Source organism: Streptomyces sp. NPDC040545, assembly GCF_055595065.1.
The window spans coordinates 176308-262107 of record NZ_JBVIWA010000009.1 but is presented as its reverse complement, the minus strand read 5'-3'; the positions used below and the strand labels follow the sequence as shown (position 1 = coordinate 262107).

The following is an 85800-nucleotide window of genomic DNA, read 5'->3' as shown; positions in this document are numbered from 1 at the left end:
TTCAGCCTGCCCGGCGTCGCCACGACGACCTCGGCGCCGCCGCGCAGGGCGCCGGCCTGCCGCCCGATGGGCATCCCGCCGACGACCGTGGCCAGACGCAGCTTCACCGAGCGGGCGTAGGGGGTGAGGGCGTCGGTCACCTGCTGGGCCAGCTCGCGGGTCGGTACGAGGACCAGGGCGAGCGGCTGACGGGGCTCGGCGCGCCGGCCAGCGGTACGGGCCAGCAGGGCGAGGCCGAAGGCCAGGGTCTTGCCGGAGCCGGTGCGGCCGCGGCCGAGCACGTCGCGGCCCGCGAGGGAATTCGGGAGGGTCGCGCCCTGGATCGGGAACGGCACGCTCAGGCCCTGCACGGTGAGTGCGGCGAGCAGTTCCGCGGGCATGGCGAGGTCGGCGAAGGCCTCGACGGCGGGCAGTGCGGGGGTGATCGTCTTGGGCAGGGCGAATTCACCCTGCAGCGCGGCGGGCCGCCGGCCGTAGCCGCCCGAGCGGCTCGGGCCACCGGAGCGGCTCGGACCACCGGAACGGCTGGGGGCGGAACCGCCGAAGCGGCCGCCGCTCTTGCCGGATCCGGCTGCGCTGCTGCGCGTACGGGCGAATCGGTCGTTGGTGCGCGTGCGGTTCATGCGGAACCTTCCTCGATACGGCGCATATCAAGGAATTCCCGCGGGCGTGCACTGCGCGGAGAATTGCAAGAAACGGGCCGAATGAAAATGCGAGACGAACCTGTCCGGCCGGAGTTCCTGGCGGGTACAGGTACGGAAAGAGAGGTGACGCCGTCAGGGCGCACAACCGGCGTATCGGCCGGGGCGTGATCCGCGTACGGAGGACTGCGGATTCCTGGGCGCCGTCCCCGCAGCCGGCACCGGGTGGGTGGGGCGGGGTGGGGCGGAAAATGCGTGCAGCTGGGGCCCGCACCCCGAAGGATGCGGGCCCCAGCTACGAAGTGCGCGTCAGCGTCAGGCGGGAACGATGTTCTCGGCCGTCGGGCCCTTCTGGCCCTGCGCGATGTCGAAGCTGACCTTCTGGCCCTCGAGCAGCTCACGGAAGCCCTGGGCGGCGATGTTCGAGTAGTGGGCGAACACGTCAGCGCCGCCACCGTCCTGCTCGATGAAGCCGAAGCCCTTTTCCGCGTTGAACCACTTCACGGTTCCAGTAGCCATGTCATATCTCCTTTGGGGCAGTGCATCGGAGTCCACACTGTGTGGACTCCGTGTCGCCGCAATGATTACCCCGCCCGATAATGACCGGAAAAGTAAAAGCACTCCCAGTGGGTGCAGACACCTGCTGGGGGCACTTGTAAGTTTTGGGAACCACAACTGCAACTGAGATCGACAGTAGCACGAATCGAGACCCCCTGTACGGTGAAACATTTCACTTCGCCCGCTGCGGGAAAAAGCCTCATGGCGTGATTCGTCTAATTCTCATCGCGCCGGCACAGATATTTTTCGGCCTCCGGCCGATGTGCGTCCGAGGGGGCGTCGGCGGTTCCGGCTCCGGCCACGTGTGGGGGTGGGGGTGGGCGCGGGCGCGCGGCTCGCCGTACGGGCGTACCACCCATCCTGCGTGTCAGGTGGGTTACGGTCCGTTACCTGATCTTCGCGTCGCGCGGACGTCCGACCAGCTCCCCCGGAGACCACCGTGTCCCATCTCCCCCACCTCGCTCGCACCCGGCGACTCCGGGCGGCCGCCGTGGCCGTGGCCTTGCTGGGTCTGCTGCTCGCCCCGGCCGCCGTACCCTCGGCCGCGGCCCCCCGCCTCCCCGCCGGTCCGGGTTCCGCTCCCGCCGTGACGGCTGTGGCGCCGGGCGGGACCGCCGCGCTGCGCGGGTACGCGATCCGGTCGGCGGCCGAGGTCCCCGACACGGCGGCCGCCGTGTCCACGCCCGGCTATGCGACGACCGGCTGGCACCGGGCCGGACCCCGCTCCACGGTGCTCGCCGCGCTGGTCGCCGACGGCACGCACCCGGACCCCTTCTACTCCACCGACCAGCAGCGCATCCCGCGCCGTGACTTCGCCGATCCCTGGTGGTACCGCAGCGACTTCACGCTTCCCGACACCTCGGAGCGCACATCGCTGGACTTCAGCGGGGTGATCTCCGCGGCGGACGTGTACGTCAACGGCCGGCAGGCCGCCCCGGCGGCCGGGGTGGCCGGTGTGTACACGCGCCACGAACTCGACATCACCGCTCTGGTGCGGGCCGGCACCAATACGGTCGCCTTCCGGATCCAGCCCAACGATCCGCGCAAACACCTCACACTGGGCTGGCTGGACTGGCTGCAGCCACCGCCCGACGCCAACATGGGCATCGTCCGTGATGTCCTGGTGCGCCGCCGGGGGCCGGTTTCCCTGCACGACGCCCACGTGGTGACCAGCCTGGACGTGCCGTCCCCGGAGACGGGCCCGGCCGAGCTGACCGTGAAGGCGCGGGTCCGCAACGACTCGCCGGAGGCCGCCACCGCGACCGTCACCGCCGCCATCAGCGGCACCGCGATCGTGCTGCGCGAGGACGTCACCCTGCGCGCCGGGGAGACCCGTACGCTCGTCTTCGCCCCGGACCGCCACCCGCGACTGCGCCTGCAGCGGCCCGCCCTGTGGTGGCCGGCCGGTATGGGCCCCCAGAACCTGTACGGACTCCACCTGACGGCGACGGTGGCCGGCAGCCGATCGGACTCCGTCCGCCACACCTTCGGCATCCGTGACGTGAAGGCGCCCCTCGACTCCGCCGGCGCCCGCCGGTACGTGATCAACGGCCGCCCCCTTCTGATCCGGGGCGCCGGCTGGTCGGCCGACGAGCTGCTGCGCTGGGACACCACCGCGGCGGAGGACCGGATCAAGGCCGCGCTCGACGCGGGTCTGAACACGCTCCGCCTCGAAGGCCATATCGAGCCGGACGAGTTCTTCGACCTCGCCGACCGGCACGGAATGCTGATGCTGCCCGGCTGGGAGTGCTGCGACAAGTGGGAGGGGCCGGTCAACCCCACCGGCACGGGCGAGAAGTGGGATGACGCCGACCGTCTGACCGCCCGGGCCTCCATGGCCGCCGAGGCCGCCCGGCTGCGCGGCCATCCCAGCGTCCTGTCCTTCCTCATCGGCAGCGACTTCGCACCCGACGCCCGGACCGAGCGGGACTACCTCGACGCCCTGCGCGCCGCCGACTGGCCCACCCCGGTGGTTCCGGCCGCCTCCGCCGTCACCACGGCCCTGAGCGGCCCGTCGGGCATGCGGATGACCGGACCCTACGACTGGGTACCGCCGTCGTACTGGTACGGCAAACGCGAGGGCGGCGCGACGGGCTTCAACTCCGAGACGAGCGCCGGCCCCTCGATCCCCACCCTCGACACCCTGCGGCGCACGCTCTCGCCCGCCGAACTCGAGACCCTGTGGAAGTCCCCCTCTGCCCCGCAGTACCACCGCTCCCCCTCCCGCACCTTCAACACGCTGAAGCTGTTCAACGAGGCCCTCGCGCACCGCTACGGCGCGCCGCGCAGCCTGCGGGACTACGTGGCCAAGGCCCAGCTCGGCCAGTACGAGAACGTCCGCGCCCAGTTCGAGGCTTACGCCCGCAACGCCACGGACTCCTCCGACCCGTCGACGGGTCTCGTCTACTGGATGTTCAACAGCGGCTGGACCTCCTTGCACTGGCAGCTCGTCGACCGCTACCTCGACCAGGGCGGTGCCTACTACGGAGCGAAGAAGGCCAACGAGCCGCTGCACATCCAGTACTCCTACGACGACCGGACCGTGGCCGTCGTCAACCGCAGGCCGGACGCCGCTTCCGGTCTCACCGCGCGGGTCACCCTGTTCGGCACCGACGGGGCCTCCCTCTACGACCGCACCGTGCGCGGGCTGCGGGTCGGCGGCAACGGCGCGCGGACCACCGCGGTCACCGTTCCCGCCGTGGTCGCCGCCGCGGACGGCCCGGATTCCACGTACCTCGCCCGGCTCACGCTCACCGACAGCGCCGGCCGTGAGGTCAGCCGCAACGTCTACTGGCTCTCCACCCGCCCCGACGTGCTGGATTACGACGCCACCGACTGGTACCACACCCCCACGACCACCTACGGCGACCTCACCGGTCTGAACTCCCTCGCGGCCGCCACGGTGACCGCGACCGCCCGCACCACGCGCCACACCGGCTCGTACTCCACCACCACGGTCACCGTCCGCAACACCAGCAGCGGGAACACGCCTGCGCTCCTGACCGATCTCCATCTCGTCGACGGCCGGGACGCGCCTGTGCTGCCGGTCCGCTGGAACGACAACCAGATCAGTCTCTGGCCCGGTGAGAGTGCCGTCCTGACGGCCCACCACCGGACGGCGGGTCCGGCCGGTACGGCGCTGCGGGTCCGGATCTCGGGCTGGAACACACCCACCACCCACATCACTCCGAGGTCCCCCTGACCCCGGCGGCCCGACCCGGGGGCCCGAGGCCGCATTGACCTCCCGATATTCACTTGCGCACCATCCGTCACTCACGCCAGCGTCGGCCCCGAAACCGAACGAAGGCAGAGCCGATGACCACCGCACCTCCCCACCCCGTCGACCAGGAACTCATCCGGGCCGCAACCCACACCGCGCGCACCCGGTGCCACGGCGACAACCACACCGTGGCTGCCGCGGCCCGCGCCCGGGACGGCCGGATCATCACCGCCGTGAACGCCTACCACTTCACCGGCGGCCCCTGCGCCGAGCTGGTCCTCATCGGCACCGCGGCCGCCGAGGGCGCGTACGTACTGGACACGATCGTCGCCGTGGGCGACCGCGACCGGGGGATCGTTCCCCCTTGCGGCCGATGCCGCCAGGTCCTTCTCGACTACTTCCCCGCCATCGAGGTCATCGTCGGCACGGACGACCGCCCCCGTACCCTCGCCATCACCGACCTGCTCCCGGAAAGCTACGTCTGGGCCGACCACCAGCTCGACACGGCATGAACCCCCTGCGCACCGCCGGTGGGACGCCCGTCCGCACGTAATTCCCAGGTGGCAGCGATGGCAGGTCTCGTACAGTGCTGCGATGTCGACTGTACGAGCGATGACCGAAGCCGATGTCGAGGCTGTCTCGGAGATACGGGTGAACGGCTGGAAGGCCGCGTATGCCGGGATCGTCCCCCAGTCCTACCTCGATCGCATGACGGTCGAAGCGGACGCGCAGCGGCGCAGGCAGTACTTCACGAGGCCGGACAAGGCCACGGTCGATCTGGTGGCGGTGGACGCCCGGGGCGGGGTCGTGGGTTGGGCCTGCCTCGGGCCCTCCCCCACGGCCGGGGGCGAGCTCTACGCCCTGTACGTGCGGCCCTCGCTCATCGGGTCCGGCATCGGTCGCACGCTCCTGCATGCCGTGCACGCCGACGCTCTGGCCCGCGGCTTCGGCTCGGTCCTGCTGTGGGTGCTCACCGACAACACCCGGGCGCGTCGGTTCTACGAACGAGCCGGCTATACCGCCGACGGTGCCGTCCAGGCCGACGACTACGACGGGGTCTCCGTCACCGAGGTTCGCTACCGCCTCACCTTGTAGCGGGGGCTCCACGCCGCGGCCTGGGGGTGCACGGGCGGCGCTGGCCTGATCTCGGCTGGACACCCGGCACGATCCGCCGGAGCATGGCGCGCAGGTTCGAGGCCTTTCGAGCGGAAGGACCGTCAGGATGAACGTGGACGACGGGAAATCAGGCGGTCGGCGCCCCTGGCAGCGGTTACCCGCGAACGGCAACCCGGGCCCGGTGGGACCAGGCGGCCCCGGTGCACCAGGCGGACTCCCGCACGAACCGATTCCCCCCGGCGCGCGGATGCCGGACGCCGTGCGGAACCTGCGGATGCTGATGATGGTCCTGGGCGGGATGCAGGCCCTCCTCGGAGTCGCCCTGGTGACCAACAGCGTGGCCGTCGCCACGGCCATCTGGGGCGACGGTGACGCCTCCACGCCGTGTTGCACCACGCCGGGCGAGGATCACGCCGGGATCGTCGTGTTCGCCGGCCTGCTCGTCCTCGCGGTCTCCGCGTGGGGTGTCACCACAGCCCTCAAGTTCCCCACGCGCCATCGGAATCTGCGCGTGTCCGCCTTCGCCTACGGGTGGACGGCCCTGCCCTTCAGCTGGGCGTTCTTCCAGGTGATACCCCTGCTGGGATTCGCCTGGCTCGTGCCGGCGGTCCTGGCGATCGTCCGCCCGAACCAGCCGGAAAGCCGCGCCTGGTTCAACCACGGGCCTCTGTGACGCCAGGCTGTCCGTCCGCCTGTACGCGGGGGACCACCGCCACGTCCCGGCCTGGGCCGGTACTGCCGGGGCCCGTGGCACCGAACCCAGGGCGAGTCGCGCCCCGTTCCGTCCGTCCAGCCGTCCCGGGACGCCCCGCACCGCGACTCGGGACGGTGTTCGCGGACCTCGGCGGTGACGTCGTGCCACCGCCCCGGCCCCGCCGCGCCGCCGGCGCCGGGACCGCCCTCGCGGTCGATCGCCCGAGCCGGAACCGGCTCTCGGCAGGCCGCGGAAGCGCGCATCGTGACCTGCGGAGACGCCGCTCGTTCCGGCATGTGGCCCGATTCCTACCGGATGGCCTGAAGAGGCTATTGTCCCCCGGTCACGGACGGCGATCGGCTCGTCCGTTCAACCCAGGGGAACCGACATGACTGATCTGAACTCGCTGCGGGCAAGCCTTGCGTCAGGTGAGCACCCGTTCGCCGACACCTTGGCCTTCGTCGCCGCCCATTACGACTATCAGCCGCAGGCGTTCCGAAACGGAGAACTGGAAAACGCGGCAGGTGAGAACGAAGGATCCTGCAAGACGCTGGGACTGGCCCTGCTGGAAGGGCTGAGCGACCAAGAGGCGCTGCTGGCATTCGGTGAGCACTATCGCAGTGTGCTGGCGACGCCGAACGACACTGATCACGCCAACATTCGCAACCTCATCGCCCATGGCCTGGAAGGGGTGAGCTTCGCCGGGCAACCGCTGGCCCGCAAGAGCTGAACGGCGAAATCCGGGCGGGCACCAAGGGCCACAGCCACCAGCCCGTCCTGAAGACGTCGCCTCGCGCCGCCCCACACCTCACCGGCCGGCGATCTCCCGGGTGGTGGGTTCAGGCCCCGCCGGAAGGAACGATCCTCTGCGGGGCCTCCCGGGTGACAGGGGGAGGCGCCCGGCCCGGCATACCGACCCGCGGCTGTCCGCTTCTCCACCATGTGCCCGTGATCCCATCCCACTTGATCGGCGCGCTCTCCGCCCTCGCCCTGCTCGCACCCGCCTCCGCGTACGCGGCCTCCGCCCCCGCCTCCGTCACGCCCCCGGCTGCCACGCCGGACCGGCCCGGGGACTTCTTCGCCGACCTCCCCAAGGGGGGTGATCTGCACAACCACCTGTCCGGGGCGGTCACCACCGAGTTCCTGATCGAACTCGCCGCCGAGGACGGCCTGTGCATCACCACCGACACCACCACCGCGGTGCCCCCGCCGTGCGGGGCCGGCACCCGGCCCGCCGCCGACGCCGTCGCCGACGCGGCGTTCCGCCAGCAGGTGATCCGGGCCTGGTCGATGCAGGACTTCCCGGCGGACGGCAACGGCCACGACCACTTCTTCGCGACCTTCGGCAAGTTCGGCGAGGTGACCTGGCGACACCCCGGCCGGATGCTCGCGGAGGTCGCGGGCTCCGCCGCCCGGCAGAACCAGTTCTACCTGGAGACCATGATCTCCCCGGCCTCCGGCCAGGCCCGGACACTCGCCGACCGGGTCGGCTACGACGCCGACCTCGACCGCATGCACGACAAGCTCCTGGCAGGCGGGGGCCTGGACGCGGTCGTCCGGCAGGCCCGCGCCGATGCCGACAGCACCGACGCCGAATTCCGCAGCGCCGCGCACTGTGACACTCCGCAGCCCGACGAGGCGTGCTCACTGCCGTACCGGTGGATCTCCCAGGTCGCCCGCGCCGGCACCCCGGAGCGGGTGTTCACCCAGATGGCGCTGGGCATGCGGCTGGCCGAGCGCGACCCGCGCTTCGTCGCCGTCAACCTGGTGCAGCCGGAGGACGACCCGGTCGCCCTGCGCGACTACCGCCTGCACATGCGGATGCTGAACTACCTCAAGACCCAGTACCCGAAGGCGCACATCACCCTGCACGCGGGCGAGCTGGTGCCCGGCCTGGTCAAGCCGGAGGACCTCACCTTCCACATCAGGGAGGCCGCCCAGACCGGCCGCGCCGAGCGGATCGGGCACGGTGTGTCGGTCCTGCGCGAGGACCGCTGGGAGTCACTCATGCGCTACATGGCCGAGCGGCGCATCGCGGTGGAGGTCCCCTTCCACAGCAACGAGCAGATCCTGCGCGTCTCCGGCGACGCGCACCCCTTCGCCACCTACCGCCGCCACGGCGTGCCGGTCGTCCTGGCCACCGACGACCCGGGTGTGTCGCGGATCGAGATCACCGACGAGTACCGCCGGGCGGCGGAGATGTACGGACTCGGCTACCCGGAGCTGAAGGACCTGGCCCGCGCCTCCCTGGAACACTCGTTCCTGCCCGGCCGGGGTCTGTGGAACCGTGACGTCCGCACCGGCTACCGTCCGACCGGGGCGTGTGCCCGCGAGCAGCAGGGCGCCGAGCGCCCGAGCGAGCGGTGTGCCCGGTTCCTGGACGCCAGCCCGAAGGCGCAGGTCGAGTGGCGGCAGGAGGCTGCCTTCCAGCGCTTCGAGGCCGACCACGCCCGTGTCCATCGCCCCGGCTCCCGCTGATCCCGGGGCCTGGCCGGACCGGCTCTCACCTCTCAGGGGCGCGGGCCGGTCCGCGGTGTCGTCGGCGATCAGCGCATGATGGCTGTCATGGAGATGGCGGTCGACAAGATCAAGGTGTGGTTCCGGTTCGTCCCGCGCGAGGGGTGGTTGCCACAGGACACCGAGGGCCTGTGGGCGACGAAGCTCGGCGATGACACCGCGAGTGTGGAGAACTGTCCCTTCCTTCAGGACGGGGTGGCCGAGGGCGATGTGGTGCGGTACCGGACCGACTCCGACGGGCTCCACTGGGCTGTCGGGCGGGTCAGTTCTTCGGGCAACTGCACGATCCGTGTGGTGCCCGTGCCCACCGGTCCCCTGGGGCGCAGCCCGCAGGCGGTGCACCAGCGCCTTTCGGCGTTCGGGCTGGGCGGCGAGGTCTTCAGTGAGGACTTCCCCATGCTGGCCGTGACCGCGGAGGCAGGCGCAGACTTCGCCGGGATCAAGGCCCTCCTGGACCAGGGCCGGGACGAAGGGTGGTGGCACTACGAGGTCGGCTGCGGCACGGAGGAGTGGTGGAACGCCTGACTCCTGTGCCACTGCCGGAACTTCGCGGTGGGGACGGAAGGCCCGGCGGGGACGGCCCGCCCGCCGGGCACGCCGCCTCGAACGCCGCCTCGAACGCGTGCGCTGCCCCCGGGTCCGGCCGTGACGGCCCCGCATCCGGAGCGTTCTTCAGGGCACCAGCGAAGGAGCCTTCGATGACCGAATCCGACGAACCGCACGGTACCGCCGCGCTGCTGGTCGACTCACGAGGCCGGTACCTGTTGCACCTGCGCGACGCCAACAAGAACATCTGCGATCCGGGCACGTGGTCGATCCCGGGCGGAGGCCGGGAGGGCGAGGAGACGGCGGCGCAGGCAGTCGAGCGGGAACTCCTGGAAGAGACCGGCCTGACGGTGCCGTTGGAGCCCTTCACGATCGTCGGCTGCCACGGGCCGGGGCCGGACGGGCCGGCCGAGGGCCGTATCCAGGTGTATCTGGGAGCGTGGGACGGCGACGCCGACGAACTCCCGTGTCCCGAAGGCATCATGTTCCGCCATTTCGACGCGGCCACCATCCCCTTTCTGACGATGTGCCCGTGGACGACGGAGGTCATCGAGCTCCACCAGGCCCGAGGCCTCGCCCCGGCCGTACCGGCCCAGGCCCGGCCGGGCGGCCGGGCACGGCGGAACATCGTCGGTGTTCACCTCTACCTCGAACGCGACGGTCGGATCCTGCTCGGGCTGCGTCACCCGGACTCCGCCTTCGCCGCGTCCACCCACCACTTCCTCGCCGGACACTGTGAGCAGGAATCGGCCGTCGCCTGCCTGGTGAGGGAGGCACGGGAGGAGGCCGGCCTGGGCATCGACCCGGGGGACGTGGAACTGGTCCACGTCGTGCACCTCGTGGACGAACCGGGCGGCCGGCCCCGCATCCAGCTCGTGTTCCGCGCCCGGCGGTGGCAGGGTGCACCCGAGGTGCGCGAGCCCGACCGCTGCCTGTCCTGGGCCTGGTGGCCCGCCGACGAGCTCCCCGAACCGGTCGTCCCGTACACCCGTGCCGCGGTCGAGGGCATCCGGGCCGGCCGCCTCTACAGCGAGCTCGGCTGGACATGAACCTGGTGAGGGAACCGGGCAGGAAACCGGGCAGGAACCACCCATGACCACGATCCCCGCCTCCGCTCCACGCACCGGCCGTTGCCGGGGCCGCCGCCGCTCCCGGACCGCATCGTGAGCGGCGGCCCCCGGCACACGGTGCCCGTCGACGTCCACCTCGTCCTGCGCCGCGACGGCGCCCGCGGCCCGGAGGTGCTGCTGTCGCGCCGGGCCGGGCCCGTGTACGCGACCGGTCAGTGGCATCTGCCCTCCGGGCACCTCGACCCGGGCGAGGACATGGTGGGGGCGGTGATCCGGGAGGCCCGCGAGGAGACCGGTGTCCTCATCGCGGCCCCGGACGTGACCGCGGCGGTCACCGTCCACCACCGCCCTCCCCGGGGCGGCAGTTCCCGGATCGGCGTCTTCTTCGAGGTACGGCGGTGGGCGGGCCTGCCCCGGGTGCGGGAGCCGGACCGGTGTGACGGCATGGGCTGGTATCCGCTGGGCGCGCTGCCGGAGCCGATGGTGGCGTACTGCCGGGCCGGCCTGGACGCCTACCGGGCCGGCCTGCCCGCCGCCGTGCACTTCCAGCAGCCGGGCGACCTCGTCGAGTACGCCGCGGACCGCATCGACCGTACCCGTCTCCTGCCCGGCCCGCCCCCGCCCCCGCCCCCGCCCCCGCCCGAGGGGACGGAACTCGAACGCTGCGCCGCGGACTTCTCGGGGGTCGGTAGCGGGCCCCGAATGATCGTGGGAAGTGAGCAGACGCGGCTCGTGGTCCTCCGGGGGAACTCGGCGTCGGGCAAGTCCTCCGTGGCGGCGGGGATCCGCGACCGCTTCGGCCGTGGCCTGGCTCTTGTCGGCCAGGACAACGTGCGGCGGATCGTACTGAGGGAGCGTGACGTGCCTGGCGGCGCGAACATCGGGCTGATCGACACGGTCGCCCGCCACGCTCTGGACGCCGGCTATCACGTGGTCGTCGAGGGAATCCTGTACGCCGACCGGTACGGCGACATGCTGGCCGGCCTGCTCGGCGACCATCGTGGAGTGTCCCGCTGCTACTACCTCGACATCCCGATCGAGGAGACGCTGACCCGCCATGCCTCGAAGGCCGACCCCGACTATCTGGCGCAGGTCACCGAACGAGAACTGCGCGACTGGTACCGCGAGCGCGATCTCCTCCCCGGTGGCCTCGAGACCGTCATCGGAGCCGACAGCACACTGGCCGAGACGGTCGAACGCATCATGCGCGACACCGGCCTCGCGGGGCGCCAGGAGGCTTGTTGACCTCAAGTGCGATCGAGTTTCCAGCGTGTCGTCGAGTTGATCAGCCGACGGCGGGAGACCACGCACATGATCCTCCTGACCGGAGCCACCGGAAACGTGCGGACACGGGGCTGCCCACGATCCACCTTGCGGACATCGCGTCGGTGGCGCGCGTCGCGCCGACCGCGCCGGGCCACCGGGGGCGCACGTATGCCCTGACCGGTCCGGAGCCGGTGACGGCCCGGCAGCAGGTCGAGGCCATCGGGGCAGCTCTCGGACGGAATGCGGCCTTCATCGAGATCGGCCGGCGGGAGGCTCGTGCCCGGATGGCCGCGGTCTTCGGGGAGGAGGCCGCCGATGCGGTGCTCGATGTCAGGGGCGGAGACGTCAACAGCGAGCTGCTGGCAGGGCGCGACACGGCTTCACACATCACCGGCTCCCCGGGCAGGCCGTTCCGGCAGTGGGCCGAGGAGAACGCCACATGTTCCGCTGAGAAGCCGAGGGCGTGGACGCGCTCCACAAGCATCTGGCGTCAGAGTGTCTCGCTCAGCGAGTCGGCCGGCCGTCGCCGTGCCGCGCGTGTCGCCGGCAGCGCCGCCGCCAGCACCGCGCCCAGCACCGCCCCGACGATCACCGTCAGCAGCACGGGGAGCGGGGGCAGCTGGGCGATGCCCGCGCCGATGCCGCTCGACGCACCCTGCGTGTCCACCAGCCATCTGCCGGACAGCACCCCCACCACCGTGCCGACCAGGGCGGATGCCAGCGCCGTCAGTCCGGCGGCCGTCACGATCATCGCGCCGATCTGCCGGGGCGTCAGCCCGATCGCCTTCAGCGCGAGCAGGTCCCGGCCCCGGTCCCGTACGCCGGTGCCGATCAGTGTCAGCAGCTCGATCAGCCCGATCAGCGCCAGGACCGCGATCAGTGCGGCGATCACCGCGCGCGCCGGTTCCAGCCGGTCGGCCGGGTTGGGCGTCTCCCGGACCTCCAGGGTTCCGCCCGCCACCGCGGCAAGTGCGGAGCTCACCGTCACGGGGTCGGCGCCCTGGCGCAGGACGAGGGCGTGGAAGCCGGGCCGCAGCCCCGGATCGCGCTCGCGCAGTGCGTCGACGGTGGTGGTGATCACCCGGCCCGCGGATTCGGGTTCGATGGTGCGGCCGACGACGTGCAGGATCTGTGGCCGTCCCTCGACGGTCATCCGCACCCACGCGCCGACCCGTACCCCGAGGAGGTCGAGCAGCCCCTGTCCGGCCACCGCCTCGTCCGGTCCGCTGACGGCGCGCCCTTCCACCACCTTGGAGGGGTACGGGTCCCGGGCCGTACCCAGGCCCCGGAGCGTGATGGTGCCGGTCTGGCCCGGCACGAGCGCCGCCATCTCGGCGCCGGGGTGGACCTCGGCGACGTCCGGAACCTCGGCGAGGGTCCGCTCCAGTTCCGCGTCGGACGCCCCGCCCGGCTGCGCGGCCCGTACGGTCAGTGCCGCGGGCAGTCCCATCTGCGCGGGCCGGCTGCGGAACTGGTCCAGCGTCGACCAGGCGACGAGTGCGACCGTGATGAGGACCAGCGGCAGGGCGAGCCGGGCGACGGGGACGAGCGTCCGGCCGCGCCGCGGGAAGGCCGCGCGCCACCCCAGGACCAGGGCGGGCGGCACGCGTACGCCGAGGGCCCGCCTGCCGAGCGCGGTCATCGGCGCGGCGGACGGGAGCGCCGCACGGGCCACCGGCACCGGCGGGACCCGTCCGGCGCGCCAGGCCGAGAGCCCGGTAGCGGCCGCGATCAGCAGCACCGCGCCGCACGGGATGCCGATCATGAGCGCGGTGTGGCCGGGCAGATCCTGCCACACCGCGGTCGCCTCGCCGATCCGCCCGGGTATCCGGGCGCCCAGCAGGGCGATCGCCGCCGTGCCGAGGGTCACGCCGAGGAGGGCGAAGGCCAGATGCTGTACGAGGAAGCCGCGGGTCACCTGGCCGGGGGTGAAGCCGACGGCCTTGAGGATCGCGATGTCCCGAAGCTGCCCGCGGACGCGGGCCCCGATCGCTCCGGCGGCGGCGAGCGCGGCCGCGAGCAGCGCGCCGAGCCCGAAGACGGCGAACATCTGCCCGAGCAGCCGGTCGTCGCCGCCGGCCTCGGCCCGTGCCTGCTGCCACTTGGTGACCTGGGCGACCCGGTCGGCGCCGAGGACGGTCACGGCCCGCTGGACGGTGAAGTCGGTGTCGTCCGGATCCCGCAGGCGCAGGCCCACGCTCTGCCCGGTGTCGCCGTGGGCGACCTCGTCGAGGGTGTCGTCGAGGACCCAGCCGATGCCGGGCCCGCCGCCCGGGTGGTAGCGGGGCTCGGCCACCTCGGCGATTCCGCTGACCTGCAGTGCGTGCGGGGCTCCGTCCGGTCCGGTGACCCGTAGGGTGTCGCCCGGCTCGGCCCAGAGGGCCCGCGCGACCGAGGCCTCCAGTACGAGGGCGCCGTTGCCGGCACCCGTGCCGTCGCCGGTGGTGTCCGGCCGGGTGAGCCAGGTGCCGTCGGTGACGAGCGGCCGTCCGGTCTCCGGGGGCTCCGTCGCGGCCGCGCGCAGCGTCACCCCGACCCGGGCGCCGCGCGATTCGACCGTCGTCGCCGTCGTGCGGTAGGGCCCGGAGAGGGCGGCGATCCCGTCCACGCGGGACAGGGCGGCCGTGTCCGCGCCGGCCCGGGTGTGCAGCCAGATGTGTGCGCCGTGGGACTGGTTGAAGACGCGCTGCCAGGGGTTGGCGGCGTAGCTGAACAGTGCGCCGGCGAGCAGGAGCGAGGCGATGATCCCGGCGCTGGCCAGGACAACGAAGAGGGCTTCGCCGCGGTGTGCGCGGAAGTCGGCGTGCGCCCAGCGCAGCGTGGCCCGCACGGTCACTCCTTGAGTTCCAGGTCCAGGTCCAGCACGCCGGAGACGCCGCGGGCCGGCCCGCGGCGGCCGCCGCCGCCGAGCTGCGCGTCGTCGGCTATGCGCCCGTCGAAGAAGCTGATGACGCGGTCGGCGGCGCTGGCCATCCGGGCGTCGTGGGTGACCATCATGATCGTCTGGCCGCGCTGGTGGAACCGGGAGAGCAGCCGCAGCACCTCGCGGGTGCCCTTGCTGTCGAGGCTGCCGGCCGGTTCGTCGGCGAGCAGCAGTGCGGGGTGGTTGACCAGGGCGCGGGCGAGTGCGACCCGCTGCTGTTCGCCGCCGGACAGCTCGCCGGGCATCGAGCGTTCGCGGCCTTCGAGGCCGAGTTCGGCGAGCAGTTCGGCGCGGGACGCGCGGGCGGCCTTCGGGGAGGCCCCGGCGAGCAGGGCGGGGAGTTCGACGTTGTCGGCGACGGTGAGGTTGGAGACCAGGTTGAAGAACTGGAAGACGACGCCGATGCTGCGGCGCCGCAGGACCGCCCAGCGGGCCTCGCGGTACTCGTCGACCCGCTCTCCGCCGATCCACAGTTTTCCGCTGTCGGGGCGCTGGAGGCCGCCTATCAGGTGCAGGAGCGTGGATTTGCCGGCTCCGGAGGGCCCGGTGACCGCGACGAACTCGCCGGGTCCGACGGACAGGTCCACCCCGCGTACGGCGTGCACGGGTACGCCCTCGCCGTGGTGCGTCTTGGTCAGGCCCTCGGCCCGCACGATGGGCTCGGCGGACACGCCAGGAGCGGCGGTGGTGGCGTCGTCGCTCATTCCAGCTCCTCCTGGCAGCGTTCCAGCCAGTCGAGGTCGGCCTGCAGGTGCAGCATGGCGCCCTCGATCAGCAGTTGGGAGATCTTGTTGTCGCGGTCCTCGGCCGCGGCCAGCTTGGACAGGTCCCGCATGGTGTTGAGGTACTGCCGCCGCTGCTTGTTGATCAGTGCGACCGGATCGGCCAGTCCCGACTGCGGTGCGAGGGCGAGCTTCATGAAGAACTCGTCCCGTACCCGGGGCTCCTCGGTGGTGTCCTCGAACCAGGCCAGCACGGCCTCGCGTCCGGCGTCCGTCAGCTTGTACGTGCGCTTGTTGGGGCGTCCCGACTGTTCGACGTCCTCGCCCTCGATGAGGCCGCTCTTCTCCAGCCGTCCGAGGGTGACGTAGATCTGGCCGACGTTGGGCTGAGGGTACGCGGCGCCCAGGAGCTTCTCAAGGTCCTGCTTCAGCTCGTAACCGTGCGCAGGGCTACGGGTGAGGAGCGCAAGGAGCGCCAGCCGCACTCGCCCCCTCCTTCCCGCTCCGTAGTCAACGGTTCACTCGGCAGCGGGCCGAGTTGCGCCGCCGTCCGTCTCGTCTGCCTGGGCGTCTAGTATCGCCCATGCCTAACGGGTATATATAGGCCACGATGGTCGGCGACGCAGCCGGATCGTGTACTGGGAGGAATCTATGCGGTGGATGCGTGCCGCGGGTAGAGCTCTCCTGGTCGGGGCGGTCGTACTGGCGGGATACACGGGTCTCGGTGTCCGCGCCGGGACGGGCGTGGCTTCCGAGGACGGCGACCGCGGCCCCCTGACGCTCGTCACGGCGGGCGATCTCACCGACTACCTCCCTCCGCTTCTGGAGGACTGGAACGAGGCCCATCCCGGCGAGCGCGTCACGCTCGTCGAGCTGCCCGACTCGGCGGACGAGACCCGGGCCCAGATGATCAGTGAGCTGCGGTCGGGCCGCGACCGGTTCGACGTGCTGAACATCGACGTCGCCTGGACGTCCGAGTTCGCGGCGGCCGGGTGGATCTCCCCGCTCCGGCGTGAGCGCTTCCCGCTGGACTCCTTCCTGCGGCCCGTCGTGGACACCGCGACCTTCGACGGCCGGCTGTACGCGGTCCCGTACGTCACCAACGCGGGGCTGCTCTACTACCGCAAGGACATCCTGGACCGGGAGGGCGAGCAGCCGCCGCGCACCTGGGACGAGCTGGTGCGCCAGGCGCGCACGATCGCCCCGAAGTACGGACTGGACGGTTATGCCGGCCAGTTCCTGCCGTACGAGGGGCTCACGGTCAACGTCACCGAGGCCGTGCACTCGGCGGGCGGATCGATTCTGCGCGACGACGGGGCCCGCGTGACCGTGGACTCGGACGCGGCGCGCGCCGGGCTGCGGTTCCTCTCGGACGGTGTGCGGGAAGGCTGGATCTCCCGCGACGCGCTCGGCTACAAGGAGGAGGAGTCGCGGCGGGCCTTCCAGGACGGCCGGCTGCTGTTCCTGCGGAACTGGCCCTACGTGTACGCGCACGCGAGCGCGGAGGGGTCGAAGGTCGCGGGCAGGTTCGATGCAGTGCCGCTGCCCGGACGCGACGGGCCCGGCACCAGCGTGCTGGGTGGCTCCAACCTCGCCGTGAGCAGCCATGCGCGGCATCCGGCGTCGGCGGCCGACCTGATCTCCTACCTCACCAGTGAGCGGGTCCAGCGGCAGGTGCTCACCAAGGGTTCGCTGCCTCCGGTGCGCGCCGCGCTGTACGAGGATCCCGAGCTGATCCGGGCGTACCCGTACCTGCCCACGCTGCGCCAGAGCGTGCTGTCCGCGGTGCCGCGTCCCAAGAGCCCGCGCTACGACCAGGTGAGCCTCGCCGTGCAGGCCGTGGCGCAGGACGTGCTGGCGCTGCGCCAGACGCCGGAGCAGGCGGCGGCTCGGCTCGCGCGCGAGCTCGGGACCATCTCCCGCAAGGGCTGATCGCACTCATCCCCTCCCCTCAAGGGTCTCTACTTACACGTTAAGTAGAGACCCTTCCTCGTGCATGCGGTCATTCCTGTACAAAACACCCCAGCTTTTCGCTGTTTCTGGACACATCGTTGACACCTTCCCGTCGCTGCTACTTAACATGCATGCATAACAGCGCACCGATCCGGGGCGCTCTCGCATTCAGCAGACAGGTCGACGCGAGATGCTCAGCACCCTTCCGGCCGCCACCGGCCGCACCTCCCCCACCGCCACCCCATCGGCCCCTTGGTGGCGCGACGCGGTGATCTACCAGGTCTACGTCCGCAGCTTCCTCGACAGCACCGGGGACGGCATCGGCGACCTGGCCGGCGTCCGGGCCGGGCTCCCCTACCTGCGCAAGCTCGGTGTCGACGGCATCTGGCTCAGCCCCTTCTACCCGTCGCCGCAGCACGACCACGGCTACGACGTCGCCGACTACCGCGGCGTCGACCCGGTCTACGGCGACCTCGCCGAGTTCGACCGGCTGGTGGCAGACGCCCGCCGGCTCGGGCTGAAGCTCCTCCTCGACATCGTTCCCAACCACTGCTCCAGCGAGCACCCGTGGTTCCGGAGCGCGCTCGCCGCGGAGCCGGGCAGCGCGGAGCGCGCCCGCTTCCACTTCGCGCCCGGCCGCGGCCCCGAGGGGGCCGAGCCCCCCAACAACTGGCGCGCGATGTTCGGCGGTCCCGCCTGGAGCCGGACCACCGGGCCCGACGGCGCCCCCGGCGAGTGGTACCTGCACCTCTTCACGCCCGAGCAGCCCGACCTGAACTGGCGCGATCCGGCCGTGGGCGACGACTTCGAGGAGGTGCTGCGCTTCTGGCTGGACCGCGGGGTCGACGGCTTCCGCATCGATGTCGCCGCCGGACTGTTCAAGCACCCCGAGCTGCCCGACTCGGACGACCCCGGCGCCGACGAGCGGGCCCGCGACGCCGTCAACCAGCTGGCCTGGAACCAGCCCGAGGTCCACGGCGTATGGCGGCGCTGGCGGGCGGTCTGCGAGGAGTACACCGCCCGGGACGGCCGCGAACGGCTGCTGGTCGGCGAGGTGTCCGTGCCCACCGCGCGCGAGCACGCCGAGTACGTCCGCCCCGACGAACTGCACCAGGCGTTCTTCTTCGACCTGCTGAGCGCACCCTGGGACGCCGGCGCCTTCCGCACGACGATCACCGATGCGATGCGCGACATCGCCGGGACCGGCTCCACCGTCACCTGGGTCCTCAACAACCACGACCAGGTCCGCACGGTCACCCGGTACGCGGGCGAGCCCGGGGTGGAAGGCAGCGGACTGGGGGCCGCCCGCGCCCGCGCCGCGGCCCTCCTGATGCTCGCGCTGCCCGGCGCCGCCTACGTCTACCAGGGCGAGGAGCTCGGCCTCCCCGAGGTCCTCGACCTGCCCGACGAGGTCCTCACCGACCCGATCTTCCACCGTACGGGCAGCCGCAAGCACGTCCGGGACGGCTGCCGCGTGCCGCTGCCCTGGTCCGGGCACGCCTCCCCGTTCGGCTTCTCCGGGGAAGCGGCCGGCGCCAAGCCGTGGCTGCCGCAGCCCGAGTGGTTCGCCGAGCACGCCACCGACCGCGCGCTGGCCGACACCCGTTCGTTCTGGCACCTCTACCGCGACGGGCTCCAGCTGCGGCGCACCCTGCCGCAGCTCGGCGAAGGCCCCCTGCGCTGGCTGGACGCGCCTCCCCAGGTACTGGCGATCACCCGCGGTGACGGCCTGGTCTGCGCGGTGAACTTCGGCACCGAACCGGTACCCGCCCCGGTCCCGGGGACTCCGCTGCTCGCCAGCGGCCCCTGTCCCGACGGGGTCCTGCCCGCGGCGACCGCCGCCTGGTGGACGGCCGAATGCCCGGCCGTGACCCCCGGCCCCTGACCTCCCCCTCCCCCCATCTCCTCCCCCCATCTCCTCCCCTCTTTCCGCCTCCTCTTCCTGCCCTCCAGACAAGGACTCCCTCATGCGACGACCCAGCAAGACGACCCGGCGGACCGCGGCCACCGCATCGGCGGCCCTCGCTCTCGCCCTCGGTGCCACCGCCTGCGGCAACGCCACCGGACCCGCGAGCGGCGGCGAACTGAGCGGCCAGACCGTGACCGTGGCGGGCGTCTGGACCGGCAGCGAGCAGCAGAACTTCAAGAAGGTCCTGGACGCCTTCACCGAGAAGACCGGCGCCAAGACGGTCTTCGTACCCTCCGGCGACAACGTCTCCACCTTCGTCGGGAGCAAGATCGAAGGCGGCAACGCGCCCGACGTGGTGCTGGTTCCCCAGGTGGGCGTGCTCCAGCAGTTCGCCAAGGAGGGCTGGCTCCAGCCCCTGTCCGACGAGGCCACCCGCATGGCCGGCTCCACCCTCGCCCCGGTGTGGAAGAACTACGGCACCGTCGACGGCACGTACTACGGCCTCTACTTCAAGGCCGCCCACAAGTCGACGGTCTGGTACACCCCGGAGGCCTTCGCCCAGGCCGGTGTCAACGAGCCCACGAGCTACGCGGACATGCTGAAGGCCGGCCGCACCCTGGCCGACTCCGGCCGCCCCGCCTTCGCCATAGCCGGCGAGGACGGCTGGACCCTCACCGACTGGTTCGAGAACGTCTACCTCTCCCAGGCCGGACCGGAGAAGTACGACCAGCTCGCCCAGCACAAGATCAAGTGGACCGACGACAGCGTCGTCAAGGCGCTGACCACCCTCGGCGAGCTGTTCAAGGACAAGCAGCTCGTCGCCGGCGGTGCCCAGACGGCGCTGGGCACCGACTTCCCCGCGTCGGTCGCACAGGTCTTCGGCCCCGATCCCAAGGCGGGCATGGTCTACGAGGGTGACTTCGTCGGCGGCATCGCCAAGGACCAGTTCGGCAAGAAGCTCGGCAAGGACGCCAAGTTCTTCCCGTTCCCCGCGGTCGACGGCGGCAAGGCGCCGGTCGTCAGCGGCGGAGACGCGGCCGTCGTCCTCAAGGACGCGAAGAACGGCAAGGCCGGCATGAAGCTGCTCGAATTCCTGTCCGGCTCCGAGGCCGCCGAGGTCTGGGCCCGCGCCGGCGGCTTCCTGTCCCCGAACAAGGAGCTCGACATCGCCTCGTACGGTGACGAGATCACCCGCAGCACCGCCAACTCGCTCATCGCGGCGGGCGACTCGATCCGCTTCGACATGTCGGACCAGGCCCCGGCCGCGTTCGGCGGCACCAAGGGAGCGGGTGAGTGGAAGCTCCTCCAGGACTTCCTGCGCGACCCGTCGGACCCGCGGGGCACGGCCGCGAAGCTCGAGGCCGAGGCCGCCAAGGCCTACGGGAACTGAGGCGGCTCCCATGGCTGACACCATGACCGCCGCCCGCGGCGCGGCCGACGGGCGGCGGCGGGCCCAGCGCAGGAAACGCCGCCTCGCGGTCGTCTTCGTCCTGCCCGCCCTGCTGCTGCTCGGGGCGCTGGTCGTCTACCCGGTCCTCTTCTCCGTCGGCCGCAGCCTCTTCGACGCCGACGGCGACCGTTTCGTAGGAGCCGCCAACTACGCGGCGATCGTGCAGGACCAGGCCACGCTCAAGGCGATCCGCAACAGCGCCCTGTGGGTCGTCGTCGCCCCGACCCTGCTGACCGGACTCGGGCTGATGCTCGCCGTGCTCACCGAGAAGGTGCGCTGGGCGACCGCGTTCAAGCTCGTGCTCTTCCTGCCGATGGCCGTGTCGTTCCTCGCCGCGGGCATCATCTTCCGGCTCGCCTACGACCAGGACCCGGCCCGGGGCGTGCTCAACGCCGCCGTCACCGGTGTCCACGACAGCTTCGTGGACACCGCCGCCTATCCGACGGCCCGTGCCCGGGAGGGCCAGGGCCTCACCGGCGGGCCGGGCGGTCCGTACAGCACCGAGGAGGCTGTCCTTCCCGGCCGCTCGATCGGTCTCGGCTTCATCGGGGTGGCACCCGGCGCGATGCCGGCCGGAGCGAAGGCCGCGGCCCCCGCGGAGCCCCGGCCGGACACCATCGGGGGTGTCGTCTACCTGGACTTCGCCCCCGGCGGCGCCGGCACCCCGGGCCGCATCGACCCGGGCGAGAACGGTCTGCCCGGCATGACGGTCGAGGCCGTACGGGACGGCCGGGTCGCCGCCACCGCGGTCACGGCCGAGGACGGGTCGTTCCGCTTCGCCGGGCTGGCCGACGGCCCGTATACGGTCAGGCTGCCCGCGGCCAACTTCGCGGCCCCGTACCAGGGGGTGAACTGGCTCGGTCCGGCGCTGGTCACACCGGCCATCATCGGCGCCTACCTGTGGGTGTGGACCGGCTTCGCGATGGTCCTCATCGGCGCCGGCCTCGCGGCCATCCCGCGGGACGCCCTGGAGGCCGCGCGGATGGACGGTGCCTCCGAGGGCCAGATCTTCCGCAAGATCACCGTGCCGCTGCTCGCACCGGTGCTCACCGTCGTCTTCGTGACCCTGGTGATCAACGTGATGAAGGTCTTCGACCTCGTCTACATCATCGCGCCCGGACCGGTCCAGGAGGAGGCGAACGTGCTGGCCACCCGCATGTGGCTGGTCTCCTTCGGCGGCGGCAACGACCAGGGGCTCGGCAGCGCGCTCAGTGTGGTGCTCCTCCTGCTCGTCGTCCCGGCGATGGTCTTCAACATCCGGCGCTTCCGAAGGAGTGGAGCATGAGCGGTCACGGCACCATCGAGCGCCGGCCGTCCCGGCGGACGGCGGCGGTGCGCCCCGTCCCCGGCCCGCCGGCGCAGGGGCCCGTACGCGGACCCGGGCGCCGGCGCGGGAAGCGTCTGTCGCGCCTGCTGAGCAACTCCCTCGTCCAGGGCGCGCTGATCCTGGTCGCCCTGGTGTGGATCACCCCGCTGGCGGGCCTGCTCGTCTCCTCCCTGCGCTCCGAGGGCGACAACGCCTCCGGCGGCTGGTGGACCGCGCTCACCGACCCGTCCCAGCTGTCCCTGGACAACTACGGCGCCCTGCTGAAGGACTCCGGTATCGCGGAGGCCTTCGGGAACACCGTCCTGATCTCCGTGCCGACCACCGTCCTGGTGGTCGCCATCGCGGCACTCGCCGGATACGCCTTCGCGTGGCTGGAGTTCCCCGGCCGGGACGCCGTCTTCCTGGTGGTCGTCGGACTGCTGGTGGTGCCCGTACAGATCGGGCTGCTGCCCGTGGCCAAACTCTTCGGTGCGGTGGGGCTGTTCGGCACGGTCGCGGGCGTCGTCCTCTTCCACGTCGCCTACGGGCTGCCGTTCGCGATCTTCCTGCTGCGCAACTACTTCGCCGAGATACCGCGCGAGATGCTCGAAGCCGCCCGGATGGACGGCGGCAGCGAGTGGCGGATCTTCTCCCGGCTGGTGCTGCCGCTCGGCCGCCCCGCCATCGCGAGCCTGGCCATCTTCCAGTTCCTGTGGGTCTGGAACGACATGCTCGTGGCGCTGCTCTTCGCGGACAGCGGGTCCCAGCCGCTCACGGTCGCGCTGCAGTCCCAGATGCGGCAGTTCGGGAGCAACATCGGCGTCCTCGCGCCCGGGGCGTTCCTGTCCCTGGTGGTCCCGCTGATCGTCTTCTTCGCCTTCCAGCGGCACTTCGTCCAGGGGGTGATGGCGGGTTCGGTGAAGTGACCGCCGCCTTCCCGTCGGAGGCCCTGCGAGCCCCGCTGCCGGTCGGGAGACCGGCGGTGGGGCCGCGCCGGGATCAGGGGGCGGGAACGGGCCAGGGAACCTGGGTGGCCACCGGCGCTGTGTAGTCGACGCCCGGCACGGCGAATCCGTACAGGCGCTGGACCTCGGCGTGGAACCAGTCGAGGTCGGCGAGAGCGGCGATGGTGTCGCTGGTGGCGCTCTCCCAGCGCTCGGCGACGGCTGCCTGGACCTCGTCGGTGAGTTCCCAGGTGTCCAGGCGGACGCGGCCTTCGTCGTCCAGGGTGAGCGGGGCCGCACCGGTGAGCCGGTCCCACAGGGCGGCGAGCTGACGCACCGGCGGCACCAGGTCAGGTCCGAGGACGCCGCGCAGCAGGCCGGTGTACAGGGCGATGCCGGGGATGGCGGTGGAGGACTGGGTGACGGCGGCGCCGTTGACGGAGGTCACGGCCCGCCCGCCCAGCGTGGTGCCGAGCCGCTCGTTCAGGGTGCGGGCGGTGGCCTCCAGGTGGGCTTTGGCCGCGCCGATGGTGCCCTGCCGGTAGATGGCCGCGGTCAGCGGCGAGCCGAGGTACGACAGCGCGGCGGTGGCGAAGCCTGGCCGAGCAGTCCCCGGCCGGCCAGGTGGTCGATCCAGCGTTCCCAGTCCGCGCCGCCCATCACGGCCACGGTTCGGAGGGGCGGCGCGCCGGCTTCGGCGCTGCCCCTCCGGTGTGCCGGACGGTCAGTTGCCCGGGGTCCCGCCCTGTTCCCGCATCCCCCACGGGGAGCCGTACGCGGTGAGCAGGTCGAGGAAGGGAAGGGGCGGCAGGGCCTCGGGGCCGAGGACGCCGGACTGCGACCAGACGCCGGTGGCCAGGAGTTCGAGGGCCACCACCGGGTTGACGGCGGTCTGCCAGACGACGGCCTGGGAGCCGTATTCGCGCATGGACCACTGGTTGTCGACCACGTGGTAGAGGTAGACCTCGCGGGGCAGGCCGTCCTTGGTGCCCTTGACCCAGGTGCCGGCGCAGGTCTTTCCGGTCATGCGGTCCCCGAGCGTCGCCGGGTCCGGCAGGCAGGCGGCGACCACGTCGCGGGGCGAGACCCGGACCTCGGCGCCGTCCTGACCGCGGACCGCGACCCGGGCGGTGGAGTCCAGGCCGAGGGCGTGGAGGGTCTTGAGCTTGCCGATGAAGTCGTCGCCGAGGCCGTACTTGAAGGTGACCCGGCGGGCGCCGACCCAGCGCGGGACGAGGAGGACCTCCTCGTGTTCGACGTTGACGCACTCGACGGGGCCGATGCCCTCGGGGAAGTCGAAGACCTCGGGCTCGCTGAACGGCTCGGTGGTGAACCAGCCGCGCTCGCGCTCGTAGACCACGGGAGGGTTCAGGCACTCCTCGATCGTCGTCCAGATGTTGAAGGAAGGGGCGAAGTCGTAGCCCTCGACGGCCAGGTTCGCTCCGTCGCGGATGCCGATCTCCTCGATGTCGTCGAAGAGGTGGTCGGCGGCGTAGCGGGCGAAGACGTCCGAGAGTCCGGGCTCGACGCCCATGCCGACGAGGGCGAGGCGGCCCGACTTCTCCCATTCCCCGGCCCGTTCGAACTGCTCGTCGCCGAGCTTCACCCCGCATTGGCTGTGCGGGTGGTCGGGGTGGGGGCGGGAGAGGGACATGGCCATGTCGAGGTAGTGGCTGCCCGCCGCGAGCGCGGCGCCGAACAGGGGCATCACGAAGCGCGGGTCGGTGGCGTTCATGAGGACGTCGCATCCGCGCTCGGTGAGCAGCCGGCTGACCGCCGCCTCGTCGGAGGCGTCGACGCGGCAGGCGCTGAACCGCTGCTCCTCGCCGCCCAGGGCCGCGACGGCGGCCTCGGCGCGGGCCAGGTCGTAGTCGGCGACGACGAAGTGGTCGAAGAAGTCGCGGCGGGCGGCGATCTTGGTGATCGCGCTCCCGACACCGCCGGCACCCACAAGCAGAACACGCATGGCGAGGTCCTTTCTCGGTGAGGCGTGCGCCTCGGGGGCTGATGGAACCGTTCCGTCCGAGTTAAGGTCAATGGTGTTGGCATAAGGAGGACGGAGGCGGGCGATGGCGAAGGACGTGGTCCCGGAGGAGGCCCGCAGGCGGCGGCGCCCGACCCGGCAGGGGACGGTGCTCTCCGAGCGGCTGATCGTCGAGACGGCCCTGCGGATGGTGCGCGAGCACGGGAGCGCGGGCCTGTCCGCCCGGCGGCTGGGCGCCGCTCTGGGGGCGGACCCCAGCACGCTGTACCGGTACTTCGACGGCATGGACGGTCTGACACTGGCCATCGGCGAGGAGCTGATCGGCCGGGCGCTCGACGGCTGGGTCCCCACCGGTCGGTGGCGCGAGGACCTGCGCTCACTGGGGCTGCGCATCCACGGCGCCTACCTCGCGCACCCGCAGGCCGCGCTGCTGACCGCGAGCCGGGTGAGCGGCCGGCCGCGCGAGATCGCGGCCGACGAGGCGATCCTCCGCAGCCTTCGCGGCGCGGGCTTCGCGGATGCGGACGCCGTACGGATCTACCACGCCTACATCGACCAGGCCCTGGCCTTCGCGGCGCTCGACGCGGGGCCGCTCGCACTGACGGAGAAGGCGCGCGAGTCGGACGAGGAGCGGTGGGAGTCGACGTACGCCCGGCTGTCGGCCGACGCCTACCCGAACATCGCGGCCACCGCGGGTCTGCTGGCCGCCCGGATGCCCCACAGCGCGTACCCGGTAGCGCTGGAGATGCTGCTGGACACCGCCGAGAGGCAGCTCGCGGACGCGGCGGGCGCCGGGGGCGGGGGCGCGGCGGGGCGCGGCTGACCCGGCCTTCCGGGCGCCTTATGCCAACACCATTGACCCCTGTGCGGAGCACGGGTTTCCTCATCGCATTCACGCCCCGTTCACCGTGCACCAGTGAGGGACCATGGTCGAAGACACCCCGCGGACGCCTGCCGCCGACGCCACGCTCAGACCGAACGCGATCGGGTTCGCCGACGCCCTCGCCATCGGGCTGAACGCGACCTCGCCGGCGTACTCCCTGGCCGCCGTGATCGGGCCGATCGTGGCCCTGGTCGGCGTCCACGCCCCCGGGGTGATGCTCACGTCGTTCGTTCCGATGGTGCTCATCGCTTCCGCTTTCTACTACCTGAACCGGGCCGACCCCGACTGCGGCACGACCTTTTCGTGGGTGACGCGTGCGCTGGGGCCCACGACCGGCTGGCTGGGCGGCTGGGCGATCACCATGACCGGCGTCCTGGTGGTCGGCTCGCTCGCCGACGTCGCCGTCAATTTCGGCTTGCTGGCCGTCGGTCTGGACGGCTGGGCCGGGAACTCGCTGGTCCGGCAGGCACTGACCGTGCTCGTGATCGTGACGATGGCGGCCCTGTGCGTCCGGGACACCCAGGCGGCGGCCCGTCTGCAGAACGTCCTCGTGCTGCTGCAGACCGTCTGCCTGTTCGTCTTCGCGGCCGTCGCCCTGTACCGGGTCTACGCCGGGACCGGCTCACCGGGCGCGCTGCGCCCGTCCGTCGGCTGGCTCGACCCGTTCGGGGCCGGGAGCACGGCGCTGACCGGCGGGCTGCTCCTCGTTCTCCCGGGCGCTTCGATGTGTGGCGGGACGCTGCGTCTGATCGTGTGAGCTGGGGTTCTTCCTCGCATCTCTGGAGCTGTCGTGATCGTTGCGACACGTTGCAGATGGAGTGGAGGAAGCCTTGCGAGCGTTTCGGGTGCAGTTGCCTTCGGGTGCCGGGTACTGGACGGTGCTGGATGAGGAGCTGGCGGTGGTGCCGGCGGCGGATGCGTTCTTGCGGTACGTCCGGTTCGGCCGGGATCAGGCGGAGTTGACGACGCGTACGTACGCCGGGCACGTCGCGCTGTACCTGCGCTGGTGTGTCCGGACCGGCCGGGACTGGAGGACCGCAGCGCAGGACCTCGGGTTGTTCACCGTGTGGCTGAAGTACGGAACGCCGGAGGCCACCGGCATCGAGCGGCCGGTTCCGGGCCGCGGGGTGGTGATGGCGGGGCCGGGGACGGAGCCCTACCGCCAGCCGGGCCGGATCGGGAACGTGCTGACCGGGGTGCGGCAGTTCCTGCTGCACGCCATCGCCGCCAAGAGCGTGCCGTCGGAGGTCCTGGTGCAGCTCTACGAGGTGGCCGAGGACTGGGACCTGCCCGAGGAAGCCCGCGGCGAGGGGATGGGCTACCGGCTCAAGGCCCGCCATCGGGTGCAGGTGCCGCGCAAGCGCCGGGACCGGGCTACGGACGCCGAGGCGGTGGCCCTGTTCATGGCCTGCCACAACGCCCGCGACCGCTTCATCGTGCTGCTGCTCGCCCGCGCCGGACTGCGCCGCGGCACTGCGGCGGGCCTGCGGCGCGAGGACATGCACTTCATGCCGGACTCCACCGTGCGGGGCTGTCGGATGGCCGGCTCGCACCTGCACGTGCTGCGGCGGGAGAACCCTCAACGGGGCGTGGGCCAAGCGCCAGCAGTCCGCTGCGCCGGGGACGGCCAAGCCGGTCGACTTCCTGGTGGTCCAGGCCCACGACCAGTACGTGATCGAGCGGATGGCACTGCCGCACGGGGCGGCGAGCGACTTCGTGCTGGTGAACCTGTTCGCCGAACCGCTGGGCGCCCCGATGAGCCCGGACGGCGTCACCGAGCTGCTTCAGCGGCTGTCGAAGCGGGCCGGGCTGTCGCGCATCGTGACCCCGCACATGCTCCGGCACGCGATGGCCAGCAACGTTGTGGACGCCGGCGGGAGCCTGGACGAGGTGGCCGCACTGCTCGATCATGCATGGCTGTCCAGCGCCGAGCCGTATCTGCACCCCGATCCGGACCGGTTGCGACAGGCGGTCGACCGGGTGCCCTCGCCGCGCGAGCTGGCGGGTGGACTCCGATGACCGCCACGCTGCCGGCCGCGCCGCCGGCGCCGGGGGCCACCGCGGAGGAGAGCGCGGCGTTCCTGTGGTCGCTGATCGAGCCCGAGTTCTTCACCGAGGTCGGCTGGGACGGCGAGCGGCGCGTCCTGACCGCGCCGCTCGACCACCCCATGTTGGGGATGCGGGCTTGCCCGGTGCCGGGATGCGATCTGCCGTCGAAGGCGCGCGGTCTGTGTCGGACCTGCCAGGACCAGCACCGTAAGTCGGGACTGCCGCTGAAGGAGTTCATCGAGCTCCCGCGCACCGCCTCGCGTGTCGTCCCGGGGCAGTGTCGGGTCGACGGATGCGAGCGGACCTGGATCAATTCCCAGAAGCAGCCGCTGTGTCGGTCGCACTGGTACCAGTACGTGCAGTCCGGCGGCACCCTGTCCGAGTTCCTCACCGACCCGGCGGCGCGGGCGCTTCCGGGCCTGGGCGACTGCGGAACGCTCGCTTGCACCCGCCAGGCCGTGACCGCCGTGGGCCACCGGCTCTGTCACCCGCACGGCAAGCAGCTCAACCAGCTCCGCAAGGAGGGGCCCGTCGACGAGCAGATGTGGCTGCGGACGGCACCGTCGGGCTGCAACGGCTCCGAGATCAGCTTCCGGGGCTTGCCGGACCTGGTCGTCGCGCAGCTGCTGTTCGGCCTGCAGGACCGCTGCCGGCGCGGGGCGAAGAGCGACGTGGGCGGCCTGCGCGCGCTCATCGACCGCACGATCCGCCCCTCGCAGGCGGGCCGCCTGGAGGACGTTCCCCGGCCGGGGGTGAACAGCACCGCGGTCATCCTCCTCAACCGGCTGACCGCCTACGCGCAGCGGGCTTTCAAGTCCCCCGAGGGCGAGTACGGCAAGGACAGCTGGGACCTGGCGGTCTTCGGGCACCGCGGCACGGTGGAGTTCACCGCCGTTCAGCAGCCGTGGTTGAAGGAGGCCGCAAAGCGCTGGGCTCGCGACTACCTGACCCGCGTGCGTTCCCGCAGCACCTCCTCGCACGCCCGCCAGCACATGACCGCGCTGGCCTTCCTGTCGCGCAGTCTCGACGCGCGGCCGGACCGCGGCTTGGACCGGGCGGCGCTGGGGCGGGCGGACATCGAGAACTACCTGAACCGGATGACGTTCCTGGCAGCCAACGGCCGTATCGCCGCGACGACCCGCGTCAGCTACGTCCGGGCCACACGCAACGTGCTGAGGCAGTCCCGTGTGATGGGCCTGACCAGGGCGGATGGCCCGTTGGCCGGCCTGCCCGACGACTTCGTGATCACCCGGCACGACGTTCCGAAGCCGCCGGAGCCGTCGGAGGAGGGCCAGGACCTGCCGCCGGAGGTGCTGCGTCAGCTCTGCGCTCACTTGGACCTGTTCGAGGAGATGACCTGCCGCGAACTGCGGGTCGCGGTGGAGCTGATGATGGACACCGGCCGGCGGCCGGAGGAGATCTGCAAGCTGGAGTACCACTGCCTGAGCCGGGACCGCCAAGGCAAGCCCGTCCTGGTCTACAACAACTGGAAAGAGCAGCGGATCCGCCGCGAGCTGCCGATCCACGAACCCACCGCCCGGCTGATCCGCGAGCAGCAAGAGCGCGTACGCCTCTTCTACCCCGACCGGCCGCTGTCCCAGCTGGCCCTGCTGCCGTCGTCGGTGATGAACCAGCTTGGTGCCAAGGGCATCGACGCCACTCACTTCAGCGGGATGCACCGTGACTGGATCAACGAGCTGCCGGCGTTCTTGCTGGACGACGGGACCATCTTCGACGAGGAGAAGGTCTTCCCCTACGCCTACCGGCACTCCTTCGCCCAGCGCCACTCGGACGCCGGAGTCCCCATCGAGGTCCTCTCACCCTTGATGGACCACGACTCCTACCAGTCGACCCGCTGCTACTACCGGGTCAAGGAAGTACGTCTGCGCGAGGCCGTCGACAAGGTCACCACCATGCAGTTCGACCGTCACGGGCAACGTGTCTGGGGAGCGGTCACCGCCTTGCTGGACGCCGAACGCATCCGCCTGGCGATCGGCTCGGTGCAGGTCCCCTTCGGCACCTGCTCCGAGCCGTCCAACGTCGCGGCCGGCGGCGGCGCCTGCCCCCTGCGGTTCCGCTGCATGGGCTGCGACCACTACTCCACCGACATCTCCTACCTCCCCGAGCTCAGCGCCTACCTCGACGGTCTGCTGCGGCAACGGGAGCGGCTGCGGTCGATGACCGAGGCCGATGACTGGGCCCGCGCCGAGGCCACCCCGTCCGAGGAGGAGATCGCGCGCGTCCGACGGCTGATCCGTCGCGTCACCGAGGAGGTCGACCAGCTCACCGACGCCGAACGCGCCGAGATCCAGCAGGCCGCGGCCATGGTCCGCCAGACCCGTCAGGGCTTCCTCGGCATGCCCCGCATCCCCCAGCCCCTGCCCGACCTGCGACCGGAGCGACCCGCATGACCCCACCCGACCTCGGCGTCCAGGCCATGCTGGAAGGCCGCCGAGCCGATACCGGCCGACGCCGGCAGCGCGTCCTCGCTGCCCTGGCCGAAGCCGCGAAGGACGGCTCCGAGACCAGCGTCGCGGCCATCGCCCGCCGCGCGGGCGTCGACCGCACCTTCCTCTACCGCCACCGCGACCTGCTCGGCCAGATCCACGCACAGGCCGCCGAGCCGCCCACCGTCCCCGGCGGCCGGGGGCCGGCCGTCAGCCGGGCCTCGCTGCGGACCGACCTGGCGGCAGCCGACGCCCGCACCGCACGCCTCGCCGCCCAGGTCCGCCGCCTCGAAGGCCGTCTCAGCGAGGTCCTGGGCGAGCAGGTCTGGCGCGAGTCCGGCATCGGAGGCCCCGACGACACCGAACAGCTCCAGGCCCGGATCACCACCCTCGAACAGCAGGTCGTCGACCTTGAGCTCAAGCTCCAGGACCGCGATGACGACCTGGCCGCCGCTCGCGCGGCCAATCGCGAACTGATGGCCCAGCTCAACCGAGGACGCGACCTCCTTCCGGAGGAAACCCCAGGTCACCGCCCGCTTGAGTGAAAGGACGCCATGGCGGACTCTTAAACGCAGGAGGCCACGATGCCGAACAAGCGCCCCCGCGGGCCGCAGCCGCACTGGCGGCCCAAGCGGGAGATACTCCGGGTCCTGACCGCGGTCGACGCCGTCCTCGACCGCTACCGCGACCACCTGCCCGTCTCGCTCCGCCAGCTGTTCTACGTGCTCCTGAGCGACGGCGTGCTGGAGAAGTCGGAGCGCGACTACAAGCGGATGTGCGAGTACGTCGGCATGGCCCGCCGATCCGGACGGATCCACTGGGACGTGATCCGCGACGACACCCAGATCGCCGTGGACGCCCCGCCCTCCTTCGCCAGCCCCGAAGACTTTGGGCAGCCGTGGAAGCGGCGGTCGACGACTACCGTCGACCGCCAGGAGGGCCAGCCCGTCCGGCTGGAGCTGTGGTGCGAGACAGCCGGCATGGCCCCCCAACTGACGCGCATTGGAGCTGAGTTCGGAATCCCATGCTTCGATTGTTATCTGGGGTTGAGTGCAAATCTTCGCAGATCAGCGGCCATCTGATCCGTTGAGGCACATGAGGCAGTGGGCGCTCCATTCCCTGCTGTGCTTGGTCAATGTGGCTGACGCCTGGGGCGTCGCGGTTTGTTTGGGGCGTTCCGCCGTCGGGCGGGCGTTGAAGGTGCGGGGCGCCTGCTCGCTTGCGGGCGTGGGAGTGCATGCGACCGGCCGGGCCCGGTCCGTGGTGGACTGGGCTCGGCCGGCATCTCGGCAGAGTGGCGGTTAGAGCTGTCCGCTGGCGTACAGGCCGAGGAAGGGGGTCAGGCGGGGCTGACCATTGGTGGGGTTCCCGATCTGGGTCACGTTGCCGTAGTAGCGCCCGTCGATCGTCACGCCCCGGTCGGTGCGGTGGGCCGCGGTGTTGTGCGCCATGCGGGACAGGTCGCTCCAGCTGGTTTCGAGGCCGGTGCCGAAGGCGCCGATGTGAGCCGGATAACCCGGGGCGTAGATGTCGCGGCCAGAGTAGATGCTCTCGGCGATGCGGTTCTGGATCCAGCCGAAACGGGCGGCCTCGGAGGTGGCCTGGATGATGTAGGCCATGGCCCGGTTCACCGTGGTGGAGTTGCGGTTGTCCGGCGTGGCGTTGGTGAGGTTCTGCACCTGCGTGTACAGCGTCGTCCGGTCGTAGGGCTGGTTCCCCCGCCACTCCGGGGGAGCCGACATCTGCTGGTAGCTGCCGTCGCCGGTGATCTGGTTGAACAGGGGGGCCGTCGCCAGGCCGTAGGCGTGGCGGATTTCCTCCGGCAGGTGGTTGGTGTACGCGCGGTCGGCCTGGTTGGGGCGGGGGACGATGCGGTAGTGCTGGCCGCGGGCGGAGAAGCCCAGGAAGTAGAGGTTGTCGACGTTGCAGTACAGCGCGAGGTGCGCACGTTGGCCGTCCGCCTCGTGGGTCCAGACCAGGACCCGGATGACACGGTTGCTGTTGGTCCGGGTCGGGGTGTCCATGTACCCCGGGCTGTTGCTGACGCCTGGCATCTGGTGGCCGGCGGCGTTGCGTAGCGCGTTCACCATGGCGTTGTAGTCAATTTGGGTGTCAGCCGCCCGCTGGCTCCGGTTCGGCGTATCCATCGCGTACAGGTGCCAGTCGATGGTGGTGAACCGCTGGCTGGTCTCGGCGTTGGCCTTGGGGGCGGCGGCCCCGAAGAGGACGCTGCACGCGGACACCAGGGCGAGCAGCAGGACCGCGAGCTGCTTTCCGGTTCGGCGCGTGGTGGATGTCGGATGCAGGCGCATCGGGTGGTTCTCCTGGAATGCTTGCGCGCGGGTGTGGGCCGCACGGCGAGGACCCCCGCGCGAGCGCCTGCCGCTGCGTCGGGGCAGGGGCGTCCTCGCGGGACGGATGGAGAGGAAGCGGCCGGCGTCCCGCCCGCCGGGCCCCTCGGGTCCCGGCGGGACGAAGGGTCGGCGGAGGAGGGCTTCCGGGTGGCTCCGGGGCCGTCTTCCTCAGGCTTCGATCCAACTCGGGCGGAGGGGCGTGAACCAGGCACTTTCACCTGCACAACTAGGTGGCGCATACTTTTGCCGGTTGGGTTCGCGGTTCGGCGGGGCCACGTCGAACACGGGAAGATCATCAGCATGGCCTCGACCACACCGGCCGACTACTCCTTCAGTACGCTGCTGCACGCCCTGCGCCGCCGGGCCGGGCTCAGTCAGGAGGACTTGGCGCACGCGGCCGGGGTGAGTGTGCGGGGCCTGTCCTACCTGGAGAAGGGCCGCTCCCGCGGGCCGCAGCGCCGTACCGTGCAGGCGTTGGCGACGGCGCTGGGCCTGGATGCGGCCGGCGCCCGGGAGCTGGAGGACGCCGCGAGCGCGGGCCGGCGCCGCCCCATCCGCAGCACGGACGCCACAGCGCCACCGCTCAGCCCGTCGCCGGACGTCCCGGTGCCCGCCCTGGCATCGGAGGCCACTGTGGACGCGCCCGATCTGCTGCCGCGCGCGCCGCGCGGTTTCCACGGCCGGGCGGGCGAGCTCGCCGCGCTGACCCGGGCCACCGCGGGCGAGGCCCCGGTGTGCCTGGTGGTGGGGCCCGCCGGGGTCGGCAAGACCGCTCTGGTCCTGCACTGGGCCCGCCACGACCCCGCGGGCCTGGCCGACGGCCGCCTCTACGCCGATCTGCGCGGTTTCAGCGACATGGGCGAGCCGTCCGCCGCCGAGGTTTGCGCGCGTTCCTGCTCGCCCTTGGCATTGCGCCCGAGCGGATACCGGAGTCGGAGCACGCCGCGGCCGCGCTGTTCCGCTCCCTGGCCGCCGACCGGCAGCTGCTGGTCGTCCTCGACAACGCCCGCGACTCCGACCAGGTCCGCCCGCTCCTGCCCGGCGGCGACCGCTGTGTCACCGTCGTCACCAGCCGCCACCGCCTCGACGGGCTGATCGTCACCGACGCCGCCCGCCCCCTGGCCGTCGGCGTCCTGCCGTCCGAGGACGCCACCGCGCTCCTGGCCCAGGTCCTCGGCCCCGACCGGGTGGCCGCCGAGCCGGGCGCCGCGCAGCAGTTGGGCGAGCTGTGTGGCGGCCTGCCGCTGGCCCTGCGCGTGGTGGCCGCCCGCCTGGCCGGCCGCCCCGATCGGTCCCTGAACGCGATGGCCGTCGAACTCGCCGACGAGACACGCCGCCTTGGCCTGCTGGAGCTGGAGGACATCGGCGTCCGGGCCGCACTGCGCCTGACGCTGCGCCAGCTTCCCGAGCATGCCCGCGCTCTGTTCGCCGCCCTGGGCCGCCACCCCGGCAGTCACGTCGACCGGTACGCGGCAGCGGCCCTGGCCGCCGCCGACCCGGCCGACGCGGAGACGGCCCTGGACCGCCTCGCCGAAGCCCACCTGGTGACCGAGACGGCGCCCGGCCGGTGGACGATGCACGACCTGGTGCGGCTCTTCGCCCGCGGCCTGTACGCCCACCCCGACACACTCGCGCGTGTCCTCGACCACTACACCGCCACCGCGATCGCCGCCGTCGCGGCGGCCGAGCCCGGCTCGGAGGACTGCTTCCCCCTGGTAGCCGGCTTCCACCCGCCCGCCGCGGTGCGCCAGTTCGGCGACCGGGCCGCGGCCGTGGCCTGGTTCGCCGCCGAGCGCGACAACCTCACCCAGGCCGTCGCCGCCGCCGACACCGCCCGCCTGCACGAGCGGACCTGGCGCATCGTCATGACGATGTGGCCGCTGATCGTGTGGCGGGTCCGGGACGGCTGGGCCCCTCTTCTGGAGACCGCGCTGGCGGCCAGCCGGGCCGACGCCGACGAGTACGGCGAGGCCCGGGTGCTCAACATGCTCGGCTGGGTCCTCACCGAGGAAAACCGGACCTCCGAGGCGCTCGTCCACCTGGAAGCCGCCCACGCGCTCGCCACCCGCGCCGACGACGCGTTTGCCGAAGCCAACGCCCTGATCGTGCTGGCCCAGGCCCAAGGCTCCCTCGGCCGCCTGGACATCGCCGCGGAGAACTGCCAACGCGCGGTCCAGCTCGCGCGCGCCGACGGCGACCGCAGGATCGAACGCCTCGCCACCCAGCACCTCGCCCGCCACCAAGCGGACGCCGGCCACTGGCAGCAAGCCCTCGCCACCGCCAACCACGCCCTGGACTTCGACTACTGCCCCGACACCACCGACATCCCCCACATCCTGCTGCTCATCATCAAGGGCGAAGCACTGCTCGGACTCGGCGACCGCGTCGACGGCATCACCGAGCTCGACCGCGCCGGCCGGGAGGCGGAGGCCGCCGGCTACGACGACGGCGCGGTACGAGCCCTCGGCGCCCTCCTGCGCGCGGCACCGGGAGCGGAGGTCCGGGCACGGTACGACACGGCACTCGCACGACTCACCGCCCGGGTCTGACCGCAGCCGCACCCTTACCGACGGACCGGGCCAGCTGGAACGCCGGACCTCGGCGCTGGAGCTGGGAGAACCCGGACATCAGCGCCGACATCGTCCATGCCGTGAGGCCTGCCCGCCACTGATGTACCTCACGTGCCTGATGAACCCCCAGATATTCACCAGCCAGGTACCCGGCCGGAGGTCAATTCTCATGTGCCTCACGGCTGCTGGGCACCCGAGATAACTCCGGCGGTGGGTTCGACGGCCTGGCCGGCAAGCACGACGCAGCCGTCCGGGCAATCTCCGGAGGCCGCAGAACCAGGATTTTGCACCTGGGTGACTACGACCAGAGCGGCGTCCACATGTTCAGCTCGCTGGCCGAGGACGTGATCGCGTTCGCCGAGGCCGCGGGTGCTGAGGTGGCGTTCGAGAGGGTCGCGGTCACCCCCGAGCAGATCGCCGCCTACAACCTGCCGACCGCCCCGCCGAAGGCGACCGACCGGCGCTCGTTCTCCGGCACCTCCACCACCCAGGCCGAGGCCCTGCCGCCCGACATCTTGGCCGCGATCGTGCGCGAGGCCATCGAGGCCCACCGCGATCCCGACGTCCACCGGCAGGCGCTCACCCGCGAGGAAGCCGAACGGCGCGTGATTCGCGAGGGCCTGAACGGGCGGCCGGAACCCGGCCCGCATCCCGCCGAGTGAATCCTCCGTCGGGCTCCGTGCGCCACACCTGTTGCGCACGCTATGGTCATCGCGACCGCTTCTGAGCTGCGTGAACTCGAACCGCACGCTCGTGGCGCCCCGGAGAAACGTCGGTGTCTTCGTCTACTGGGGCTGGGAGTCGGCCGTCAACCTCACCGAGGAGACGAAGGACCCCTCCTCCGCCCCGGGCCGGGCCGGCGTCTGGTCGACGGTGGTCCTTCTGGCCACCTATGTCTGCGTGGCCTTCGCGGTGGTCGCGTTCGCGGGCACCGGCTATCTCACCGCGCACGCCGATGACGAGGAGGCCGTCTTCGCCTCCCTGGCCCGCGAGGCCCTGGGCGGCTGGGACTGGATCGTCCTTCTCGCCGTCGCCACCTCGGCGCTCGCCTCGACCCAGACCACGATCATCCCGGCCTCCCGTACCGCGCTGTCCATGGCGCGCAGGCACGCCCTCCCCCGCCGGTTCGGTCTGATCCACGGCCGGTACCGCACCCCCGCAGTCAGCACCTGGTGGGTGGCCGGCACGGCCACGGTCTGGTACCTGTTCATCCACCAGGTCAGCGAGAACGCGCTCGCCGACTCGCTGACGGCCCTCTCACTGCTGATCGCCTTCTACTACGCCCTCACCGGCATCGCCTGTGCGGTCTACCACCGGCGCCTGCTGACCGCCGGGCTGCGCGAGTTCCTGTTCATCGGGGCCGGCCCCCTCATCGGCGCGGGGATGCTGATCTGGCTGCTCGCCGAGGCTGTCGTCGACATGGCGGACCCCGCCAACTCCTCCGGCGGGACGTCCTGGTTCGGCCTCGGCCCGCCGCTGGTCATCGCCCTCGGCCTGAGCCTCGCAGGGCTGCTGGTGATGCTCGCGCGGCGCGCGGCCTCCGCGGCGTTCTGGGCGGAGCGCCCGACCGTCCACGCAGGCCCGGCGGACCTGCCTGGCAGGACGGAGGCGACCGGAGAGGCGGAGCGGCCGACGGGAAGCGCCGCGGCGAGGGCGGCCGAGCCCGCAGGACGAGGGTGAACACGCGGTGGGCGTGCGGGCCGTGACGGCCCGCCGTCCGCCGGGAAGGGCCCGCGGTGGGCGGCTGGGGCGATTGTCAGTGGTGCGCGAGAGGATCACTCCCATGATGAACCTTTCCGCCGATCAGGCGCTGTCCAGCATGTCCAGCCGCTCCGCGTACGAGGCCGCGCTCGGGCGCCTGCGCGACGCGTCGGGGGCGTACTACGCCGACGGCGACAGCCCGATGGACGATGCCACCTACGACCAGCTCCGGCTCGCCGTGCTGGCGTGGGAGAGGGAGCACCCCGACGAGGCCGCCGCGGACTCCCCCACCGGGCAGGTCGGCGACGGCGCCGCCCCGGCCGGCGATGTCGCGCACACCACCCGGCTGCTCAGCCTGGACAACGTCTTCAACCCCGAGGGCCTGCTGTCGTGGGGCGAGTCCCTGCAGCGGCGGCTGGGCACGGCACCGGCCGGCGGGTTCACCGTCGAGCCGAAGCTGGACGGCGCGGCCGTCGCGGCCCGGTACCGGGACGGGCGGCTGGTGCAGATCATCACGCGGGGCGACGGCAGCACCGGTGAGGACGTCAGCCATGTCATCGGGCAGATAGAGGGCCTGCCCGAGCGGCTGCCGGTGCCGGCCACCTTCGAGGTGCGCGGAGAGGTGCTGTTCACCCAGGAACAGTTCGAGGCGGCGAACGCGATCCGCACCGCGCACGGCGCGCAGGTCTTCGCCAACCCCCGCAACGGCACGGCCGGCACGCTGCGGGCCAAGGACCGCCCGTACCGGCTGATGATGACGTTCTGGACGTACGGCGCGGTCGAACTGGACGGGGAAGCGTTCCTGCCCGTCGGAGCCACGCACGCCGAGACCCTGGCCGCGGTCGCCCGGGCCGGGGTCCGGACGACCGCGGACACCCCGGCCGGGCTGCACGTGGTCGCCACCCTCGCCGAGGCCCAGCAGCGGGTGGACGAGATCGCCGCCGCGCGCGCGGGGCTGCCGTTCGGGATCGACGGTGTCGTGATCAAGCTCAACGATTCGGCCGAGCAGGAAGCCGCGGGACTGGGCAGCCGGTTCCCCTACTTCGCCGTCGCGTTCAAGCTCCCCGCCGTCGAGCGGCAGACCGTGCTGGAGGACGTGGTGTGGGAGGTCGGCCGGACCGGGGTGCTCGCCCCGACCGCCGTACTCGCCCCGGTCCTGATCGACGGGTCCACGGTCACCCGGGCCACCCTCCACAACCCGGCCGACATCCGTCGCCGTGATCTCCACCTGGGCGACACGGTGACGGTCTACAAGGCGGGCGACATCATCCCGCGGGTCCAGGCCGCCGTGGTGGCGCTGCGCCCGGCCGGAGCGACCGAGGTGCCCCTGCCCGGGGCGTGCCCCAACTGCGGTGGGGAGATCAACAAGACGCAGGAGCGGTGGCGCTGCGCGCAGGGCGCGGCCTGCGCCCTCCCGGCCCTCATCGAATACGCCGCCGGGCGCGAGATGCTCGACATCGACGGGCTGGGCAGGACGTACGTCAAGGCTCTGGTCGACGCCGGTGACGTCACGGACGTCGCCGACCTGTTCACCCTGTCCCTGGAGCAGCTCACCACCGCTTCCGGCAGCGCCAAGCGGGCCGCGAAGCTCGCCGAGCAGATCGGGGCGGCGAAGGCCCGGCCGCTGAGCCGTGTCGTCTGCGCGCTGGGCATCCTGGGCACCGGGCGCAGCATCTCGCGCCGGATCGCCCGGCACTTCGGCACGATGGACGCCGTCCGCGAGGCCGATGCCCTGGCCATGCAGGCCGTGGACGGCATCGGCCCGGAGAAGGCCCCTGTGATCGTCGAGCAGATCGCCGCCCTGGCACCGGTCATCGACAAGCTCGCCGCGGCAGGCGTCAACATGAGCGAGCCGCGGGAAGAGACGGCGGCGCAGGACTCGGGTCCGCTGGCCGGGAAGGTCGTGGTGGTGACCGGGAAGATGACCGGAGCGCTCGAAGGCCAGGGCCGGGAGGCGATGAACGTACTGATCGAGAGGGCGGGCGGGCGCGCGGGCAGCAGCGTCAGTGCCAAGACCGCCATCCTGGTCTCCGCGCCCTCGGCGAGCGGCAAGCCCAGCTCGAAGGCGGTCAAGGCCGCCGAGCTGGGTGTCAAGGTCCTGACCCCGGAGGCCTTCGCCGAGCTGGTCGCCGACTTCCTGAGCTGAGCTGAACGCAGCTGCGCCGGCCCGGCCGGGGAGCCGGTGCACGACACGGAAAAGCCTCCGGCCGTCCCGCGTGCTGCAGGGACGGCCGGAGGTCTCAAGTCGGTGGCGAGGAAAGCGAAGAGGCTATTTTAGGAGTGTTGAGAAGGAAGCCCCTTCATGGCCTCGCCACGGCTACGTTAACAGTCAGGCGGGGATCAGGTCACGCAGATTTTCCGGGGTGATGATCCGCGACTGCGGGTGCAGCTTCTCGGGCCGCTCCAGGCCGATGTAGGTCACGGGACCCGCCGGAGCGTTCTTCCCGTCCCACACGGTGACGGTCGTCGCGCTGCCGGTCATCAGCTCGACGAGGTAGCGGATGGTGAGCTGCTCGCGCTCGACGACGGCCCGCATCAGCGTCGCGACCGTGACGCGGTTGTCCTCGACCCGGTTGTACGACGGAGACCCCGTCAGGCACAGGTGCAGCCACTTGGCGCGCCACCGGCCGTCGGACCCGCGCAGGAACACCAGCGGCAGCGCGACCCGGCCCGGACCGCGCAGATCCGACTTCATGCGCACCGTACGCGGTTCGAAGGGCCGTCCGTTCTGCTCGGTCCCGCGCAGCATGAACCCGAAGAACGACTCCTCGACCTCCTCGAAGCCTTCCCCGGAGTAGATGTTGACCTGCGGGACGATGCAGGTGGCGCGCACCGCGTCCAGCCGCAGGTCGATGAACTCCGAGGCTCCGTCGGCCGCGTCCGTGATGTCACCGGAATGCCTGCCACCGATCTCGGTCAGGTTGGTGTACGACAGCCAGGAGATGGTCGAGTAGTCGGTGTCCAGCAGGGCCGCCGACAGGTCGAAGTCGGTGCTGCGCGCGGTCTGCTTCCAGTACACGAAGAAGCGCAGCAGTTCGCCGTCGACCGGGGACACCGAGCCGCGCGGCAGCACACCGAGCCCGGACGCGGTCGCCTTGCCGCTGAGCGGCAGCGCCACGTCCAGGACGTCCGGGTCGATCAGCAGGTGGTCCGCGGCGGGCACCCGGCGGCGCAGCTCCGCGTCGATCGCGGCGATGACCCGCTTGCGCTCGGGCGCGAACACCGGCGGACGGGTGTCCTCGGTGACCCAGGCCCGGCCGGAGCGGTTGACGAACACCCGCTGCTCGCCGGTCTCCTCCGCGCGGTTGTGCAGGTGCTGGCGTACCGACAGCAGGACGCGGCCGGAGGCGCCCGGGACGGCCTGCTCGGCGGCGGCCACGACCGCGTCGCGCTCGTCCTGCGTGGGGGCGGAGCGCAGCAGCCGGTCCAGGGAGCGCAGCAGCTTGCCGGGCGCGGCCTTCAGCAGCTCGGCGGCGCCGGTGGGATCGAGCCGGGCGTGCAGTTCCTCCACCCGGCTGTCGAGGGAGCGCGCCGCCTTCTCGCCGCGGGCGACGGCGAACACGTCGGCCGCGTGCGGCCACTGCGGGTACTCGTGCGGGTGCAGCCGCTCGCCGAGCCGCTTCCACATCTCGCGGTGCGCGTGCACGTCGGCGAGCTTGGCGGGCGCCGTGCCGACGACCGCGTCGAGGCCCGCGAGCAGTGCCCGGCGCACCGCACGGGAGAGCCCGCGCAGCCGCGCCGGCTCCTGCAGGCCGACGTCGCCGCCGGCGAGCGCGCAGGCGAGGCGGAGCACGTCGGTGACCGTGTCCAGCAGCAGGCTCGCGCCGGCCTTCAGCCGGGCCTCGTTGACCACGGCACGGTTCTCCCGTACGGGGATCTCCTCGGGCTGCGGTCCGTCCGCGCAGTGGCCGGCGAGTTCACGCAGGTCCCGCAGGCCGTCCTCGCCCAGGGGTGTGGTGCTGCCCGCCAAGGCCAGGTAGAGGGAGGTGAGTTCGTCGTCCGGGGCGGCGCCGAGGTGCAGGACCGTCAGACGGTCGCCCGCCGCGGCGATCAGCTCGTCGTGGTGGGTCAGCATCTCGGCGTACGTGTGCCGGTAGTTCCCGTACGACGGGAGCGTGAGGAGGTTCACGACGCCGGTGCTCAGCTGCTCCAGCGTGCTCGCGCGCCTGTCGTCGTCGGCGAGCGCCTCGGCTATGCACTGCATCCAGAAGTCGAACGTGTCCGGCACGTTGGCCGGGAAGTCGATGAAGTACACGTTGTGCTGGACGTGGTCGCCGACCATCTCGCGGACGGTGCCCAGCGTCCGTACGGCGGTGTCGACGACCGCCCCCTCGGACAGTCCCGACAGGTGTGCGAGCAGCTGTGCCGAGAGCTTGAAGCCCACGGACATCAGCGCGGCGTCGAACTGCTGCGCCGCGACGGCGCCTTCCCCGGCGGGTCCCGTGGGGCGGGGGATGCGGTTCGTGTGCCGGAGGACCAGGGGGTCGAGTCGGTGGACCATTCGAACATGATCCCAAGGCCGTACGGGCGGCCGCACCCGGTTTTCGCGGGGGGGGGAGGAGGAGGGATCGGTGTCCGCCGAAACCTGTTCCGTGCCGGACGGGAAGCGGCCTACTGTGGCGCGGTGACTCAGATGATCATTCTCAACGGTGGTTCCAGCTCGGGGAAGTCCGGGATCGTGCGGTGTCTGCAGGCCGTACTGCCGGACCCGTGGCTGTCGTTCGGGTGCGATGCGTTCGTCGACGCCCTGCCCGCCGCGATGCAGGCGGCGCAGGAGGGCATCGAGATCACGGCGGACGGCACGGTGAGCGTCGGGGCGACGTTCCGGGCGCTGGAGGCGGCCTGGACGGAGGGGATCGTGGCGATGGCCCGTGCGGGCGCGCGGATCGTCGTCGACGACGTGTTCCTCGGTGGGGCGGCGTCCCAGCAGCGGTGGCGGAAGGCGCTGGGCGACGTGCCGGTCCTGTGGGTCGGGGTGCGGTGCGACAGTGCGGTGGCCGCGGGCCGTGAGATCGCGCGAGGGGACCGGGTCAGGGGGATGGCCGCAGCGCAGGCCGACGCCGTGCACCGGGGAGTGACCTACGACCTCGAGGTGAACACGGCGCACACCGAATCCCTGGAGTGCGCACGGATCATCGCCTCCCACGCCGGCTGACCGGGGAATCGCTTCCACGGCGAAGGGATTCCCCGGCGGAGGCGCCCGGTGCGATCAGCGCGTGGCGCGGCCGTGGAGCAGTGCCGCGCGGGCGAGCGCGGTGAGGGCCGCGGTGCAGAGCAGGGTGCGGACGATGTTCGTGGTGACCCAGGTGGTCCTGAACCGCTCGACGATCGAGAAGTCCGTCATCTGATCGACCGCGCCCGCGTCGGCGAGCTCGTTGTTGAGCGGGATGTTCACGCCGAAGGTGATCACGAGGACGGCGAGGTACGCGACCGCGGCCGCCCCCACCCACAGGGCGGTGGCGCGGCGTCCGCCGCGGTACTCCACGACCGCCGAGGCGACGGCCGCCACCAGGGCCAGCAGGAACACCGAGCCGAAGAGCGGATTGCCGTCGATGGCCTTGTTGAAGGCGCGCATCGCGGTGACGTACGTCTGCTCGTCGCCGGCGGCCAGGCCCGGCATCACCGAGACGTCGAAAGCGAAGAACAGCCCGGCCATCAGACCCACCAGAACGGTGGACAGTGTGATCAGGGTGGCGGCGAGCCGGGTGCTCCGCGGCCGGCCCGGTGTCGCCGAGGAGGCCGGCGGCGGGGTCGGATCGTGCGGCGTCGGGTTGATGGTCATTCGACTCTCGTCCTCTTCCAACAGTCAATACAGCACGGTGCGATGCAGTGCGGTGCGACGCGTTCTGAACACGAACGCCCGATCGTGACATCGTCTGTTCGATATTCCGCCGGGTTTCGGTGCCCCCTTGGGTGAATCTTTAGCCACTGCTGCCGGCTCCCGGAGAGCGTCGGAGCTGGGGATACGCTGGGATCATGCCAGCCCTGAACACCCCCGCACCGGGCCCGCTGCGCCTGGAGCCCGTCACCGCCGACAACTTCGACGCGGTCTGCGCGATACAGGTCCGCCCCGACCAGGCCCATCTGGTCTCCCCCGTGGTGAAGTCACTCGCCGAGGCGTACGTGCACCCCGCGACGGCCTAGCCCCGGGCGATCGTCGACGGCGACGAGGTCGTCGGCTTCGTCATGGCCTTCCACGACATCGTCTGGGACCCGGCCGCCGACCCTGACGACCGGCGCAGCGGTATCTGGCGCCTCAACATCGACGCCCGCCACCAGGGCAAGGGCTACGGCCGCTTCGCAATCGGGGCGGCCACCGAAGAGATCCGCGCCCGCGGCATCCGGCACGCGTACGTCAGCTGGAACACCGGCACGAACAGTCCCGAGCCCTTCTACCTCGGTCTCGGCTTCCGCCCCACCGGCGAACTCAGCGGTGACCAACGCGTGGCCAGGCTCTCCCTCGTCCCGGACCGGACCTGAGGGCTGTCCCGCAATCCGGCTCTCCGGGGAATCCGGACCCTCGGATGCTCGCTCTTCGGCGGCTCGCTCTTCGCAGGCTCGCCTCAGGAAACGGCCCGGCCGAGCACCACCGTGCCGCGCGGACCCTGCGCCATCGCCGTACCCGGCGCCGTCGTCCCTGAGCGGAACTCCCGCGGGCTGACCCCGCGGACCCGCTTGAAGGCGGCGGACAGGGCGAAGGCGCTGCTGTAGCCGACCTTGCGGGCCACGCTCTCGACCGTGGCATCCGGTTCACGCAGGAGATCGGCCGCCAGCGTCAGGCGCCAGCCCGTCAGATAGCCGACGGGCGGCTCGCCGACGACCTCCGTGAACCGGCGTGCCAGCGACGCCCGGGAGACGCCCACCTTCAGGGCCAGCTCCTCCACGGTCCACCCGTGCGCCGGGCTCTCGTGCAGCAGCCGCAGCGCCGGCCCGACCACCGGATCGCCCTGTGCCCGGAACCAGCCCGGGGCGCCGGAGCCGGGTGCCGCGAGCCACACCCGCAACACCCCGATCAGCAGCAGGTCCAACAGCCGGTCCAGGACCACCTCCTGGCCCGGCTCCTCGCTGGAGATCTCCGAGGCGAGGAGCGTGATCAGGGTGGAATCGGCGGTCCCGGCCGGCCTCACCAGGATCGTGGGCAGCGCGCTCAGCAGCCGGCCGCCGACCTCGCCCGGCGCCTGGTAGGTACCGCTCAGCATCACCGCCGCCCCAGCGCCGGGGCGGGCGGCGCCCCACGTCCGCACACCGAGCGCCATCGAATCCGAGACGTCCTCACCCTCCTGCGTACTGCACCGCTGGTCGGGCCCCACCGTGATCTGGACGGGGGTGTCCGGCAGGTTCGCGACCGTGTAGGGCGCGGGCCCCCGTACGACGGCCACGTCCCCCGGACCGATCCGTACCGGCTCGGCGCCCTCTTCGTCGGGCAGCAGCCACGCAGACCCCTGCACCATGGTCACCACCGACAGCGGGGCACGGTCCTCGATCCGCACCGACCACGGAGGGTCGAGCACCGACTTCAGCAGGAAGGCGCCCCGGGCCTGCGGGCCCGCGAGAAGACCGGCCAGCATGTCCATACGCACATCCTCCCCACGACGGAACGACACCCCGGCGCGAACCCGGGTGCGGGCGTGGCCGGTCCGCATCAGAGGGCCTTGAGGTCCCAGACACCGCCGGCCGCCGCCTCCCGGGCGAAGTCCGAGAAATCCCGGGGCGGCCGCCCCAGCACCTCCTCGACCCCGTTCACGAGGTGCGCGTTGCGCCCGTCCAGGATCAGGGTGAACAGCTCGGCGAACTCCTCCGGCAGCCCGTTCTCACGCAGCACCGCACGATAGTCCTCCATCGGGATCGGCGCATAGGCGATCTCACGGCCGGTCACCTTCGAGAGCTCGGCGGCCACCTCCTCGAAACTCAGCAGGCGCGGCCCCGACAGCTCGTACGTCCGCCCGATGTGCCGGTCATCGGTCAGCGCGGCCACCACCACATCGGCGATGTCTCCGGTGTCGACGAACGCCTCGACCGCGTCCGCCGTCGGCAGCACGATCTCGCCCGCCCGGACGGAGTCGAGGAAGAAGCTCTCGTCGAAGTTCTGGTTGAACCAACTCGACCGGACGATCGTCCAGTCCGCGCCGGATGCCTTCAGCCCGTCCTCACTGATCCGCGCCGCCTCCTCACCACGCCCCGACAGCAGCACCAGGCGCCGGGCCCCCGCCGCCACCGCCACCTCCGCGAAGCCCGCAACCTGCACGGAAGCCCCCGGGAAGGCGAGATCGGGGTAGTACGTCACGTACACCCGGTCCACGTCTTCGAGCGCCGGAAGCCAGGTCGACGGATCGTTCCAGTCGAAAGGCGGCTCGCCACGGCGAGATCCGACCCTGACGGGGCGCCCTTGAGCCGTGAGCCTCTCGGCGACCTTCCGGCCGGTCTTGCCGGTACCCCCGATCACCAGGGTGATACCTCCGGCGTCGGTGGTCCGTGCAGCGTTCTCGTACTCGTTCTTCGTCGTCTTCGTCATGACCCCAGTCAATTCCAATGACGCGAGACGCGACATAGCCGAAGAGCTCACCTGCATACGCGTGCGTCCACCGGCCCGTTCGGCGCGGGGACCCAGGGAAACCGGATGACAGGGCGGCAGGCGGGGAGGAAGACTCGCTGCGTGCGCGAACGTGTAGAAGTTTCCCCGGGTTTGGTGCTGCGGCGATGGGCCGTGCGCGACGCGGTGTCGGTGACGGCCGCGTTCGCGGATCCCCTCATGCACGAGCAGACCGGCCGTCCCATCGGTTCACCGGAAGACGCGCAGGAGTGGATCGCGGAGCGTACCGCCGAGTGGGAGGCGGGCTCCGCCTTCGCCTTCTCCGTCGTCGACGACGCCGACACGGTGCTCGGACAGGTGTCGGTCGGCGCGGTGAACCGGCTGCACTCGGTCGGCTGGGTCTCCTACTGGACGACGGCTGCCGCCCGGGGGCGGGGCATAGCCTCTCACGGCTGCCGGGCTCTCGCTCGCTGGGCGTTCCACGAGGCCGGACTGTTCCGGCTGGAACTGGGGCACCGGGTGAACAACCCCGGCTCGTGCAGAGTCGCTCACGCCGCGGGCTTCGCCGTGGAAGGACGGCAACGGCAGAAGCTCGCGTACGACGGCGTCCGCTACGACGTCGAGCTCCATGCCCGTCTGGCGACCGACCCGGAGCCGATCGGGGTTCGGGCTTTCGTGCCCAGGCCGTCAGGGGGACGGGCGGAACCCCTCGGACCGGTCGAGGTGGAACGGTGAGCCGGGGCTCCGGGGCCGCCAGCCGGTGGTGAGAGCGGTGCGGATGCTCTCGGCCACCTGGGCGGGCAGCACGGGGTTTCCCGGTGTTCCGCGCCAGTTGCCCGGGTGCGGCCGGTCGCTGGTGACCACCAGCGTGGTGCCTGGAGCCTCGGCGTCCTCGACCGCGTAGGCGAGGGGCGACATGACGAGTGCCTGGACGTAGGTCGGCCGTCCGCGCAGTCGCCACCGGTAGGTGGTGCCGTCCACGGTGATGAGCCGCGATCCCTTCTTGACCAGCGCCATGTCCCCGTCCTTCGTCGCTTTCCGGTGCGACAGTAGGGAAGAACGGCCGGCCGTGTCACCCACGTCTCCCACGTCGTCCCGTCAGTACACGAGCTTGTACGTGACGTCCCTCGGGACGGGGGACGGTGCGGTGTCCGTGTAGAGGAGCCGGATCGTGCTGAAGCGCTGGACGTCCGGGTGGCCCGGCCAGGGTTCCGGAGCGCTCAGGGTCACCGTCACCGGGTAGGACCGGAAGCGGCCCGCAGCGCAGTAGGGAACGCAGTCGTTCACCATGTCGGTGCCCGTGGCCGTCGCGGTCTTCGGCCCCCAGGTGTCCCAGGCCAGTCCGACGAGACGGTTGTTGCCGTCCCCGCAGGCCAGCAGGTACTCCTCGGGGCGTACCTGGGACTGCGAGAAGCAGTCGACGACCACGAGGGGCTCGGCCGGAGCCGCCACGGCCCGGGGGCTCTGCGCGGAGGCCGGGACGGCGGCCGCGGCCAGAGCCGCCGCCGCACACAGAATGGTGGCGGTCCGCACCCTGGACCGCAACCAGGACCGGGGTGCACGAATGAGCCGGCCGTCTTCTGAGGTTTCCACGAGGCCCTCCTCGCCCTTGTGTCCCGCTGTCGGCGGTGCGGCTTAACCCAGCTTCCCCCATCCGGGCGGGCCCCGCACGCGCAGGAGCGGGACCCCTGCGCTCCCTGGACGAAGCGTCCGTGGCGGCCGCCGCGTCTGCTGCTGCCGCCCCTGCCGCATGGCCGTGGACCCCCGGCCGGCCGTCGCGGTACGTCCGCCGGGCGCCGTGGGTCCCGTGCCATGAGTCCGGTTGCGGTGCCGGCGGAACCGGCCGTGCTCAGGCAGGCGTGATCCCGCTCGAACCATGTGATCATATTGCGGCATGACCACGAAGACTCTTCACCTGCTCTGCTCCGCCGCCCCGCCCGTCTTCGACGTAGCCCGGGTCATCGAGGACGCCCAGGCACGGGGCTGGGACGTGTGCCTCGGCCTCACTCCCACCGCGGCGCACTGGCTCTCCGAGAGCCTCGACGGACTCGCCGCCCTCACCGGCCATCCCGTCCGCTGGCAGTACAAACTTCCCGGCCAACCCGACATATGGCCCGCGGCCGACGCCCTCCTCTTCGCACCCGCGACCTTCAACACCATCAACGCGTGGGCCCTCGGCCTGACCGACAACCTCGTCGTCGGCCTCGCCGCCGAAGCGACCGGCAAGCGCACGCCGGTCATCGCGATGCCGTGCACCAACACCGCCCTCGCGGCCCACCCCCAGTTCGAAATCTCCCTGAACACCCTGCGCAACGCCGGAGTCGAACTCCTGCACGGCGAAACCGGATACACCCCCGACCCCGCCGACCCCGACGCCCCGATGCACTTCCCCTGGCCCACCGCGATCAACGCCCTGGGCGCCCTCGAGCACGCCGTGCCCCAGACGTAGAGCCGCCGGGCGAGGTCCTCGTCCGGCCCCCCGGGGCCACGCCTCGGACCCGCAAGCGATTTCCGGTGAGCCGACCCCCGGACCGGCGGGTTCCGGCCAACCTGCCGTCCGTCTCCGCCCGGAAGCCCGGCGGCGCCCGAACACGATCAGCGGCCACGGCTGGGGAGCCGTCACCGCGAGGTCGGCCAGATCCCGCTGCTCCGGCCTTCGGCCTGCGCTGTACTCACTGCCTCCAGTTCCCGCGACCACGCAGCCGCCCTCCGCACACCGCGGGGAAGGGCTTCTCCGGCATGCGCTGCGAGCGGTGAACCGGCCTTCAAGACAACCCAGTTGAAGGAGAGGCAGCAGCATGACCGAGCAGCGGACCGAGCACCGGAAGACCGCCGCACCACCCGCCCCGGCCCCGCCGGAGTTCAAGTACACCTGGGGCCAGCACAACGAGACCATGGAGGCGCTGTCGCTCGGGCAGATGGCCCGCCGCGTTCCCTCCGCCCTCCGGCAGACCGCGCGGCTCGCGCTCGCCGTCAACCGCACCGCGTTCCACGTACTGGTCACCGCCCAGATCCTCGGCGGGATCTGCACGGCGGCAGCACTCGCGGCGATCTCGCGGGCGATGGTCCCGCTCCTGACCGGGGACGGCATCGAGGAACGGATCTCGGCGGCGGCCTGGCCGCTGGTCATCGCGGCCGCCATGACGGCGCTCGGCGCGCTGGCCTCCATCGCCTCGGGCAGCGCGGCCCGCCGTCTGAATCCCGGCATGGCCACCCTCGCCGATCTCGCCATGGTCGACGCCCACATGGACGTCGAACTCGCCGCGTACGACGCTCCCGACTTCACCGAGCGCTCCGAGGCCGCCGAGACCGGCTCCGCCCGCTCCGCCATGCTGCTGCAGGACGCCCTCGGCTTCACCGGCGGCCTGATCGACATGCTCGCCGTGGCGTCCGTCCTCGCCGTGGTCCACCCCGTGCTGCTGCCGCTGCTCCTGCTGTCGGTGGTCCCCCGCGGCCTCGGCTCGGTCTACGCCGCCCGCCTCGACTACCGCCTCCACAACCAGACGATCGCCTCCCGCAACATCAAGCACATGATGCGCTGGCACCTGACCACCCCGAAGCTCGCCGACGAGCTGCGCGGCAACAGCATGCGTCCGTACGCCCACCACTGGTACGCGGCGGTCTGCGAACGCATCGACGCGCGGATGGTCAGTTCCGCGCCCCGCTACCTCACGGTCTATCTGATCGCCGCCGCCGCGTCGGGGGTGTTCGTCGTGGCGACCTACGGGGCCCTCGCCGGGCTGGTCGTCGGCGGGTACATGGCGATCGCCGCCGCCGGCACGGCGATCGTCGCCATGCGGACCTCCACCGCCGCCCTCTCGCAGCTCGTCGTCTACGGGGCGGCCATGTTCCAGCACGCCCTCTACCTCGGCGACTACACCACCTTCGTCGCCGAGGCCGCCGAGAAGTCCGGTCCGCGCGGCCCGCAGGTCGTGGAGGCCGCGCCGGAGAAGATCCGCCTGGAGGAGGCCACGTACACCTACCCCGGCAAGGACACCCCCTCGCTCGGACCGGTCTCGCTGACCCTGTCGCGGGGCGAGGTCATCGCCGTCGTCGGGGAGAACGGCGCGGGCAAGTCCACGCTGATCCGGCTGCTGACCTCGCTGACCGTCCCGACGTCCGGCATCGTCTCCTGGGACGGGGTCCCGACCTCCGACGCCGACCAGCGTTCCGCCTGGCAGCACGTCGGCCTCGTCACGCAGTCCTACGGTTACTGGCCCTTCTCCGCCCGGGAGAACATCACCCTCGGCCAGCCCGACCCGCGCGGCGAGGAGGCCGTCTGGGACGCCCTGGACGCGGTCGGCATGCGGACGGCCGTCCAGGAGTTCCCGGACGGCCTGGACACCCTGCTGGCCCGCTCGATCTGGGGCGGGCACGAGCCTTCCGGCGGCCAGTGGCAGCGCCTGGCGTGCGGGCGGGCGTTCCACCGGAAGCCGGGGCTGCTGGTCATGGACGAACCGACGTCGGCCATGGACCCGCGCGGTGAGCACATGGTGTTCTCCGGACTGCGGGACATGAAGGACGACCGGATCACGGTGATCGTCACCCACCGGATGGAGAACTGCCGCCTCGCCGACCGGATCATCGTCCTCGACTCCGGCCGGATCACGGAGCAGGGCGGTTACGAGGAGTTGGTGCGCCTGGACGGCTCCTTCGCCGAGCTGGTCCGCCTCTCCCAGGACCGGTAGCCCGGTGGCGTCCGGGGGACGCGCCGCGCGTCCCCCGAACCCATGGCCTCGGCGAGGGCGCCTCCCGGCGTGGCCGCCCGAGGCCGCCCGCTCAGTCCACCGGCCGGAAGTGCACGACGGTGATGTGGTCGGCCGGTCCGATGTCGGGGTAGTGGTACCGGAGCCTGCCGTGGAGCTCGGTCAGGTCACGGAAGCCGTCCGCCCGGGCGTCCAGCTCGCTGAGCTCGGCGACCGTCTTCTCGGTGAGCTGCGTGACGACGCCCGGCAGGGCCACCTCCTCGTCCAGTTCGAACACCAGGCTGACGGGGCCCACCTCCACCGGGTCACGGAAGCGGACGGTGGTCGTCTTCCGGCCGGCCCGCACGGCGTCGAGGTAGTCGGGATGGAAGTACAGGGACTGCGAGTTCATCAAGGCACTCTAGCGCGGCGGGCAAATCCTCGAGTGGCCTGCTGCCCGCGCGCCGGGTCGATCACGGAGTGCCGTTTGGGTAGGGTTCATCCCGAATTTGTTCGCGACCTGAACTCGATGGAGAACGGGCGGCACTGCGATGCGGGGAACGGGAACGCCGGAACCGCATCACGGTCGGCTTGACGGAAGGCGGACGCGGTGAGCCCTCAGCCGGTCGTACACGTGCGCAAGAACGTGTGGACCCTGCCGGAAGACGACCTGACGCTCGCGCACTACGCGGCAGCCGTCACCGAGATGAAGGGGCGGGACGCAGACGACCCCACGAGCTGGGCCTACCAGGCGGCCATCCACGGGACGTCCGCGACACCGCCGAAGCCGCTGTGGAACAGCTGCAAGCACGGCTCGTGGTTCTTTCTCTCCTGGCACCGCATGTACCTCTGGTACTTCGAGCGGATCGTCCGTGCCGCGGTCGTGGACCTGGGCGGGCCGGCCGACTGGGCGCTGCCGTTCTGGGACTACGACGCCGATCCGTCCCAGGCCCGGATCCCGCCGGCCTTCCGCGACGCGGACGGCGGCGCCAACTCGCTGTTCGCCGATCGGGCGCACCGCCTCAACCTGGGTGAACCCCTGCCCTTCGAGATCACCTCCCCGGCGTACGCGATGGGGCGCACCCAGTTCGTCGGCGAAGCCGAGTTCGGCGGTGGTATCACACCGGACGGCGATGCCTTCTGGAACCGGGACGGAGCGGTCGAGAGCACCCCGCACAACGCCGTGCACAGCCACATCGGCCGCTTGATGGGGAGGACCGACACTGCGGCGCTGGATCCGATCTTCTGGCTCCATCACGCCAACATCGACCGCCTCTGGTTCGAGTGGGCGAGCCGCCCGGGACACGCCAACCCGACGGACCCGCGCTGGATCACCCAGGAGTACCGGTTCTTCGACGCGGACGGGAGCGAGCGGCGACTGGCCGCCTCCGCCGTCGTCGACATCGCCGGTCAGCTGGGGTACACGTACGAGTCGCCCGTACCGGTTCCGCCGCCGCCTCCGGTTCCGCCCCTCTCACCCCTCTCCCCCCTCTCCCCCCTCTCCCCCGAGCCCGAGGTGTCGATGAGTGGTCCGAACACGTCCGGGCCGACGCCGCCCAAGCGGCGCGAGATGGCCGGCGCGTCACAGCAGACCGTGCAGCTCGTCGGTCGCGCGGCGAGCGTCACCGTACCGATCGACCAACGGACGACGCGGTCGCTCGGCACGGCGCTGGGTGTCCCCGCCCCCGAGACCGATCGGCGCGTGTACCTCAACGTCGAGGACATCGAGGGCGAGCGGAATCCCGACACGGTCTACGGCATCTACGTCAATCTGCCCGACGGAGCTTCCCGTGAACTGGCGGAGAGCCACCGGGTGGGCAACCTGTCCTTCTTCGGTATCGAGCGGGCCCAGGATCCCCGCGGCGACGAGCACCCCCACGGTCTGCGGGTGACCGTCGAGATCACCCCGCTCGTGCGCAGGCTGGTGGCGGAGAACGTGTGGGACGACCGTGCGCTGCGCGTGACGTTCCTTCCGCTCGGCGCGCGCGGGCCGGCCGACGCGGAGACCGAGGACCCGCCGGTCGAGATCGGGCGGGTCAGCCTCGGCTACACCTGATGGCGGCGCACGCCGCGGCCCGGACGCGGTCCCCGTGGACGGGGCCCGTGCGGCGGTTGCTGCGGCCGCGCGTCTCGCTCGGCTTCGAGCTGGTGGCCGTCGGCGCCTGGATCGCCCTGGTCGCGCCAGCCGTGACGGGCGGGTCGCACGGTGCCGACGGCGCCGGCCGCACCGCCGGCACGGGGGCCTCGCACCACCACGTGTCCGCGGCGCACGCGGTCCACGGCGCCACCGGTTCCGGGGATCTGGCGATGTGGGCGCTGATGAGCGTCGCGATGATGCTGCCGGCGGCCGTCCCCGCGCTCGCGCACGTGGGCGAGAACAGCCTGCGGTGGCGCCGGCAGCGCGCGATGGTCACGTTCGCGGGCGTCTACCTGGCGGTCTGGATCGGCTACGGCGCACTGCTCCTGGGGTCGGCACCGCTGTGGGCGCGGCTGCCGGACGACGCCGTACTCGCCTGCGCGCTCGCCCTCGCGGCCGCCTGGCAGCTGACCGTCCACAAGCGGCGCGCCCTGCGCGACTGTCACCGCTCCTCCCCGCTGCCGCCGACCGGCTGGCGCGCGGTGGCGGGAGCCGGGCGCTTCGGGCTGCGCCAGGGAGGCGCGTGCCTGCGTTCGTGCTGGGCGCTGATGCTGGTGATGGCCGTGGCCGGCGGCAGGAGCGGGAGCGGGAGCGGGATGCTCGGGTGGATGGCCGTACTCACCGGGATCGTCATGACGGAGAGGCTGGCCCGCAAGCCGCGGCGCCCCACGCACCTCGCCGCCGCGTTACTCGCCGCGGCCGCCCTGGCGGTCGCCCTCGCGGCGGCCGGCCGGCGGTGGTACTGAGCGACGGAACGGCTCCCGCGCCGGAGTGCGCTCGCCCCGGCGCGGGGTGAAGCTGGAGACCGAGCTCGCTCCGGAAGACGGCCCCGGGTACCGGGAGGCGTGGACATGAGGGTGCAGAGCAGTTCCGGGCCATTGCGCGTACAGGCCATCGCCGGGACCCATGTGGTGATCCTTGGGTTCGACCACGACCGGGCCGCGATGGACGGCGTCCTCGGCTTCGGGGTCGAACGGTTCGACCACGCCGAAGGCAAGCACCGCTGGCTGGACAACCGCCTGCGCTTCCCTGAGGCAAGAGACCGCTGGGGGTCCAACTGGAACCCGTTCCAGACCTTCGCCTGGGGTGACTACCGTGCCAAACCCGGGCGGACCTACACCTACCGCGTGCACTCCATGACCGGCGCCCCCGGCGAGGAGCTCACCCCCGCCTCGACCGTCGAACTGCGGGTGCGGACCGAGGAGCCGGGCGTGCACGGCGTCTGGTTCAACCGTGGCGTGTACGCCTCGCAGGCCTACGCCGAACGCTTCAAGAACCTCCATCCCGACGACATCCCCAACCGTGAGGCCTGGCGCTGGCTGTCGCGCGGCCTGGAGGAGGCGCTGCTCGCCTTCATCGGCACCGCCGGTGGCGACCGGCAGCTCCATGCGGCGCTGTACGAGTTCGAGTACCTGCCCGTGCTCAAGGCCTTCCGTGTGGCCGCGGACACGGGCGTGGACGTCCGGCTCGTCGTGTTCGACCACCCGCACAACCGCGAAGCGGTGACCTTCGCCGGCATCGAGGACCTGGTCGTGACCTGGCGGGCGCGGGCCACGATCCCGCACAACAAATTCGTGATCGCGAGCCACGAGGGCGAGCCCCGGGCCGTCTGGACCGGGTCGACCAACATCACCGAGAACGGGATCTTCGGACAGTCCAACGTCGGACACACCGTCACCGATGCGTCCGTCGCGCGGCGGTACCGTGACTACTGGACCCAGCTCGTCGCGGACCCGACCCCCGGCACCCTCAACAACTGGGTGGACGCCAACAGCCCGATGCCCGATCCCTGGCCGGACGGCATATCGGTCGTGTTCAGCCCGCACACGCACACCACGGCGCAGGACCGCTACGCCGAGCTCTTCGGATCGGCCCGGGACCTGGTGTGCGTCACGTTCCCGTTCAACTTCGATCCCCGGTTCGCAGGCCAGCTCCCGGGCGACCACTCCGCGCTCCGCTGGCTGCTGTTCGAGAACGCCGGTATCGCCGACGCGCACCGGAACCTGGTCACCGATCCCGAGACGGAGCTGGTGGCCTGCGGCCTCGTCGAGGAGGGTGGGCTCGCGGGCTGGGCGGCCGAGCACGACAACCCGTTCTCCGAAAACATCGAGTACCTGCACACGAAGTACCTGCTGATCGACCCGCTCGGCGACGATCCGATCGTGGTGACCGGCTCGGCCAACTTCAGCAATCCCTCCGCGAACAAGAACGACGAGAACATGCTGGTGATCCGGGGCGACCACGGCCTCGCGGAGATCTATTTCACCGAGTTCTCCCGCCTGTTCAACCACCATCGCTTCCGGGACTCGCTCCGCCTGGCCGCGCACCAGCCGACGCCCGGCCCCGAGACGGGAGTCGAAGCCCCGGTGCCGCTCATCGCCGGGCACTGGTCGGACAAGTACTACGACGAACCGGCGCGGGACCACCAGCGCCGGCTGCTGGCCGGCTCGTAGAACGCCTCAGACCTCGGGAAGGGACGGATCGGGTGTCCAGGGGTTCGGTGCGGTGATGGCCCAGCGTTCGTGATCGCGCCAGTCCCCGTCGATGTAGAGGTAGGCGGGCGAGAGCCCCTCGTAGCGGAAGCCCAGCCGCCGGACCAGGGCCAGGGAAGCCTCGTTCGCCGGCTGGATGTTGGCCTCCAGCCGGTGGAGCCGCAGGTCGGTGAAGGCGTGCCGCAGGGTGGCGGCGACCCCTTCGGTCATGTACCCGCGCCCCGCGGACGGGGCGAAGGCCGCGTAGCCGAGGGATGCTCCCTGGTAGCGGCCCCGGATGACCGAGTTGATGTTGACCATGCCGACGGCTGCGCCGGTCTCCCGGACACGGACCAGAAAGCCCAGGTTCGTTCCGTCGTCGAAGCGGCGCGTCCAGACCTGGAACTCCTCCGCGGTCGCGGGGAGCTGCATCCATGGCCGGTGCAGCTCGGAGCTGGCCCGCACAAGGGTGCAGAACTCGTCCTGGTCAAAGGGGGTGAGCGGGCGCAGTTCGACCCGTGACGGCATATCGATCATGGACCAACGGTAGGTCGTGCGAGGGTCACTGGCCAGGTCGCGGTCGACCCGCAACCTCGCATGCTTTAATAAATGCACGTATATTTATTAAAGAGGAGCGACAGTGGCCGGACGTCCCCGTGGGGTGGAAGACGCGGTGATCCTGCGTGCGGCGGCCGAGGTGATGGGACGGCTGGGGCCTTCCGGGCTGACCCTGGCCGCGGTGGCCCGCGAGGTCGGCCTGGTGCCCGGCACGCTCGTGCAGCGGTTCGGCTCCAAGCGCGGCCTGATCCTGGCGCTGGCCGACCGGTCCGTGCGGGACACGGACGCGCTGCCCGACCGGATCCGCGCGGAGCAGGACTCCGCTCTCGGGGCCCTGGCCGCGCTGCTCGCGCAGTGGACGGCTCCGATGGTCACTCCGGAGACCTTCGCCAACCATCTGGCGTTCCTGTGCATGGATCTCACGGACCCCGAACTGCACGAGCGGGCCCTCGCCGTGCACGAGGCTGAGCGTCGGGCGGTCCAAGCGCTGCTGGCGCAGGCCGTTTCCACGGGCGAGCTCCGTGCCACGACGGATGTCGAGGCGCTGACCGCGACCGTGCAGGCCGTCACCTCCGGCACGGGTCTCAGCTGGGCACTCGACCGCCAGGGCGCCCTCGCCCGGCGCGTCCGGCACGGACTCGACGCCGTGCTGGCCCCTCATGTCGCCACCGCCACCGCCACCACGTGAACCCGCTGGAAGACCTGGAGAAGAGATGACGACGAACCCACGACAGCTCGCCGGAAAGGTCGCGCTGGTCGCGGGCGGCACACGGGGCGGCGGGCGGGGGATCGCCATCGAGCTCGGAGCCGCCGGCGCGACCGTCTACGTGACCGGCCGCAGCAGCGGAGCGCGGCGCTCCGACCTCGATCGCCCCGAGACCATCGAGGAGACGGCCGAGAGGATCACCGCCGCCGGAGGTGTGGGCGTCCCGGTCCGCACCGACCACAGCGACCCGGAAGAGGTACGGGCCCTCGTGGCGCGGATCGCAGCGGAGCAGGACGGCCGGCTCGACGTGCTGGTCAACTCCGTCTGGGGCGGCGACCCGCTCACCGACTGGGAACACCCCCTGTGGGAGCAGGACCTGGACCAGGGCCTGCGCCTCCTGCGCCGCGCGGTGGAGACCCATGTGATCACCAGCCGGTACGCGCTGCCCCTCATGGTCGCCCGCGAGAGCGGCATGGTCGTGGAGGTCACCGACGGCAACACCGCCCGCTACCGCGGCTCCTTCTTCTACGACATGGCGAAGTCGGCGGTGATCCGGCTGGCCGTCGCGCAGGCGGCCGAGCTGCGGCCGCACGGTGTCGCGGCCGTCTCCCTGACACCGGGGTTCCTGCGCTCGGAGGCGCTGCTGGAGCATTTCGGCGTCACCGAGGCCAACTGGCGTGACGGCGCGGCCAAGGACCCGAACTTCGCCCACTCCGAGACCCCCGCCTATCTGGGGCGGGCGGTCGTGGCCCTGGCGGCCGACCCGGACGTCATGGCCAGGACCGGCCGGGCGCTGGCCACCTGGGATCTCTGCAAGGAGTACGGGTTCACGGACGCCGACGGCACCCAGCCCGACTTCGCCGCGCACTGGGCCAGGAATCTGGAGGCGGAGTACGGGCCCCTCGGCGACCCGCTCTGACTCCCCCACACCGGCGACGGCACTGTCAGTGGCAGGGTCTAGCCTGCATCACATGATCAAGGGGGAATTCGCCGTACCGTCACCGGGTGCGCTCGCCGACGAGGTCGCGGCCGTGCTGGCCGCTCGCCACGACCCCGGCGTGGTGCCGTTCGAACGCGTGCTCAACGCCGTGGTGAGCCACAGCTTCCGCGACCGGGAGGCACTGGCCGCCGCGCTGGGTCCCGTCCCGCGCGAGTTCAAGGTGAAACCGCACGCGCAGGTGCACTGCACAGCGGGCATCGTCGGCGCGGCGGTCGGTCCGGTGCGGGCGGAGGAGTCCTGGGAGAACGCCGGGAAAGGGTGGCTCGAACTGTGCCAGCACGTGGCGCTGGACTACATAGCGGGCGCGCGCACCGGCGAGGTCGCCGCACGGTTGCGGGCCGGTGACCCCGTGCCGTTCCTGCTCTCCGTACCGAGCGGGCCGACGGGCGCGGTGGAGCCGTACGAGCTGGTCGAGCGGCTCGCGGAATACGAGCGCCTCGGCATCCGTCCCGGACCCGCGGACCTGGGGCAGGCGCTGCTGCGCTGCGGCGGCCCGGTGGACCCCGAAGCGGTGCGCGCCGCGGAGAAGTTGGAGCTGGCGGAGGGGCCCCGGGTGGCCGCCTGGCTGCGGCAGGGTGGTCTGCCCATGCCGGCGGGGTGGCGGGAACGCGAAGCGGGTGAGGCCGAGCGTCCCAGCAGGCGCCGGGGAGCACGCATCGGCCGCCGGATCCTGGTGGGGCACGAGGCCGTCGAAGGCCGCGGCGCGTTCCCCCGGCAGTTCTGGTCTCTGTTCCGGAAGTTCGAGCCGCGCATCTCCTGTCCGCACTGGTCCCTGCCGGACTACCGGGACGCTCATACGGTCGCGACCCTGCCCTGGCACCCGGAGATAGCCGCGGCCCGCCTGCTGACGGGTGTCGCCTCGGCGGCCGACCAGGACGGCTGTGGCTCCCCCGCCTTCCTGGAGGCGCTGGCCTCGGCCGACGGCCCGGCCGGGCCCGCCGTGCATCTGGCCGTGGCCTACGGGCTCGCCTCCGTGCCCGAGCCCGACCAGGAGGCCGCCGTACGGGCGCTGGTGGTGCTGGCCTCGCGGGGCCGGCTGGACGGCGGGCTGCTGGGCCGGGAGCTGACCGAACTCGTGGGGCTGGGCACTCTGAGGGTGCCCCTGCTGACGGGGTCGCTGCGGGCGGCCGTCGCCGTACCGGAGGGCGCCGGGGCAGTCTGGGCGGTCATGGCCGGCGCCCTCCCCGGTCTGCTGGCCCGTACCCGGCCTCAGGTGCACGGGGCGCTGCTGGCCGTCGCGGCGGACTCCGCCCGGCTGTCGGGCGCGCGCGGCGAGCTGCCCGAGGTGACGGCGCTCGCCGGGCGGCCGGGTTCCTCCCAACTGCTCAAGGAGGCAAGGAGGTTGCGGGATGCGCTGGCGGGGGTCTGACCCGGGGCCCCGGTCATGGCGGCCCGCGGCGGTCAGCCGTGCTGGTGCTGCTCGGGCAGCCGGCTGTCCGGGTGCGCCCACAGCAGTACGTTGTCGGGCCGCTCGTCGCGGAAGAAGTCCAGGACGTCCTGGTCCGAGTGACGCAGGCTGAAGTGGGTGAGGACGAAGAGGGTGTCCGGGCGGGCCTCGACGACGGGCTTCAGCCGGCTCCAGACGGTGTGTCCGACCCGGTCGGCCCGCTCCAGTTCGGCATCGTCGAGAAACGTGCACTCGGTCATGATCACCGGGTACTCGAAGAGCCACGGGTTGGCCTCGAATACACTCTCGTGGGTGTCGCCGAGGAAGGCGAACAGCGGCCTGCGTGCCTCGTGTTCGACCTCGGCGCCCTCCTTGCGGCGCTGCGCCAGGATGCGACCGAACTCCGCGCCCCGGCCCTGTCCGGCGAGGGCGTGCCGCAGTTCCTCGTACTCCGGCAGCAGGGCCTTGCGGCGTTCGGCGAACGCGTATCCCACGCAGGGCACCTTGTGCACGCACTCCACCACCCGTACGTGGTGGCCGCGGCGTCCGAAGGTGAACTCGTCGCCGCCGCGTACCCCGTGGAGCCGGCAGCCCGCGGCCAGGGCCGGATCGTAGGCGGTACCGTGGTTCAGTTCGGCGGAGGCCCGCAGAAAGCTCTCCACGTACGGCTGCGCCGCGGCGGGCAGGTGGATGTCGACTCCGCCGGGCCGGACCGCGAGATAGTCGAGGTCCTTGGAATGGTCGTGGTGGGTGTGGGTGAGGAAGACGGTTTCCGGCTGACGCCCTTCCGCCAGTCCGGCGTCGAGCGCGCAGCGCAGTTCGGGGATGTGGAAGAACGTCTTGTCGTTGGCGCGCGAGTATCCGGTGAGGGTCAGCTCGGTGCCGGGTATGCGCCAGGTCTTCCACTGGCGGAACGGGTGCCCTTGCTCCAGCCGTTCGGGGTGGGCGGGGGGCAGCGAAGGGGCCAGGGTCATAGGTGCCTCCGTCGGACCGCCATGATCGGGTGAAGGCCCGATCGTAACGGGCGGCGCCCTGTCGCGGCCCACCGTTTTCCTCCCTCGTCCCACCCTTCCCCCATGCACCGGACCCCCCGGCCTGGAACGCGAAGAACCCGCAGCTCCAGGGGGCGGCACGGGCGTTCTGGAATCCGTGCCGGGCGGTGGCCGGCGAGAGCGTCGCCGAGGCCGTGGCCATGGCGGGGCACAGAGGCAGCCCCGACCCGCACCGGCTGCCGTGGAACCTGCCGCTGATGGTGTCGCTGGGCCCGCAGCACCCGGCGTCCGCTCCCCCGCCGTACCCTGAATCCCGTGCCGCCCCGCTCCCGCCTCCACCGTGTAGCCGTCCTCGTCCTGGAGGGCGCGAAGCCCCTCGACGTCGGAATCCCCGCGCAGGTGTTCACGACCCGCGCGAGCATGCCGTACGAGGTGCGGGTCTGCGGGGCCGCTCCCGGCCTCGTCACCGGCGGCGACGGCCTGTCGTACCACGTCACCCACGGGCTCGACGCGCTCACGTGGGCCGACATCGTCTTCGTCCCCGGCTACCGCTTCCCCGACCGTGAGGACCCGCCGCGTGCGGTCATCGACGCGCTGATCGCCGCGCACGAGCGGGGGGCGCGGCTCGCCGCCATCTCGACCGGCGCCTTCGCGCTCGCCGCCACCGGTCTGCTCGACGGCAAGCGCGCCACGACCCACTGGCACTACGCGCGGGCCCTCGCCGCGAAGCATCCCCTCATCCGGCTCGACGAGAACGTCCTGTTCGTGGACGAGGGCAGCGTGCTCACCTCGGCCGGTGCCGCCTCGGGCATCGACCTGTGCCTGCACATCCTGCGCCGCGACCTCGGCGTGGCCGCCTCCAACCACGCGGCCCGGCGCCTGGTCGCGGCCCCCTACCGCAGCGGCGGCCAGGCACAGTACGTGCCGCGCAGCGTGCCCGAGCCGCTCGGTGAGCGGTTCGCCGCCACCCGCGAGTGGGCGCTGCACCAACTGGGCGAACCGCTCACCCTGGAGGCGCTGGCCCAGCACGCGGGGGTCTCGCCCCGGACCTTCTCGCGGCGCTTCGCCGAGGACACCGGGTACACGCCGATGCAGTGGGTCATGCGGGCCAGGATCGACGTGGCACGGGAGCTGCTGGAGCGTTCGGAGCGCAGTGTCGAGCAGATCGCGGACGATGTCGGTCTCGGCACCGGCGCCAATCTCCGCCTGCACTTCCACCGCATCCTCGGCACCACTCCGACCGAGTACCGGCGCACCTTCACCCAGGGCGAATAGCCTGGGAGCCCGGGATCGCCAGCGGCCAGTGGCGAGATCCTTACGAACCATGGCGATCTCGCCGCTGTCGCGGAGGGTGACCGGCAGCGAACCTGGTGGCGAACGAAAGGGACATCGTCATGACTCGCATTGCCATCAACGGATTCGGCCGCATCGGACGCAACGTGCTGCGTGCGCTCCTCGAGCGCGACACCGACCTCGAGGTCGTGGCCGTCAACGACCTGACGGAGCCCGCCACCCTCGCGCGGCTGCTCGCGTACGACACCACGTCCGGCCGGCTCGGCCGCCCGGTGACCGTCGAGGGGAACGTGCTCGTCGTCGACGGACACCGGATCACGGTGCTGGCCGAGCGCGAGCCCGAGCAGCTGCCCTGGGCCGAGCTGGAGGTCGACCTCGTACTGGAGGCGACCGGCCGCTTCACCTCGGCCGAGGCCGCCCGCGGCCACATCAAGGCCGGCGCGCGCAAGGTGCTCGTCAGCGCTCCCTCCGACGGCGCGGACGTGACGCTCGCGTACGGTGTCAACACCGACGCGTACGACCCGGCCGAGCACGTGATCGTCTCGAACGCGTCCTGCACGACCAACGCGCTGGCCCCGCTGGCCGCCGTCCTGGACGAGCTCGCCGGCATCGAGCACGGCTTCATGACCACGGTGCACGCCTACACGCAGGAGCAGAACCTGCAGGACGGCCCGCACCGCGACCCCCGCCGTGCCCGCGCCGCCGGCGTCAACATCGTGCCGACCTCGACCGGTGCCGCGAAGGCGATCGGCCTCGTACTGCCGCAGCTCGACGGCAAGCTGTCGGGCGACTCGATCCGCGTGCCGGTCCCGGTGGGCTCGATCGTCGAGCTCAACACCACCGTCGCCCGCGACGTGACGCGCGAGGAGATCCTCGAGGCCTACCGCACCGCGGCCCAGGGACCGCTGGCCGGCGTGCTGGAGTACTCCGACGACCCGCTCGTGTCCTCCGACATCACGGGCAACCCCGCCTCGTCGATCTTCGACTCGGAGCTCACCCGTGTCGACGGCCGCCACGTCAAGGTGGTCGCGTGGTACGACAACGAGTGGGGCTTCTCGAACCGCGTGATCGACACGCTCACGCTCCTCGCCGCGGGCTGAACCGACCGCGGTCCCCGGTGGGGCGCGCCCGCGCGCGGTAGGTCCTGATCACCGATCCCGGTGAACGGACCGGCCGCGCGCGGGCGTTTCGGCGTACGTGCCCGGCCGCACCGGTGATTGGCGCCCCTGCCGCTCGCTCAGCGCATACGGGGCAGGCGGAGGCTGAGCAGGACGGTCAGCGCGATGAGGCCGAGCTGGACGAGCAGGGTGGTGGACACGGCCGCGCGCAGGCCGGCCGTCGGGACCAGCTCGAGGAAGAGGCTGCCGAGCGTGGCGACGCCGAGCGCCACGGCGGACTGCTGGGCGGTGATCATGACGCCGCCGCCCACCCCGGCCCGGTCGGCGGGGACGTCCGACAGCATCAGGCGCATCAGCACGGGCAGTTGGAGGCCCTGGCCCAGTCCCGCCAGGGCCACACCCGGAGCGAGTACGGCCACGCCGAGGTCCGGCCAGCCGTGGCGGAGGGTGGCCAGCAGCAGGGCGATCCCGGCCGCCTGGACGACACCTCCGGCGGTGATGGTCCGGCTGCCGAAGCGGGAGACGAGGCGCGGGCCGGCCAGCGCGGCCCCGAAGAAGGCCACGGCCATCGGCACCAGCGCCAGGCCCGCCGTCACCGGGCCCATGTCCAGGCCCTGTTGGAACGTCACGGCGAGGACGAACATGAAGCCGCTGAAGCCGACGGAGAACGGCAGCAGGAGCGCCAGGCCGCGCCGCAGCGACTTCAGCCTCAGCAGACTCGGCGGCACCAGCGGGGTGTGGCCCTTCCGGTCGGCCCGGCGCTCGGTGACGTAGAACGCGGCGGCCGCGACGGGGAACATGCCGAGCGAGACCCAGGTCCACAGCGGCCAGCCGGCGGCCCGCCCCTCGGTCAGCGGCAGCAGCAGCGAGACCAGCGACAGCGCGAGCAGCAGGGTGCCGGGCACGTCCACGGCCGCGGGCCGGCCGGCCCGGGTGTCCGGGACGGTGCGCACGGCCAGGAGCAGCCCGAGGAGCACCACGGGGACGTTGACCAGGAACACCGCGCGCCAGCCGGTTCCGCCGATGTCCGCCGCGACCAGGACGCCGCCGAGGATCTGCCCGGCGACCATGGACAGGCCCCCGGTGGCCCCGTACAGGCTCATGGCCCGGGCCCGGCGCGGGCCCTCGGTGGTGGCCTGGATGGTGGCGAGCACCTGCGGCAGCATGAGCGCGGAGGCCGCGCCCTGGGCGACGCGGGCGGCGACGAGGGTCCAGGCGTTCGGGGCGAGGCCGCAGGCGAGCGAGGTGACGCCGAAGGCGGCCATGCCGATGAGGAAGAGCCGGCGGCGGCCGAGGCTGTCGCCGACGCGCCCGCCGAGGACCAGCAGGACGGCGTACGCGACACCGTAGCCGCCGATGACCAGCTCCAGGAGGGCGGGGCCGGCGGCGAGGTCGTGCTCGATGGACGGGAGCGCGACGTTGACGATGAAGAAGTCGATCAGGGGCAGGGCCGCGCCGAGGAGCACGGTGAACAGGCCGAGGCCGCTCAGGTGAGGCGCGGGGGCACTGCGGACGGGGGCACTGCGGACGGAAACGCTGTGCACGGGGTCGCCGTGCACGGGGTTGCTGCGTACAGGGTTGCTGCGTACAGGGATCTGAGTCACCGTCCGACGATCTCCCGGCTGTCAGACGGGTACCAGAGTGTCGTTATCCAGGTACCAGGACTACCTGGCAACAGGATGGGCGGTGCGGCAGGCTGGGATCATGACCACTGTGGCTCCTGGAAGCGATGTTCGGCGGCACGAGCTGGCCGAGTTCCTGCGCACCCGCCGTGAGCGGATCACTCCCGAGCAGGTCGGGCTGGTGCGCGGGCCGCGCCGGCGGACCCCGGGGCTGCGCCGTGAGGAGGTCGCACACCTGTCGTCGGTGGGCGTGACCTGGTACACGTGGTTGGAGCAGGCGCGCGACATCCAGGTGTCGGGGCAGGTGCTGGACGCGGTCGCGCGGGCACTGCTGCTCGATGTGAGCGAGAGGGAGCACCTGTTCTCGCTGGCGGGGAGCCTCGACCCGGTGCAGCCGGCGGTCTGCCCCAGCGTGACGCCGTCCGTGCGGGCCATCATCGACCAGCTGGGCCACATCCCGGCGTGCGTCCAGAACAGCCGGTACGACATCGTCGCCTACAACGCCACCTACGGGCGCCTGCTCGGCGACCTGGACAGCAAGCGGCCGGAGGAGCGCAACTGCATGTGGCTCGCCTTCACCGACCGGGAGTGGCAGGAATCGGTGGTCGACCTGCCGAGCACGCACCGGATCATGGCGGCGCGGTTCCGGGCGGCGATGGCCGAGCACCTGGCGGAGCCCGCGTGGAAGACGCTGCTGGCCCGGCTGGTCGGGGCGTCGGCGGAGTTCCGGGAGGTGTGGGCCCGCCACGAGGTGGTCGGCGGGCAGGTCGCGAAGTCGAAGTACATCCGCAATGCGCACGTGGGCATGCTGTACCTGGAACACAACAACCTGTGGCTCGGACCGCGCACCGGTCCGAGGCTCGTGACGTACGTACCGCTGGACCAGGAGTCGCGCGAGCGCCTGGAGGAGCTGGAACGGCTGACGGCACCGGCCGGTGCGGGGCTCCCCGGCTGACGCCTCGCCATGTCCGTCCGCACCGCTGATCGGATTCGTTCCGCCTGCGCGCGGACTACACCGCGGACGACCGCCGTGCCGCCGACGGGCGATCCGCACCCGGGTCCTGGTCGAGGCGGGCCAGCAGGTGGGCGTCGAGGAACCCCCGCTCGGAGGCCGGATCGTGGAGCAGCCGGGCGAAGGTGGTGAACCCGGCCCCGGCCAGCAGCTCGGCGAACCGGTCCGCCGGCCAGCTGTAGGCGGGCGTCACCTTGTGGTCGAAGCGGACCGGCTCCGGTCCGTCGGTCGCGAAGAACGAGACCAGGATCAGGCCCCCTCGCGCCAGGACACGCGCCTGTTCGGCGAGGAGTGCGGGCAGTTCGCCGGGCGGCGTATGGATCATCGAGTAGTGGGCCAGCACCCCGCCGAGCGCGCCGTCCCCGACCGGCAGGGCCTCCATCCGCGCCTCGTCGAACCGCAGCCCCGGATGGGCCCGCCGGGCATGGCCGACCATGCCCGGGGAGAGGTCGAGACCGAAGGCGTCCAGCTCCAGTTCGTGCAGCATGGCCGTCAGATGCCCTGGCCCGCACCCGATGTCGGCCGTCCGCAGATTCCCCGTCCCGCGCACCAGCTCGGCGAAGGTGCCGAGCATGGCCCGCGAGAACGGCTGCTCCTCCAGCCGGCCGGCGAACATCGACGCATAGAGGTCGACGACCCCGTCGTAGGCCGCCCTGGTCTCGTCCTGGTGATCCGCCACGGGGAAGAAGCTAACACCGCCGCCGTTCGCGGCTCCCAGGGCCGGCCAGGCCCGCTAGGCGAACGGGCCTTCGGCCGTGAAGCGGCGCAGGAGGCGGGCGAACGTCTCGGCCTCGCCCGGGGGCCAGGAGGACAGGCTCGCCGTGATGTGGTCCGCCAGGCGCGCACGCAGCTCCGCGACGACCAGCCGCCCTTCGCCGGTCAGGACAAGGAGGTGTGCGCGCCGGTCGGTGGGGTCCGGTTCGCGGCGGATGAGGCCCGCGGCCTCCAGCCGGGAGGCGCGGCGGGTCACGCCGGAGCGGTCGACCCCGACGTCCTGGGCCAGGTCCGCCGCACTGCGCGAACCGCTCCGGGCCAGGGCGCTGAGCACGGGGTAGGTCACGTCGTCCACGGCCTCTCCCAGGCCGTCCGTGAGCCGCTGGTGCAGGTGCGTGCGGGTCGTGCGCTTGAGCAGGACGCCCAGCGCCTCCGCGATCTCGTTCCCGGTCTCGTTGTCCACGACAGAAGAATAGCGTGCGTTGCGCACGCATCAGTGCTACGGTTCCCGAAGTGCGTGCGTCGCGCACGCATTCTCGATCCGCTACGCCTCGAAAGGCAGTCCCATGACCCGCACCGGTATCACGGCCGCCCTCACCGACCTGCTCCTCAACCGCGACCTCACCGTGCAGGAGGCCGCCGACCGCCACTTCGCCCCCGAATACCGCCAGCGCACGGACGGCCAGTGGGCGGACCGGGCCGGCTTCATCGAGCACATCGCCCACCTGCGCACCGTCGTCGACCACGGCCGTGTCGAGGTCCACGAGGAGCTGTACGAGGGCAGCAAGTACGCCGACCGGCACACCGTGCACGTCACGAAGACGGACGGCTCGACGGTACGCACCGAGGTCTACGTGTTCGGCGAGTTCGCGCCCGACGGCCGGTTCAGCCGCATCGAGGAGACCACCCTGATGCTCGAAGGGTCCGAGTCCGACCGCGGCCTCGGGAGCGCCCGCTAGGGGGCGTCCTGTCGATCAGGCCGGATCAGGGGCGGAAGCGCAGGGGGTGGTCGGAGGGGACCTCGACCACGGCGATCCGCACGCCGTCGGGGTCGGCGATCCACATCTCGATCAGACCCCAGGGTTCGAGCTGGGGAGATCGCACCACCTCGGCGCCCCGGCGGCGCAGTTCCTCGTACGCCGCCTGCACGTCCTCGACCTGGAGCCACAACCGCAGGCCCGGCGCGGGCGGGGCCTCGGCGCGGCCGGACAGTTCGAGGAAGCCGCCGCCGAGGAAGTAGACCGTGCCGCGGTCGGGGCCCGTCCCGAACTCGCGGTGGACGGCCAGCCCGAGGGTGTCGCCGTAGAAGACGCGCGAGCGTTCGGGGTCGGTGGGGCGCAGCAGAACCCTGCTGCCCAGTACGTGCACCATGAGCCCTTCCTTCCCTCACCCACGGTCCCGCCGCGTCCGCCTCAGCGGCTTCCAGCTCCTGCGCCGGGTGCGGGTGTGCTGGTCGAGTTCCTCCAGCAGGCGCTGGGAGCGTTTGTCCACGCCCAGCTCGTCCAGGACCCGGTCGATCTCGCTGAGCAGCGCGCCGCTCAGCTGCCAGTGTGCCGGGTCCTCGCGGGCGGAGGCCAGCATCAGGACCGCGAGCCGGTCGCGGTGGGCCCGGGCGACGGCCAGTTCGCCGGTCAGGCGGGCCTCCGCGTCTTCCGCGTTGGCGCTGACCTGTGCGGTGATCAGCTGGGCGAAGCTTTCCACCGCGATGGCCGTGTGGCGCGTCACCTGCCCCAGCGCGGCGGCGGTCGCGGGGTCGAAGAGCGGACCGTCGGGGCGGGCCTTGGCCAGGTCGGTCAGCGTGCGGCAGGCCACGCGGAGCACGACCGCGCAGATCTCCAGGGTGTCCAGGCCGGTGCGCAGCACCAGCCTGAAGAGCAGCCCCTCCTTGACCCGCGGATTGAGCCGGAGGCTGTCCTCGGCCTGCCGGAGGGCCGCGTCGACCTGGGCGATGTCGTTGTCGAGGCGGCGTGCCTCGTGCAGCCGGGCCGCGGCCTGCTCGACCCGGGCCGGTCCGGTGGGTTCCTCGCCGAGGTGGTCGAGCAGCCGGCTCATGCGCCCCGCGAGGTCGGTGATCGCGGTGCCGGCCGGGCCGACCCACAGGGGTGGTGCCAGGAGCAGGTTGACCAGCAGCCCGACCACCGCGCCGATGACCGTTTCCAGGACCCGGTCCCAGGCGGTGTCCGCGACCTGGGTGACGCCGAGGACGAGCATGGCGCTGATCGCGACCTCGGGCACGAACTCGTCCACGCGCACCAGGTGGCCCACGACCAGGGAGGCGAGGATCAGCAGGCCGAGGCTCCACCAGGTCAGACCGACCAGAGCGCTGAAGCCGATCGCGATCAGCACGCCGACGACCACGGAGTTCACCCGGCGGATGCTGGTGGTGAGGGTGGAGTACAGGGTGACCTGGACGACGAGGAGCGCGGTCAGCGGGGCGGTCAGCGGGCTCGGCTCGCTGCTCAGGCGGAGCGCGACGACATAGCTGATCACGGCGGCGGCGGTGGACCGCAGGGCCTGGACGGCGACCGGCTCACGGCGGCGGCGTGCGACCCGGGTGGCGAGGCTGCTGATCATTTCCGGCATGCGGGGCGCCTTCCCGCTGCTGGGCCGGATGACGCATGGCGTGGCCGCCGGGCCCCGATCGGCCCAGGATGGGCCGTACGAGGAGGGCGACCCGGCCGCTCGCGGGCAGGCGGTGGGCATCCGGGGGCGGTCCCGGTCGGTGAGATCCACGAGCGTGAGGGAGAAACAGCCATGAAGCGCAAGGACGACAGGCACGAGAAGTCGGGCGAGGGTCGTGCGGAGCAGGCACAGGAGCACCCCGGTCCGGACCCGGTGCACCCCGAGGCCAGCAAGCGGGTCGAGGGCAAGAGCCCGGAGGAACTGAGGCGGCGCCAGGAGCGGAAGACGACCCGTTCGGGCGACGACGACGCGGAGTAACGGCTCGGAGTAGCGGCCCGGAGTGACGGCCGGAGCAACGGCGTCGGGCCGGACGGCCCGCGGGGCAGGGAGCGGCGGCGAGGTCCTACGGGCCCTCGTCGTAGGTCCCTGCCTCGATCTCCAGGGCGAGCTCCTGGAGGACCCCGATCGAGGAGATGTCGGTCCGCCCGCTGTCGTGCACCATCGCGAGGCTGGTGAACGCCAGGCTGAACCCCGAGACCATGGTGTGCAGCGCCGGCCCGAGCGCCTCCGCCACCAGCGCGGCCACCTGCTGCGGAGACGCGTCGGCCGGCACCCTGATCGACGGCAGCATCTCGTTCAGGAGCAGCGTGGCCACGCCGGCCGTCGGCGGCCCGGCGCCGTCCTCCCCGGCCCCGCCGTTCCCCTCGTCCTCCCCCGCCTCGGCGGCCCGCCGAATGTCCTGGGCGTCGGTGAGGATGCCGATCACTCGCTTGAGTACCTCTGCGCGTTCCATCTGCGGAGCGTAGCCCCGAGCCGCGGACCGGCGCCGGGGTTCGCCCCCACCAGGCCCTGCCCCGGCCCCGTCTCACGGGGCATCAGCGCGGATCGGGGGCGGATGCGTATCCGCGGCCGCGCCGGGCAGACGCGCCGTGACGACACGGGATCGATGGAGGGAGCTGTTCCAGAAATGGCTGAGAACGTCTGGGCCTACCGCGTCACCGTTGACCGCATCGCGGACGTGGACCTGTCCGGCTACAAGGTGGAGGCGGCGGACGGCCCCATCGGAAAGGTCGACAAACACTCCGACGAGGCGGGATCGGCCTATCTGGTCGTGGACACCGGCCCGTGGATCTTCGGCAAGGAAGTCCTCCTCCCCGCGGGTACCGTCACCGGTATCGATGTGGAGGAGAAGCGGATCCGGGTCGGGCTGACCAGGGAACAGGTCAAGGACGCCCCGGAGTTCATCCGGGACGAGCACCTGGAGAGCACCGACTACCGGCGGCTGCTCGACGGCTACTACGGCGTCATCCCGCTGCGCTGGCTGTGATCCGCGGCCGCGGGACGTGTGGGTGACGCAGGCGCCGGGCCGGGCCGCGAGCCCGGCCCGGCCCTGCGGTGCGCGCGGGACCTGCGCCGGGTCCGAGACCGGTCCGGCACATACTGGACATATGACTAGGGCGACGACGGTCCAGCGGATCAGGCGGCAAGCCAGCGAGGCGGTCTTCCTGCGCGTCGCCGGGCCGGACGGACCCCGGAACAGGGCACGGATCCACACGACGCCCGGACCTCGGTGGTTCGCACCGGAACGGCCGGTGCGGCGGGTGCACGGGGACGCGTCGATGTTCGTCGGCGGGCTGGCCGCCCTGCTGCTCCAGTCCCTGCACCCGCTCGCGATGGCCGCCGTGGCGGCCCACTCGGGATACCGGGGTGACCCGTGGGGGCGGCTCCACCGCACCAGTACCTTCCTGGCCGTCACCACGTTCGGCACGAGCTCCGACGCAGAGGCGGCGGTGGCCCTCGTACGGGAGGTACACGCGCGCGTCCGGGGGCGAACGGCCGACGGCATCCCGTACCGGGCCGACGACCCGGAGCTGCTGACCTGGGTGCACATCGCCGAGGCGGACTGCTTCCTGCGGGCCCACCAGCGGTACGGCAGACGCCCGTTGGACCCCGCGGGCTGCGACGCGTACCTCACCGACACGGCGCGCGTGGCCCGCGCGCTGGGGGCGGACCGGCCGCCGGAGAGCTGGCGCGAGCTGGCTCTGCTGATGGCGCGGTACCGGCCCGGCCTGCGGCCGACGGCGGCCTCGCGGGACACCGCCCGGTTCCTGCTGACCGATCCCCCGCTGCCGGGGGCCGCCCGGTTGCCGTACGCGTTGCTGGCGGCCGCGGCCGTGGACCTGCTGCCGCCCTGGGCGAAGTCGGCCGTGGCCGCCGAGGTGCCCGCGGCCGCCCGGATACCGCCCGTTGCCGCTCGCGCGGGCGGCCTGGCCGTGACCCGGGCGATCCGCTGGGCGCTGCCGCCGGCTCCCCCACCGCCCCCGCCCGGCTGAGGGCGGACCTCTCAGTACTCCTCGTCCGGGTAGCCCCAGCGGATCTCCGGCTCGGCTCCTGCCGCCACTGCGGCGACCGTCGCTGCGAAGACCCCCTCGAAGTGCGGTTGCCACAGGTAGAAGCGCGAGATGCCGAGCGGGAAGTCGGAGTCCCCGGAGACGAAGTACGAGCCGCCGTCGTCCACCGCCACCCCGATCGTGACCTGGTTGGCTATGTCCTCCTCGTACATCAGCTCCTGCAGGGCGCGGACGATCGCCCAGGCCTGCGGTTCGTCGGCGACCCCGGTGACGGTGAAAGCAAGATCGATGTTCACTGACATGCCGGAAGAATAGGCGGGACCACCGACACCGGGGCCACGGGCTGCGGGCTACGGGCTACGGGCGGCTGGCGGTCACGAGGTAGTAGTCCAGGATCTGCTGCTCCCAGGCGGCCAGGAAGTTCCGGGGCCAGGTCCCCGGCGCCCACAGGCGGGCGAGCCAGCGGTCCCAGCCGGGCCAGACCTGCGGGCCGATCGAGGAGACCCGCACGCCGGTGAAGCCGGCTTCGGCGAGGGCGCCGGCGAGCCTGGACACCGGCCGCGCGATGTCCAGGCCGCTGGCGAACGAGTCGAGCAGCCCCGCGAGCCGCTTCGCGGGCTCGGGTGCCCCCTCCACGGTGAAGAAGCTGGTGACCGCCACCCGGCCGCCCGGCCGCAGCACTCTCGCCGCCTCCCGGGCGAAGGCGGTCAGGTCCGGGAAGTGCTGGGCCGCCTCCACGCTGTAGAGGCAGTCGAACTCCGCGTCGCCGAGCGGCAGGTCCTCCGCGGCCCCGAGCGCGAAGCCGATGCGGTGCGGCTGCGCCGCGAGGAGCGGGGAGTTGGCTTCGCGGGCCCGGCCGAGCTGCTGGGGGTGGATGTCCACCCCGGTGACGGCCGTGGGCCCGTACTCCTCCAGCGCGAGGGCGCACCCGAGGCCGAGACCGCAGCCGACCTCGACGGCCCGGCCGCCTCGTGGGGCCACCGCATCGAGTACGTGCCGGTAGAGGTCCTGCTCGCTGCGGATCCGGTCGCCCTGCGACAGCGGCTGCCCGAGATCGACCGCCTTCCAGTAGCCGAAGTTGATGAACCCTCCGGCGAAGACCGGAACGGCGCTGAGATCGGCCGGCCCGTACGTCTCCCACACCTCGGGCCGTACGACCGGCGTCGGCCGCTCCGTGGGATCACCCGACGACACCACCCCACCACCTCCTCGTGACGGGGACGTCTGGCCCCCCGGCCCTCAGTGTGGCGGGCGGACGCCCGGTCGCGACAGTGGACCTCACCCGGACAGATCATTCGGTGTTTGCCGAAATCATGGGGCATCCTGGACTTATGAACGAAACGCATCCCGGAGCGACGTCCGCGGGCGGAGCGGCCCCCGCGGCCCTGCTGGCCGCCTTCGCCGCCGCCCTGGCCGACGAGACGCGGGCCGCGATCTGCATGACGCTGCTGGAGGGGCGCGCCTGGACCGCGGGCGAGCTGGCCCGGATCACCTCGGTGGCGCCCTCCACCATCAGCGGCCATCTGACCCGGCTGCTCGACGCGGGCATCTGCGTGACCGAGCGGCAGGGCCGCCACAGCTACGTGCGCATCGCCGACGGCGCGACCGCCCGCCTGCTCGACGAGCTCGCCTCGCATGCCGTCCCGGACCGGGACGCAGCGCACGCCGTGCCCGTGGTCGCCGCGCCGGACCCGCTGGCCCGCGCCCGGACCTGCTACGACCACTTCGCCGGACGGCTGGGCATGGCGGTGACCGACGCGATGGAGCGGCGCGGGCTGCTGCGCACGCAGGACGTGTTCGAACTGACGGAGGCCGGCCGGCTCTGGTGCGCGGAGGCGGGCATCACCCTGGCCGGCGAGGGGCGCAGGCGACTGGCGAGTTCCTGTCTGGACTGGACCGAGCGGCGCCGCCACCTGGGCGGCCTCGCCGGGGCGCGGCTGTGCGCGCGGGCGTCGCAGGAGCAGTGGGTGGTGCGCCCGGCGGACGGCGGGCGGGCGCTGGAGGTGACCGCTGCCGGGGAGCGGGCCTTCGGCGAGCTGCTGGGGCTCACACCGGAGGCGTGGAGCTGAGCCCTGGCTCCCGCCACGAAGGGGCATCAATTCGGTCGACACCGAAATGTTTCGCCCGTAGGGTGGGCTCATGACGTTCCGCACGAGTTCGATCCCGCCCGGCGTCCTCACGGTCGGCGCCGTCACGTTCACGGTGTTCGCCTGGGCCTCCGCCTTCGTCTCCATCCGCAGCGCGGGGTCCGCGTACTCGCCCGGCGCCCTGGCCCTCGGCCGGCTGCTGGCCGCCTCGCTGGTGCTCGTGGTACTGCTGCTGATCAGCCGCCAGGGCCTGCCGCCCCGCGAGGCCTGGCGCGGGATCCTGGTGTCCGGCGTGGTGTGGTTCTGCGGCTACACGATCGTGCTGAACTGGGGTGAACGACTGGTCGACGCGGGCACGGCGTCGCTCCTCGTGAACATCGGGCCCATCCTCATGGCGCTCCTCGCGGCCCGCCTCCTCGGCGAGGCCCTGCCCCCGCGGCTCCTGGTCGGCATGGCCGTCTCCTTCGCCGGAGCGGTGGTCGTGGGCGTGTCCATGTCGTCCGGGAACGGCGGCTCCACCTCGGTGCTCGGGGTCGTCCTCTGCCTGCTCGCGGCAGTGGCCTACGCATCCGGCGTCATCGCCCAGAAGCCCGCGCTCTCCTACGGCACCCCCCTGCAGGTCACCACCTTCGCCTGCCTGACGGGAACCGTGGCCTGCCTGCCCTTCACGGGCCTGCTGTTCACGGAGCTGCCCGAGGCGCCGGTCTCCGCGACCTTGAACATGGTCTACCTGGGTGTGGTGCCGACCGCCCTCGCCTTCACCACCTGGACCTACGCCCTGGCGCGCATGCCCGCCGGAAAGCTGGGGGCGACCACGTACGCCGTCCCGGCCATCGTCGTACTGCTGAGCTGGGCCCTGCTGGGCGAGGTACCGGCCTGGCTGACCCTTCTCGGCGGGGCGCTGTGCCTGGCCGGTGTGGCCGTCTCCCGGTACGCGCCGCGCGCGCCGCGGACCCCCGCCGAGGACAGCCCGCTCGGTGCGGGCCGGACCTGACCCGTCCCTGTCTCCTTCCCCTCCCGTGTCCCCTTCCCCTCGCGCGTCCCCTTCCCCTCCCGCGTGACCGCTCCCGCTCCTGCACCTCCCACGAAAGGGACCCCTTCATGAGGATCCTCACGGTCGGCGCCGGCGCCGTCGGCGGCTTCTTCGGCGCCCGGCTCGCGACAGCGGGCCAGGACGTCTCCTTCCTGGTCCGGCCGGCCCGTGCGAAGGCCCTGGAAGCCCGCGGCCTGCGCGTGTCGGGTCAGGGAGAGGAGCTCCGCCTCACTCCGGATCTGGTGACGGCCGGCGCCGTAGGCGGCCCGTACGACCTGGTCCTGCTCTCGGTGAAGGCGACCGCCCTGCACACGGCCCTGGCGGACATCGAACCCGCCGTCGGCCCGGACACCGTCGTCGTACCCCTGCTGAACGGGGTCGCCCACCTCGACACGCTCGTCGCGCGCCTGGGGGCCGGAGCGGTCCTCGGCGGTGTCGCGAAGGTGGTCACCACCTTGAGCGACGACGGCGACATCCTCCGCATGGCTCCGCCCGCGGTGATCCTGACCGGCGAGCTCGACGCACGCCCCTCGGCCCGGGTGGACTCGATCCGCAGCGTGCTGGCCGAGGCCGGCATCGACTCACCGGCGACCGAGGACATCGTCGCGGCCATGTGGCACAAGTGGGCCTTCATCTCCACTCTCGTCGCCCTGACCTGCCTGATGCGCGGCACGGTCGGAGAGGTGAACTCCGTTCCGGGCGGGGCGGCCCTCGCCGGGGCGCTGATCTCGGAAACCGCGGCGGTGGCGGAGGCCGCGGGCCATCCGGTCACCGAGGCGGAGCTCGCCTTCACCACGTCGGCCGTCACGAGCGCCGGCTCCCCGCTCACCCCGTCCCTGTACCGCGACCTCGTCGCCGGAGCGCCGACGGAGGCCGACCACGTCCTGACCGACCTCACCCTGCGCGCCCGCGCGCTCGGGGTGGCCACCCCCCTGCTGGACCTCGCCGCACTCCAGCTGCGCGTCCACGAACACCGCCTCGCCGCGGGACGCCCATGAGGCCCATGAGGCCCCCGAGCCTCCCGCCTTCACCCGGATGCCCGGCCCATTGGGCATCCGGGCCGCCGGGCCTTTGACTGGGAGGTCCAGAGGTCCAGAGGTCCGGAGGTCCGGAAGACCCGTGGAGGCATGGTGACGGCGGTCGCGTGGATGCGTGGTGCGGCAGGTGCGGTGGTGCTGTCGGTGGTGGCGCTCGGCGCCGCAGGCTGTTCGGACGGTGACGGCACCCCGTCGGGCGCCGTGTCGAGCGCGGCGTCGGCGGTGAGGTCCGCCGGCGAGGCGGTCTCGTCGGCCGCGGCCGAGGCTTCGAAGGCCGCCGAATCGGCGGCCGCCGTCGCGAAGGGCAAGCTCGCCGGCGTGAAGGACGGGGTCGATGCCAAGCACGAGGTGACCTTGGGCTCGGTGACCACCGCCGGCGACGGCTACACCACGGTCCCCGTGACGGCACGGAACACCGACGACGCGACGAAGTCCTTCGCGGTGCAGGTCGAGTTCAAGGACGAGAGCGGCAATCTCGTCGACACCGTGGTCGTGACGATCACCGACGTCGCCGGGAAGGGCACGGGGCAGGCAACGGCCCGCAGTACGCACAAACTGTCGGGCACGGTCTCGGCTCAGGCCGGTACGGCCCTGCGCTACTGACCCCGGGCTGCACCCGCCCGCGCGCCTTCCTTGCTCAGCAGTTGTCGCCCACCGCGTCGATCTTCGAGCCGAAGCGGCCGCTGTAGTTGCTCGCGTAGTCGCCGGTGCGGACCGGTCGGCACTCCTTCCCGGTCGCCCAGTCGATGAAGGCCCCGCTCCGGTTGGCCCGGAACGACCCCACGTGGTCCACGAACCTGCTGGGCAGGTCCACGTAGCCACCGCGCCAGACGTAGAGCTCTCCGGTGCCGTCCTGGTACCGCCACAGACAGATCGCCTTGGCGGGGCACGCGGGCAGGGCCTGAGCGGGTGTGGTGGAGGTGAGCGAGACCAGCGCCACGGCGCCGGCGACCAGCAGGGTGCGTAAGTGACGTGCCCTCATAAGGGTCCTCTCTTCGTACCGTTTGTCTTCCACCATCCTCGCCTGGGCGCCGGTCCGTGCGGCAACACCCGGATCCGCCGGGCCTCTTCACCACATCTCCCCGAGCGGTGCGGTGATACTCCCGTGGTGCGCGTTCTGGCCGTCGGTGACCATTCCTCCACCGGCGCAGCAACGCCTCCTCGCCGTTGCCGCTGCCGGCGCCCCGGGTGCGGTATACGTCCTCTGGGGGGTGACCCGACGCCGGTGAAGGGAGTGGGTTGCGTGGAACGAACCACCTGCTGTGTGGTGGGAGGAGGGCCCGCCGGGATGGTGCTGGCCCTGTTGCTGGCCCGGGCCGGGGTGGAGGTGACCGTGCTGGAGAAGCACGGCGACTTCCTGCGCGACTTCCGCGGGGACACCGTGCATCCGTCCACCCTGTCGCTGCTGGACGACATCGGCCTGGCGGAACGCTTCGCCCGGCTGCCGCAGCGACGGGTGAGCACCGTGCAGCTGCCCATCGGGCCGGACCGGTCGCTCGTCACGGTCGGGGACATCGGGGCGCTGCGGGGAAAGTACAACTACATCGCGATGGTGCCGCAGTGGGACCTGCTCGACCTGCTCGCCGACGAAGCGGGCCGGGAGCCCTCGTTCCACCTGCGCATGAACACCGAGGCGACGTCCTTCCTGATCGAGCGTGGCCGGGTCACGGGCGTGCGGTACCGGACCTCGGACGGCGGCACCGGTGAGCTCAGGGCCTCGCTGACCGTGGCCTGCGACGGACGGGGCTCGCTGGCCAGAGCGCTGCCCGAGCTGGGGCTGGAGGACTTCCCGTGCCCCTTGGACGCCTGGTGGTTCCGGGTGCCGCGCCGCGAGGAGGACCCCAGCGGGCTCGTCGGCGGCATCGGGGACCGGCTGTTCGTCGCCCTCATCGACCGCGGCGACTACTGGCAGTGCGCGGCGCTCATCCCCAAGGGGTCCGACGCTGGGCGCCGCGCCGAGGGCCTGGAGTCGTTCATGGCGCAGTTCACGGAGGCCGTCCCCTGGCTGGCCGACCGGGCCCATGCCGTCACCTCCTGGGACGAAGTCAAGCTGCTCGACGTACGGCTCGACCGGCTGCGCCGCTGGCACCGCCCGGGGCTGCTGTGCATCGGCGACGCCGCCCACGCCATGTCCCCGGTGTTCGGCATCGGCATCAACCTCGCCGTGCAGGACGCGGTGGCCACGGCCCGCCACCTCGTGGGCCCGCTGCGCGACGGCACCGTAGGGCTGCGGGACGTGCGCCGCGTGCAGTGCCGGCGCCTGCCCACCACCGTGGCGACCCAGGGGCTCCAGCGCCTCGCGCACGCCAAGGTCATCGGGCCGCTGCTGGCCGGCCGCGACGCCTTCGGAAACCCCCAGCGGGCCAAGCGGCTGACCGAGCTCCTCACCGACTCCCGCCGGCTGAACCGGCTGCCTGCCTACTTCCTCGCCTACGGGGCCCTGCGCGAACGGCCCCCGGGGGAATCGCTCCGCTGACCTCACCTCGCCACCGGAGGCCGAAAAGTGACGTATCGGGATGGTCGGGCAGATAACCTCGCTCCCACAGCGAGGACGACACGCTCCGGGAGGCCTCATGAGTGAGCAGCAGCCGACCCTTCTGCCCTACGCCGACCCCGCCTTCGTCGCGGATCCGTTCCCCCTGTACCAGCAGCTGCGCGAGGACGGCCCCGTGCGCCGCGTCATCGTCGCGGGCGGCCTGGACGCCTGGCTCGTCACGCGTTACGAGGACGGACTCGCGGCCCTGTCCGACTCCCGCCTCAGCAGCAACGTACGCGACGCCTCGGACAGCCGGATCCTGCGGCAACTGCCCGAAACGGAAAGGGATTCGATGCTGAGCAACATGCTCCGCAGCGATCCGCCCGACCACACCCGCCTGCGCCGCCTGGTCTCCAAGGCGTTCACCGCCCGCCGCGTGGCGGGGATGCGGCCACGGATCCAGGCCATCACCGACGGTCTGCTGGACGCGGTCGTCCCGGCCGGACGTGCCGATCTGATCGCCGACTTCGCGCTTCCGCTCCCGGTCACGGTGATCAGCGAACTGCTCGGGGTCCCGGTGGACGAGCGCCGCGACTTCCAGCACTGGACCGACCAGATGCTCAGGCGGGGAGCGGAGCCGCCGGATCCCGCCGTGGTGAACGAGGCCTGGCAGCACATGCGCGCCTACCTGACCGGGCTCATCCACGCCAAACGGGCGCACCCCGGCGACGACCTGCTCAGCGGCCTCGTCACCGCCCGCGATGCGCAGCAGAGGCTGAGCGAGGACGAGTTGATCGCCATGGTGTTCCTGCTGCTGGTCGCCGGCTACATCACCACGGTCAACCTGATCGGCACCGGCATCGCCACGCTGCTGGCCCACCCGGATCAGCTCGGCCTGCTGCGGTCCGACCCCGGGCTGCTGCCCGGTGCGATCGAGGAGTTCCTCCGCTACGACGGCCCGGTGAGCCCCGGTATCGCGCGGTTCGCGCGCGAGGACATGGAGATCGCCGGCGTGGCCGTCCCGCGCGGCGCGACCGTACTGATCGGCTCGGCTGTCGCCGACCGCGACCCGAAGCGGTTCCCCGACCCCGACCGCCTCGACATCACCCGCCAGGACAACGCCCACCTCGCGTTCGGGCACGGCATCCACTACTGCCTGGGGGCTCCGCTGGCCCGGCTGGAGGGTCAGATCGCCATCGGCACGGTCCTGCGCCGGCTCCCCGGGCTCGCCCTCGCCACGGACCCGGACGGGATCCGCCGGCGCCCCGGCGGACTGCGCGGCCCGGAGAGCCTGCCGGTCACCTTCACCCCGGGCGGCTGAGCCGGACCCCGGCCTGGGCCTAGGTGTATTGACCCGCAGGGTTGTTTACACGGCTGATGGGTGGCATGCCGCCCAGTGCGGTGTGGCAGCGGTGGTGGTTGTAGGTGTGGAGGAAGTCTGCCAGGGCCGCTGTCCGCTCGTCGTTCGAGGTGTAGGGCCGTAGGTAGGCCCATTCCTCGAGCAGGGTGCGGTTGAAGCGTTCGACCTTGCCGTTGGTCTGCGGCCGGTAGGCACGGGTGAGCTTGCCGGCGGCGCCGAGGTCGCTCAGGACGGCCTTCCAGGCCAGGCCCTTGCGGTAGGCCCACGCGTTGTCGGTGAGGACGCGTTCGATGCGGGTGATGCCGTGAGTGTGAAAGAACGCGGCGGCGCGGGTGAGGAAGTCTGCGCAGGTGGCGACCTTCTCGTCGGGGTGGATCTCGCTGTAGGCCAGGCGGCTGTGGTCGTCGACTGCAGAGTGGACGTAGTCGAATCCCACGCCGGACTTCGTGCTGCGGCTGGCTTCGCGGCCCAGGGCCTTGTGGCCGCCGCCGGTGGGTATCCGGCCGAGTTTCTTCACGTCCACGTGGATGAGCTCGCCTGGCCGGTCGCGTTCGTAGCGGCGGATCACGGTGCCGGTCGGGCGGTCCAGCCAGGCGAGACGGTGCAGGCGGTGCCGGGTCAGGATGCGGTGGACGGTCGAGGCGGGCAGGCCCACGATGGGGCCGATCCGGGCGGGGCCGAGCTTGCGGTCCCGCCGCAGGTCACACACTCGGGCCTCGATCGCGGCGGCAGTTCGGTGCGGGGTTGTCCGCGGCCGGGAGGACCGATCGGCCAGGCCGGCCTCGCCCTCGGTCCGCCACCGCGGACCCATTTGTGGGCGGTGGCCCTCGATATACCCATCTCGGCGGCGACATGGGCGATCGGACGGCCCGATGCGACACGTTCAACCAGCAGGCGCCTGCCGAAGACGGTCAGCCGGGCATTACGGTGGGACACGAAGACCTCCGTGCGGTGAGTTCCTAGACAGCTCCCACCACACCGGAGGTCTTCGCCATGTTCAAGACCTGCCGAGTGTCAACAACGCTCGTGATCAATACACCTAGGCCCTTTCGTCAACGTCCCGTCGGGCCCGCGACGCCCGGCACCGCACCTCGCTGCGTTGTCGGAGCGCCCGAGTACGTTTAGTACACGGGCGCCCCTCCGCCTTGCGACGCACGGCACCGGACGCCGCGGGCCTTACCGACGCCACTTTGACGACAGGACCTAGCCGCCCTGCTCGGAGAAGTGCTGGTAGTCCGGAAGGGTCCAGCGGCCGCCCCAGTACCAGCCGATCTCCCGGAAGGCGCGGGTCACGACCCCGTCGGGGGTGATCGTCCCGGGGCCGGTGCGGCCGCGGTCGAGGTGGGTGCGGCCGTTCGGGGGATGGATGGTGCCCCGGACGTCGACGTACGGGTTCTCCACCGGGTTGATGTCGACGGCGTCGCCCCAGGAGTGCCGGGACAGCCGGCCCGGGTCTCCGGTGACCGGCCGGCAGTTGAAGGCGGAGGTGTTGTCGTCCGCCATCGCCGCGGTGTCGCTGCCGCCGTACTCGGCCATCACCCGCATGCGGCGGATCGGGTAGCGGGCGGCGAAGGCCTTTCCGAAGGCCCGCAGGACGGGGGCGACCACGTCCTCGTGGACCACCAGTTCGCCGGTGTGCACCTTGCCGTCGAAGCCCCAGTGGTTCATCCGGACGAGCCGCAGGCGCTCCGGCGGCACCGGGCAGCCGGGGCGGTGGGTGATACCCAGTTTCTCCGGGGGGACGGCCGTGACGTGCGCGGACAGCGTCTTCACCTCCGGCTTCGGCGCGACCTGGAAGGGCGACTCGGACCGTGCCCCGGTGCATGACAACGCCGTCACGCACAGGATGCCGGTCAGGGCGCCGCAGGCGAGGCGATGACTCACCGTTCCACCGTAGGTTCGCCCTGCCCTCCGGGCATGCCGGAGGGGGTGGCTCCGGGGTCCGCGGGCGGGCGGGGGCGGGCCCGGGCGGCGAGTACGGCGACGTCGTCCTCCGCGTGCCGGGCGTCGAGGCCCTCCACGACGGCGTCCACCACCGCGTTCACCCCCGCCCCCACCGGGGGCCGCACGCCCACCAGCCGGGCCAGCGAGACGTCGATGTCCTCGCCCCGCCGTTCCACCAGCCCGTCGGTGAACATCAGCAGGGTCTCCTGCGGGGTGATCGCGCGCGTGACGGCTTCGTAGCCGCCGATGCCGGTGCCCAGCGGCGGGCCGACCGGGACGTCGACCAGCGAGGCCGAGCCGTCCGCCCCGAAGACCGCCGGCGGCAGGTGGCCGGCGCCGGCGAACATAGCGACGCCGCGCGCGGGATCGACGCGTACGAGCAGGCAGGTCGCCGGCCTGCGGGCCGCGTCGCCGGCGGCCAGCACGTCGAGCTGACGCAGTACGCGGTGCGGCGCGAGGTCCGTCGACGCCACGTCGCGCAGGGTGGAGCGGTACGCGTTCATGTCCACGGCCGCGTCGAGCCCGTGGCCCATCACGTCTCCGACCACGAGCAGGGTGCGTCCGTAGTGGAGGCGGATCGTCTCGAACCAGTCGCCCCCCACCAGCGCCCGGGGGCCGGCCGGCAGGTAGCGGCTGGCCACCTCCAGGTTGGGGTGCGGCCGGCCCGGTTCCGACACGAGCGCGCGCTGGAGGTGCGAGACGGTGTCCTCGGTGGCGGCCAGCTGCCGCGCGTGCCCCAGGTGCACCGCCGCCAGCCGGGCCGCGAAGTGGACCGTCGCCGCCTCGTGGTCGCCGAACCCCGTCCGGGCCCGTACGGCGGTCAGCATGCCGTGGACCCGTTCCCCGTCCGGCAGCGGGACGGACAGGACGTGGACCGGCACGCCGCCCGCGACCGTCGCCCACTCGGAGAGCTGATGCCCGCCGTCCGACGCCCGTACCGAGGGCGCCGCGCCGGCCCCGGCGGTCAGCAGCCCGGCGGTTCCCGCCGTCGCCACCCGGCGGGAACCGCCGTCCTCCGCCAGGAGATCCACCGCGGCCGCGTCGCACACGTTCCGGGACAGGAAACCGGCCAGTTCCTGGCAGGTGGTCACGGCGTCGAGGGTGGTACCGATCTGCCCGACGGCGGCCTCGGCCGCCCGGACACGTGCCCACAACCCCTCGGGCCCACCCGCGGACCCGGTGGGCCTCCCGCCACGCTCCGGCAACGGACCTCCTCGCCACGGACCGCCGAAGCAGCCATTCCAGCAGGAGTACCGGTCCCAGGCACGCCCGCCGCGCCCCGGGGTCTCCGGGCACGCGGGCCTCCGGAGGCGAGGGCGGGGATCGATCGACGCCTCAGGCCGTCCGGCCCGGGGAGCACCGGGCGTGGCGCGCCGGGTCCCTCGAACACGTTCGCGAGGCGGTCAACTTCCCTGCCCGGCACCGTCGATGGGCCCCGGCTCCGATGCCCGCCGCCGGGGGCCGAGGGCGTATCGTGCCCGCATGCCCGCTGATCCGATTCGTATCGTCTCCCGCGATTCGCCGATGGCCCTCGCCCAGGTGGAGCGCGTCCGCGCCGAGCTCGCCGCACTCCACCCGGGGATCACGACCACCGTCCTGCCGGTGAAGACCACCGGCGACAAGTGGATGGGAGACCTCTCACAGGTCGAGGGCAAGGGCGCGTTCACCAAGGAGGTGGACGCAGCGATCCTGGCCGGTGAGGCCGACCTCGCCGTGCACTGCGTCAAGGACGTCCCGGCCGACCGCCCGCTGCCCGCCGGAACCGTCTTCGCGGCGTTCCTGGAACGCGACGACATCCGCGACGCCCTGATCCACCCGGAGGGGCTCACCCTCGACCGGCTCCCGCCCGGTACCCGCATCGGGACCTCCTCCGTGCGCCGGATCGCCCAGCTCGCCGCCGCGTACCCGCACGTGGAGTGCGTACCGATGCGCGGGAACGCCAACAGGCGCCTGGAGAAGCTCGCCGCCGGTGAGGCGGACGCGCTGCTCCTGGCCGTCGCCGGACTCCACCGCATCGGCCGTGCGGACGTGATCACGGAGATCGTTCCGGTGGACACCCTGATGCCGCCGATCGGCGCCGGCGTCCTCGCGCTCCAGTGCCGGCGGGACGACGCCGAACTCATCGACACCGTCAGCGCCCTCGGCCACCCGGACACGCACCGCGAGACGGTCGCCGAGCGGATGCTCCTCCATGTCCTCCAGGGGCACTGCAACAGCCCGATCGCGGGGTACGCGCGGGCGGAACGCGGCGGGGACCTGTCCCTGCGCGCCTGCGTGTTCTCGCCGGACGGCAAGGAGGTCCTGAACGCGCACGAGTGGGCGGGGCGCCTCGACCCGGCCACCCTCGGAACTTCCGTCGCCGTCGCGCTCCTCCGGCAGGGTGCCCGAGAGCTGATCGACAGCATTCCGCACTGACCCCACCCCGTGCGGGTCGGTACGTCCGGACGGCCGGGGCCGGCCCGCCTGCGGGGCAGGGCTTCCGGCCGGCCCTACCGTAGCGGCATGGCCCCTGACGAGACGCCCCCGGCCGGGTCCCCCGGAGGCGCCATCCCCGGCGCGGACGACGAGCAGGCCTTCGATCGCGACCCGCGCTTCGCCGCCGCGCGGCTGAAGGAGCGTCTGTACGCGACCATCACCATGATCTCGGTGGTGATCGGGCTCGCGGCCTCCGATCACATCAGCGCCACCGGAGCGGCCGCGACCGTTGTGACCACCGCGGTGGGCCTCTGGCTGGCCGCGCTGGTCGCGGACCAGCAGGCCCACCGTGTCGTGCACGGCCGCCTGGCGACGGGCCACGAGCTGCGCCGCATGCTGTCCGTCAGCAGCCCACTGCTGCTCTCCGCCGCGGGACCGCTGGTACTGATCGGTGCGGCCGCGCTCGGGCTGATGGCGGTGGACACCGCCCTGCTGATCTCGGCCGGGGTGAGCGTCGCCGGGCTGTTCACCTGGGGCTGGTACGGCGGCATCCGCATGGGCGGGGGCACGGGCCTGGCCCTGCTGGCCGGCACCCTGGACGCGGCCATCGGCACCGCGGTCGCCCTGGTCAAGGCCGCCGCCGGCCACTGACCGCCGCCACCGGACCACCGGGGAGTCCCCCGCTGCGGCGAGGGCGCGAGAATCCCGGACCCGCCGTAGCGTGGAAGCATCAGAGGTACTCCGTGGTGAGGGGCGATGCGCCATGACGTGGGCTTCGTGGACGACGACAGGAGTCTTCGCCGGACGAGGCGGAGTACGCACCGAAGAGGCGGGAGTCCTCACTGGCGACCTGACCGTGCACACCACCTGGTCGAGCCCGGAGGCCCATGTGGCGGTGCAGTACAGCGGCGGCTCGGACTGGTTCACCGTGACCGGCAGTCCGGTGCGCTGCGAATCCGAGGAGTTCAGCCGCCTCCTGCATCAGACGGTGGTGGACGCCGTACGCGCCGACGGGGCCGCCACGGTCCCGCAGGACCTGCCGGCGGAGGCCCACCGGGGCCCGCGCGCGTCGGCTTCCTGATCACTTCGCCTGGGCGAGCCGGACCGCGTCGGCGCCGGCCGGGAATCGCAGCTGGCCGGTCGTGTCGTGGGCGGCCGGCCACACGGTCTCGGCGACGTCGCTCTCCCCGGAGTACAGGTCCTGGCCCGTGAGCCGAGCAGGCGCACCGCCGCCCCCTGCTCGCGGGTGATCAGACGCCACAGGATCTGCCGCCTGACCAGCGGGGCCGGCACGGCACGGTCGCGGGGTTCGTCGAGCAGGCGCAGCAGCCGGACCACGTCGTCGAGCAGGGCACGAGGCCGAAGCCGAGGGCCGGCCGGTCGGGGGCGGCCCGGGTGAACGGCCCGGTGACCGGCAGGTCGACGGATGCCACGAGGTACTGCCCGGCTCCGTACTCGTAGACCCTGCAGCGCGCCGTACCGGGCACGGCCTCTGGTTTCACCGCCGTGCGCTTCTCCCTGGGATGTCTCGACGTCGGGACGGTCATTCCCGGCACTCATGGCCGGGAATGACCGGCGCGCATCCGGACTCAGTCCGTGGCAGCACCGAACCACGTGGGCAACCGGTCGATCAGATCCTGCTGATCGTCGCCGACCCACGCCACGTGGCCGTCCGGCCTCAGCAGTACCGCGGGCACGTCCAGTTCCTCACTGACGTCGACGACGTGGTCGACGCGGTCGGCCCAGCCCGCCACCGAGAGCCGGCCGGTCTGGTCCAGCAGCAGCCCGCGGCCGCCGTGCATCAGCTCGTAGAGGCTCCCCCGCTTCAGCACGATGTCCCGCATCCGCCGGCCGAGCAGTTCGTGGCCCTCGCCGAAGTCGTAGCGGAGCCCGATGGCGGTGATCTTCTCGATCAGGTACCGGTTGACGTTCTCGAACTCCATCAGCTCGGACAGCAGCCGGCGCACGGCCTGGGCGCCGGGCTCCGTGGACATCAGCTCCATCTGCGCGCGGGTGTTGTCCAGCACGGCGGCGGCCACCGGATGCCGTTCGGCCTCGTAGCTGTCCAGCAGCCCCTCCGGAGCCCAGCCGCCCACCTCGGCGGCCAGCTTCCAGCCGAGGTTGAAGGCGTCCTGGACGCCGAGGTTGAGTCCCTGGCCGCCGGTCGGCGGGTGGATGTGCGCCGCGTCGCCGGCCAGCAGCACCCGGCCGACCCGGTAGCGCTCGGCCTGCCGGGTGGCGTCGCCGAACCGCGACAGCCAGCGCGGTGAATGCACGCCGAAGTCGGTGCCGCCGACGGCCCGCAGCCGTTGCTTGAACTCCTCGAAGGTCGGCGGGACGGCACGGTCCGCAGCCACCCCCTCGGCGGGCACGACGACGCGGTACACCCCGTTCCCGAAGGGCGCCGCGCCGAACCGGAGCTGCGTCTTGCGCACCTCGGCCATCACGGCGGCCAGCGTCTCGGGCTCCGCGGTCAACTCCATCTCGCCCAGCAGCGTCTCGACCCGGGAGGGCTCGCCGGGGAAGCCGACGCCGAGCAGCTTGCGCACCGTGCTGCGGCCGCCGTCGCAGCCGACGAGGTGGCGCGAGCGCAGCCGCGTACCGTCGGCCAGCTCGACGTTCACCCCGTCCTCGTCCTGGCTGAGCCCGACCAGTTCGCAGCCGCGCCGGACCTCGGCGCCCAGCTCGGCGGCCCGCTCGGCCAGCAGGCGATCGGTGATCGTCTGGGGGATGCCGAGGACGTACGAGTGGGCGGTGTCCATCCCGTCCGGCCACGACGTGCCGAGGCCGGCGAAGAAGCCGCCGACCTCGTAGCGCCGGCCGTGCGCGAGGAACCGGTCCAGCAGTCCGCGCTGGGCCATCACCTCGATGCTGCGCACGTGGAGGCCGAGTGCGCGCACGTACGGGGTCGGCTCCGTCTCCTTGTCCAGCACGAGCACGTGCACACCGTGCAGCCTCAGCTCGCAGGCCAGCATCAGCCCGGTCGGTCCGCCACCGGCCACGATCACGTCGATCATCAAGATCCCCCATTCGACAAGGTTGCGTCTCGCCAGCCGCTCCGCGTCCCGCGGACCCGTACGCCGGTATGGCCGTACGTACTTCGCGAATCCCTGATTTCGTCAGGTTCTGGCTTCGATGGGAGATTCTGCGGCACGACCGGGGTCTTGCCGCAAGGCCCCTGGTGCGCTATATCTTGAGAGTGGCAAGGAGTGAGTGACCTCCTTGCCTTTTCTTTTTTGCCGTCCGCTGTGACCGTCCGGTGGGGGATGGGGTGCCGGAACGGCGGGGGATGCGGTGCCGGAACGGCGGGGGCCGATCGGACGCAACGCGGCGGGGGGGGGGGGGGGGGGGGCCCCCCCCCCCCCCCCCCCGTCCCCCCCCCCCCCCCCCCTGGGGGGGGGAGCCAGCCCCCTCACGCCAAAATATA

The 85800-nt window shown here is 72.1% G+C and carries 77 protein-coding genes and 8 pseudogenes; 53 read left to right on the top strand and 32 right to left on the bottom strand.

Translation table 11 applies throughout. The features are described from left to right. Positions 1 to 623 (bottom strand): DEAD/DEAH box helicase (locus ACZ573_RS19980; protein WP_471305728.1); only part of this gene is annotated, 623 nt, incomplete at its 3' end. 333 nt (positions 624 to 956) lie between these two features. Next, positions 957 to 1160, bottom strand: a complete 204-nt coding sequence (locus ACZ573_RS19975) for a cold-shock protein (protein WP_004986771.1) — start codon at positions 1158 to 1160, stop codon at positions 957 to 959. 478 nt (positions 1161 to 1638) lie between these two features. Between ACZ573_RS19975 and ACZ573_RS19970 the strand changes: the two genes are divergently transcribed. The 11 genes and pseudogenes from ACZ573_RS19970 to ACZ573_RS19920 form a co-directional block, all read left to right on the top strand. Then, on the top strand, positions 1639 to 4401 hold the full coding sequence (locus ACZ573_RS19970) for a glycoside hydrolase family 2 protein (RefSeq protein WP_471305726.1): 2763 nt from the start codon (positions 1639 to 1641) through the stop codon (positions 4399 to 4401). A gap of 113 nt (positions 4402 to 4514) precedes the next feature. Next, positions 4515 to 4931 (top strand): cytidine deaminase family protein, encoded by a 417-nt coding sequence (locus tag ACZ573_RS19965; protein ID WP_471305723.1) that lies wholly within the window; start codon positions 4515 to 4517, stop codon positions 4929 to 4931. Positions 4932 to 5013: 82 nt separating this feature from the next. Continuing rightward, positions 5014 to 5514 carry a GNAT family N-acetyltransferase gene (locus ACZ573_RS19960; RefSeq protein ID WP_471305720.1) on the top strand — a complete coding sequence of 167 codons (501 nt, stop codon included), beginning with the start codon at positions 5014 to 5016 and terminating at the stop codon, positions 5512 to 5514. Between the two features lie 268 nt (positions 5515 to 5782). Continuing rightward, positions 5783 to 6208: a hypothetical protein gene (locus ACZ573_RS19955; RefSeq protein WP_471305717.1), complete on the top strand. Its 426-nt coding sequence runs from the start codon at positions 5783 to 5785 to the stop codon at positions 6206 to 6208. 409 nt (positions 6209 to 6617) lie between these two features. Beyond that, positions 6618 to 6959 carry a HopJ type III effector protein gene (locus tag ACZ573_RS19950; protein ID WP_471305714.1) on the top strand — a complete coding sequence of 114 codons (342 nt, stop codon included), beginning with the start codon at positions 6618 to 6620 and terminating at the stop codon, positions 6957 to 6959. Between the two features lie 218 nt (positions 6960 to 7177). Next, on the top strand, positions 7178 to 8707 hold the full coding sequence (locus ACZ573_RS19945; RefSeq protein ID WP_471305711.1) for an adenosine deaminase family protein: 1530 nt from the start codon (positions 7178 to 7180) through the stop codon (positions 8705 to 8707). Positions 8708 to 8782: 75 nt separating this feature from the next. Further along, positions 8783 to 9271 (top strand): DUF4265 domain-containing protein, encoded by a 489-nt coding sequence (locus tag ACZ573_RS19940; RefSeq protein WP_471305708.1) that lies wholly within the window; start codon positions 8783 to 8785, stop codon positions 9269 to 9271. Between the two features lie 173 nt (positions 9272 to 9444). Then, on the top strand, positions 9445 to 10341 hold the full coding sequence (locus ACZ573_RS19935) for an NUDIX hydrolase (protein ID WP_471305706.1): 897 nt from the start codon (positions 9445 to 9447) through the stop codon (positions 10339 to 10341). 114 nt (positions 10342 to 10455) lie between these two features. Further along, positions 10456 to 10782: pseudogene (locus ACZ573_RS19930) on the top strand (NUDIX domain-containing protein); the annotation flags it as partial. 282 nt (positions 10783 to 11064) lie between these two features. Continuing rightward, a complete protein-coding gene (locus ACZ573_RS19925) occupies positions 11065 to 11607 on the top strand; it encodes an AAA family ATPase (RefSeq protein ID WP_471305773.1) in 543 nt (180 codons plus the stop codon). Between the two features lie 98 nt (positions 11608 to 11705). After that, positions 11706 to 12065: pseudogene (locus tag ACZ573_RS19920) on the top strand (Rossmann-fold NAD(P)-binding domain-containing protein); the annotation flags it as partial. 53 nt (positions 12066 to 12118) lie between these two features. On the opposite strand, the gene ACZ573_RS19915 reads toward ACZ573_RS19920, so the two are convergent. Genes ACZ573_RS19915 through ACZ573_RS19905 form a run of 3 tightly spaced genes read right to left on the bottom strand, consistent with a single transcriptional unit; the run spans position 12119 to position 15758 of the window. Then, positions 12119 to 14458, bottom strand: coding sequence for an ABC transporter permease (locus ACZ573_RS19915; protein ID WP_471305704.1), 2340 nt, complete (start codon positions 14456 to 14458; stop codon positions 12119 to 12121). Between the two features lie 2 nt (positions 14459 to 14460). Then, a complete protein-coding gene (locus ACZ573_RS19910; protein WP_471305702.1) occupies positions 14461 to 15255 on the bottom strand; it encodes an ABC transporter ATP-binding protein in 795 nt (264 codons plus the stop codon). Next, positions 15252 to 15758, bottom strand: a complete 507-nt coding sequence (locus ACZ573_RS19905; RefSeq protein WP_314252823.1) for a PadR family transcriptional regulator — start codon at positions 15756 to 15758, stop codon at positions 15252 to 15254. The genes ACZ573_RS19910 and ACZ573_RS19905 overlap by 4 nt, the downstream gene beginning before the upstream one ends. Before the next feature lie 166 nt (positions 15759 to 15924). Between ACZ573_RS19905 and ACZ573_RS19900 the strand changes: the two genes are divergently transcribed. From ACZ573_RS19900 to ACZ573_RS19880, 5 genes are all read left to right on the top strand, one after another. Continuing rightward, positions 15925 to 17205 (top strand): ABC transporter substrate-binding protein, encoded by a 1281-nt coding sequence (locus tag ACZ573_RS19900; RefSeq protein ID WP_471305699.1) that lies wholly within the window; start codon positions 15925 to 15927, stop codon positions 17203 to 17205. Between the two features lie 211 nt (positions 17206 to 17416). After that, positions 17417 to 19111, top strand: a complete 1695-nt coding sequence (locus ACZ573_RS19895; protein ID WP_471305697.1) for a glycoside hydrolase family 13 protein — start codon at positions 17417 to 17419, stop codon at positions 19109 to 19111. Positions 19112 to 19193: 82 nt separating this feature from the next. Next, the gene (locus ACZ573_RS19890; protein WP_471305694.1) at positions 19194 to 20525 is read left to right on the top strand and encodes an ABC transporter substrate-binding protein; all 1332 of its coding nucleotides are present in this window, start codon (positions 19194 to 19196) and stop codon (positions 20523 to 20525) included. Between the two features lie 10 nt (positions 20526 to 20535). After that, positions 20536 to 21870 (top strand): ABC transporter permease subunit, encoded by a 1335-nt coding sequence (locus tag ACZ573_RS19885; protein ID WP_471305690.1) that lies wholly within the window; start codon positions 20536 to 20538, stop codon positions 21868 to 21870. After that, positions 21867 to 22817: a carbohydrate ABC transporter permease gene (locus tag ACZ573_RS19880; RefSeq protein ID WP_471305686.1), complete on the top strand. Its 951-nt coding sequence runs from the start codon at positions 21867 to 21869 to the stop codon at positions 22815 to 22817. Before ACZ573_RS19885 ends, ACZ573_RS19880 begins: the two co-directional genes overlap by 4 nt. A 73-nt stretch (positions 22818 to 22890) precedes the next feature. Here ACZ573_RS19880 and ACZ573_RS19875 read toward each other — a convergent pair. Together ACZ573_RS19875 and ACZ573_RS19870 are read right to left on the bottom strand one after the other, a co-directional pair. Continuing rightward, a pseudogene (locus tag ACZ573_RS19875) lies at positions 22891 to 23510 on the bottom strand (enoyl-[acyl-carrier-protein] reductase FabV); the annotation flags it as partial. A 49-nt stretch (positions 23511 to 23559) separates the two neighbouring features. Next, positions 23560 to 24801, bottom strand: coding sequence for a saccharopine dehydrogenase family protein (locus ACZ573_RS19870; RefSeq protein WP_471305684.1), 1242 nt, complete (start codon positions 24799 to 24801; stop codon positions 23560 to 23562). A 103-nt stretch (positions 24802 to 24904) separates the two neighbouring features. Between ACZ573_RS19870 and ACZ573_RS19865 the strand changes: the two genes are divergently transcribed. The 6 genes and pseudogenes from ACZ573_RS19865 to ACZ573_RS19840 all read left to right on the top strand — a co-directional run bounded on the left by ACZ573_RS19865 (position 24905) and on the right by ACZ573_RS19840 (position 31280). Beyond that, positions 24905 to 25642 (top strand): TetR/AcrR family transcriptional regulator, encoded by a 738-nt coding sequence (locus tag ACZ573_RS19865; protein ID WP_471305681.1) that lies wholly within the window; start codon positions 24905 to 24907, stop codon positions 25640 to 25642. A gap of 103 nt (positions 25643 to 25745) precedes the next feature. After that, a pseudogene (locus tag ACZ573_RS19860) lies at positions 25746 to 26408 on the top strand (amino acid permease); the annotation flags it as partial. A 941-nt stretch (positions 26409 to 27349) separates the two neighbouring features. After that, on the top strand, positions 27350 to 27721 hold the full coding sequence (locus ACZ573_RS19855; RefSeq protein ID WP_471305679.1) for a tyrosine-type recombinase/integrase: 372 nt from the start codon (positions 27350 to 27352) through the stop codon (positions 27719 to 27721). Further along, positions 27718 to 30162 carry a tyrosine-type recombinase/integrase gene (locus ACZ573_RS19850; RefSeq protein WP_471305677.1) on the top strand — a complete coding sequence of 815 codons (2445 nt, stop codon included), beginning with the start codon at positions 27718 to 27720 and terminating at the stop codon, positions 30160 to 30162. Before ACZ573_RS19855 ends, ACZ573_RS19850 begins: the two co-directional genes overlap by 4 nt. Continuing rightward, positions 30159 to 30743: a hypothetical protein gene (locus ACZ573_RS19845; protein ID WP_471305675.1), complete on the top strand. Its 585-nt coding sequence runs from the start codon at positions 30159 to 30161 to the stop codon at positions 30741 to 30743. The genes ACZ573_RS19850 and ACZ573_RS19845 overlap by 4 nt, the downstream gene beginning before the upstream one ends. A gap of 39 nt (positions 30744 to 30782) precedes the next feature. Next, entirely contained in the window at positions 30783 to 31280 is a 498-nt protein-coding gene (locus ACZ573_RS19840) for a hypothetical protein (protein WP_471305671.1), read from the top strand. A gap of 219 nt (positions 31281 to 31499) precedes the next feature. On the opposite strand, the gene ACZ573_RS19835 is transcribed toward ACZ573_RS19840, so the two are convergent. Further along, complete coding sequence (locus tag ACZ573_RS19835; protein WP_471305668.1) at positions 31500 to 32510, bottom strand: ribosome-inactivating family protein; 1011 nt, start codon at positions 32508 to 32510, stop codon at positions 31500 to 31502. Positions 32511 to 32852: 342 nt separating this feature from the next. Here ACZ573_RS19835 and ACZ573_RS19830 point away from each other — a divergent pair, with 342 nt between their 5' ends. The 4 genes and pseudogenes from ACZ573_RS19830 to ligA all read left to right on the top strand — a co-directional run bounded on the left by ACZ573_RS19830 (position 32853) and on the right by ligA (position 38969). Beyond that, a complete protein-coding gene (locus ACZ573_RS19830; RefSeq protein ID WP_471305666.1) occupies positions 32853 to 33647 on the top strand; it encodes a helix-turn-helix domain-containing protein in 795 nt (264 codons plus the stop codon). Positions 33648 to 35406: 1759 nt separating this feature from the next. Next, a complete protein-coding gene (locus ACZ573_RS19825) occupies positions 35407 to 35784 on the top strand; it encodes a hypothetical protein (RefSeq protein WP_471305662.1) in 378 nt (125 codons plus the stop codon). A 109-nt stretch (positions 35785 to 35893) separates the two neighbouring features. Next, positions 35894 to 36802, top strand: a pseudogene (locus tag ACZ573_RS19820) (APC family permease); the annotation flags it as partial. A 103-nt stretch (positions 36803 to 36905) separates the two neighbouring features. Then, complete coding sequence (gene ligA / locus ACZ573_RS19815; protein WP_471305659.1) at positions 36906 to 38969, top strand: NAD-dependent DNA ligase LigA; 2064 nt, start codon at positions 36906 to 36908, stop codon at positions 38967 to 38969. Positions 38970 to 39152: 183 nt separating this feature from the next. Here the strand turns inward: ligA and ACZ573_RS19810 are convergent, their stop codons facing one another. After that, on the bottom strand, positions 39153 to 41324 hold the full coding sequence (locus ACZ573_RS19810; RefSeq protein ID WP_471305657.1) for a TerD family protein: 2172 nt from the start codon (positions 41322 to 41324) through the stop codon (positions 39153 to 39155). A 132-nt stretch (positions 41325 to 41456) separates the two neighbouring features. Here ACZ573_RS19810 and cpt point away from each other — a divergent pair, with 132 nt between their 5' ends. Further along, the gene (gene cpt / locus ACZ573_RS19805) at positions 41457 to 41978 is read left to right on the top strand and encodes a chloramphenicol phosphotransferase CPT (protein WP_471305770.1); all 522 of its coding nucleotides are present in this window, start codon (positions 41457 to 41459) and stop codon (positions 41976 to 41978) included. Positions 41979 to 42032: 54 nt separating this feature from the next. Here cpt and ACZ573_RS19800 read toward each other — a convergent pair whose 3' ends face one another. Then, positions 42033 to 42605, bottom strand: coding sequence for an anthrone oxygenase family protein (locus ACZ573_RS19800; RefSeq protein WP_471305653.1), 573 nt, complete (start codon positions 42603 to 42605; stop codon positions 42033 to 42035). Between the two features lie 194 nt (positions 42606 to 42799). Here ACZ573_RS19800 and ACZ573_RS19795 point away from each other — a divergent pair. Further along, positions 42800 to 43303: pseudogene (locus tag ACZ573_RS19795) on the top strand (GNAT family N-acetyltransferase). An 83-nt stretch (positions 43304 to 43386) separates the two neighbouring features. Here the strand turns inward: ACZ573_RS19795 and ACZ573_RS19790 are convergent. Both ACZ573_RS19790 and ACZ573_RS19785 read right to left on the bottom strand, forming a co-directional pair. After that, positions 43387 to 44397 (bottom strand): AraC family transcriptional regulator, encoded by a 1011-nt coding sequence (locus ACZ573_RS19790; protein WP_471305650.1) that lies wholly within the window; start codon positions 44395 to 44397, stop codon positions 43387 to 43389. A gap of 68 nt (positions 44398 to 44465) precedes the next feature. Then, on the bottom strand, positions 44466 to 45335 hold the full coding sequence (locus ACZ573_RS19785; RefSeq protein WP_471305646.1) for an NmrA family NAD(P)-binding protein: 870 nt from the start codon (positions 45333 to 45335) through the stop codon (positions 44466 to 44468). A gap of 141 nt (positions 45336 to 45476) precedes the next feature. Here ACZ573_RS19785 and ACZ573_RS19780 point away from each other — a divergent pair, with 141 nt between their 5' ends. After that, positions 45477 to 46088 (top strand): GNAT family N-acetyltransferase, encoded by a 612-nt coding sequence (locus ACZ573_RS19780; protein WP_471305643.1) that lies wholly within the window; start codon positions 45477 to 45479, stop codon positions 46086 to 46088. On the opposite strand, the gene ACZ573_RS19775 is transcribed toward ACZ573_RS19780, so the two are convergent. After that, positions 46041 to 46370 carry a hypothetical protein gene (locus ACZ573_RS19775; RefSeq protein ID WP_471305640.1) on the bottom strand — a complete coding sequence of 110 codons (330 nt, stop codon included), beginning with the start codon at positions 46368 to 46370 and terminating at the stop codon, positions 46041 to 46043. The two genes, ACZ573_RS19780 and ACZ573_RS19775, sit on opposite strands and share 48 nt — an antisense overlap. A gap of 81 nt (positions 46371 to 46451) precedes the next feature. After that, positions 46452 to 46946 carry a hypothetical protein gene (locus tag ACZ573_RS19770; protein ID WP_471305637.1) on the bottom strand — a complete coding sequence of 165 codons (495 nt, stop codon included), beginning with the start codon at positions 46944 to 46946 and terminating at the stop codon, positions 46452 to 46454. A 301-nt stretch (positions 46947 to 47247) separates the two neighbouring features. Between ACZ573_RS19770 and ACZ573_RS19765 the strand changes: the two genes are divergently transcribed. Continuing rightward, positions 47248 to 47802 (top strand): flavoprotein, encoded by a 555-nt coding sequence (locus tag ACZ573_RS19765; protein ID WP_471305634.1) that lies wholly within the window; start codon positions 47248 to 47250, stop codon positions 47800 to 47802. A gap of 349 nt (positions 47803 to 48151) precedes the next feature. Further along, entirely contained in the window at positions 48152 to 50041 is a 1890-nt protein-coding gene (locus tag ACZ573_RS19760; protein WP_471305632.1) for an ATP-binding cassette domain-containing protein, read from the top strand. A gap of 91 nt (positions 50042 to 50132) precedes the next feature. Here ACZ573_RS19760 and ACZ573_RS19755 read toward each other — a convergent pair whose 3' ends face one another. Beyond that, positions 50133 to 50450: an ASCH domain-containing protein gene (locus ACZ573_RS19755; protein WP_471305629.1), complete on the bottom strand. Its 318-nt coding sequence runs from the start codon at positions 50448 to 50450 to the stop codon at positions 50133 to 50135. Positions 50451 to 50648: 198 nt separating this feature from the next. On the opposite strand from ACZ573_RS19755, the gene ACZ573_RS19750 reads away from it, so the two are divergent. From ACZ573_RS19750 to ACZ573_RS19740, 3 genes are all read left to right on the top strand, one after another. Then, positions 50649 to 52094: a tyrosinase family protein gene (locus ACZ573_RS19750; RefSeq protein ID WP_471305627.1), complete on the top strand. Its 1446-nt coding sequence runs from the start codon at positions 50649 to 50651 to the stop codon at positions 52092 to 52094. Then, positions 52094 to 52921: a copper chaperone gene (locus ACZ573_RS19745; protein WP_471305623.1), complete on the top strand. Its 828-nt coding sequence runs from the start codon at positions 52094 to 52096 to the stop codon at positions 52919 to 52921. The genes ACZ573_RS19750 and ACZ573_RS19745 overlap by 1 nt, the downstream gene beginning before the upstream one ends. A 105-nt stretch (positions 52922 to 53026) precedes the next feature. Further along, positions 53027 to 54628, top strand: coding sequence for a phospholipase D-like domain-containing protein (locus ACZ573_RS19740; protein WP_471305620.1), 1602 nt, complete (start codon positions 53027 to 53029; stop codon positions 54626 to 54628). A 6-nt stretch (positions 54629 to 54634) separates the two neighbouring features. On the opposite strand, the gene ACZ573_RS19735 is transcribed toward ACZ573_RS19740, so the two are convergent. Then, positions 54635 to 55183, bottom strand: coding sequence for a GNAT family N-acetyltransferase (locus ACZ573_RS19735; protein WP_471305617.1), 549 nt, complete (start codon positions 55181 to 55183; stop codon positions 54635 to 54637). Between the two features lie 103 nt (positions 55184 to 55286). Between ACZ573_RS19735 and ACZ573_RS19730 the strand changes: the two genes are divergently transcribed. From ACZ573_RS19730 to ACZ573_RS19720, 3 genes are read left to right on the top strand one after another with little or no spacing between them, the layout of a single operon-like run. Next, complete coding sequence (locus ACZ573_RS19730; protein ID WP_471305615.1) at positions 55287 to 55892, top strand: TetR/AcrR family transcriptional regulator; 606 nt, start codon at positions 55287 to 55289, stop codon at positions 55890 to 55892. A gap of 25 nt (positions 55893 to 55917) precedes the next feature. Then, positions 55918 to 56829, top strand: coding sequence for an SDR family oxidoreductase (locus ACZ573_RS19725; RefSeq protein WP_471305612.1), 912 nt, complete (start codon positions 55918 to 55920; stop codon positions 56827 to 56829). Positions 56830 to 56881: 52 nt separating this feature from the next. Then, entirely contained in the window at positions 56882 to 58279 is a 1398-nt protein-coding gene (locus tag ACZ573_RS19720; RefSeq protein WP_471305609.1) for a DUF7824 domain-containing protein, read from the top strand. 32 nt (positions 58280 to 58311) lie between these two features. Here ACZ573_RS19720 and ACZ573_RS19715 read toward each other — a convergent pair whose 3' ends face one another. Next, the gene (locus ACZ573_RS19715; RefSeq protein WP_471305607.1) at positions 58312 to 59271 is read right to left on the bottom strand and encodes an MBL fold metallo-hydrolase; all 960 of its coding nucleotides are present in this window, start codon (positions 59269 to 59271) and stop codon (positions 58312 to 58314) included. Between the two features lie 333 nt (positions 59272 to 59604). Between ACZ573_RS19715 and ACZ573_RS19710 the strand changes: the two genes are divergently transcribed. Together ACZ573_RS19710 and gap are read left to right on the top strand one after the other, a co-directional pair. Further along, positions 59605 to 60564, top strand: coding sequence for a GlxA family transcriptional regulator (locus ACZ573_RS19710; protein ID WP_471305604.1), 960 nt, complete (start codon positions 59605 to 59607; stop codon positions 60562 to 60564). A gap of 119 nt (positions 60565 to 60683) precedes the next feature. Continuing rightward, entirely contained in the window at positions 60684 to 61682 is a 999-nt protein-coding gene (gap, locus tag ACZ573_RS19705; protein WP_471305602.1) for a type I glyceraldehyde-3-phosphate dehydrogenase, read from the top strand. A gap of 137 nt (positions 61683 to 61819) precedes the next feature. On the opposite strand, the gene ACZ573_RS19700 is transcribed toward gap, so the two are convergent. Next, the gene (locus tag ACZ573_RS19700) at positions 61820 to 63244 is read right to left on the bottom strand and encodes an MFS transporter (RefSeq protein ID WP_471305767.1); all 1425 of its coding nucleotides are present in this window, start codon (positions 63242 to 63244) and stop codon (positions 61820 to 61822) included. 160 nt (positions 63245 to 63404) lie between these two features. Between ACZ573_RS19700 and ACZ573_RS19695 the strand changes: the two genes are divergently transcribed. Beyond that, on the top strand, positions 63405 to 64277 hold the full coding sequence (locus tag ACZ573_RS19695) for a helix-turn-helix transcriptional regulator (RefSeq protein ID WP_471305599.1): 873 nt from the start codon (positions 63405 to 63407) through the stop codon (positions 64275 to 64277). Between the two features lie 55 nt (positions 64278 to 64332). Here the strand turns inward: ACZ573_RS19695 and ACZ573_RS19690 are convergent, their stop codons facing one another. Together ACZ573_RS19690 and ACZ573_RS19685 are read right to left on the bottom strand one after the other, a co-directional pair. After that, positions 64333 to 65013: a class I SAM-dependent methyltransferase gene (locus ACZ573_RS19690; RefSeq protein WP_471305595.1), complete on the bottom strand. Its 681-nt coding sequence runs from the start codon at positions 65011 to 65013 to the stop codon at positions 64333 to 64335. A 54-nt stretch (positions 65014 to 65067) separates the two neighbouring features. Next, on the bottom strand, positions 65068 to 65511 hold the full coding sequence (locus ACZ573_RS19685; RefSeq protein WP_471305592.1) for a MarR family winged helix-turn-helix transcriptional regulator: 444 nt from the start codon (positions 65509 to 65511) through the stop codon (positions 65068 to 65070). A 103-nt stretch (positions 65512 to 65614) separates the two neighbouring features. Between ACZ573_RS19685 and ACZ573_RS19680 the strand changes: the two genes are divergently transcribed. After that, the gene (locus ACZ573_RS19680; protein ID WP_471305589.1) at positions 65615 to 66007 is read left to right on the top strand and encodes a nuclear transport factor 2 family protein; all 393 of its coding nucleotides are present in this window, start codon (positions 65615 to 65617) and stop codon (positions 66005 to 66007) included. 25 nt (positions 66008 to 66032) lie between these two features. On the opposite strand, the gene ACZ573_RS19675 is transcribed toward ACZ573_RS19680, so the two are convergent. Both ACZ573_RS19675 and ACZ573_RS19670 read right to left on the bottom strand, forming a co-directional pair. Next, positions 66033 to 66419, bottom strand: a complete 387-nt coding sequence (locus ACZ573_RS19675) for a VOC family protein (RefSeq protein WP_471305587.1) — start codon at positions 66417 to 66419, stop codon at positions 66033 to 66035. Positions 66420 to 66434: 15 nt separating this feature from the next. Then, on the bottom strand, positions 66435 to 67631 hold the full coding sequence (locus ACZ573_RS19670; RefSeq protein ID WP_471305584.1) for an FUSC family protein: 1197 nt from the start codon (positions 67629 to 67631) through the stop codon (positions 66435 to 66437). A gap of 171 nt (positions 67632 to 67802) precedes the next feature. Here ACZ573_RS19670 and ACZ573_RS19665 point away from each other — a divergent pair, with 171 nt between their 5' ends. Further along, positions 67803 to 67988, top strand: coding sequence for a hypothetical protein (locus ACZ573_RS19665; protein ID WP_471305582.1), 186 nt, complete (start codon positions 67803 to 67805; stop codon positions 67986 to 67988). A gap of 85 nt (positions 67989 to 68073) precedes the next feature. On the opposite strand, the gene ACZ573_RS19660 is transcribed toward ACZ573_RS19665, so the two are convergent. After that, a complete protein-coding gene (locus ACZ573_RS19660) occupies positions 68074 to 68463 on the bottom strand; it encodes a hypothetical protein (protein ID WP_471305579.1) in 390 nt (129 codons plus the stop codon). A 174-nt stretch (positions 68464 to 68637) separates the two neighbouring features. On the opposite strand from ACZ573_RS19660, the gene ACZ573_RS19655 reads away from it, so the two are divergent. After that, a complete protein-coding gene (locus tag ACZ573_RS19655; protein ID WP_471305576.1) occupies positions 68638 to 68997 on the top strand; it encodes a PRC-barrel domain containing protein in 360 nt (119 codons plus the stop codon). 121 nt (positions 68998 to 69118) lie between these two features. Next, positions 69119 to 70003: an oxygenase MpaB family protein gene (locus tag ACZ573_RS19650; protein ID WP_471305573.1), complete on the top strand. Its 885-nt coding sequence runs from the start codon at positions 69119 to 69121 to the stop codon at positions 70001 to 70003. Positions 70004 to 70014: 11 nt separating this feature from the next. On the opposite strand, the gene ACZ573_RS19645 is transcribed toward ACZ573_RS19650, so the two are convergent. Together ACZ573_RS19645 and ACZ573_RS19640 are read right to left on the bottom strand one after the other, a co-directional pair. Beyond that, on the bottom strand, positions 70015 to 70323 hold the full coding sequence (locus ACZ573_RS19645; RefSeq protein ID WP_471305571.1) for a hypothetical protein: 309 nt from the start codon (positions 70321 to 70323) through the stop codon (positions 70015 to 70017). Between the two features lie 55 nt (positions 70324 to 70378). Continuing rightward, complete coding sequence (locus ACZ573_RS19640; protein ID WP_471305568.1) at positions 70379 to 71215, bottom strand: class I SAM-dependent methyltransferase; 837 nt, start codon at positions 71213 to 71215, stop codon at positions 70379 to 70381. 137 nt (positions 71216 to 71352) lie between these two features. Between ACZ573_RS19640 and ACZ573_RS19635 the strand changes: the two genes are divergently transcribed. The 4 genes from ACZ573_RS19635 to ACZ573_RS19620 all read left to right on the top strand — a co-directional run bounded on the left by ACZ573_RS19635 (position 71353) and on the right by ACZ573_RS19620 (position 74781). Beyond that, positions 71353 to 72090 carry an ArsR/SmtB family transcription factor gene (locus ACZ573_RS19635; RefSeq protein WP_471305565.1) on the top strand — a complete coding sequence of 246 codons (738 nt, stop codon included), beginning with the start codon at positions 71353 to 71355 and terminating at the stop codon, positions 72088 to 72090. Positions 72091 to 72160: 70 nt separating this feature from the next. After that, on the top strand, positions 72161 to 73102 hold the full coding sequence (locus tag ACZ573_RS19630; protein ID WP_471305562.1) for a DMT family transporter: 942 nt from the start codon (positions 72161 to 72163) through the stop codon (positions 73100 to 73102). A 107-nt stretch (positions 73103 to 73209) separates the two neighbouring features. Further along, positions 73210 to 74139 carry a ketopantoate reductase family protein gene (locus ACZ573_RS19625; protein ID WP_471305559.1) on the top strand — a complete coding sequence of 310 codons (930 nt, stop codon included), beginning with the start codon at positions 73210 to 73212 and terminating at the stop codon, positions 74137 to 74139. Positions 74140 to 74268: 129 nt separating this feature from the next. Then, entirely contained in the window at positions 74269 to 74781 is a 513-nt protein-coding gene (locus tag ACZ573_RS19620) for a hypothetical protein (protein ID WP_471305557.1), read from the top strand. Positions 74782 to 74815: 34 nt separating this feature from the next. Here ACZ573_RS19620 and ACZ573_RS19615 read toward each other — a convergent pair whose 3' ends face one another. Then, positions 74816 to 75160, bottom strand: a complete 345-nt coding sequence (locus tag ACZ573_RS19615; protein WP_471305555.1) for a peptidase inhibitor family I36 protein — start codon at positions 75158 to 75160, stop codon at positions 74816 to 74818. A 261-nt stretch (positions 75161 to 75421) separates the two neighbouring features. Here ACZ573_RS19615 and ACZ573_RS19610 point away from each other — a divergent pair, with 261 nt between their 5' ends. After that, the gene (locus ACZ573_RS19610; RefSeq protein ID WP_471305552.1) at positions 75422 to 76654 is read left to right on the top strand and encodes an FAD-dependent oxidoreductase; all 1233 of its coding nucleotides are present in this window, start codon (positions 75422 to 75424) and stop codon (positions 76652 to 76654) included. 97 nt (positions 76655 to 76751) lie between these two features. Continuing rightward, the gene (locus ACZ573_RS19605; RefSeq protein ID WP_471305550.1) at positions 76752 to 77975 is read left to right on the top strand and encodes a cytochrome P450 family protein; all 1224 of its coding nucleotides are present in this window, start codon (positions 76752 to 76754) and stop codon (positions 77973 to 77975) included. A gap of 19 nt (positions 77976 to 77994) precedes the next feature. Here the strand turns inward: ACZ573_RS19605 and ACZ573_RS19600 are convergent. The 3 genes and pseudogenes from ACZ573_RS19600 to ACZ573_RS19590 form a co-directional block, all read right to left on the bottom strand. Continuing rightward, positions 77995 to 78950, bottom strand: a pseudogene (locus ACZ573_RS19600) (IS481 family transposase). A 267-nt stretch (positions 78951 to 79217) separates the two neighbouring features. Beyond that, complete coding sequence (locus ACZ573_RS19595) at positions 79218 to 79898, bottom strand: M15 family metallopeptidase (protein WP_471305548.1); 681 nt, start codon at positions 79896 to 79898, stop codon at positions 79218 to 79220. Further along, positions 79895 to 81112, bottom strand: coding sequence for a PP2C family protein-serine/threonine phosphatase (locus ACZ573_RS19590; protein WP_471305545.1), 1218 nt, complete (start codon positions 81110 to 81112; stop codon positions 79895 to 79897). Before ACZ573_RS19590 ends, ACZ573_RS19595 begins: the two co-directional genes overlap by 4 nt. Positions 81113 to 81440: 328 nt before the next feature. Between ACZ573_RS19590 and hemC the strand changes: the two genes are divergently transcribed. The 3 genes from hemC to ACZ573_RS19575 all read left to right on the top strand — a co-directional run bounded on the left by hemC (position 81441) and on the right by ACZ573_RS19575 (position 83454). Next, positions 81441 to 82373 carry a hydroxymethylbilane synthase gene (gene hemC, locus ACZ573_RS19585; protein WP_471305542.1) on the top strand — a complete coding sequence of 311 codons (933 nt, stop codon included), beginning with the start codon at positions 81441 to 81443 and terminating at the stop codon, positions 82371 to 82373. A gap of 87 nt (positions 82374 to 82460) precedes the next feature. Next, entirely contained in the window at positions 82461 to 83024 is a 564-nt protein-coding gene (locus tag ACZ573_RS19580; RefSeq protein WP_471305538.1) for a hypothetical protein, read from the top strand. A gap of 112 nt (positions 83025 to 83136) precedes the next feature. Continuing rightward, positions 83137 to 83454: a hypothetical protein gene (locus ACZ573_RS19575; RefSeq protein ID WP_471305535.1), complete on the top strand. Its 318-nt coding sequence runs from the start codon at positions 83137 to 83139 to the stop codon at positions 83452 to 83454. Here the strand turns inward: ACZ573_RS19575 and ACZ573_RS19570 are convergent, their stop codons facing one another. The 3 genes and pseudogenes from ACZ573_RS19570 to rox form a co-directional block, all read right to left on the bottom strand. Then, complete coding sequence (locus ACZ573_RS19570) at positions 83455 to 83634, bottom strand: hypothetical protein (RefSeq protein WP_471305779.1); 180 nt, start codon at positions 83632 to 83634, stop codon at positions 83455 to 83457. Further along, a pseudogene (locus ACZ573_RS19565) lies at positions 83586 to 83839 on the bottom strand (AraC family transcriptional regulator); the annotation flags it as partial. The pseudogene ACZ573_RS19565 and the gene ACZ573_RS19570, both read right to left, overlap by 49 nt. A 123-nt stretch (positions 83840 to 83962) precedes the next feature. After that, entirely contained in the window at positions 83963 to 85390 is a 1428-nt protein-coding gene (gene rox, locus ACZ573_RS19560) for a rifampin monooxygenase (protein ID WP_471305532.1), read from the bottom strand. Between the last annotated feature and the right edge of the window lie 410 nt (positions 85391 to 85800).

Coding starts and splice junctions, on each gene's coding strand:
- ACZ573_RS19575 (WP_471305535.1), top strand. CDS start 83,137: ATGACGTGGGCTTCGTGGACGACGACAGGAGTCTTCGCCGGACGAGGC.
- cpt (WP_471305770.1), top strand. CDS start 41,457: ATGATCATTCTCAACGGTGGTTCCAGCTCGGGGAAGTCCGGGATCGTG.
- ACZ573_RS19765 (WP_471305634.1), top strand. CDS start 47,248: ATGACCACGAAGACTCTTCACCTGCTCTGCTCCGCCGCCCCGCCCGTC.
- ACZ573_RS19675 (WP_471305587.1), bottom strand. CDS start 66,419: ATGGTGCACGTACTGGGCAGCAGGGTTCTGCTGCGCCCCACCGACCCC.
- ACZ573_RS19620 (WP_471305557.1), top strand. CDS start 74,269: ATGGTGACGGCGGTCGCGTGGATGCGTGGTGCGGCAGGTGCGGTGGTG.
- ACZ573_RS19835 (WP_471305668.1), bottom strand. CDS start 32,510: ATGCGCCTGCATCCGACATCCACCACGCGCCGAACCGGAAAGCAGCTC.
- ACZ573_RS19615 (WP_471305555.1), bottom strand. CDS start 75,160: ATGAGGGCACGTCACTTACGCACCCTGCTGGTCGCCGGCGCCGTGGCG.
- ACZ573_RS19625 (WP_471305559.1), top strand. CDS start 73,210: ATGAGGATCCTCACGGTCGGCGCCGGCGCCGTCGGCGGCTTCTTCGGC.
- ACZ573_RS19850 (WP_471305677.1), top strand. CDS start 27,718: ATGACCGCCACGCTGCCGGCCGCGCCGCCGGCGCCGGGGGCCACCGCG.
- ACZ573_RS19580 (WP_471305538.1), top strand. CDS start 82,461: ATGGCCCCTGACGAGACGCCCCCGGCCGGGTCCCCCGGAGGCGCCATC.
- ACZ573_RS19645 (WP_471305571.1), bottom strand. CDS start 70,323: ATGTCAGTGAACATCGATCTTGCTTTCACCGTCACCGGGGTCGCCGAC.
- ACZ573_RS19955 (WP_471305717.1), top strand. CDS start 5,783: ATGCCGGACGCCGTGCGGAACCTGCGGATGCTGATGATGGTCCTGGGC.
- ACZ573_RS19680 (WP_471305589.1), top strand. CDS start 65,615: ATGACCCGCACCGGTATCACGGCCGCCCTCACCGACCTGCTCCTCAAC.
- ACZ573_RS19845 (WP_471305675.1), top strand. CDS start 30,159: ATGACCCCACCCGACCTCGGCGTCCAGGCCATGCTGGAAGGCCGCCGA.
- ACZ573_RS19800 (WP_471305653.1), bottom strand. CDS start 42,605: ATGACCATCAACCCGACGCCGCACGATCCGACCCCGCCGCCGGCCTCC.
- ACZ573_RS19650 (WP_471305573.1), top strand. CDS start 69,119: ATGACTAGGGCGACGACGGTCCAGCGGATCAGGCGGCAAGCCAGCGAG.
- ACZ573_RS19830 (WP_471305666.1), top strand. CDS start 32,853: ATGGCCTCGACCACACCGGCCGACTACTCCTTCAGTACGCTGCTGCAC.
- ACZ573_RS19725 (WP_471305612.1), top strand. CDS start 55,918: ATGACGACGAACCCACGACAGCTCGCCGGAAAGGTCGCGCTGGTCGCG.
- hemC (WP_471305542.1), top strand. CDS start 81,441: ATGCCCGCTGATCCGATTCGTATCGTCTCCCGCGATTCGCCGATGGCC.
- ACZ573_RS19895 (WP_471305697.1), top strand. CDS start 17,417: ATGCTCAGCACCCTTCCGGCCGCCACCGGCCGCACCTCCCCCACCGCC.
- ACZ573_RS19740 (WP_471305620.1), top strand. CDS start 53,027: ATGAGGGTGCAGAGCAGTTCCGGGCCATTGCGCGTACAGGCCATCGCC.
- ACZ573_RS19965 (WP_471305723.1), top strand. CDS start 4,515: ATGACCACCGCACCTCCCCACCCCGTCGACCAGGAACTCATCCGGGCC.
- ACZ573_RS19950 (WP_471305714.1), top strand. CDS start 6,618: ATGACTGATCTGAACTCGCTGCGGGCAAGCCTTGCGTCAGGTGAGCAC.
- ACZ573_RS19975 (WP_004986771.1), bottom strand. CDS start 1,160: ATGGCTACTGGAACCGTGAAGTGGTTCAACGCGGAAAAGGGCTTCGGC.
- ACZ573_RS19940 (WP_471305708.1), top strand. CDS start 8,783: ATGATGGCTGTCATGGAGATGGCGGTCGACAAGATCAAGGTGTGGTTC.
- rox (WP_471305532.1), bottom strand. CDS start 85,390: ATGATCGACGTGATCGTGGCCGGTGGCGGACCGACCGGGCTGATGCTG.
- ACZ573_RS19755 (WP_471305629.1), bottom strand. CDS start 50,450: ATGAACTCGCAGTCCCTGTACTTCCATCCCGACTACCTCGACGCCGTG.
- ACZ573_RS19785 (WP_471305646.1), bottom strand. CDS start 45,335: ATGACGAAGACGACGAAGAACGAGTACGAGAACGCTGCACGGACCACC.
- ACZ573_RS19775 (WP_471305640.1), bottom strand. CDS start 46,370: ATGGCGCTGGTCAAGAAGGGATCGCGGCTCATCACCGTGGACGGCACC.
- ACZ573_RS19635 (WP_471305565.1), top strand. CDS start 71,353: ATGAACGAAACGCATCCCGGAGCGACGTCCGCGGGCGGAGCGGCCCCC.
- ACZ573_RS19885 (WP_471305690.1), top strand. CDS start 20,536: ATGGCTGACACCATGACCGCCGCCCGCGGCGCGGCCGACGGGCGGCGG.
- ACZ573_RS19865 (WP_471305681.1), top strand. CDS start 24,905: ATGGCGAAGGACGTGGTCCCGGAGGAGGCCCGCAGGCGGCGGCGCCCG.
- ACZ573_RS19605 (WP_471305550.1), top strand. CDS start 76,752: ATGAGTGAGCAGCAGCCGACCCTTCTGCCCTACGCCGACCCCGCCTTC.
- ACZ573_RS19925 (WP_471305773.1), top strand. CDS start 11,065: ATGATCGTGGGAAGTGAGCAGACGCGGCTCGTGGTCCTCCGGGGGAAC.
- ACZ573_RS19900 (WP_471305699.1), top strand. CDS start 15,925: ATGCGGTGGATGCGTGCCGCGGGTAGAGCTCTCCTGGTCGGGGCGGTC.
- ACZ573_RS19670 (WP_471305584.1), bottom strand. CDS start 67,631: ATGCCGGAAATGATCAGCAGCCTCGCCACCCGGGTCGCACGCCGCCGC.
- ACZ573_RS19655 (WP_471305576.1), top strand. CDS start 68,638: ATGGCTGAGAACGTCTGGGCCTACCGCGTCACCGTTGACCGCATCGCG.
- gap (WP_471305602.1), top strand. CDS start 60,684: ATGACTCGCATTGCCATCAACGGATTCGGCCGCATCGGACGCAACGTG.
- ACZ573_RS19745 (WP_471305623.1), top strand. CDS start 52,094: ATGGCGGCGCACGCCGCGGCCCGGACGCGGTCCCCGTGGACGGGGCCC.
- ACZ573_RS19890 (WP_471305694.1), top strand. CDS start 19,194: ATGCGACGACCCAGCAAGACGACCCGGCGGACCGCGGCCACCGCATCG.
- ACZ573_RS19660 (WP_471305579.1), bottom strand. CDS start 68,463: ATGGAACGCGCAGAGGTACTCAAGCGAGTGATCGGCATCCTCACCGAC.
- ACZ573_RS19695 (WP_471305599.1), top strand. CDS start 63,405: ATGACCACTGTGGCTCCTGGAAGCGATGTTCGGCGGCACGAGCTGGCC.
- ACZ573_RS19960 (WP_471305720.1), top strand. CDS start 5,014: ATGTCGACTGTACGAGCGATGACCGAAGCCGATGTCGAGGCTGTCTCG.
- ACZ573_RS19840 (WP_471305671.1), top strand. CDS start 30,783: ATGCCGAACAAGCGCCCCCGCGGGCCGCAGCCGCACTGGCGGCCCAAG.
- ACZ573_RS19790 (WP_471305650.1), bottom strand. CDS start 44,397: ATGGACATGCTGGCCGGTCTTCTCGCGGGCCCGCAGGCCCGGGGCGCC.
- ACZ573_RS19630 (WP_471305562.1), top strand. CDS start 72,161: ATGACGTTCCGCACGAGTTCGATCCCGCCCGGCGTCCTCACGGTCGGC.
- ACZ573_RS19720 (WP_471305609.1), top strand. CDS start 56,882: ATGATCAAGGGGGAATTCGCCGTACCGTCACCGGGTGCGCTCGCCGAC.
- ACZ573_RS19935 (WP_471305706.1), top strand. CDS start 9,445: ATGACCGAATCCGACGAACCGCACGGTACCGCCGCGCTGCTGGTCGAC.
- ACZ573_RS19760 (WP_471305632.1), top strand. CDS start 48,152: ATGACCGAGCAGCGGACCGAGCACCGGAAGACCGCCGCACCACCCGCC.
- ACZ573_RS19735 (WP_471305617.1), bottom strand. CDS start 55,183: ATGATCGATATGCCGTCACGGGTCGAACTGCGCCCGCTCACCCCCTTT.
- ACZ573_RS19870 (WP_471305684.1), bottom strand. CDS start 24,801: ATGCGTGTTCTGCTTGTGGGTGCCGGCGGTGTCGGGAGCGCGATCACC.
- ligA (WP_471305659.1), top strand. CDS start 36,906: ATGATGAACCTTTCCGCCGATCAGGCGCTGTCCAGCATGTCCAGCCGC.
- ACZ573_RS19715 (WP_471305607.1), bottom strand. CDS start 59,271: ATGACCCTGGCCCCTTCGCTGCCCCCCGCCCACCCCGAACGGCTGGAG.
- ACZ573_RS19810 (WP_471305657.1), bottom strand. CDS start 41,324: ATGGTCCACCGACTCGACCCCCTGGTCCTCCGGCACACGAACCGCATC.
- ACZ573_RS19910 (WP_471305702.1), bottom strand. CDS start 15,255: ATGAGCGACGACGCCACCACCGCCGCTCCTGGCGTGTCCGCCGAGCCC.
- ACZ573_RS19880 (WP_471305686.1), top strand. CDS start 21,867: ATGAGCGGTCACGGCACCATCGAGCGCCGGCCGTCCCGGCGGACGGCG.
- ACZ573_RS19665 (WP_471305582.1), top strand. CDS start 67,803: ATGAAGCGCAAGGACGACAGGCACGAGAAGTCGGGCGAGGGTCGTGCG.